121 protein-coding genes, 2 pseudogenes and 1 other annotated feature (2 of these 124 only partly in view) are annotated in these 115,343 nt (G+C 43.3%); of the genes and pseudogenes, 15 read left to right on the top strand and 108 right to left on the bottom strand.

Annotation, left to right across the window (positions count from 1 at the left end; translation table 11 throughout):
• The 23 genes from BEP19_RS07630 to BEP19_RS07520 form a co-directional block, all read right to left on the bottom strand.
• On the bottom strand, window positions 1-157 hold the 5' portion of the coding sequence (locus BEP19_RS07630) for a tRNA (adenine(22)-N(1))-methyltransferase (RefSeq protein ID WP_170145306.1). It extends 569 nt beyond the left edge of the window; 157 of the gene's 726 nt are visible here — the first part of the coding sequence; its start codon is at window positions 155-157; its stop codon lies beyond the left edge, outside the window.
• A gap of 120 nt (window positions 158-277) precedes the next feature.
• Window positions 278-1,417, bottom strand: a complete 1,140-nt coding sequence (locus BEP19_RS07625) for an acyl-CoA dehydrogenase (protein WP_120189253.1) — start codon at window positions 1,415-1,417, stop codon at window positions 278-280.
• A gap of 281 nt (window positions 1,418-1,698) precedes the next feature.
• Window positions 1,699-2,844, bottom strand: coding sequence for an RNA polymerase sigma factor RpoD (gene rpoD, locus BEP19_RS07620; RefSeq protein ID WP_211329326.1), 1,146 nt, complete (start codon window positions 2,842-2,844; stop codon window positions 1,699-1,701).
• 21 nt (window positions 2,845-2,865) lie between these two features.
• On the bottom strand, window positions 2,866-4,701 hold the full coding sequence (gene dnaG / locus BEP19_RS07615) for a DNA primase (RefSeq protein ID WP_120189252.1): 1,836 nt from the start codon (window positions 4,699-4,701) through the stop codon (window positions 2,866-2,868).
• Between the two features lie 139 nt (window positions 4,702-4,840).
• Window positions 4,841-5,293, bottom strand: a complete 453-nt coding sequence (locus tag BEP19_RS07610) for a YaiI/YqxD family protein (protein WP_120189251.1) — start codon at window positions 5,291-5,293, stop codon at window positions 4,841-4,843.
• Between the two features lie 283 nt (window positions 5,294-5,576).
• Complete coding sequence (locus BEP19_RS07605) at window positions 5,577-6,428, bottom strand: pyruvate, water dikinase regulatory protein (RefSeq protein WP_120189250.1); 852 nt, start codon at window positions 6,426-6,428, stop codon at window positions 5,577-5,579.
• Window positions 6,429-6,430: 2 nt separating this feature from the next.
• Complete coding sequence (ccpN, locus tag BEP19_RS07600) at window positions 6,431-7,099, bottom strand: transcriptional regulator CcpN (RefSeq protein WP_120189962.1); 669 nt, start codon at window positions 7,097-7,099, stop codon at window positions 6,431-6,433.
• A 178-nt stretch (window positions 7,100-7,277) separates the two neighbouring features.
• Entirely contained in the window at window positions 7,278-7,589 is a 312-nt protein-coding gene (locus BEP19_RS07595; protein ID WP_120189249.1) for a DUF4342 domain-containing protein, read from the bottom strand.
• A complete protein-coding gene (gene recO / locus BEP19_RS07590; protein WP_120189248.1) occupies window positions 7,546-8,361 on the bottom strand; it encodes a DNA repair protein RecO in 816 nt (271 codons plus the stop codon). Before recO ends, BEP19_RS07595 begins: the two co-directional genes overlap by 44 nt.
• Before the next feature lie 30 nt (window positions 8,362-8,391).
• On the bottom strand, window positions 8,392-8,532 hold the full coding sequence (locus BEP19_RS07585) for a YqzL family protein (protein ID WP_120189247.1): 141 nt from the start codon (window positions 8,530-8,532) through the stop codon (window positions 8,392-8,394).
• Between the two features lie 159 nt (window positions 8,533-8,691).
• The gene (era, locus tag BEP19_RS07580; RefSeq protein ID WP_120189246.1) at window positions 8,692-9,597 is read right to left on the bottom strand and encodes a GTPase Era; all 906 of its coding nucleotides are present in this window, start codon (window positions 9,595-9,597) and stop codon (window positions 8,692-8,694) included.
• Window positions 9,594-9,989, bottom strand: coding sequence for a cytidine deaminase (locus BEP19_RS07575; RefSeq protein ID WP_120189245.1), 396 nt, complete (start codon window positions 9,987-9,989; stop codon window positions 9,594-9,596). The genes era and BEP19_RS07575 overlap by 4 nt, the downstream gene beginning before the upstream one ends.
• 19 nt (window positions 9,990-10,008) lie before the next feature.
• Complete coding sequence (locus BEP19_RS07570) at window positions 10,009-10,386, bottom strand: diacylglycerol kinase (protein WP_120189244.1); 378 nt, start codon at window positions 10,384-10,386, stop codon at window positions 10,009-10,011.
• Window positions 10,387-10,399: 13 nt separating this feature from the next.
• Window positions 10,400-10,831 (bottom strand): rRNA maturation RNase YbeY, encoded by a 432-nt coding sequence (gene ybeY / locus BEP19_RS07565; RefSeq protein WP_120189243.1) that lies wholly within the window; start codon window positions 10,829-10,831, stop codon window positions 10,400-10,402.
• Complete coding sequence (locus tag BEP19_RS07560) at window positions 10,828-12,957, bottom strand: HD family phosphohydrolase (protein WP_120189242.1); 2,130 nt, start codon at window positions 12,955-12,957, stop codon at window positions 10,828-10,830. Before BEP19_RS07560 ends, ybeY begins: the two co-directional genes overlap by 4 nt.
• Window positions 12,958-12,987: 30 nt before the next feature.
• On the bottom strand, window positions 12,988-13,983 hold the full coding sequence (locus BEP19_RS07555) for a PhoH family protein (RefSeq protein WP_120189241.1): 996 nt from the start codon (window positions 13,981-13,983) through the stop codon (window positions 12,988-12,990).
• Between the two features lie 4 nt (window positions 13,984-13,987).
• The gene (yqfD, locus tag BEP19_RS07550) at window positions 13,988-15,178 is read right to left on the bottom strand and encodes a sporulation protein YqfD (RefSeq protein WP_120189240.1); all 1,191 of its coding nucleotides are present in this window, start codon (window positions 15,176-15,178) and stop codon (window positions 13,988-13,990) included.
• A gap of 15 nt (window positions 15,179-15,193) precedes the next feature.
• Window positions 15,194-15,475 (bottom strand): sporulation protein YqfC, encoded by a 282-nt coding sequence (gene yqfC, locus BEP19_RS07545; protein WP_120189239.1) that lies wholly within the window; start codon window positions 15,473-15,475, stop codon window positions 15,194-15,196.
• A gap of 125 nt (window positions 15,476-15,600) precedes the next feature.
• Entirely contained in the window at window positions 15,601-16,053 is a 453-nt protein-coding gene (locus tag BEP19_RS07540; RefSeq protein WP_120189238.1) for a hypothetical protein, read from the bottom strand.
• Between the two features lie 15 nt (window positions 16,054-16,068).
• Window positions 16,069-17,076, bottom strand: coding sequence for a flotillin-like protein FloA (gene floA / locus BEP19_RS07535; RefSeq protein ID WP_425452739.1), 1,008 nt, complete (start codon window positions 17,074-17,076; stop codon window positions 16,069-16,071).
• A gap of 10 nt (window positions 17,077-17,086) precedes the next feature.
• Complete coding sequence (locus BEP19_RS07530) at window positions 17,087-18,409, bottom strand: NfeD family protein (RefSeq protein ID WP_120189236.1); 1,323 nt, start codon at window positions 18,407-18,409, stop codon at window positions 17,087-17,089.
• Between the two features lie 574 nt (window positions 18,410-18,983).
• The gene (gene rpsU / locus BEP19_RS07525) at window positions 18,984-19,157 is read right to left on the bottom strand and encodes a 30S ribosomal protein S21 (RefSeq protein ID WP_120189235.1); all 174 of its coding nucleotides are present in this window, start codon (window positions 19,155-19,157) and stop codon (window positions 18,984-18,986) included.
• Between the two features lie 105 nt (window positions 19,158-19,262).
• The gene (locus BEP19_RS07520; protein WP_120189234.1) at window positions 19,263-19,586 is read right to left on the bottom strand and encodes a histidine triad nucleotide-binding protein; all 324 of its coding nucleotides are present in this window, start codon (window positions 19,584-19,586) and stop codon (window positions 19,263-19,265) included.
• Window positions 19,587-19,766: 180 nt separating this feature from the next.
• Here BEP19_RS07520 and BEP19_RS07515 point away from each other — a divergent pair, with 180 nt between their 5' ends.
• The gene (locus BEP19_RS07515; RefSeq protein ID WP_120189233.1) at window positions 19,767-21,140 is read left to right on the top strand and encodes a UDP-N-acetylmuramoyl-tripeptide--D-alanyl-D-alanine ligase; all 1,374 of its coding nucleotides are present in this window, start codon (window positions 19,767-19,769) and stop codon (window positions 21,138-21,140) included.
• A 68-nt stretch (window positions 21,141-21,208) separates the two neighbouring features.
• Here the strand turns inward: BEP19_RS07515 and BEP19_RS07510 are convergent, their stop codons facing one another.
• Window positions 21,209-22,279 carry a D-alanine--D-alanine ligase gene (locus BEP19_RS07510; RefSeq protein WP_120189232.1) on the bottom strand — a complete coding sequence of 357 codons (1,071 nt, stop codon included), beginning with the start codon at window positions 22,277-22,279 and terminating at the stop codon, window positions 21,209-21,211.
• A gap of 95 nt (window positions 22,280-22,374) precedes the next feature.
• On the bottom strand, window positions 22,375-23,166 hold the full coding sequence (locus BEP19_RS07505) for a sulfite exporter TauE/SafE family protein (RefSeq protein ID WP_120189231.1): 792 nt from the start codon (window positions 23,164-23,166) through the stop codon (window positions 22,375-22,377).
• A 177-nt stretch (window positions 23,167-23,343) separates the two neighbouring features.
• On the opposite strand from BEP19_RS07505, the gene BEP19_RS07500 reads away from it, so the two are divergent.
• Both BEP19_RS07500 and BEP19_RS07495 read left to right on the top strand, forming a co-directional pair.
• The gene (locus tag BEP19_RS07500; RefSeq protein WP_170145305.1) at window positions 23,344-23,703 is read left to right on the top strand and encodes a LysM peptidoglycan-binding domain-containing protein; all 360 of its coding nucleotides are present in this window, start codon (window positions 23,344-23,346) and stop codon (window positions 23,701-23,703) included.
• A gap of 64 nt (window positions 23,704-23,767) precedes the next feature.
• The gene (locus tag BEP19_RS07495; RefSeq protein WP_120189229.1) at window positions 23,768-23,965 is read left to right on the top strand and encodes a DUF378 domain-containing protein; all 198 of its coding nucleotides are present in this window, start codon (window positions 23,768-23,770) and stop codon (window positions 23,963-23,965) included.
• A 44-nt stretch (window positions 23,966-24,009) separates the two neighbouring features.
• Here BEP19_RS07495 and BEP19_RS17615 read toward each other — a convergent pair whose 3' ends face one another.
• The gene (locus tag BEP19_RS17615) at window positions 24,010-24,156 is read right to left on the bottom strand and encodes a hypothetical protein (protein WP_170145304.1); all 147 of its coding nucleotides are present in this window, start codon (window positions 24,154-24,156) and stop codon (window positions 24,010-24,012) included.
• Between the two features lie 113 nt (window positions 24,157-24,269).
• The gene (locus BEP19_RS07490; protein WP_342767404.1) at window positions 24,270-24,800 is read right to left on the bottom strand and encodes a divergent PAP2 family protein; all 531 of its coding nucleotides are present in this window, start codon (window positions 24,798-24,800) and stop codon (window positions 24,270-24,272) included.
• Between the two features lie 74 nt (window positions 24,801-24,874).
• On the opposite strand from BEP19_RS07490, the gene BEP19_RS07485 reads away from it, so the two are divergent.
• Window positions 24,875-25,807 (top strand): Na/Pi cotransporter family protein, encoded by a 933-nt coding sequence (locus BEP19_RS07485; RefSeq protein WP_120189228.1) that lies wholly within the window; start codon window positions 24,875-24,877, stop codon window positions 25,805-25,807.
• Window positions 25,808-25,833: 26 nt separating this feature from the next.
• Here BEP19_RS07485 and deoC read toward each other — a convergent pair whose 3' ends face one another.
• The 13 genes and pseudogenes from deoC to gpr form a co-directional block, all read right to left on the bottom strand.
• Window positions 25,834-26,484 carry a deoxyribose-phosphate aldolase gene (gene deoC, locus BEP19_RS17965; protein WP_245983491.1) on the bottom strand — a complete coding sequence of 217 codons (651 nt, stop codon included), beginning with the start codon at window positions 26,482-26,484 and terminating at the stop codon, window positions 25,834-25,836.
• A 54-nt stretch (window positions 26,485-26,538) separates the two neighbouring features.
• Window positions 26,539-26,919, bottom strand: a pseudogene (locus BEP19_RS17960) (NUDIX hydrolase); the annotation flags it as partial.
• Between the two features lie 89 nt (window positions 26,920-27,008).
• Window positions 27,009-28,346, bottom strand: a complete 1,338-nt coding sequence (gene mtaB, locus BEP19_RS07475; RefSeq protein WP_120189226.1) for a tRNA (N(6)-L-threonylcarbamoyladenosine(37)-C(2))-methylthiotransferase MtaB — start codon at window positions 28,344-28,346, stop codon at window positions 27,009-27,011.
• Between the two features lie 25 nt (window positions 28,347-28,371).
• Window positions 28,372-29,124 carry a 16S rRNA (uracil(1498)-N(3))-methyltransferase gene (locus BEP19_RS07470; protein WP_120189225.1) on the bottom strand — a complete coding sequence of 251 codons (753 nt, stop codon included), beginning with the start codon at window positions 29,122-29,124 and terminating at the stop codon, window positions 28,372-28,374.
• Between the two features lie 20 nt (window positions 29,125-29,144).
• The gene (prmA, locus tag BEP19_RS07465; RefSeq protein WP_120189224.1) at window positions 29,145-30,080 is read right to left on the bottom strand and encodes a 50S ribosomal protein L11 methyltransferase; all 936 of its coding nucleotides are present in this window, start codon (window positions 30,078-30,080) and stop codon (window positions 29,145-29,147) included.
• Between the two features lie 33 nt (window positions 30,081-30,113).
• Window positions 30,114-31,220, bottom strand: a complete 1,107-nt coding sequence (gene dnaJ / locus BEP19_RS07460; protein ID WP_120189223.1) for a molecular chaperone DnaJ — start codon at window positions 31,218-31,220, stop codon at window positions 30,114-30,116.
• Window positions 31,221-31,327: 107 nt separating this feature from the next.
• Window positions 31,328-33,160, bottom strand: coding sequence for a molecular chaperone DnaK (dnaK, locus tag BEP19_RS07455; RefSeq protein WP_120189222.1), 1,833 nt, complete (start codon window positions 33,158-33,160; stop codon window positions 31,328-31,330).
• Window positions 33,161-33,196: 36 nt separating this feature from the next.
• A complete protein-coding gene (grpE, locus tag BEP19_RS07450; protein ID WP_120189221.1) occupies window positions 33,197-33,751 on the bottom strand; it encodes a nucleotide exchange factor GrpE in 555 nt (184 codons plus the stop codon).
• A gap of 412 nt (window positions 33,752-34,163) precedes the next feature.
• Window positions 34,164-35,201, bottom strand: a complete 1,038-nt coding sequence (hrcA, locus tag BEP19_RS07445; protein ID WP_120189220.1) for a heat-inducible transcriptional repressor HrcA — start codon at window positions 35,199-35,201, stop codon at window positions 34,164-34,166.
• Window positions 35,202-35,286: 85 nt separating this feature from the next.
• Window positions 35,287-36,426, bottom strand: coding sequence for a radical SAM family heme chaperone HemW (gene hemW, locus BEP19_RS07440; RefSeq protein ID WP_120189219.1), 1,140 nt, complete (start codon window positions 36,424-36,426; stop codon window positions 35,287-35,289).
• Window positions 36,427-36,499: 73 nt separating this feature from the next.
• A complete protein-coding gene (lepA, locus tag BEP19_RS07435) occupies window positions 36,500-38,314 on the bottom strand; it encodes a translation elongation factor 4 (protein ID WP_120189218.1) in 1,815 nt (604 codons plus the stop codon).
• A gap of 208 nt (window positions 38,315-38,522) precedes the next feature.
• Window positions 38,523-38,867, bottom strand: a complete 345-nt coding sequence (locus tag BEP19_RS07430; protein ID WP_170145303.1) for a DUF3679 domain-containing protein — start codon at window positions 38,865-38,867, stop codon at window positions 38,523-38,525.
• A 20-nt stretch (window positions 38,868-38,887) separates the two neighbouring features.
• Window positions 38,888-40,027, bottom strand: a complete 1,140-nt coding sequence (gene gpr / locus BEP19_RS07425; protein ID WP_120189216.1) for a GPR endopeptidase — start codon at window positions 40,025-40,027, stop codon at window positions 38,888-38,890.
• Window positions 40,028-40,190: 163 nt separating this feature from the next.
• Here gpr and rpsT point away from each other — a divergent pair, with 163 nt between their 5' ends.
• A complete protein-coding gene (gene rpsT, locus BEP19_RS07420; RefSeq protein WP_120189215.1) occupies window positions 40,191-40,457 on the top strand; it encodes a 30S ribosomal protein S20 in 267 nt (88 codons plus the stop codon).
• Window positions 40,458-40,527: 70 nt separating this feature from the next.
• On the opposite strand, the gene holA is transcribed toward rpsT, so the two are convergent.
• From holA to BEP19_RS07390, 6 genes are all read right to left on the bottom strand, one after another.
• Entirely contained in the window at window positions 40,528-41,565 is a 1,038-nt protein-coding gene (gene holA / locus BEP19_RS07415) for a DNA polymerase III subunit delta (RefSeq protein ID WP_120189214.1), read from the bottom strand.
• Between the two features lie 27 nt (window positions 41,566-41,592).
• Window positions 41,593-42,711, bottom strand: a complete 1,119-nt coding sequence (locus BEP19_RS07410; protein ID WP_120189213.1) for an anti-sigma factor family protein — start codon at window positions 42,709-42,711, stop codon at window positions 41,593-41,595.
• A complete protein-coding gene (locus BEP19_RS07405) occupies window positions 42,708-43,256 on the bottom strand; it encodes an RNA polymerase sigma factor (protein WP_120189212.1) in 549 nt (182 codons plus the stop codon). The genes BEP19_RS07410 and BEP19_RS07405 overlap by 4 nt, the downstream gene beginning before the upstream one ends.
• 20 nt (window positions 43,257-43,276) lie before the next feature.
• Window positions 43,277-45,667: a DNA internalization-related competence protein ComEC/Rec2 gene (locus tag BEP19_RS07400; RefSeq protein WP_120189211.1), complete on the bottom strand. Its 2,391-nt coding sequence runs from the start codon at window positions 45,665-45,667 to the stop codon at window positions 43,277-43,279.
• Between the two features lie 104 nt (window positions 45,668-45,771).
• The gene (locus BEP19_RS07395; protein WP_120189210.1) at window positions 45,772-46,077 is read right to left on the bottom strand and encodes a YggT family protein; all 306 of its coding nucleotides are present in this window, start codon (window positions 46,075-46,077) and stop codon (window positions 45,772-45,774) included.
• Window positions 46,078-46,153: 76 nt separating this feature from the next.
• Window positions 46,154-46,567 carry a deoxycytidylate deaminase gene (locus BEP19_RS07390; protein WP_120189209.1) on the bottom strand — a complete coding sequence of 138 codons (414 nt, stop codon included), beginning with the start codon at window positions 46,565-46,567 and terminating at the stop codon, window positions 46,154-46,156.
• 151 nt (window positions 46,568-46,718) lie between these two features.
• Here BEP19_RS07390 and asnB point away from each other — a divergent pair, with 151 nt between their 5' ends.
• On the top strand, window positions 46,719-48,626 hold the full coding sequence (asnB, locus tag BEP19_RS07385) for an asparagine synthase (glutamine-hydrolyzing) (RefSeq protein WP_120189208.1): 1,908 nt from the start codon (window positions 46,719-46,721) through the stop codon (window positions 48,624-48,626).
• Between the two features lie 83 nt (window positions 48,627-48,709).
• Here the strand turns inward: asnB and BEP19_RS07380 are convergent, their stop codons facing one another.
• Both BEP19_RS07380 and BEP19_RS07375 read right to left on the bottom strand, forming a co-directional pair.
• A complete protein-coding gene (locus BEP19_RS07380; protein WP_120189207.1) occupies window positions 48,710-49,999 on the bottom strand; it encodes a homocysteine synthase in 1,290 nt (429 codons plus the stop codon).
• Window positions 50,000-50,123: 124 nt separating this feature from the next.
• Window positions 50,124-50,762 (bottom strand): helix-hairpin-helix domain-containing protein, encoded by a 639-nt coding sequence (locus BEP19_RS07375; RefSeq protein ID WP_120189206.1) that lies wholly within the window; start codon window positions 50,760-50,762, stop codon window positions 50,124-50,126.
• Between the two features lie 116 nt (window positions 50,763-50,878).
• Here BEP19_RS07375 and BEP19_RS07370 point away from each other — a divergent pair, with 116 nt between their 5' ends.
• The 3 genes from BEP19_RS07370 to yyaC all read left to right on the top strand — a co-directional run bounded on the left by BEP19_RS07370 (window position 50,879) and on the right by yyaC (window position 52,738).
• Window positions 50,879-51,133 carry a DUF2533 family protein gene (locus BEP19_RS07370; RefSeq protein ID WP_120189205.1) on the top strand — a complete coding sequence of 85 codons (255 nt, stop codon included), beginning with the start codon at window positions 50,879-50,881 and terminating at the stop codon, window positions 51,131-51,133.
• A gap of 124 nt (window positions 51,134-51,257) precedes the next feature.
• Window positions 51,258-52,085 (top strand): late competence protein ComER, encoded by an 828-nt coding sequence (gene comER / locus BEP19_RS07365; RefSeq protein ID WP_211329340.1) that lies wholly within the window; start codon window positions 51,258-51,260, stop codon window positions 52,083-52,085.
• Between the two features lie 116 nt (window positions 52,086-52,201).
• Entirely contained in the window at window positions 52,202-52,738 is a 537-nt protein-coding gene (gene yyaC / locus BEP19_RS07360; protein WP_170145302.1) for a spore protease YyaC, read from the top strand.
• 26 nt (window positions 52,739-52,764) lie between these two features.
• Here yyaC and BEP19_RS07355 read toward each other — a convergent pair whose 3' ends face one another.
• From BEP19_RS07355 to BEP19_RS07265, 19 genes are all read right to left on the bottom strand, one after another.
• Window positions 52,765-53,511 carry a class I SAM-dependent DNA methyltransferase gene (locus tag BEP19_RS07355; protein WP_245983420.1) on the bottom strand — a complete coding sequence of 249 codons (747 nt, stop codon included), beginning with the start codon at window positions 53,509-53,511 and terminating at the stop codon, window positions 52,765-52,767.
• Window positions 53,501-53,836, bottom strand: a complete 336-nt coding sequence (gene rsfS, locus BEP19_RS07350; protein ID WP_120189201.1) for a ribosome silencing factor — start codon at window positions 53,834-53,836, stop codon at window positions 53,501-53,503. The genes BEP19_RS07355 and rsfS overlap by 11 nt, the downstream gene beginning before the upstream one ends.
• Before the next feature lie 77 nt (window positions 53,837-53,913).
• Window positions 53,914-54,510, bottom strand: coding sequence for a bis(5'-nucleosyl)-tetraphosphatase (symmetrical) YqeK (gene yqeK, locus BEP19_RS07345; protein WP_120189200.1), 597 nt, complete (start codon window positions 54,508-54,510; stop codon window positions 53,914-53,916).
• Window positions 54,500-55,075, bottom strand: a complete 576-nt coding sequence (locus BEP19_RS07340) for a nicotinate-nucleotide adenylyltransferase (RefSeq protein ID WP_120189199.1) — start codon at window positions 55,073-55,075, stop codon at window positions 54,500-54,502. The genes yqeK and BEP19_RS07340 overlap by 11 nt, the downstream gene beginning before the upstream one ends.
• Window positions 55,076-55,077: 2 nt before the next feature.
• A complete protein-coding gene (gene yhbY / locus BEP19_RS07335; protein ID WP_120189198.1) occupies window positions 55,078-55,371 on the bottom strand; it encodes a ribosome assembly RNA-binding protein YhbY in 294 nt (97 codons plus the stop codon).
• Window positions 55,283-56,200 (bottom strand): hypothetical protein, encoded by a 918-nt coding sequence (locus BEP19_RS17385; protein ID WP_147393777.1) that lies wholly within the window; start codon window positions 56,198-56,200, stop codon window positions 55,283-55,285. Before BEP19_RS17385 ends, yhbY begins: the two co-directional genes overlap by 89 nt.
• A 75-nt stretch (window positions 56,201-56,275) precedes the next feature.
• Window positions 56,276-57,115, bottom strand: coding sequence for a shikimate dehydrogenase (aroE, locus tag BEP19_RS07330; protein WP_120189197.1), 840 nt, complete (start codon window positions 57,113-57,115; stop codon window positions 56,276-56,278).
• 32 nt (window positions 57,116-57,147) lie between these two features.
• The gene (yqeH, locus tag BEP19_RS07325) at window positions 57,148-58,257 is read right to left on the bottom strand and encodes a ribosome biogenesis GTPase YqeH (protein WP_120189960.1); all 1,110 of its coding nucleotides are present in this window, start codon (window positions 58,255-58,257) and stop codon (window positions 57,148-57,150) included.
• 10 nt (window positions 58,258-58,267) lie between these two features.
• Window positions 58,268-58,789, bottom strand: coding sequence for a YqeG family HAD IIIA-type phosphatase (locus BEP19_RS07320; RefSeq protein WP_170145301.1), 522 nt, complete (start codon window positions 58,787-58,789; stop codon window positions 58,268-58,270).
• Window positions 58,790-59,030: 241 nt separating this feature from the next.
• Window positions 59,031-59,447 (bottom strand): Fur family transcriptional regulator, encoded by a 417-nt coding sequence (locus BEP19_RS07315; RefSeq protein ID WP_120189195.1) that lies wholly within the window; start codon window positions 59,445-59,447, stop codon window positions 59,031-59,033.
• 654 nt (window positions 59,448-60,101) lie between these two features.
• The gene (locus BEP19_RS07305; RefSeq protein WP_120189193.1) at window positions 60,102-60,329 is read right to left on the bottom strand and encodes a hypothetical protein; all 228 of its coding nucleotides are present in this window, start codon (window positions 60,327-60,329) and stop codon (window positions 60,102-60,104) included.
• 15 nt (window positions 60,330-60,344) lie between these two features.
• Window positions 60,345-61,952, bottom strand: a complete 1,608-nt coding sequence (locus tag BEP19_RS07300) for an L-lactate permease (RefSeq protein ID WP_120189192.1) — start codon at window positions 61,950-61,952, stop codon at window positions 60,345-60,347.
• Window positions 61,953-62,744: 792 nt separating this feature from the next.
• On the bottom strand, window positions 62,745-62,969 hold the full coding sequence (locus BEP19_RS07295) for a hypothetical protein (RefSeq protein ID WP_120189191.1): 225 nt from the start codon (window positions 62,967-62,969) through the stop codon (window positions 62,745-62,747).
• A 24-nt stretch (window positions 62,970-62,993) separates the two neighbouring features.
• Window positions 62,994-64,604: an L-lactate permease gene (locus tag BEP19_RS07290; protein WP_120189190.1), complete on the bottom strand. Its 1,611-nt coding sequence runs from the start codon at window positions 64,602-64,604 to the stop codon at window positions 62,994-62,996.
• Between the two features lie 850 nt (window positions 64,605-65,454).
• Window positions 65,455-65,673, bottom strand: a complete 219-nt coding sequence (locus BEP19_RS07285) for a hypothetical protein (RefSeq protein ID WP_120189189.1) — start codon at window positions 65,671-65,673, stop codon at window positions 65,455-65,457.
• 13 nt (window positions 65,674-65,686) lie between these two features.
• Window positions 65,687-67,297, bottom strand: coding sequence for an L-lactate permease (locus BEP19_RS07280; RefSeq protein WP_120189188.1), 1,611 nt, complete (start codon window positions 67,295-67,297; stop codon window positions 65,687-65,689).
• A 696-nt stretch (window positions 67,298-67,993) separates the two neighbouring features.
• A complete protein-coding gene (locus BEP19_RS18150; RefSeq protein WP_281269286.1) occupies window positions 67,994-68,125 on the bottom strand; it encodes a hypothetical protein in 132 nt (43 codons plus the stop codon).
• A 76-nt stretch (window positions 68,126-68,201) separates the two neighbouring features.
• Window positions 68,202-69,254, bottom strand: a complete 1,053-nt coding sequence (locus tag BEP19_RS07270; protein WP_120189186.1) for an NAD(P)/FAD-dependent oxidoreductase — start codon at window positions 69,252-69,254, stop codon at window positions 68,202-68,204.
• A 244-nt stretch (window positions 69,255-69,498) separates the two neighbouring features.
• Window positions 69,499-69,696, bottom strand: coding sequence for a cation transporter (locus BEP19_RS07265; RefSeq protein ID WP_425452735.1), 198 nt, complete (start codon window positions 69,694-69,696; stop codon window positions 69,499-69,501).
• A gap of 181 nt (window positions 69,697-69,877) precedes the next feature.
• Between BEP19_RS07265 and BEP19_RS07260 the strand changes: the two are divergent.
• A pseudogene (locus tag BEP19_RS07260) lies at window positions 69,878-70,303 on the top strand (sigma-70 family RNA polymerase sigma factor); the annotation flags it as partial.
• A gap of 66 nt (window positions 70,304-70,369) precedes the next feature.
• On the opposite strand, the gene BEP19_RS07255 reads toward BEP19_RS07260, so the two are convergent.
• The 3 genes from BEP19_RS07255 to BEP19_RS17610 form a co-directional block, all read right to left on the bottom strand.
• Entirely contained in the window at window positions 70,370-70,699 is a 330-nt protein-coding gene (locus tag BEP19_RS07255; RefSeq protein ID WP_120189184.1) for a TIGR04104 family putative zinc finger protein, read from the bottom strand.
• Between the two features lie 63 nt (window positions 70,700-70,762).
• A complete protein-coding gene (locus BEP19_RS07250; protein ID WP_120189959.1) occupies window positions 70,763-71,926 on the bottom strand; it encodes a cation:proton antiporter in 1,164 nt (387 codons plus the stop codon).
• 332 nt (window positions 71,927-72,258) lie between these two features.
• Window positions 72,259-72,429: a hypothetical protein gene (locus BEP19_RS17610; protein WP_170145300.1), complete on the bottom strand. Its 171-nt coding sequence runs from the start codon at window positions 72,427-72,429 to the stop codon at window positions 72,259-72,261.
• A 263-nt stretch (window positions 72,430-72,692) separates the two neighbouring features.
• Here BEP19_RS17610 and BEP19_RS07245 point away from each other — a divergent pair, with 263 nt between their 5' ends.
• Window positions 72,693-74,249, top strand: coding sequence for a recombinase family protein (locus BEP19_RS07245; RefSeq protein ID WP_120189183.1), 1,557 nt, complete (start codon window positions 72,693-72,695; stop codon window positions 74,247-74,249).
• 87 nt (window positions 74,250-74,336) lie between these two features.
• A complete protein-coding gene (locus tag BEP19_RS07240; protein ID WP_245983418.1) occupies window positions 74,337-74,570 on the top strand; it encodes a sigma-70 family RNA polymerase sigma factor in 234 nt (77 codons plus the stop codon).
• Between the two features lie 21 nt (window positions 74,571-74,591).
• On the opposite strand, the gene BEP19_RS07235 is transcribed toward BEP19_RS07240, so the two are convergent.
• From BEP19_RS07235 to BEP19_RS17605, 22 genes are all read right to left on the bottom strand, one after another.
• A complete protein-coding gene (locus BEP19_RS07235; protein ID WP_120189181.1) occupies window positions 74,592-76,400 on the bottom strand; it encodes a peptidoglycan D,D-transpeptidase FtsI family protein in 1,809 nt (602 codons plus the stop codon).
• A gap of 56 nt (window positions 76,401-76,456) precedes the next feature.
• On the bottom strand, window positions 76,457-77,740 hold the full coding sequence (locus BEP19_RS07230) for a peptidase U32 family protein (protein ID WP_120189180.1): 1,284 nt from the start codon (window positions 77,738-77,740) through the stop codon (window positions 76,457-76,459).
• Window positions 77,741-77,755: 15 nt separating this feature from the next.
• The gene (locus BEP19_RS07225; protein WP_120189179.1) at window positions 77,756-78,688 is read right to left on the bottom strand and encodes a peptidase U32 family protein; all 933 of its coding nucleotides are present in this window, start codon (window positions 78,686-78,688) and stop codon (window positions 77,756-77,758) included.
• Window positions 78,689-78,692: 4 nt separating this feature from the next.
• Window positions 78,693-79,331, bottom strand: a complete 639-nt coding sequence (locus BEP19_RS07220; protein ID WP_120189178.1) for an O-methyltransferase — start codon at window positions 79,329-79,331, stop codon at window positions 78,693-78,695.
• A gap of 69 nt (window positions 79,332-79,400) precedes the next feature.
• Entirely contained in the window at window positions 79,401-80,417 is a 1,017-nt protein-coding gene (gene mltG, locus BEP19_RS07215) for an endolytic transglycosylase MltG (protein ID WP_120189177.1), read from the bottom strand.
• 161 nt (window positions 80,418-80,578) lie between these two features.
• Window positions 80,579-80,848 (bottom strand): DUF1292 domain-containing protein, encoded by a 270-nt coding sequence (locus tag BEP19_RS07210; RefSeq protein ID WP_120189176.1) that lies wholly within the window; start codon window positions 80,846-80,848, stop codon window positions 80,579-80,581.
• A 12-nt stretch (window positions 80,849-80,860) separates the two neighbouring features.
• Complete coding sequence (gene ruvX / locus BEP19_RS07205; RefSeq protein WP_120189175.1) at window positions 80,861-81,274, bottom strand: Holliday junction resolvase RuvX; 414 nt, start codon at window positions 81,272-81,274, stop codon at window positions 80,861-80,863.
• Window positions 81,275-81,298: 24 nt separating this feature from the next.
• Window positions 81,299-81,562: an IreB family regulatory phosphoprotein gene (locus tag BEP19_RS07200; RefSeq protein WP_120189174.1), complete on the bottom strand. Its 264-nt coding sequence runs from the start codon at window positions 81,560-81,562 to the stop codon at window positions 81,299-81,301.
• A gap of 114 nt (window positions 81,563-81,676) precedes the next feature.
• Window positions 81,677-84,310, bottom strand: a complete 2,634-nt coding sequence (gene alaS, locus BEP19_RS07195) for an alanine--tRNA ligase (protein WP_120189173.1) — start codon at window positions 84,308-84,310, stop codon at window positions 81,677-81,679.
• A 329-nt stretch (window positions 84,311-84,639) separates the two neighbouring features.
• Window positions 84,640-85,713 (bottom strand): AI-2E family transporter, encoded by a 1,074-nt coding sequence (locus BEP19_RS07190; RefSeq protein WP_120189172.1) that lies wholly within the window; start codon window positions 85,711-85,713, stop codon window positions 84,640-84,642.
• A 129-nt stretch (window positions 85,714-85,842) separates the two neighbouring features.
• Window positions 85,843-86,022, bottom strand: coding sequence for a hypothetical protein (locus BEP19_RS07185; protein WP_120189171.1), 180 nt, complete (start codon window positions 86,020-86,022; stop codon window positions 85,843-85,845).
• Entirely contained in the window at window positions 86,022-86,519 is a 498-nt protein-coding gene (locus BEP19_RS07180) for a PRC-barrel domain-containing protein (RefSeq protein WP_120189170.1), read from the bottom strand. Before BEP19_RS07180 ends, BEP19_RS07185 begins: the two co-directional genes overlap by 1 nt.
• Before the next feature lie 55 nt (window positions 86,520-86,574).
• Window positions 86,575-87,240: a tetratricopeptide repeat protein gene (locus BEP19_RS07175; protein WP_120189169.1), complete on the bottom strand. Its 666-nt coding sequence runs from the start codon at window positions 87,238-87,240 to the stop codon at window positions 86,575-86,577.
• On the bottom strand, window positions 87,237-88,355 hold the full coding sequence (gene mnmA / locus BEP19_RS07170) for a tRNA 2-thiouridine(34) synthase MnmA (protein WP_120189168.1): 1,119 nt from the start codon (window positions 88,353-88,355) through the stop codon (window positions 87,237-87,239). Before mnmA ends, BEP19_RS07175 begins: the two co-directional genes overlap by 4 nt.
• A 7-nt stretch (window positions 88,356-88,362) precedes the next feature.
• Complete coding sequence (locus tag BEP19_RS07165) at window positions 88,363-89,502, bottom strand: cysteine desulfurase family protein (RefSeq protein WP_425452734.1); 1,140 nt, start codon at window positions 89,500-89,502, stop codon at window positions 88,363-88,365.
• Window positions 89,503-89,536: 34 nt separating this feature from the next.
• A complete protein-coding gene (gene cymR / locus BEP19_RS07160) occupies window positions 89,537-89,956 on the bottom strand; it encodes a cysteine metabolism transcriptional regulator CymR (protein ID WP_120189166.1) in 420 nt (139 codons plus the stop codon).
• A gap of 14 nt (window positions 89,957-89,970) precedes the next feature.
• Window positions 89,971-91,308: a replication-associated recombination protein A gene (locus BEP19_RS07155; RefSeq protein WP_120189165.1), complete on the bottom strand. Its 1,338-nt coding sequence runs from the start codon at window positions 91,306-91,308 to the stop codon at window positions 89,971-89,973.
• A 31-nt stretch (window positions 91,309-91,339) separates the two neighbouring features.
• Window positions 91,340-92,116: a tRNA threonylcarbamoyladenosine dehydratase gene (locus BEP19_RS07150; protein WP_120189164.1), complete on the bottom strand. Its 777-nt coding sequence runs from the start codon at window positions 92,114-92,116 to the stop codon at window positions 91,340-91,342.
• A gap of 404 nt (window positions 92,117-92,520) precedes the next feature.
• Window positions 92,521-94,302, bottom strand: coding sequence for an aspartate--tRNA ligase (gene aspS, locus BEP19_RS07145; protein ID WP_120189163.1), 1,782 nt, complete (start codon window positions 94,300-94,302; stop codon window positions 92,521-92,523).
• Window positions 94,302-95,585: a histidine--tRNA ligase gene (gene hisS / locus BEP19_RS07140; protein WP_120189162.1), complete on the bottom strand. Its 1,284-nt coding sequence runs from the start codon at window positions 95,583-95,585 to the stop codon at window positions 94,302-94,304. The genes aspS and hisS overlap by 1 nt, the downstream gene beginning before the upstream one ends.
• Before the next feature lie 112 nt (window positions 95,586-95,697).
• Window positions 95,698-95,927 (bottom strand) — a binding site (T-box leader).
• Window positions 95,928-95,974: 47 nt separating this feature from the next.
• On the bottom strand, window positions 95,975-97,486 hold the full coding sequence (locus BEP19_RS07135) for a coproporphyrinogen III oxidase (RefSeq protein ID WP_120189161.1): 1,512 nt from the start codon (window positions 97,484-97,486) through the stop codon (window positions 95,975-95,977).
• A gap of 144 nt (window positions 97,487-97,630) precedes the next feature.
• Window positions 97,631-97,804: a hypothetical protein gene (locus BEP19_RS17605; protein ID WP_170145299.1), complete on the bottom strand. Its 174-nt coding sequence runs from the start codon at window positions 97,802-97,804 to the stop codon at window positions 97,631-97,633.
• A 196-nt stretch (window positions 97,805-98,000) separates the two neighbouring features.
• On the opposite strand from BEP19_RS17605, the gene BEP19_RS07130 reads away from it, so the two are divergent.
• A complete protein-coding gene (locus BEP19_RS07130) occupies window positions 98,001-99,536 on the top strand; it encodes an N-acetylmuramoyl-L-alanine amidase family protein (RefSeq protein ID WP_120189160.1) in 1,536 nt (511 codons plus the stop codon).
• 38 nt (window positions 99,537-99,574) lie between these two features.
• Here BEP19_RS07130 and dtd read toward each other — a convergent pair whose 3' ends face one another.
• The 7 genes from dtd to BEP19_RS07100 all read right to left on the bottom strand — a co-directional run bounded on the left by dtd (window position 99,575) and on the right by BEP19_RS07100 (window position 106,525).
• Window positions 99,575-100,012: a D-aminoacyl-tRNA deacylase gene (gene dtd, locus BEP19_RS07125; protein ID WP_120189159.1), complete on the bottom strand. Its 438-nt coding sequence runs from the start codon at window positions 100,010-100,012 to the stop codon at window positions 99,575-99,577.
• A 19-nt stretch (window positions 100,013-100,031) separates the two neighbouring features.
• Window positions 100,032-102,215: a RelA/SpoT family protein gene (locus tag BEP19_RS07120; protein ID WP_120189158.1), complete on the bottom strand. Its 2,184-nt coding sequence runs from the start codon at window positions 102,213-102,215 to the stop codon at window positions 100,032-100,034.
• A 165-nt stretch (window positions 102,216-102,380) separates the two neighbouring features.
• Entirely contained in the window at window positions 102,381-102,893 is a 513-nt protein-coding gene (locus tag BEP19_RS07115; protein WP_120189157.1) for an adenine phosphoribosyltransferase, read from the bottom strand.
• A gap of 55 nt (window positions 102,894-102,948) precedes the next feature.
• Window positions 102,949-103,884, bottom strand: coding sequence for a cation diffusion facilitator family transporter (locus BEP19_RS07110; RefSeq protein WP_245983414.1), 936 nt, complete (start codon window positions 103,882-103,884; stop codon window positions 102,949-102,951).
• 69 nt (window positions 103,885-103,953) lie between these two features.
• Entirely contained in the window at window positions 103,954-104,868 is a 915-nt protein-coding gene (gene secF, locus BEP19_RS17955; RefSeq protein WP_170145298.1) for a protein translocase subunit SecF, read from the bottom strand.
• Entirely contained in the window at window positions 104,858-106,093 is a 1,236-nt protein-coding gene (gene secD / locus BEP19_RS17950; RefSeq protein ID WP_170145297.1) for a protein translocase subunit SecD, read from the bottom strand. Before secD ends, secF begins: the two co-directional genes overlap by 11 nt.
• A gap of 183 nt (window positions 106,094-106,276) precedes the next feature.
• On the bottom strand, window positions 106,277-106,525 hold the full coding sequence (locus tag BEP19_RS07100; protein ID WP_120189156.1) for a post-transcriptional regulator: 249 nt from the start codon (window positions 106,523-106,525) through the stop codon (window positions 106,277-106,279).
• A gap of 91 nt (window positions 106,526-106,616) precedes the next feature.
• Between BEP19_RS07100 and spoVB the strand changes: the two genes are divergently transcribed.
• Window positions 106,617-108,194: a stage V sporulation protein B gene (gene spoVB / locus BEP19_RS07095; RefSeq protein ID WP_120189155.1), complete on the top strand. Its 1,578-nt coding sequence runs from the start codon at window positions 106,617-106,619 to the stop codon at window positions 108,192-108,194.
• On the opposite strand, the gene BEP19_RS07090 is transcribed toward spoVB, so the two are convergent.
• Window positions 108,191-108,772, bottom strand: a complete 582-nt coding sequence (locus BEP19_RS07090) for a YetF domain-containing protein (RefSeq protein WP_120189154.1) — start codon at window positions 108,770-108,772, stop codon at window positions 108,191-108,193. The genes spoVB and BEP19_RS07090 overlap by 4 nt on opposite strands.
• 175 nt (window positions 108,773-108,947) lie before the next feature.
• Here BEP19_RS07090 and BEP19_RS07085 point away from each other — a divergent pair, with 175 nt between their 5' ends.
• Window positions 108,948-109,331 carry a TIGR04086 family membrane protein gene (locus BEP19_RS07085; protein WP_342767400.1) on the top strand — a complete coding sequence of 128 codons (384 nt, stop codon included), beginning with the start codon at window positions 108,948-108,950 and terminating at the stop codon, window positions 109,329-109,331.
• Window positions 109,332-110,059: 728 nt separating this feature from the next.
• Here the strand turns inward: BEP19_RS07085 and yajC are convergent.
• From yajC to BEP19_RS07045, 8 genes are all read right to left on the bottom strand, one after another.
• Window positions 110,060-110,389, bottom strand: coding sequence for a preprotein translocase subunit YajC (gene yajC / locus BEP19_RS07080; protein WP_120189153.1), 330 nt, complete (start codon window positions 110,387-110,389; stop codon window positions 110,060-110,062).
• Between the two features lie 33 nt (window positions 110,390-110,422).
• Window positions 110,423-111,553, bottom strand: a complete 1,131-nt coding sequence (tgt, locus tag BEP19_RS07075; protein ID WP_120189152.1) for a tRNA guanosine(34) transglycosylase Tgt — start codon at window positions 111,551-111,553, stop codon at window positions 110,423-110,425.
• Window positions 111,554-111,601: 48 nt separating this feature from the next.
• On the bottom strand, window positions 111,602-112,630 hold the full coding sequence (gene queA / locus BEP19_RS07070; protein ID WP_120189151.1) for a tRNA preQ1(34) S-adenosylmethionine ribosyltransferase-isomerase QueA: 1,029 nt from the start codon (window positions 112,628-112,630) through the stop codon (window positions 111,602-111,604).
• A gap of 96 nt (window positions 112,631-112,726) precedes the next feature.
• Window positions 112,727-112,945 (bottom strand): DUF2905 domain-containing protein, encoded by a 219-nt coding sequence (locus BEP19_RS07065; protein WP_120189150.1) that lies wholly within the window; start codon window positions 112,943-112,945, stop codon window positions 112,727-112,729.
• A gap of 1 nt (window position 112,946) precedes the next feature.
• Window positions 112,947-113,945, bottom strand: a complete 999-nt coding sequence (ruvB, locus tag BEP19_RS07060; RefSeq protein WP_120189149.1) for a Holliday junction branch migration DNA helicase RuvB — start codon at window positions 113,943-113,945, stop codon at window positions 112,947-112,949.
• A 25-nt stretch (window positions 113,946-113,970) separates the two neighbouring features.
• Window positions 113,971-114,597, bottom strand: a complete 627-nt coding sequence (ruvA, locus tag BEP19_RS07055) for a Holliday junction branch migration protein RuvA (RefSeq protein WP_120189148.1) — start codon at window positions 114,595-114,597, stop codon at window positions 113,971-113,973.
• 6 nt (window positions 114,598-114,603) lie between these two features.
• The gene (ruvC, locus tag BEP19_RS07050; RefSeq protein WP_120189147.1) at window positions 114,604-115,098 is read right to left on the bottom strand and encodes a crossover junction endodeoxyribonuclease RuvC; all 495 of its coding nucleotides are present in this window, start codon (window positions 115,096-115,098) and stop codon (window positions 114,604-114,606) included.
• A 120-nt stretch (window positions 115,099-115,218) separates the two neighbouring features.
• On the bottom strand, window positions 115,219-115,343 hold the 3' portion of the coding sequence (locus BEP19_RS07045; RefSeq protein ID WP_170145296.1) for a BofC C-terminal domain-containing protein. It continues 496 nt past the right edge of the window; the window shows 125 of its 621 coding nt (coding positions 497-621); the start codon falls outside the window, past its right edge — the gene reads right to left on this strand; its stop codon occupies window positions 115,219-115,221.

The raw sequence follows: 115,343 nt of genomic DNA, 5'->3' as shown, positions 1-115,343 counted from the left end.
GCGGACCACGATTGACTTCCCCCGCAATAACAGAGGCTGATTTTCCGCTTTGAATCAAGTGAATCGGTAAAAAGGCATGGTCTGATCCGATATCGGCTACTTTACTGCCAGGTTTAACATAACGAGCCACGGCTGTTAATCGTTGAGATAATTCCATTGTCGTCGCACCTTTCATAAAAAAGAAGATTATGCTATCCCCTATTTTAACGTAAATGGTTGTTACAAACAAAAAAACACAACGAAAGAATGCTCCATCGTGTGTTTTTGAGGATTTCAATTAACAACCGATTTGCCGCGCGATTACCATTCGTTGCACTTCTGAAGTTCCTTCTCCAATCTCAAGCAGTTTCGCGTCCCGATAAAAACGTTCAACCTCATACTCTCTCATATATCCGTAACCGCCATGGATTTGAATCGCTTCATCACAAACCTTAACACTCATCTCGGTAGCAAACAGCTTGGCGATCGCCGCTTCTTTTGTAAATTTTCTGCCCTGATCTTTTAACCATGCAGCTTTATATACCATATTTCTTGCCACTTCAATCTGCGTCGCCATGTCCGCTAATTTAAACTGAATCGCTTGAAACTTAGAAATACTACTCCCAAATTGCTTCCGTTCCTTTGCGTATTGCAACGCTTTATCAAAAGCTGCTTGCGCTAAACCGACCGCCATTGCGGCAATCCCAATCCTTCCCCCATCTAACGTAATTAAAAATTGTTTAAAGCCTTCTCCTTCTTTGCCTAACAAATTTTCCCGCGAAATTCGGACATTATCAAAAAATAATTCGGTTGTATCCGATGCGTGCAAACCCATTTTCTCATAATTGTTTACAAGCGTGAAACCAGGCGTATCCGTCGGAACGATAAATGCGCTGATCCCATTCGTACCTTTAGAACGATCTGTCACTGCCGTTATCGCTAAATTTTTTGCAAAAGAAGCATTTGTTATAAAGCATTTTGAACCGTTGATGAGCCACTCATCCCCATCCAACACCGCAGTCGTTTGCGTTCCTCCCGCGTCAGAACCCGCATTTGGTTCTGTTAATCCAAACGCGCCTAGATAGTCTCCACGACACAACGGTTTTAAGTAGGTCAACTTCTGTTCCTCTGTTCCGAATAGATGGATTGGCGCCCCGCCCAACGAAACATGAGCAGAATACGTGATTCCTGTCGCCCCACAGCCACGACTGAGTTCTTCAACAACAATCGCAAAGCTGATCGTGTCGGCGCCGCCGCCCTCGTATTTTTCTGGAAAAGGCAAACCCATTACATTCAATGAAGCAAGTTTAGCAAAAACATCGGTTGGAAACTTTCCCGAGCGATCTCTTGCGATCGCGCCAGGGGCAACTTCCGCATCAGAGAAATCGCGCAGCATTTTTTTAATCATTTTTTGCTCGTCTGTCAGATCAAAAAACATACTGTTTCCCCCTTAACTTCGATTGAGCGTTTGCTCAGAAGGGGCGCATTTTTCTGAACATTCACTCATATGCTATTTATACAAATTGAAAGAGGGAACTATGACTCGCGCTCTATTAATTTATTTTCCAGAGTTTATTTGCATTGTCATTTCAAAACCGATAAAATAATAAAAAAGATAAAGATTAACAGGCCCTTTACTGAGAAATTACTTTTAAACAATAAAAAAAAGAAAACCCGCGTCACATTTTCACGCAACAACAGGCTTTCTTGGTTTATAGTTTACTCTAAGAAATCTTTAAGTCTTTTACTTCGGCTAGGGTGCCGCAACTTTCTTAATGCCTTCGCTTCAATCTGTCGGATTCTTTCACGCGTAACACCGAACACTTTACCTACTTCTTCAAGAGTGCGGGTTCTGCCATCATCTAACCCAAAACGCAAGCGAAGCACATTTTCTTCTCTGTCGGTTAATGTATCAAGCACATCCTCCAATTGCTCCTTCAACAACTCATAAGCAGCCGCGTCGGAGGGTGCCAACGCTTCTTGGTCCTCGATAAAATCGCCTAAATGTGAATCATCTTCTTCGCCAATCGGCGTTTCTAGGGAAACAGGTTCCTGGGCAATCTTAAGGATCTCTCTAACCCTTTCAGGTGTTAAATCCATTTTTTCCGCAATTTCCTCAGGACTTGGTTCGCGTCCTAACTCCTGCAACAACTGACGGGAAACACGTATTAACTTGTTAATTGTCTCAACCATGTGCACAGGAATGCGAATGGTTCGAGCTTGGTCCGCAATCGCTCTCGTAATCGCTTGACGAATCCACCAAGTCGCGTACGTGCTGAACTTATAACCTTTTGTATAGTCGAACTTTTCGACGGCTTTAATTAAACCCATATTTCCTTCTTGAATTAAATCTAAAAACAACATTCCTCTTCCAACATAACGCTTTGCGATACTTACAACTAGGCGAAGGTTTGCCTCGGCTAATCGTCTTTTTGCTTCTTCTTCCCCACCCTCGATTTTCTGAGCAAGGGAAACTTCTTCTTCCGCTGTTAACAAAGGAACGCGTCCGATTTCTTTTAAATACATTCTTACGGGGTCATTAATTTTCACACCTGGCGGCACTGATAAATCTGTGAGATCAACTTCCTCCTCTTCTTCCTCTTCCTTCTTTGAGGATGTCTCTTCCTCATCATCTTCTGAATCGTTGATGAGTTCAATAGATTGCTCCGCAAGAAATTCATAAAATTCGTCCATCTGATCGGAATCTTGATCAAATGAAGACATCTTCTCCATGATCTCTTTGTAGGTGAGGACCCCACGTTTTTTTCCTATCTCAACTAACTGTTCCTTCACTTCTTCAAGGGTTAAATCAGTTGACTCTGCTTCTTTTGTGATAACACCTGGCTTTTCTACTTTCTTTGCCATGGCATTCCCTCCTTCCTCATTTTATGTGGATAACGGCTTCAGCGATTTGATTAAATGGTGTATTTCGATGCCAACCTGCGCCGCTTTTAGGTTATCACCCAATTTTTCAAGTCTCCTTTGTTCATCTTTCAGACTGTCAATCTGTCTCCAAACAGGATAACTTAAGACTTGATGTATATAATCGGAGATCTCCTCCTTAGACGTAGTAATATCGTCCGATCCTTCCAAAGCAAGTTGTGAAGCAAGCTGAATTAGTTTTTCATCTTCTAATTCAGATATAAATTTGCTAGGATTGGATGTATTTCCCACCGAATAAAAGCTATACAAGTGGGCTGCTAAAGCAGCAAATTCATCCACGTTAAAATTTCCGCCAACCCTTTGCATAATATCTTCTGCCCATTTTTCATCATGAAGCATTAAAGAAATAAGTTTTTTTTCCGCATTATGATAAGCGGGTAATAACGACCTGACAGGCACATGAGTTCCATTATTTATACTATTATTCCATTTCCCTGCCACTTTATCCCTGTTACCGGCCTTTTTTTGCTGAAAATAAATTTTTCTTTGCTCTTGCTTTAAGGCATCCAACGAATAGTTGAATTCCTCAGACAAAAAACGCAAATAGTGATCGCGTTCGACGGCGTTTGGCAATGATGCGATTTGTTCAAGCGCCGCTTGAATATAGTTCATTCTTTGAGCTTCATCGGACAGGTCGAACTGTTTTCGCAAATATTCCATCTTAAAAGAAGTCACTGTGGCGGCTTCTTCTATTTTCAATTGAAACTTTGTCGCGCCATAACGTTGGATATAATCGTCAGGATCTAGCCCTTCCCCAAGCGATACCACTTTCACTTGACAGTTAACAGAAAGGAGGACCTCAGCGGCTTTCATCGCAGCGTCAATCCCTGCTGAATCAGCGTCATAACAAATAATGACTTGATCCGCGTTTCTCTTCAGCAACGTCGCTTGCGTTTCTGTTAAGGAGGTTCCTAGCGAAGCAACGCCATTGTGGACGCCTGCCTGCCAAGCAGCGATCGCATCCATATAACCTTCAAATAGAACCGCTTGACGCTTCTTTCTAATTTCCCGACGGGAACGGTAAAAATTAAACAAGATGTGGCTTTTATTAAAAAGTTGATGTTCAGGGCTATTTATATATTTCGGCTGCTCATCTCCGAGAATTCGTCCGCCGAACGCAATGACTCTTCCTTGCGTATCAGCAATCGGAAACATCAATCGATTTCGAAACAGATCAAACGGTTTTTGATCGTATTCTCTTTTTCCAAGTAAGCCTGCTTGTTGCAAAAGTGAATGATCGTAATCCCGCTTTTCAAAAAAATCAGTGACAAACTCCCAACTATCTGGAGCATAGCCAATTTGAAATTGTTCTGCCGTCTCTTGATCAATGCCGCGCTCGCTTAAATACCGCCTCGCTGCTTTGCCATAGTCCGTCTTAAACAAAAGATAGTGATACAGCTTTACAACTAACTCATAGGCGCTAAACATACGCTGTTTCGATTGCTGCTGTTCCGTCTCCATGCGATTTTGGAGATAGCCCTCGGGCAAACGAATTCCCGCGCTGTCCGCTAAATGGATAACTGCCTCCGGAAACGTCAGTTCTTCCAGCTTCATTAGAAATGTAAATAAATTCCCGCCCTCACTGCAACCAAAACAATGAAATATTTGCTTTTCTTCTAGGACAGAAAAGGATGGCGTTTTCTCCGAGTGAAACGGACAAAGACCCATAAAGCTTCGACCGCTTTTCCGAAGTTGGACATATTGACCAATAAAATCAACAATATTAAATGAATTTCTGACTTGGTCTAGCCATTCTTCAGGGAACCTTGCGGCAGTCATATATTATTCCCCTACCCGTCTCCCCCAAAATCAATTGGGGATGCATTTTTGTCACAGAGCTGAGAATGTTGATTGTATGATAAATGACGATAACCGAAAAACAATGTAAAGTTGTTCTGTAAAGATGATTCGTCAAATTTCAACAATCTCCTTCTTTTTTTTCAATGATTTTCTCTAACGTTTTTTGAAAGCGCGCTCTTTCTTCAGCTGATAGCGGTTTAGGGCCTTTTGGCCGCTTACCGGCTCGCCGCGCCTTGTAGTTCACGTGACGATTCATTAACAACAGTTCAATATTATGCTTAGTATATTCCTTACCTCTAAAACTTAACGCTAAACAGCCTCGACTGAGCGCCATACAAGCAAGACCGTAATCATCGGTTATGACAATGTCGCCTGCTTTCACTCGATTAGCAATATAAAGGTCAGCAGATTGAAATCCTTGATCCACTGTAATGGTTTCAATCCATCTTCCTTTTAAGGCGAAATGGCTAGCGACCGAACAAATAAAAACGGATCTAATTCCGTAATTAGAAGCTACATCCGCGCAGATGGACTTCACTGGGCACGCATCTGCGTCAATATAAATTTTCATCCCGCTCAACCCATTTCATAGAGTGCCATTTAACCCTTGAAATATTTAGTCATTCCATTACGCCTTAACGTAATTCAGAGGTGACTGATATTAGATTTAGTAACTACAAATGAATCTCGTTTTTTGTCGAAATGATTTCATAGGTATTTGTTTCATTATCAACCCACCAATTAAAAAATATGCTATAATAGTTTTTATTCCTCCTACTTATATATATACGAGATTTCTTTCGTTTTTCCTGCTTAAAAAAGCAAAAAGTTCTCCGTAACGAGAACTTTTTTTATTATTGCGCTTCTGTTTGCTCTTTCCCGCCTGTAAGATCAAGAATCAGACTTGCGATCTCCTCCACTGCTTTATTCGTCACATTAATCGTCGGACAGCCCACTTTCTTCATCACTTTTTCAGCAAACTCAAGTTCCTGCATGATCCGCTCCAGGCTTGCATAGTTTGCTTGGGATGTTAACCCCAATGCTTTCAGTCTTTCCCTGCGAATCATATTCAATTGATCCGGACTAATCGTTAATCCGATTACCTTCTTTTTAGGTATTTGATACAGCTCCTCTGGCGGATCAACTTCCGGCACAAGCGGCACATTAGCGACTTTATAGCGACGATTAGCTAAATACATAGAAAGCGGGGTCTTCGAAGTTCGGGATACGCCTACTAATACGACATCAGCTCGAAGCAATCCGCGCGGATCTCGTCCATCATCATACTTAACCGCAAACTCAATCGCCTCCACCTTTTTAAAATATTCTTCATCTAGTTGGCGAACAAGACCAGGTTGGTTAAGCGACCTTTTCCCAACTAACTGTTCCATCGCCGCAATCATCGGTGACATAATGTCAATTACCGTCACACCTCGCTCTTTTGCCAATTTGTATAAAAAATCTCTTAACTTAGGAACAACGAGTGTGAGAGCGATGATGGCCCGCGATTCTTTCGCGGCAAGGACAACATCTTTGATCGTTTCTTCATCTTCAATATAGGGGAACTTTCTAATTTCGACTGTTCGTCCCTCAAATTGACTTGCAACTGCCTTGACGACAGCTTCCGCAGTTTCACCGACAGAATCTGATACAATGAACACCATAACCTCATCGCTAAAAATAGGATTCCCCTCCTTTTTCCACATTCTTAACTCCTCTCCGATTGTCCACTCGCTAACTCTACATAAGCTTTTGTAATTGTCGTTTTCGTCACTCTTCCAACAACTTCAAATACCGACTTATCATCATCTAGCGCTTCCTTCACAACAGGGATCGAATCGATCTGATAATCGATTAATTTTTTAGCTACATCGAAAATGCTATCTTCGGGGGAACAGGTCACGATATTCGGCATTCTTGTCATAATAATATTGACAGGCACATCCTCAATCTTCTGTTTGCCAAGCATTGCCCGCAAAAGATCTTTTCTCGAAACAACACCCGCTAAGTATCCTTTGTTATTGACCACATACAACGTTCCAACGTCTTCTAAAAACAACGCGCAAACGGCATCATATACGGAAGATGCCTCTTTTATGATAACAGGCAGCACCTTATAGTCTTTCACCACTTTTTTTCTCGCCAAATTGCTTAATAGCTGTGGGCCACTTTTTCCGGAATAAAAATATCCGACTCGAGGCCTGGCTTCTAAAAAACCGGCCATTGTTAGGATGGCTAGATCGGGGCGCAAAGTAGCTCGAGTTAGATTTAACTTCTCGGCAATTTTTTCTCCTGTAATCGGACCCTCATCCTTTACAATCTCTATAATTAAATCCTGCCGCTTTGTCAGCTCGATAATGCTCACCACCCTTACCATAAAATAAAAAAACCGATTTGATAATTTCAATTATATGTACGTTCAAAGCGACCTATATTCACTATCAAACAATAGCGAATGAGTTATTGATTGTCAATCAGTGGAAAACAAAGAAGGACATCCCTCTGCTTTACAGTGAATGTCCTTTTACAAACGGCGGAAGATCATGAGATAATAGCTAGCTTCTTTTCTCTACGATAATTCTACAATCTAACGCTAACAAAGAAATCATCGAGAATAAAGAAATAAACGGAAAAAAAATGGCCGCCAGCCCTCCGTAAACAACAGGGATTTTAGCAAGGTTGCGTTGCTTATGCCAGATAGATATCCGAATCACATTGGACAATTGCGTTAGTTCTTTTACGAGCCGAAAAACGTCTTTTCCGCTTGCATTAAATACTTTTTGCCTTGTTCCAGCTCGATCGCCACGATCAGGCGATAATTTTTCAACAATCGCTTCCGGATCCACTTGCATCTGTTGCATCTCCATGCTGACGCTCCTTTCTCGGGATATACTGTTCTAATGCGTCCAGTTGTTCCAAAAATCTTCTCGTCTTAAGGCGGACGCCTGTGTGCGCGTCAATAAATTCATAGGTCACTCGTTTCAACAGTGATCGGGTCGTTTCTCTAATTTTAATTTCGCCCAATTGAGCTATATCCATCGTTTGAAAGGTATACAATAACCTCGCAATATTTTCGGGTAATAAAAAAGCGTAAGGATCCCTGCGACGGCAGGAGTCACAAACGATTCCCCCTTCTTGAACACTAAAAAACCACGGCTCACGGCCATTTTGGCAGATTACGCAATTGTTTAAAATCGGTTTAAAACCATACATTGACAAAATTTTAATTTCAAAAATTCGCGTTATAATTTCTTCGTCTTTCCCTTGCTCGATTTGCTTTAAAGATTCCAGAAGCAATCGAAATAAAACTGGGTTACTTTGGCGATCTTCACAAAAACGATCTGTCAATTCTGTCATATAACCCGCATATGAAGTTTTATATAAATCCCCTCTAATCGATGTAAATGATTGAATTAAATCAGCTTGATTCAAAGAGGCTAATCCGGTTGTCCCCATATGAAAAAAGAAAAGGGCATGAATAAAAGGTTGTGTAATGGCGCCAAATCGACTTTTCGTTTTACGAGCCCCTCTAGCCATCACTCCTATTTTGCCCAATTCTAATGTGAAAACAGTAATTATCTTATTGCCCTCTCCATAATCTTGCGTTCGTAAAACAATTCCTTCCGCTCTACCTAACAAGTCTGCCCCTCGCTTTCAGGGCCTCTAATCCTAACTTTCTTGCCCCTCCGGATGCATGGATAATTCCGACTCATCGTCCCGCTCAATATCTGCTCGTTGATAATCCTTGTAAAGAAGATAGGCGTCAACGTTCCCTGTCGCGCTAAATAAATTCCAAGAAATATGTTGCATTTTCCGTATCATCCTTTCGGGAGAGAATTGAAATGGACTGATCCAAATCACAGAGCGTAAAAGAATAACCTACCTAGGATTAATGTAGCTAGGTTACCCTATTAAGATTAGATTGGCCCTATTTTCAAATCGTATCCCTAGGAATAATTCCCATCCGCCTCACAACTCTTCTTGAAACCCAAAGTCTCTAAGCGATCGATCCTGATTGCGCCAATCCCTTTTCACCTTGACCCTTAACTCCAAATAAATTCGCGTTCCTAATAGCCGTTCTATATCTTGACGAGCGCGTTTGCCGATCTCTTTCAACATCGATGCTTGCTTTCCAACAAGGATCCCTTTTTGAGATTCTCGTTCCGCGTAAATACCCGCGTAGATATAGACAGCGTTACTGTCCTCTCTTGTTTCCAAGTGTTCAATCGCAACCGCGACAGAATGAGGAACCTCCTCCCTCGTTAGATGGAGGACCTTCTCCCGAATCAGCTCTTCCATAATAAAACGCTCTGGATGATCGGTTACTTGATCCGAAGGGTAATACTGCGGGCCTTCTGGTAAAAGCGCAAACATTTCATTAACGAGCGTATTCACGTTATTCCCTTGAATTGCGGAAACAGGGATAATTTCTTTGAACTCATATAAACTTTTGTATTCATCGATAAATGGCAGCAGTTGCTCGGGATGCACTTTATCAATCTTATTAATGATTAAAAAAACGGGCGTATCTACTTTAGACAGTTTTTCAACTATAAAACGATCCCCAGGACCTAACTTTTCGGAAGCATCTACCAAGAATAAAATAAGATCGACTTCTTGTAAGCTATGCTCCACAATTTGGTTCATATATTCGCCTAATTTTGATTGCGGACGGTGCACGCCAGGTGTGTCAATAAACACAATCTGGCCCCGCCCCTCCGTATAAACAGCTCTAATTTTATTCCGTGTCGTCTGCGGTTTATCTGACATAATTGAAATTTTTTGACCGATAACTTCGTTCATTAACGTTGATTTACCGACATTCGGTCGCCCAATAATGGAGACGAAACCCGATTTGTATCCTTTTTTATTCATTTTAAATCCTCCTGATTGAAAGCGCTCGGCAGCAATTGCTCAACCGTCGCGCTCCGTATATCCCCTTTGAGATTTCCCAACACTACTTTCATCGTCGGCGGACACAACTCCACCATCACTTGTCTGCAAGCCCCGCATGGAGATACGGGACTATCCGTATCTGCGATAACAGCCATCTTAACAAATGATTTTTTCCCTTCTGAATATGCTTTAAACAAGGCGGTCCGTTCGGCGCAATTGCAAAGACTGTATGCTGCGTTTTCAATATTGCACCCTACGATCACTCCACCTTGATTCGTCAAGATAGCTGCCCCAACTTGAAATTTAGAATAAGGAACATAGGCCTGCTTCATGGCTTGTCGAGCGTAATCGAGTAGTTTTTGATCGTCCATGTGGTTCCTCCTTCTACTTTTAAATCAAGTTTCTTAATACATTCATTAAAGGTTCAAAAAAGACATAGAAACCAACAACGACGGCCCAAGCCGCTCCTAATAAGACCGCTCCAGCCGCTACATCTTTGGCCACTTTAGCTAACGGATGAAACTCTACAGTGATCAAATCAACTGTCGCTTCAATCGCTGTATTGACAAGTTCGAGAATCATGACAAAAAGAATAGAAAAAAAGACCAGTAAAACATGCTTCCATGGAATCTCTAAACTCCAACTGAGCAGGAGCGCAAGGAACGCTACCCCTACGTGAATCTGCATGTTTCGCTGTGTCTTTATTGTATAGATGATTCCCTCTATAGCATGCCCAAAACTGCGCAGGAGGCGTTTCAACTCGCCCATTTGATTCACACCCTTAACGAATTAACCGAGCTTTTTGTAAAATTTCTTCTTGACGGGCGAACATAACCTGCTCCTCTTGCTCTGTTTCATGATCATATCCTAACAGATGAAGAAATCCATGCACAGCCAAAAATCCAATCTCTCGCTCAAAAGAGTGCTGATAAGCCTGCGCTTGTTCCTTTGCTTTCTTTACAGAAATAATAATATCTCCAAGCGCATCATCTTCCTCTAAAGGAAAAGACAAAACATCTGTAGGTTGATCAATCTGACGAAATTGTTGGTTAATCTGTTGAATATGGTCATTACCAACAAATGTAATCGCAACCTCTTGATCCGCGACTCCTTCTATTTCTGCAGCTTGATTTAACAGCTTGACCAATAGATCTTGTAACTTATCCGTAATTTCTTCTTCTTGTTCATTTAGAATCTCAATACGCAAGCTCACGCATGTTTCACCTCAGCTTCAGCAGGATATTCAATTCGGGTATGGAAGATCCCTTTCAACGTTTCGCAAATGCTTTGGGTGATTTGCTCCAATTCCAGAAATGTAAGGTCGCACTCGCTTAATTGACGATCATCTAACCGATCCTTGACGATCTTTCGAACTAAATTTTCGATCTGTTCAGGTGATGGTTTTGCTAAAGAGCGGACGGCCGCTTCTACGCTATCGCAAATCCCAACGATTGCCGCTTCCTTAAATTGCGGTTTCGGTCCTGGATAACGAAATTCTTCTTCCGAAATAGGGCGCGTCGCCTCTTGTGTAGCCTTATGATAAAAGAAACGAAGCAAGCTTGTCCCATGATGTTGCGCAGCGATATCTTGAATCGGTTTTGGGAGGTTATATTCTTGCAATAACTTCACACCATCTTCCGTATGACTCAATATAATGGTTCGACTCAGCGTTGGCGCTTGCTTGTCATGGGGATTTTCTCCGCCCATTTGATTTTCAATGAAAAATTGTGGTCTTTTCATTTTCCCAACATCATGATAATAAGCCCCGACTCGAGCCAGTAAACCATTAGCTCCGATCGCCTCAGCGGCTGCTTCCGAAAGATTAGCAACCATGATGCTATGGTGATACGTGCCGGGCGTCTCCATCAACAGCCTACGCAGCAAAGGCTGGTTTGGACTCGACAATTCGATTAATTTCATGGAAGATAAAATGCCAAAAGATGATTCCAAAAATGGAACAAAACCGATTGTCAAAATAGAGGCCAGTAACCCGCTCGTGATCGCAAATCCATACAACTGAAATAATTCAGCCCACTTCACCGAATAAAACAACATATAAATTGAAGTAACTGAAATTATATTTGTAAATACAACGAACAATCCCGCTAACAAAATATTTCTTCTCTTTGTTCGATTATGAAGGCAATATGCGCCTGTTACGCAAGCAGCTAAGGCGACAAAACCGTATCCATAATTAAACAAATACTCACTAGAAGAATTAAACATCAGACTGGCGCAAATAGAGAACAGTCCACCCGCAAACAACGCGAGATGATAATCAATAAATAATACAATCAGCATACTGCCGAACGCAACAGGAGCCAAAAATCCAATGAAAGAATATTCTAAGTCCTTACCCAAGCTGACTGTTTTTAAAACGACCAAATTAAGTAAAATGATGACAATAAACATAAGCAGTTGCGTATTGTTCACGCGGATCTCAAGGGCGCCTTTAGAGATGTAAAGGTGAAAGAAAACAACGGCTAACGAAACAAATAAAGCAAGTCCAATATAAGGATAATAATTTGGATTGTGGGTTAATAGCCCCGCAACGCCAAGTTTTCTATAAATTTCATCTGTAATATATTCGCCTTCGCCAACAAGAATTTCGCCCTTGTGGATAATAACGGGTTTTACAGAACGAGCGACTCGGTCCTTCGCTTGCTCAGTCGCCTGTTCATCAAACACAATATTTGGCACTACAGTTGCAAGCGCAACCTCTCGAATCGCTTGAACCATCCGGCTTTCAAGTTCGCTCGTCGTCAACTGTTCAGTCACTCGATCCTTTACCTTTACTTCTTCACCTGATCTAAAGCCCTCCAACATAATCGACGAAACAATATTTCTGGAAATCGCCTTCATCGTCGCTAACGATTCGGGTGTTTGCTTTAACAACGTTTGGTACGTTTCGTCTGAAAAATTATAAGGAACAAGCTCTTTTAATTTCTCCTTATCCTGCTGTTGTTCACTTGAGTTTGTTAGCGCAGACTCTTCTTCCCGCTTTAATTTCACATCTGTCACATCACGGAAAATTTGATCCAGCACTTTCAACTGATTAGCAATGATCCGTTCATCCATCGTATAAATCGGACTAACCGCTTTGATGGCATCACCTTGAAGTTTTTTGGTCGATTCTGTGTCTTCAACTTCCATTGGAGCCGTTACTAACACATCACTAATCATATTTCTTTGTAAATCGTACGTCTTAGGGATAACATGTTCCAGTAATAAAAAATAAATAGCAATCGCTAATAAAACAAACAACAGGGCTCGCATCGCCCTACTCGTTTTCCAATTATTAGGTATGCGCTGAACGGATTGGAGCAATCTTTTCTTCATCGCCTGCAACTCCTTCTAGATAGGGAATCGTTACGATTTCCTGATCGGCTCCTCTTCTCGCCTTTCCTCTTCATGTTTCGCATAGGCTTGTATCACCCGATGCACAAGTGGATGCCTGACGACATCTGCTTCACTCATATGCATCATATAAATGCCTTCCACTCCATTTAAAATGCGTTCCGCTTCTTTTAACCCTGAACGCTTCCCGCGCGGAAGGTCAATTTGAGTCACATCACCAGTAATGACCATCTTTGACCCAAAGCCAAGACGCGTCAAAAACATCTTCATTTGTTCTGGCGTCGTATTTTGCGCTTCATCGAGAATCACAAAAGAGTCCTCTAACGTTCTTCCACGCATATAAGCGAGCGGCGCGATTTCAATGATTCCTCTTTCCATCATCCTGCCAACGGTCTCTAAGCCTAAAACATCATGTAAAGCATCATAAAGCGGGCGAAGGTAAGGATCAACTTTTTCCTGCAGGTCACCGGGCAAAAAGCCCAAATTTTCCCCGGCTTCAACTGCCGGTCGCGTTAGCGCTACTTTTTTCACAAAACCATTTTTTAAGGCGGACACCGCCAAGACGACAGCTAAATATGTTTTTCCTGTTCCAGCAGGTCCAATTCCAAATACGATGTCATTCTTTTTAATAGCCGTTATATATTGTCTCTGGCCGATCGTCTTTGCCCGAATCGGTTTCCCCTTCGCTGTAATCGCAATTTGCTCATCAAATAATTCTACAAATTCGACAACCATTCCTTTTTTAGCTAGATCCATTGCGTAATGAATATCCCGCAACGTTAATTGGATTCCTCTTTCAACGAGCGCGATCAATGCGTTGAGCAGTTCTTTAACGACTTTTACATCTGGCTCGGGTCCAAATAACGTGATCTCCTCACCGCGAGATGTTAGCCTAATAGGGAATGATTGTTCGATTAACTTTAAAAAACTATCCTGGGGACCGAACAAGGCAATCCCCGTTTTTGTATCTTTTAATTGAACTTTAGTGGATTCCTCTTTCAATGCCAATATCTCATTCTCCTTCTAGAAAAATTGGTTGTTCGACTGCAATATCCTCTATCGCAACGACATGGAACTTAATATAAACTTTATCATTCTCTTCTCGTTGAAGCAAAACTTTTTCCTCTTTAATATAACCGCCTTGCTTCATTTTAGATATGACATCTTGCTTCGCCGCTTCTTTCGCTAATTGCAACGCTTCATCCACAGTTACTTTAGATTCCGTATGCTCGACCGCCAGCAACTGTTCTGTTTGCCAGCCGACCTTTAATTTGGATTCTTTCCATTGCCAAACACGCGGGTTTTCTTTCACTTCATACTGCGCAAAAGGGACCTCTTTGAATCCCCATAATTTTAGCTTCATATCTCCCGCCATGAAATAGAAATTCCGATGATTTTCACCTGTATAAGCAGCATGCTTTCGACGGATGGGAATGACAACGTCTGTTTCATACCACACTTCTCCTTCAATCTTCCCTTGAGCCATCACAGCAACCGGTTCCTCTTCTTTCCCAATCAACCCCGAAACTAGAATATCCCCTTTGCGCACAAAGTCATCCTCGCTTACGAGCGGTTTTCCTCGTTCAGCAAATATATTGGAAACAACCGCCGATTTGCTTGCCACCAAATGCCTGGCATACACATCTTCTTTCACTTCAGGCATCACTTTTTCCACAATTCGAATTTTCGCTTTCGTGCCGTCCATTTTAAAGCCAATCCAGGAAGCTTCGGGTATGCGAGACATCAATTGCGCTTGAATTTGATTAGGGTCGTCCAACAAAAAGCTAAACTTTCCTTGTTCAACCCCCAACTTTTTAGCCTCGGTAAGCACTTCCACATGATTAATGTTTTCAGCGCCTTCTATTTCGATCGACCAAATAACATTAGACAATAAAAACAGCATGACTAAAAAACCAACAAAACCGATAAAAAAAGCGTACCGCTTTTTGGCTTTTCGAAAATAAAATGGGAGCCCATGTTTACTAATGATCCTCGCCCGACAGCCCGTCTCTTTTAAAAGAGGCCGGAGTTGATAATAGTCGGCCAATCGAATGGCAATCCTGCCCCTCTGATTATCAAATCTTGAGATATTCCAAACTTGCATTCGACGTTGCGTAGATAGATTGATTAGCCTTTCGATTCGCTTCCCCTTTAAGATCACAATCAAATACCCTTGGAACCACTTTAGCCACTGATGCTGCATGCTCTACTACTCCCCCTACTCTATAAATTGGACGCCGTCTACCTTCCCCTCAATCAGCACTTCTTCAGATAGGATCGCGCGAATGACTAGCCTTTCCCCTTTGACTAATAGTTGACCTTTTGTCAAAAGCAAGCGGAGCTCCTTATCATTGAACACGAGAACTCCACGATGATTTTCTATGTACATATGGATTTGCCCAATCATTGTGATCCGAGGCATTTCCATCGTGACATCTGCTGGTAAATCCAACATTTTAGCTGCAAACTTTCTTATGTGTTTGCCCCACAAGCTTTTCATTGGGCCTCAGCGCTCCCTTCCAATGTCCATAACCCTCTATCTCTAATCATTTTTCTACTGTAAGTTATATGCTTCCGCGGATTCGTTTATGAAGTAAAAAAGAAAAGCGAGTCTATCGACTCGCTTCATGATCTTCTAAATGGTCTATGCGGTTGTTTTGAGCGTGGCGGTCCAAATACTTGACTCCAGATCATCCCTTGCGCTGGTTCGGCCAAGGGTACCGAACCTTGCTCTTCTGATTGGCTTCGCGCCGATTTTCCAGTAGCGACGGGATGAGCCCGATCTTGCGGCGCGCCCTTTGTTTCTCGAGCCGAAGGCGCTGCTGTTCTGTTTGTTTTTTGGGGAACAACCGTCGATCGCGTCATTGGCTCGGCTGGAACAGCATAACGCGGTTCTTCAATATCCACTTCCCAGACGGATGGGTCATTATTCGGGAACATCGGTGTTTCCTTAGGCATTCTTTCCGCGGCTTCACCCGTTTTTTTGCCAGCCTTGGAAATCGAAGTAAAAACCCAATATAAGATTAGAATCAGCCACAAATTTGAGAATATCAAATCTAGTATCCATCCAAATATCATAATAAGGGGGCCTCCCTATTTATTTTCAGGCCCACGATCTTTAGGCGTATCGGCCTGTTTACCAAACGATTGGCGCATCTCCGTGTCTGACTCTAAGTTTTTCATATTTAAATAATCCATTACGCCCATATTTCCTCCGCGTAACGCTTCAGACATCGCTAAAGGAACTTCAGCCTCAGCTTCAACCACTTTTGCATGCATTTCTTGCACTTTTGCTTTCATCTCTTGCTCATGGGCAACAGCCATTGCTCGTCGCTCTTCCGCGCGCGCTTGCGAAATCTGTTTATCCGCTTCAGCCTGTTCAATCTGTAAATTTGCGCCGATATTTCGACCAACATCAACGTCGGCAATATCGATTGATAAAATCTCAAAAGCCGTTCCGGAGTCCAATCCTTTATCTAACACGGTGCGTGAGATCCGATCCGGATTCTCTAGCACTTGCTTATGAGTATCCGATGAACCAACAGAAGTAACGATCCCTTCCCCAACACGGGCAATGATTGTCTCCTCGCCGGCTCCTCCAACAAGGCGTTCAATATTGGCTCTAACCGTCACTCGAGCTTTAACTTTCAATTCAATCCCGTCTCGCGCTACTGCCGAAACGAACGGTGTTTCTATGACACTCGGATTAACACTCATCTGAACGGCCTCAAGCACATCTCGCCCCGCCAAATCAATCGCGGCAGCGCGCTCAAATTTAAGATCAATATTTGCCCGTTCCGCGGCAATCAAGGCATCGACCACACGATCCACATTACCGCCAGCCAAATAGTGACTCTCTAATTGATTTGCGTTTACGTCAAGACCTGCTTTATGAGCCTTGATTAGAGGATTAACAATCCTCGAAGGGACAACCCGACGCAATCTCATTCCAACAAGTGTAAAGATACCGATCGATACACCTGAAGCAAGAGCGGAAATCCACAACATGACTGGCACAAAGGTGAAAAACACAGACAAGACGATCGCCCCTAAAGCAATCAGTAAAAACAATGAAATTAAAGCTGGATCCAAACCATTCATCTCCTTTTATTTAATCTACTTGCCTTACAACAACACGGGTTCCTTCCACTTTTAAAACGCGGACGCGTTTTCCCCGTTCGATGTAACCGCCTTCTGAAACGACGTCAATCAGTTGTTCATTAATTTCAGCTGTGCCTGAAGGACGAAGTGTCGTGATTGCTTCCCCTTCCGCTCCAACTAAATTGGACCAATCGTGATGCGAAACATAACCTTCTTCATTTTTCTGTTGATCTTTTAAAATGAATTTATTCCACACCCCGCGATGACCAAAAAATTTGATGAGCAAGAAACCGACAACAACTGCAACGATACAAGCAATTCCGAGCGATACGAAACCGAGCGTTGTATCATACGCGGCCATCACAACGCCAGATATGACAGCGATGATTCCTAAAATACCGAGAACCCCGAAACTAGGAACGAACATTTCAATCACTAACAAGAGCAATCCAAATACAAACAAAATAATGTGCAGTAAATCCGCGTAACCCGCGATATAATGCCCGAAGAAATAAAGCGTAAGCGATGTTGCGCCTAAAATACCTGGCACCCCAAACCCTGGGGTCAATATTTCAATGACGATCCCAACAATCCCAATTGTTAACAACAAAGGAATAATGAACGGATTCGTTACGAAACGAGCCACTTTTTCACCTGCTGTAGGTTCAACGGAAAAAACTTTTGCTTGACCGTAACCAACGAGCTCGATCGCTTCCGCAACCGTCTTTGCCGTTCCTTCAGAATATCCCACTTGCTCCGCTTGCGCGGCATCTAAAGCGAGGATCTCACCTCTCTTTGTTAAACCAGGGATGACGATTTGTGGGTTAACCATAGCCTCTGCTACAACGGGATCACGGTTGTTGATCTGAGCGGCGCTTGTCATTTTCTTACTCCAGGCAGCCAGTAGTTTTTCCCCAGCCATATTACCGGCCAAATCAATCGGGGCAGCGGCGCCAATTGCGCTGCCAGGGGACATAATAATCTTATCACTATTCAAAGCAATATACGTTCCCGCTGAAAAAGCCTCATTTACGACATAGGCTACAACTGGGGTCTGTTGACTACGAATCAACCCTCCAATGTCACTAGCTGCTCCAACCTCTCCCCCTGGCGTGTCAATCTCTAAAACAATCAGGTCTGCCCCATGTTCCTTTGCCTCAACAAAGGCGCGTTCTAAAAAAGCGCGTAAGCCTTGCTCAACACTTTGTTTAACTGGAATCTTGTATACAACTTGTGTCGTCTGCGCATGACCGATTCCCAACTGCAGTATAACAAACCCAAGGATAAAAACGCTAATTACAATCGACCCAAGTCGAGAATAACGTTGTCTCATCTCATTCTTTACCTCCTTTCAAGCGACGATACCCACCTCTATCCCCTACTCTATTCGAGCAGTCTCACCATTATATACGAAACAGACAAAACATAGTTACAGTGTAACTGAAAACAAAAACACCTTATACCTAGGAGGTATAAGGTGTTTGCTTATGTTCTAAGGAAGCTATTCCTGAACAAACTTGATAACTTAGGTTCCGTCTGTTTTGCAATGACCTTCCTCGCGTGTTTACTGCTGGCGTCTGTTACAAAACTTTCATACTGCTTTATTAAACGTCCAGCCGCAACATTGCGCTAGACAATCAGGGCAAGTTCAGCACGGCTTGTTCGATCAGATCTCCCGATCTGTTTGTTAAAAACAAAAGGGACTTTTCGGATCCGCGATTCAACTCGCGAAGCATTAAAGCAAGCTCACGGTTTTCAGGTAGCTCTTAACCTTGGTTGACTTCCTCATTAAAATAACGGGAGATTCACCATGCGGATGACGGAGAGTACGAGCATTCCTTATCCCTCATTGCTTACTTCACTGATCGTTTTATGTTTAATCGCTAGATACACGATGTCCATTCCCTCTAAAACTTGCGTTTACGCGCTGCCTCAGACTTCTTCTTACGCTTAATGCTTGGCTTCTCATAGTGTCTGCGCTTTCTAACCTCGGCCAAAATACCAGCTTTACCAGTCTCACGCTTAAAACGACGAAGAGCGGCATCAAGAGATTCGTTCTTACGTACGCGAATTTCAGACATTGCTATCCCTCCCTCCGCATTAGCCATTGAAAGACAATCCTTTCACAAGACTGTCAGACTTGATTATATAATAGATAACCCGCTTGGGTCAACACTTTCCAATTGTTATTCCTTCCAACCCCACAGGTGATAGTGTAGATGAAAGACTTCTTGTCCACCTTCTTTATTACAATTATTGATCAATCTCATTCCCTTAAGCTCTTGTTTATGGTACATCTCTTGCGCCACTTCATGGATTTTCGACATTAATGGAAGATCTTCCGCTTTCACATCCATCATCGTCGCAATATGTTTCTTTGGAATAATTAAAAGGTGCACCGGGGCGCGGGGATTAATATCATGGAAGACAACGACATCATCATCTTCATACTCAATCTTTGCGGGAACTTGTTTATCGACAATTTTGCAAAATAAGCAATTCGAGTCCATATCCAGCTACCTCCATATGTTTCTTCTATTTTTATTACTGTACCGTTTCGTGACGAATGGTGTCAAGCAGAGCAAGGAAAGCGAAGCGGTCACACAAACAATCCTTCATATTTTTGTTGCCCGAGTCGTACAGTTAATGATAGCATTACAGCAAACTAAAGCGGAGGTGGACGGAAAACGATGTTAACCATCCATGAAATTTGCGAAGCGACAGGCGGCCAACTACTTGGAAATCCGATACAAAACGAGGTAAGTTCCTTTCATTTTGATACGCGGCTGCTAACGTCAGGAGCGATGTTCATCGCCTTAACAGGCGGAACGAGAGATGGGCATGAGTTTCTGGACGAGGCGCATCAACAAGGAGCGATTGCCGCGTTAATCTCTAATCTAGAAATTGCTCGTCAAAACAAAGAACTCGCTTACGTTCACGTACAGGATACAGAACAGGCTTTCGCCCAACTTGCCGAATATTATCGAAAAAAACTTACGATTCCCGTTATCGCCGTGACAGGAAGTAATGGAAAAACAACAACCAAAGATATCATTGCCCATGTGCTTGGTTATAAAAAGAAGGTATTCAAAACGTTCAAAAATCTCAACAACCACCTCGGTGTTCCCTTATCCATCTTACAAATCAAGGAAGACGATGAATTAGCTGTATTAGAAATGGGAATGAATCACGCAGGTGAAATTGATTTCCTCGCTTCAATCGCAAAGCCGAACATCAGTGTGATTACGAATGTTACAGATGCCCACATTGAACATCTGGGCAGCAAAGAGAACATTGCCAAAGCAAAGGCTGAACTACTCCTGCGCGCCTCGAAAGATGGATTTGCGATCCTGAATGGAGATAATCCTTATGTCGTCGCAATTCGAGATTTTTATCCGGGAAAAGCTTACTTTTATCGCTTGAACGGAGCTGCCGACATTTTTGCGAGCGAACTGGAAACAAACGATCATGGCACCTCCTTCCTTGTGACTGCGCAAGGAGTATCTTACCCATTCACGATCCCCATGTTCGGCGAACACAATGTTTCCAATACGTTAGCGGCAATCTGGATCGCTTTGCAATTTGATTACAACCTTGAAGAGATCAACGCATCTTTACAAACACTGTCAATTTCGCCGATGCGATTCGAACTTGTCCGCTATATCACCGAAACGACTGTGATTAACGATGCCTATAACGCAAGCCCCACTTCAATGAAAAATTCAATTCGAACCTTTAGCGAGATTCTGCCGAAACAGAAAAAAATTCTTGTATTAGGGGATATGTATGAACTTGGCGCTGACAGCGAGAAATACCATCAAGAGGTAGGTTTATTAATTGATTCGCTCAAAGAGCGGTTTGAGTTGCTCGTTACCGTTGGCAACGAAGCCCAGGCAATCTCAGACGCGCGCGCGCTTAAGTCGCGTCACTTTACAAACAGGTCGGAGGCCGCTCATTTCCTAGCTTCCATTGCGAATCACGATTACGCATTTTTGTTTAAAGCCTCTCGAGGTATGAGACTAGAGGAATTGATTCAGGAAATGACGGACTTGCTCAAAAAATGATCATAGCGGAGACACAAAGGGCTTCTTCACCGAACGAATTCGGCGCAAGAAGCTCTTCTTGCCTTCTCTTATTCAAATTTTTCTGCCACGATGGTATTGCTATTCCGATCACGGTATCGTTCAAAACCAAGTTTAATCAACTCATCAATTAACTGTCGATAGGACACACCCGTTTCTTGAAACAACATCGGGTACATACTAAATGGAGTAAAACCGGGCATCGTATTAATTTCATTGATCAACACGCGATCGTTTTGTTCATCCCAAAAGAAATCAATCCGACTTAGCCCCGATGCATCCAATGCCCTGAACGCTTTTTTAGCCAAACGAGCAACCTCAGCTATCACCCCTTCAGGCAGCTGGGCAGGAATGATCAACTCGGTTCCCGCATTTTTATATTTCGCTTCATAGTCGTAAAATTCATTGCTCGACACAATTTCTCCGACAACAGAAACGCGCAAGGTTTCATTGCCTAACACGCCAATTTCGACCTCTCGCCCCTCGATATTTTCCTCAACAATGATCTTTCGATCAAACTGCGACGCTAAGCGCAGCGCCTCCTCAAGAGATTGACGATCTTTTGCTTTAGAGATCCCAACACTCGAACCCATATTAGCTGGTTTTACAAAGCATGGATAACCAATCTGTTGTTCAATCTCGTTAAGCAGCGTCTGCTTCTCTTCTTGAAGTTGCGTTCTCACGTAAGACAAATAATTGCATTGCGGTAGCCCGACTTCCCCAAACACATTTTTCATCGCTACTTTATCCATACCGAGGGCAGAGCCGAGCACACCTGTCCCGACATAAGGGATGTCAACCATTTCCAACAAACCTTGAATCGTGCCGTCTTCCCCAAACGGACCATGGATGACAGGAAACGCAATATCGATCTGACCTTTCAAGTGAAATACATTAGGCTGTTGCCCAGTGATTGCGGAAAAACGCAATTCATCGACGGATTGAACTTTCTGACTGATTTGTACCCCTTGAGCCCAAACCCCATCTAGACTAATATAAATCGGTATTACTTCATAATTTTCAAAATCTACCGCGTTCATAATCGCAAGCGCGGTATTCAGTGACACCTCATGTTCGCTGGACTTCCCCCCATAAATTATACCGAGCCTTGTTTTCGACATACGGATGTTTCTCCTCTCTCTTTAGCTACTGCAAATGCGCTTATTTCCGATATTTCCTTATTCAACTCAATTTTATCAGGAAATCGAGCGCATTATTACCCAAAGCGTAAAAAATGCTCAAAAAAATCAATCGCCATCTTAAAGCTAGAGATCAAAATAAGAATAGCGAGCATATAACGTAAACGTCTAGTCGGAATTTTTCTGCTTATGAAGGCTCCAAGCGGAGCTCCAATGACGCTGGCAACGACAACCGTCAATGTCGGCCAAAACAGAACATCCCCCGAAACTATTTTTCCAATAGCCCCTCCAATCGAGGACAGAAAAACGATCGCAAGAGAACTTGCAATTGTAACTCTTGTCGGTATTTTAAGGATCGTCAACATGATTGGAATTAAAATAAATGCCCCGCCCGCGCCTACAATACCAGAAAAAATTCCGACCAAAAATGACAGAATGATCGCTAACCATTTAGAGAAAGAAAAAGAAAGTTCTTCCTCATCTAACCCCACTTTAGTTGGAACAAACATGAGGATCGAGGCGGTGATCGCTAGTAGTAAGTACACGAGATTAATTCCTTCACCAGAAAATATATTCGCCCCCACCCCCCCCAGCAGACTTCCAATAAGGCAGGGAATCCCCATCGATAAGACGAGACGCCTAGAACTTAGGGTCGTGTTGCGATAAGAAAGAACACCAGCTAGCGTTGTGAATAAAACTTGTATCATACTAATCCCTGACACCTCATGCGGTGTGAAAGAAGTAAGTCCAATCAAGGGAGGAATGAATAACAGCATCGGAAAGTTAATAATTGCCCCGCCCATTCCGAGCATTCCCGACAGAAAAGATCCTGTTAAACCAATTAAAAACAACACGAACGTCAATAACATTGAGCAACCTCTTTTCCATCCCACCAAACGGTATGGAGATGCTTTATTCATTCACTATAACTGATCTTTGCCGTCGAAGCCAGAATCGCTTTATTGCCGTTTTATACACATTAAAAACAAACAAAGGACAAGTTTTGCTTTGACGCGCATAGGCTGTACTAAAGGAGATGAATGATGATGGCAAGAGCAAGAAATAGCAACAGAAGAGGAAACGAACTTAATCAAGCAGAATGGGGACACTTTTTAAACCTTTTAAAAGTCTTAGCGATTCTCTTCGTTACATTTAGCGTTTTCCACTGGATCATCATTCATCAGGTTCAAAGCAAACCCGCTACTGTCCTTACCAAGTTTATTCCGAAAAAATGGGCAACGGCAAACAATAAAATTTATTCGGTTCAAGAAGGCGACACACTTTGGGATATCGCCTTTAAACAATACCCCGCGCGTAATTCACAGGAAGTCATTCTAGAAATAAAGAAGCTAAATAAACTAACAACCGACTCTATTCGATCTGGACAACCCCTCCGTCTTCCTTAAATTTCTGAAAGACAGGCATGATTTCAGCGCTAAAAGGAGATTCTAAACATAGGAGGTGAATAATATGGATAGATTGGCTCTTATTTTAGTTATTATCGGCGCATTAAACTGGCTTCTTGTTGGGATTTTTCAATGGGATTTAGTTGCTGCGCTATTCGGAGGTGACAGTAGTTGGCTAAGCCGAATCGTTTATACACTGGTAGGTTTAGCTGGGCTTTACTGCATTAGTCTTCTTTTCAGAGAAAAAGCGGTCCAAACATAAAAAGAAGTTGTCCTTAATTGGACAACTTCTTTTTATTAAGTAATTTAATTTCCAAAAATCCAGCTTAAAAAATGGATAATTGGGGGTTTTTTACTTTGAACTTTTGCTTTCCAATGATGAATTTCTGTTAAGGTTTCCTTCTGCTTCCCCATTTTCATCTGGCTTACCTTCAGTTCCTCTTGACTTAACATCCTTTCATCTCCTCATGATTGCTTGGCCAATCCAGCGTATCACAATCATTCGGAACATTTTGTCAGTTTGCGTTGTCGGAAAAGAACATGTTTTGACATTCTCGCTTAATCGCTTAATCTTTGCTTAATAAATAGCTTATCCCTCCTGCCAACATGCCGAGGATCGCGCCAGCGACTACTTCAGACGGTAAATGACCTAGTCTTTCTTTTAACAGCTTTCTTCGTTGTTGCTTCAAAGAAATTTCAGGATGTCTTTCTGATAACTCGGCCACCTTTTCCTCTAATTTGTTGACAGCAATCGCCGTTTCCCCCGCATGATAGCGGACGCCCGCGGCATCATACATCACAACCAATCCAAGCAACGCAGCAATCGCAAATTCGTGAGAGCTAAGTCCCTTCTTTAAACCGATGTACGTCGCTAAAGATGTCACCCCGGCGGAATGAGAGCTTGGCATTCCCCCCATTTTAAAAGCCGATTGTAAATCCCATTTTCCGTTTTCCATGTATTCAAACGGAAGTTTCAAAAACTGTGTGAGACCGATTGTAGACATCGCCGTTAAGAAGCCTTTATTCAATTTGCTCACCTCACTGCTTAAGTTTCCCTCACCGCTTAATCCCCATACGAATTTTGATTTGCTTGTCATGCCTGTCTCACTTTTTACATAACTATTACAAACGCGCTTTTTTCACGAAACGAATGACCCTTAGGAGCTGAACTATGAAAGAAATTGTCATCCCTGCCGCTGTTGGACTTACGATTTTTTTATTTGGTTTACAACTTATGCGAATCGGTTTAAATCATTTAGCGGGAGATAAATTAAAAAATGTTTTAACCCGTTTTACCAAAACGCCCACTCACGGGTTTTTCACTGGAACGATCGTTACCATGTTGATGCAAAGCAGCAGCGCAGTCACGGTGATCACGATTGGACTAACGAATGCTCGTTTATTAACCTTTCCGCAAACGATCGGGATTATTTTGGGAAGTAACATCGGGACAACAGTCACCCCGCAATTGATCGCATTAAATATTTCAGATTACGCCTTACCAACCTTCTTAATTGGTGCCCTGTTATGGTTTTTCCCATCGCATATCCTTCGTTGCAGCGGGCTTGCCCTAGCCGGTTTTGGTTGTATCTTCCTAGGCATGGACACAATGCAAATGATCGCGGAACCGATTAGAAAAATGGGCATACTTGAAGACCTGGTTCTAATGGGATCGGAGAACAGTGTAATTGGCATCATAGTGGGGACGGTCATCACGGCTCTCATCCAAAGCAGCACTGCGACAACAGCGATTACCATGAACTTTATCGGTGATCATTTAATTCCATTGTCAATGGCGATTGCTATTATTTTAGGGAGTAATATCGGCACTTGTGTAACCGCGCTACTCGCTTCGATTGGCGGTAATACGGCATCCATTCGCGTTGCCTGGTGTCACGTTATTTTAAATACGCTAGGCGTCGTTCTATTTATCCCCTTAATTGGGGCGCTGGCTTTGCTTATCACCACCTTGTCTAGTCATCCGCCAGCCCAAGTCGCTCATGCTCAAACAATTTTCAATGTCGCTTGTTCCCTCTTGGCCTTACCGTTTGCTACCCATTTTGGACGCCTGATTGAGTTCCTCATTCCACACAAAAAAAGCTGAAGGGTCTCCCTTCAGCTGTTGCCCGTTTAATAGTCGGATTGATTACCTTGTCCGCCTGTCACGATTGTAACTCCCGCGCTTGTTCCAATCCTCGTCGCTCCCGCCGCTATCATCGCCGCTGCTGTTTCATAGTCGCGGATTCCGCCTGATGCTTTTACGCCGATCTTCGCGCCAACGGTCTCTTTCATCAGACGAACAGCGCTCAATGTCGCGCCCCCGGTCCCAAAACCCGTCGATGTTTTTACAAGATCCGCTCCCGCTCGCGCGGCCAATTGACACGCTTGCTTTAATTCCGTTTCCGACAACAACCCTGTTTCTAAGATAACCTTGACGATTGCTTTTTGTTCCGCAGCCTCAACGACGGCTTGAATATCCTTTTTTACTTGATCATAATCGCCTGATTTCAAAGCGCCCAGATTAATGACCATATCAATTTCTGCCGCACCCCGCTCAATGGCTTGCTTCGTTTCAAACGCCTTTACTTCCATCGTTGTCGCTCCTAGCGGGAAACCAATCACTGTCGCCACGTTGATGTTTGTGTCGGATAATTGCTCCGCGCAAAATGCGACCCAATAGGGGTGAACACAGACAGCCGCAAAACGATATTTCCTCGCTTCATCGCACAATAGTTTAATATCCGACTGTGTCGCATCCGCCTTCAACAACGTATGGTCTATGTAATGATGAAGCTGAGCGACTTGTAGGAAAGTAAATGCCTTTTCTAATACGCGCCGATTATTGTCATAACCACGCTCTAACTGTTGCGACCAGGCGTCTGCCGCCGACATCCAGTTAACTTGCCTAATTTCCTCCAACTGAGCGGCAAGCGTTCCTGACAGAGCCTCCACTAAATAATAATGCGCCTCTTTCTCGATTTTTCCATGCTCAGAATGATCGTATTGATAATAAATGACATCAAGCGGTTGTACAATTTTTCCGTTGATTCCCGTTTCCTCTCGGATCTCTCTCAATGCGGTTTGTTGCAACATTTCTCCCGGTTCGCGCTTTCCTTTAGGCAAGGATATGTTCCCATAACGGTCTTCAATCATTAACACCTCGATCCCGCCCGACACCTTGCGGTAAACGACTCCTCCCGCTGCAATCTCCTTCATATTCAGGGTCCTCCTTTTTAAAATAAAAGTAGGGCGCTCCCTCCTTTACGCAAAGAAAGATACCCTACTAATGTCCCCGCCGCAAATCATTACACGATGATAGCGGGATCTAATGTTCTGACGAACGTCCCTTTACAATACTCAACTCCAGGTTCATCGATTCGAATCCGACATAGCTTTCCGATCAGGTCCGTAGAACCTTCAAATAAAACACGTAGATAATTATCAGAATACCCGTAAATTAAATTCGTCTGTTCTGACTCTGATTGAAACGGGCTTTCCGGGATCACATCCAGTATTTGTCCGACAAATTGATGAGCGTACTCCAAGGAAAATTGGTTAGATAGGTGAATCAAACGGTGGACTCGATCGTTCTTTACAGCTTCGTCCACTTGGTCCGTAAAATTCGCCGCCGGTGTGCCTGTCCGCTTTGAATAAGGGAATACATGCATTTCCGAAAATTGCATTTCTTCAATAAAACGATATCCTTCTTCAAACAGTTCATCCGTTTCCCCTGGGAACCCTACAATGACATCGGTCGTAATCGCAACACCAGGCATGATTTCTCGTATTTGAGCTAGTTTTGTTCGATATTCATCCGTTGTATATTTTCTTCTCATCCGACGTAATACAGGGTCACTGCCAGCTTGTAACGGAATATGAAGGTGACGACACATTTTTTCCGATGAATTAAGAGCAGCTAGCACATCGTCTGTGATCTGACTCGCTTCGATTGAACTAATTCGCACACGACTAAGCCCTTTAACCTTGCCCAGATCTATAAGCAGCTGAGCTAGACTGTAATCCTCTAGATCTTCACCATAACCGCCCGTGTGAATCCCCGTCAATACGATTTCTTGATAGCCCGCCGCCACCAATTTTTCAGCTTGCTCGATCACATTTTCTGGTTCTCGACTTCTCATCAGCCCGCGCGCCCATGGAATAATACAGAATGTGCAGAAATTGTTACATCCTTCTTGGATCTTCAGTGACGCCCTTGTTCGGTCACTAAAATCAGGCACATCTAACTCTTCAAACACACGCGTTTTCATAATGTTTTTTACAGCATTTATCGGCTCACGCGTTTTTCTATATTGTTCAATGAGCTCCATTAAATCTTCGCGTCCCTGTGTGCCTAGCACAATATCGACGCCTGGAATGTTGGCGACTTCGCCTGGAGCGGTTTGAGCATAACAACCCGTTACAACAACAATTCCATCCGGATTTCTACGGATCGCTCTGCGCATCACTTGCCTGCTTTTTTTATCACCCGTATTCGTTACTGTGCAAGTATTGATGACATAAACATCCGCTGGCCCTTCAAAGGAGACTTGTTCATAGCCCGCTGTTTTAAAGATTTGCCAGATCGCTTCCGTTTCATATTGGTTCACTTTACACCCTAACGTGTGAAAAGCAACTGTTGACATTGCGCGTAACCTCCTTTCCTTTGTACTAACTGGTTTGCATTTGTTCATAATAAAAAGATAAATAGGCAAGTCCAACTAACGCCGCTGTTTCTGTTCGCAAAATTCGTTTGCCAAGGCTAATCGTTTGAAAGCCGTTGGCAATCGCTTCTTCCACTTCTTGATCCGAAAAGCCGCCTTCGGGTCCAATCATAAGCAACACGGTTTTCCCTGCGGGGAGTGTTAAGATTTTTTCATATAGTGAAGTTGTCTGTTCATTTTCGTAAGCAAGTAAAGCAAGATCAACTTGCTTAGCCAGACCCAACGCTTGCTTCCAAGAATGCGCCGCTTCTACCTTTGGCAATCGCTTCCGATGGGACTGTTCAGCCGCCTCCTTAGCAATTTTCATCCACCGCCCAATCCGCCGTTGTTCTTTTTTTTGGTCCCATTGCACGATCGTTCGAGAGGAGCTAAAGGGAATGAATTGGACAGCGCCCAATTCTGTTCCTTTTTGAATAACCCATTCCATCTTATCTCCCTTAGGCAAACTTTGGGCGATCCAAACTGAAATCGGAAGTTCTCGCTCTTCCGCTAGCTCCTCAACAATCTCGCAAACGACCTGTTCCTTTTCTATTTGCTTTACTTCAACTAAGAAACAGGCGCCTTGCGAATTGCAACAAATCAAATGATCGCCAGCTGAAGATCTCATGACCTTGGATATATGCGAAACGTCATCTCCTGTGATTCGAACTTCTGACTGACCGCTGTCGATTGAACTATCATCAACAAAATATCTTTGCATCTATTACCGACCCCATTTGATTACTTTTTAGAGACAATTGAAACCCATCCATCCAATCTTGCGCAATCGACAATGGTAAATCCAACTTCTTTTAAAGCGGACTTAACTTCTTCCTCTTTTTCAGCAATAATCCCTGAACAGATAAAAGCTCCGCCCACGACGAGCAAACGATAGGCATCTTCGACAAAGCGAACGATAATTTCAGCAAGGATATTAGAAATAATCAGGTCAACTGGCTCCGTGATTCCTTCTAATAAATTATTTTGTTTAGCGCTAATTTTATCCGATAATTGATTGAGTTCAACATTCATTTTTGTGGATTTTACAGCAATTTCATCCAAATCCATGGCCAGAACTGAACTTGCTCCCAACTTTGCGGCGGCAATACTCAAAATACCGGAACCGCTGCCGACATCGATCACACCGGCGCCAGGGGTAACATGATTTTCCAACGAACGAATACAAAGCGCGGTCGTTGGATGCGTGCCCGTGCCGAAGGCCATGCCAGGGTCTAGTTCAATCACAAGTTCATCTTGTTCCTTCGGTGTATACTGTTCCCAGGTCGGTCGGATCGTAATCCGTTCGGATATTTGAATGGGTTTATAATATTTTTTCCAGGCCGTTTCCCAATCCTCATCGTCTACCTCAGAATGTGTAATTTCACCTTTCCCAATCGGAATGTCAAATTGGACAAGGTTATCAATCGATAATTGAATATCTTCGATAATCTTTGTTAGATCACCATCTACAGGTAGATAAGCTTTGACGATGACACCTTCAGTTGGGTAATCTTCAGCCGCTAGCTCATAAATCTCGCCCAGTGAAACATCCCATTCACGCGCTAACATTTCGGGATCCTCAATCACTACACCGCTAGCTCCTGTTTCATGTAATATATTCGAAACGGCTTCCACCGCTTCTTGCGTTGTATGCACACTAATTTCTGACCACTTCATTGCCTGTCACCCCTCCGCAGGATTTACTACCTTTCAGTCGCCTCGAAAAGCTCGTTTCATTTTCCCAAAAATAGATGATTCCTCCTCTGAGGCTTTCAGTCCGGAAATTTCACCAAATTCCCGCAGCAATTCTTTTTGTTTCTCTGTCAACTTTGTTGGTGTAACAACGGCAACTCGAACAAGTTGGTCGCCACGCCCGCTTCTTCTTAAATAAGGCACTCCTTTTCCGCGAATACGAAATAACGTTCCGGTCTGTGTACCGGCTGGAATCTTTAATTTCACTCGTTCATCCACTGTCGGAACTTCAATTTCGTCCCCTAATGCCGCTTGAGCAAAACTAATAGGAATTTCGCAGTAAATATGATTTCCATCCCGTTCAAAGAAGTCGTCCTGTTTAACGCGCATCACTACATAAAGATCTCCCGGAGGACCTCCATTCACCCCCGGTTCTCCCTCGCCAGGCACCCTTAATTGAGCTCCTTCGTCGACGCCCGCAGGAATGCTTAAGTGAATCTTTCGACGTTTACGCACCGTTCCAATTCCGCGGCACTCTGAGCATTTTACTTTAATTAGCGTTCCTTTTCCACCGCAAGATGAGCACGTTCGACGGTTAACAACCCGACCGAAAGGTGTATTAGCGACTTGCTCCTGTTGTCCGCTGCCGCGACAAGTTTGACACGTGTCCACTTCAGTGCCCGGTTGAGCCCCTGAACCGTGACACAAATCGCATTCCAAATCTTTCGGTATCTCTATTTCTTTTTCTAGTCCAAAAATGGCTTCTTTAAACTCTAAGGGAAGTGTATATTGAAGATCTGAGCCTTGCTGCGGAGCATTCGGATTTCTCCGACCGCCACCGAAGAACATATCAAAGATATCCCCAAACCCGCCGAAGTCTTGAGCTCCAAACCCACCTTGCTGATCCGTTGCCGCATGTCCATATTGATCGTACATCGTTCGCTTTTCGGCGTCGCTTAACACATCATAAGCTTCCTTAACTTCTTTAAATTTATCTTCAGCATCGTCCGCCTTATTAACATCAGGATGATACTTTCGCGCCAATTTTCGATACGCTTTTTTAATCTCATCTTCCGATGAGCTTCGATCCAAGCCAAGGACATCATAATAATCCCGTTTACTCATTGAATTCACTCCCGCATCTTTTTAAGACCTTTTGCGCTCTCGCTATTATTTTACGAAAAGGGAAAAAAGTCAAAGCCAAATTGGCCTTGACTTTTCTCGCCCGGTCATTATTTTTTGTCTTCATCGACGACTGTATAGTCCGCGTCCACTACATTCTCTTTATTTCCAGATGGCTGTTCTTCAGCGCCAGGTTGACCTTCCGCTCCAGCCGCTTGAGCCTGCTCATACAACTTTACGGAAAGTTGTTGCACGATCTCAGACAACTGATCCTTACTTTGCTTGATGCCTTCTAGGTCTTCGCCCTCTAAAGCTGTCTTTAATTTTTCCTTCGCCTCGTTCGCTTTATCAACTTCCGCCTGATCTACTTTACCTTCTAAGTCAGTTAAAGTCTTCTCAGTAGCGAAAATTAACTGTTCTGCTTCATTGCGCGTCTCTACTTCTTCTTTACGGGATTGGTCCGCTTCCGCATTTGCTTCAGCATCCTTGACCATACGATCGATTTCTTCATCGCTCAGACCAGATGAGGCTGTGAGTGTAATCGCCTGTTCTTTGCCTGTTCCTAAATCTTTCGCCTTTACATTCACAATTCCGTTCGCGTCAATATCAAAGCTCACTTCGATTTGTGGAATACCGCGCGGAGCTGGAGGAATATCCGACAATTGGAAGCGTCCCAATGTTTTATTATCCGAAGCCATCGAACGCTCCCCCTGTAACACATGAATATCCACTGAAGTTTGATTATCCGCCGCTGTTGAGAACACTTGCGACTTACTTGTCGGAATCGTCGTATTTCGATCGATCAATTTCGTCATAACGCCTCCAAGCGTTTCAATCCCTAATGATAACGGAGTCACGTCCAATAACACGACATCCTTGACATCCCCTGTCAAAACACCCGCTTGAACCGCAGCCCCTAAAGAGACTACTTCATCGGGATTAACGCCTCTGTGCGGTTCCTTTCCTATAAATTTAGAGATCGTTTCCTGCACCGCTGGAATTCGCGTAGAACCCCCAACCAGAATGACTTTATCAATTTGATTTGGAGCTAATCCAGCGTCTTGCAGCGCTTGACGAGTCGGACCCATCGTTCTTTCCACAAGATGGGATGATAGCTCTTCAAATTTGGCTCTAGATAGGCTTAATTCTAAATGTTTTGGTCCCGTAGCGTCAGCCGTGATAAATGGAAGAGAAATCGATGTTGTGGACACACTGGATAGATCTTTCTTCGCTTTTTCAGCCGCGTCTTTTAAACGTTGCAACGCCATATTATCTTGGGATAAATCAATCCCTGTATCTTTCTTAAACTCTGCAGTTAAATGATCAATAATGACTTGGTCAAAATCATCCCCGCCCAATTTATTGTCGCCTGAAGTCGCTTTTACTTCAAAGAAACCCTCGGACAATTCCAAAATAGACACGTCAAACGTACCCCCGCCAAGGTCATACACAAGGATTGTTTGGTCGTCCGATTTCTCCAATCCGTACGCTAAAGCAGCCGCTGTTGGCTCGTTTACGATTCGCAATACTTCTAAACCGGCGATCGTTCCCGCATCCTTTGTCGCTTGACGCTGGCTGTCATTAAAATACGCTGGAACTGTAATTACCGCTTTTTCCACCTTTTCTCCTAAATATGCTTCAGCATCAGCCTTTAGCTTTTGCAGGATAATCGCAGAAATTTCTTGCGGCGTATATGCGCGCCCTTCCATGTCTTCTTTGTGATCTGAACCCATATAACGTTTAATAGAAAGAACCGTGTTCGGATTGGTAATCGCTTGTCGTTTCGCAACTTCTCCTACGATTCTTTCTCCGTCCTTAAAAGCGACAACAGATGCCGTTGTGCGATCGCCTTCCGCATTCGGGATAATTACAGGCTCCCCGCCCTCCATTACCGCCACACAAGAGTTGGTTGTTCCTAAGTCGATTCCTATTACTTTACTCATCATCGTAACTCCTTCCGCTTATAATATGTCTGACATTTACCCATTTACTTTGACCATTGACGGTCGAATCACACGATCTTTTAACATGTATCCTTTTTGCAGTTCTTGAAGCACCACGCCTGATTCGGCAGCTGGATTTTCCTCTTTCATCACCGCTTGATGATACTGCGGGTCAAACGGATTGCCTTCCGCCTCAATCGGAACAATGCCTTCTTGTTCAAATATTTGCAGAATTTGACGATAAACCATTTCTACACCTTTTAACAGTGACTCGCCATCCCCCGCATTTTCAGGGGCTAATGCCCGCTCTAAGTTATCTACAGCAGGTAATAAGCCTTCCGCAAGCGATTGAACAGCATATTTCAGCAAGTCCTCCCTCTCTTTGCGGGAGCGCCTGCGAAGGTTTTCAAGATCTGCTTGTACGCGCAGGTAACGATTGTAATTTTCTTCAGCCTCCTGTTTCGCCAACGTTAGCGAATCGACCTCTGCTTCAGTCGCTTCAGTCTCCGCATCCGCTTGTTGCGGTTGCTGATCTGTGTCCAGCTCGCCTTCAGGTCTCTCTTCCTCGACTACTTTCTTTTCATCAGACACTGGTCTTTCACTCCTGTCCCTGATCTTCAGATTACTCTTTCATCCGAATCCCAGTTTGAATTCTAAGTATGCTCCTCGCCATCTCTTCGACAACTTTTAAAGCATACACTTTAACAAGAGTCGGATCAAAATCACCGGACTCTCGCCAATCGAAAACGTCTCATTTTATCAGTTTCGCTTCATTTTTCTATGTAATACCCTCATCTTTCAATCCACGAAACAATCATACCTAACTACCTTTTCAAGATTATATTTAAAGGCCATCCTAATTTCAAGGAAGCGGCAGGCCGACCCTCTCTCCCATTACCGATTGCCTACCACTGCCACCCCTTACGTCGATAGCAGGCAAAATTGTTCCCGCTTAGGGCAGCAATGAAGGCGATTCGAACCTCGACGCTGTAAGTTTGCGCGATTATGATTGACCACCCTTATAAAATCGGTCAAGCGCTTGCGAAAGATCTTTTGCTATAAAGTCTACAACACCGATCACTTTTCCATACTCCATCCGTGTAGGTCCCAAAATCCCAATCGATCCGATTGGGGTTCCATCAAGGTGAAAGGTGGCGCTAATAATACTGCAGTTATTAATCGCGATTTCCCTATTTTCGGTGCCGATCTTTACTTGAATTCCTTCAACGGCTGTATTGAAATGTTTGATCAGCTGATCACTTTGCTCTAAAAACTCTAAGATTTCTTTTACCTTCTCTACATCCCGAAATTCGGGTTGCATCATAATATTTGTCGTGCCTTTTAACACGACGTGTTCCTCTGTTTCTGTTTGGAAGGTTTGTTCGATCAATTGCAAAGCGGATTCGTAGTCATCCAATAACCTCTGCAATTCAGTCGTCAATTCCTGATGCACATGCTTCTTCAAATCAGGCAGATCGATCCCAGCTAACTTGATATTCAAGAAATTGACGAGCTTCTCTATTTCTTCGATCGGCACTCCTTCCGGCACACGGATCGTTTTATTTTGCACTCTTCCCGTAGTCGTTACAATAATTGCAACAGCTGTTGTTTCATTTAAAGGGATCAGTTGAATTTGTTTTAATTTAGCGTCCCTTACCTCGTATCCTAAGACAATCGAAGTATAATTTGTTAAACTAGAGAGTATCGCGGCAGTTTGATTGGCAATCTGTTCAGCGGCATAATATCGCTCCGCTAATAATTGTCTTGCCTGTTGAACATCGGCTGGCTTCAATTGAAATGGGCTAAGCAGATGATCAACATAAAATCGATAGCCTTTTTGAGAAGGTATCCTCCCCGCTGAAGTATGCGGTTGTTCCAAGAAACCCATTTCCTCTAAGTCCGCCATCTCGTTACGAATCGTTGCTGAGCTGAACTTAATGTCTTTACGTTTGGAAATTGTGCGAGAACCGACCGGCTCCGCTCCTTGGATATAATTGTCAACGATAGCATTTAGAATCTGAATCTGACGTGTCGTTAACATCTTCTTCACTCCTTGTTAGCACTCACTCACAACGAGCGCTAATACCTTCTAGATTAAAAATACCAAACCAACTTTCCCTTGTCAACTATTCCAAAAAACGCGCAAAAACTTCATTTCCAAAAGGAATCCCTCGTTTGGTCAATCGAATGCGATCTCCTTGTTCTTCAAGTAAACCTTTATTTTTTAACTCCTCCAAAACAGGTCCAAATTGGGTTGCCAGTTCAATCCCATATCGCTCGTAGAAAACGTTTTTAGAAACGCCTTCAAGCAAACGTAACCCCATAATCATAAAATCTTCCATCGCTTCTGATGGGGCAACAAAATGTTGCTCAATCCGCGGTAATCCCTTTTCTTTCACTAACTGAATATAGTGATCCACGGGTCCAGCATTCTCATGGCGTTCACCGTGGACATAGCCATGCGCGCCGGCGCCAATTCCATAATATTCACAGTTCCGCCAATACGTTTTATTGTGGCGACTCTGAAAACCTTCTTTTGAAAAATTACTGATTTCATATTGAGTATACCCTTCTTCAGCCATTCTGTGTCGAACGACTTCATACATTTCCACTTCATCATCTTCGGGCGGAAGAGCCAGCTGATTTTTCTCATATAGAACATGGAATAACGTGTTTTCCTCCACTTGTAAACTATATGCTGAAAAATGTTGCAAATCTAACGAAAAGGCGATGTCGAGCGTTTCGTGAAAAGTAGTCAAGGTTTGTTTGGGCAACCCGAAAATTAAGTCGATTGAAATATTATCAAATCCCGCCCGTTTAGCGGCCGCGATGCTTTGTAACACTTGTCCCGAATCATGCATGCGCCCAATCTCTTTCAACAGCGCATCATTGAAGGATTGAGCGCCATAACTTAAACGGTTAATGCCCCCTTGGCGCATGATAACCAATTTTTCATAATCTGTCGTGCCTGGATTGGCTTCCATCGAAAACTCCATGCTTGGCGCTTGGTCTGGAAATACCCTTTGGACGGATTGAAGAAAGTAGCGCATCTGTTCATGATCTAAAAATGTCGGTGTGCCTCCACCGACAAAAATCGTTTCCACTTGTTGCGCGGGGACCCTACGAACCGTCTGTTTCATTTCTTCTTCCAACGCATAAAGGTAATTCCAAATCAGCTCCGAATCTTTTGTAACATAGGAGTTGAAATCACAATAAAAACATTTGTTAGTGCAAAATGGAATATGAATATATACTGAACGAGGCAATTATAACCCTCCCTATAAGCGGATAGATAGGAAAAGGCCTTGGCCGCGTAGCCAAAGCCTATCCCGTCACGCTTTATTTATTGTCCATTTGCAGAACCGCCATGAAAGCTTCTTGGGGAACCTCTACGCTCCCAACTTGTTTCATGCGCTTCTTTCCTTCTTTTTGCTTTTCAAGCAATTTTCTTTTCCGCGAAACGTCACCGCCGTAACATTTAGCTAAAACGTTTTTACGCATCGCTTTAATTGTTTCCCTGGCAATTACCTTCTTGGCGATTGAAGCTTGAATCGGCACCTCGAACATTTGTCTTGGAATCAATTCTCGCAGCTTCTCGCAAAGCGCGCGTCCGCGTTCATAGGATGAGCCTTTATGGACAATAACGGATAACGCATCAACTAATTCACCGTTCAGCATTATATCTAGTTTTACCAAATCAGAAGAACGATAACCGATTATTTCATAATCGAAGGAAGCATATCCCCTCGTATTCGATTTCAACTGATCAAAGAAATCGTAAATGATTTCAGAGAGCGGCATATCATAAACGATTTGCACACGAGTTTCATCTAGATATTGCATATCTTTAAAATCACCGCGTTTACCCTGACACAACTCCATAATCGCTCCGACAAAATCTTTCGGCACCATAATGGATGCTTTTACATACGGTTCTTCAATTTTATCAATCAATTGGGCATCGGGCATCGTGGATGGATTATCGATGATGATCTCTTCGCCGTCTGTTTTGGTGACATGATAAATAACACTCGGCGCCGTCGTAATTAACGTAATGCCAAATTCACGTTCGATTCGCTCTTGTATGATTTCCATATGAAGCAGACCTAAGAAGCCGCAACGGAAACCAAATCCTAATGCTTGCGAAGTCTCAGGTTCATACTGTAACGAGGCGTCATTAAGCTCTAGCTTCTCTAACGCTTCCCTCAAATCGTTATACTCTGAAGTATCGACTGGGTATAATCCACAGAAGACCATTGGATTGATTCTGCGATATCCTGGCAAGGCTTCTTCAGCTGGATGGTCCGCGCATGTAATCGTATCCCCCACTCGCGTATCGCCAACCGACTTGATACTAGCCGCAATAAAACCAACATCTCCAACCGTTAATTCATCAACAGCGATTGGAAAAGGAGAAGATGTCCCTACCTCTGTGACTTCGTAAACGGTGTTGGTCGCCATCATCTTAATTCTCATGCCTTTACGTAGTGTTCCGTTAACGACACGTATATTTGCGATCACGCCGCGATAAGAATCATAGGACGAATCGAAAATTAATGCTTGCAGTGGAAGATCCGGGTCCCCTGATGGAGCCGGCACTTTTTGCACAACTTGTTCAAGTATGTCTTCAATACCGATTCCGGCTTTGGCGGACGCAAGCACCGCTTCACTCGCATCGAGCCCGATCACATCTTCTACTTCTTTTTTAACTCGATCCGGATCCGCGTTCGGCAGGTCAATTTTATTAATCACTGGGATGATCTCTAAATCACTGTCTACGGCAAGATAGACGTTGGCTAACGTCTGAGCTTCAATCCCTTGGGCCGCGTCAACGACCAACAACGCCCCCTCGCACGCCGCTAAACTTCGCGAAACCTCATATGTGAAGTCGACATGCCCTGGTGTGTCAATTAGATGTAAAATATATTCCTGCCCATCCTTTGCCTTATACAATAGGCGTACTGCATTCAATTTGATCGTGATTCCGCGCTCTCTCTCCAAGTCCATTGAGTCCAAAAATTGGTTTTCCTTTTCCCTGTCACTCAATGTGCCTGTAAATTCAAGAATCCGATCCGCTAACGTTGATTTTCCATGGTCGATATGGGCAATAATAGAAAAATTCCGAATCTGTTGCTGTCTTGCGCGTCTATCCATCGTTATTAACCTCCCTGAGGCAAAAATGCGCTAATAATAATTATATCAGGGAAACTGTTACGAGGCAATAATTTGCTTTGGGCCACAGGTTAAGGGGTATAAAAAAACGTCCACCATCCGCCAATTGAGGTGAACGTTCATAACTTTGAATAACTGGCGAGAACCTGACCGCTCTTCCATATTTATAGGACAAAAGTCGATGATCCGTTTAAAAACGAGTCATCCACTCTAACGCTTTTTGAGAAATTGAGGTCAACCATTGTCCAATCTGATCTCCCCTTGGTTGCCTGACTGGTTGTTCCTTTCCTGCCCCTGACGTAGCTGAATAGGTTTGAAAAAGCGGTAAAATAGTTTCTTCCTCAATTACGTAATCTCTGCCCAAAACAGTCATCTCCATTTTTCCGTCCCCGCGTTGAGCCAATTGAAAAGACTGTGAGGGACCATCAGCCACGCCTTCGACGTGTCGAATCCCTTGTTCAGCCAAATGAATGCCTGTAATCATCAATAATCCCGTTAGCGCCACAAGTGTCATAAATTGCAGTCTCCACTTCATCCGCATCCCCCTAACATCCTTTAATGCGTATAAGCTGCAACATTTGTTCTATCGACTTTTTCGTGTAACGCGGCGTTTAAGCCGTTTGCAATGATATTGGCCATGTCCTCAACGAATTCATCCACTTCTTTCGGCGTAACGATTAAGTTATGACCTAACGGCTGCAACGTTTCTCGGATTAATTGACGTTTATCTTGTTCAGACAAGGAGCCAACAAGACCCATGATCACTTTTTTCCCTTCTTCCGTCGGGAGGTCTTGCGCTGTAAGCGGCTTGGTGTTTCCAATCGGCAAATTCACTCCATCGGGCGTCAACCGGCTAGCGGCTGGCGGATTAGCGCTCTCATTTATCTGTCTTCCTAAATGGGCTAAAACGTAATCAATCGTATCACTCGCGATGGAAGCCGCATCAACTACCGTTGGAACACCAATCGCAATGACAGGAATACCTAACGCCTGTTTCGTTAGCGGTTTTCTTTTATTTCCAACCCCCGAACCGGGATTGATGCCTGTATCTGAAACTTGAATCGTCGTATTCACCCGCTCTAACGCGCGCGAAGCCAACGCGTCAATTGCAATTACAAAGTCAGGCCTTGTTTTTTCAACAATGCCGTACACAATCTCGCTTGTCTCGATTCCCGTAATCCCCAACACACCAGGCGAGATCGCGCTCACTTGGCGATAGCCATCTTCTACATGTTCCGGCATTAATTCATATAAATGGCGGGTAACAAGCAAATGATCAACGACGATCGGACCTAAGGCGTCGGGTGTCACATTCCAGTTTCCCAGTCCAACAACTAGCGCTTTATGATCGGGTCCAATTCCGACATCCACCAAAAATTGATGGAAAGCTTGCGCAAATTTTGTCGCCACACTATTTTGTAACTCCGTATCTTTATTTCTTAGCCCCGGAACTTCTAACGTAAGATAACGCCCTGGTAATTTGCCAATCTGTTGAGCCCCTTCTACGTTTTTCACATTGACTCTCGTTAACCGAATTCCGTCGGCTTCTTCGGAATTCATTTCCACACCGGTAAATTGGACTATGCCTGTTCGTTCCGTAGCCAACTGATGCGCTTCCAAAGCTAAATCTGTTCGAATCGAATAATAACTTAAATCAAGTTCATCCGACTTCAACTCATCATGATCTGAACGCATCACACACACCTCACCCTTACATATTTTTACATTAACTATCATGCAATAAAACCGACTCTTTTATACTAATCATCATTGCAATTTGGTCAAAAACATGATAATATATTTTTTGTTGTCTTAAACTAAGAAATCTTACCTCAACGAGTTCAAGGAGGTGAATCTGATGCCAAATATTAGATCTCAAATCAAAAGCGCAAGAAAGAATGAGAAGAGACGCGAGCGCCGCGCCGCTCAAAAATCTGCTCTTCGCACAGCGCTTAAAAGCGTAGAATTAGCGGTTGCCACAAATGACCTTGCGGCAGCTCAAGGGGCGTACAAGCTTGCTGCTAAGAAGCTTGACAAGGCTGCTACTAAAGGTCTTATCCATAAGAACGAAGCTGCTCGCAGAAAGTCGCGCTTAGCCCAAAAGGTAAATGGCGTAACTGCGTAGATGATGAAAAAAGGCTGACTCAGATAAGTCACTTGTTCTGACTTATTTGAGATCAGCCTTTTTTTCTTTGCTACGCTCTCACCTGAAGCAAATCCTTTATTTTCATCATAAACAATTCCATCGATAGAACTTTATCAATTTGACCTGATTTTATTCGAAAATCTTCCTCCGCTAAATAAATCAAAATCGATCGCAACGCAGCCTCGCTAAACCGAGCGGATTTATCAGCCGCAAGTTTTATCGGATAGGGGTGAACACCAAGCTGTGAAGCCATTTGGCGTTGCGTATATCCCTTCTGGGTAAGTACCTTAACTTGAAGTATCATCCGAAATTGACGAGCCAATAAATGCAGTACAGTGAGCGGTTCTTCATTGTTTTTTAGTAGATCGTAAAAAATCCGCATCGCCTGCTCTAATTCCAGCGCGGATACTTTATCAATCAAACCAAAAATATTCTCTTCTAGCGTCCTAGACACGAGCTGATCGACAACCTCTTCTGTAATGACCCCGCCCTGTCCAACAAACGAAGCTATTTTTTCTATCTCCTGCGTTAGTCGGCGTAAATCTTGCCCAACGATTCGCTCTAGCGCCGTCGCTGCCCCTTGCTCTAGCTGCGCATGCTGTTTGTTAGCCTGACGAACCATCCAGGCCCAGAGCTCTTGTCCATGCATTGGCGGGAAAGATACGACCGTATTATCCTTCTGTAACTGCTTGACGATCTTTTTCCGTCCGTCTAGTTTTTCCGTCTCAGCAATCAGGATTAACACGGTCGTCTCCATTGGCTGATCAACGTATTTTTGAATAGAATCCAGGTCATGCTCAACAGCTGAGTTCGACTTCCCTCCTGTCAGAAAAAAGGCGTTTTTTACAATGACAATTCTTCGCTCGTCCATAAAAGGCATTGTCTCTGCGTCAAGCACCGCCTCTTGAATAGGCGTCTCCTCGAGATCGTATAGGCTAAAATTAAAATCAATCGCCGCTTCGTCAAGAACTTGTTGTTTCATAAATTGAATAAATTCCTCGATCATAAACGTCTCTGCCCCATACAGGACATACACGGGAGCTATCTTGCCTTGTCCAGCTTGCTTAAATATTTCTCGATAATTCACCGTACCTCCCCCTTCTTTTTTGCGCGCTTATTTTTTCACCACTTGTTTTTCTTTGACATCAATCAACCACGTTTCAGATTGTTTCGAATCGGCGGATTCCAGTCGATACTGTAAATGAGTCCCATCAATCCACTCAAAACTCGCTTGCGCCTCAATCCCCCACGCATCTGTTCGAAACACCTCTGTCCCCGCGCGATTTGTAATCACAATCCGATCTTCCTGTACGCGCGCGATCCACTGACCATCTGGCGAAGTTATGCCATTGTCTTGCTCAGGAAGCGAAATCATGGCTCGATTCATGAGCTTTTCCGGCAGTGGTGAGGCCAATAAAGAAGATTTCGATTCCGCGGATCTCTGTTGCGGCGAAGTTTCAGGAGCTAGCGCGAGCGCCTTATCCTTATCACTTTCAACACCATTTTTATCGATCCTTTCTTCCGTTTTGCTCGGTTCTCGTTGCTGGACCGTTTCCTGCTCAGTCGAAGCGTTGGGTTGGGGGTTAGGCTTAGTTTCTGGTTTGGATTCAGAAGCAGCTTGCGGTTCTTGCTTTACCTCCTCCTTAGCGGGTTGCCTATTTCGCTCCACATCCTTGTTTAAGGACTTGTCTCCACTGCCTTGCTCTTTCGCAAGCAGCGTATCATCAATCGATTTGGATTGGTTTTCTGTTGGCGTGGAATCTTCTCTATCACCTGTTGGTTCCGATCGTTCAGTTGTCCGATCATCTAGCATTTTCCCTTCCAGCGCGCTTTCTGAACGTATCATCTGATCCTTCAAATCAGAAGTTGTAAATATTTTATCCGACAAAACCCACATACAAGCAGCAGCCAGTCCACCCGCAACGATCGACCAACTTTTCCATCGAGCCGTTTTCATCTCGTGAAGTCGTTTGCTGACCCGATCATCTTCCGTTATAAGCTTGTCTTCAGGCGCTTCCTCTATTAACTGAGGCAAAATTTCATCAACAAGACTGTACGGCGGCTTTACCTGCGGTAAATTCTCTAAATTAAGTGATAAGCTCTTTAAATTTGTATAAATTTTTTGGCATTCGGGACACTGATTGAGGTGCTGTTCCATCGCTAAATATTGTTTTTCCGTTAAATCATTATCTAGATCCCTTTGCATATTTTCCATCGTCTCAGCGCAGCTCATACTCGAACACCACCTTTCTCATAATCTGAAAGAAGTTCTTTCAACTGTTGTCTAGCCCGAAACAAGTGCGATTTGACCGTATTAATCGGTAGCTCTAACGTTTCGGAAATCTCCGCATAAGAAAAGTCTTGTAAGTATCGAAGAATGACAACTTGCCGCTGGCGACTGGGCAGTAAATTAATCGCGTCTTGAATATCTTTGGCCATATGTGATAACTGAACTTCTTCTTCAACATTTGCGTCATCCTCTAATGGAAATTCATGTTCATCTATGGAAACGGCATCTCGCTTCCTGCGAAAATGGTCCATGCAAACATTCATCACGATCCGTTGCGTCCAGGTTGAAAACTTTGCTTTTGCCTGGTAGCTTTTAATATTTTTATAGATTCGAATTAACGCTTCCTGGGAGGCATCCATCGCATCTTGCTGATTTTTTAAAACATAAAATGCTGTACGGTAGATTTCATTTTCTATTTCTCTAAGCAGTTGAATGAGGGCATCGGTGTCGCCCGTTTGAGCGGCTCTGATCAACTCTGCTTCCGTCACTCCTGTTCCCCCCTATACAATTACTGACGCATCCGCCCCTTATTATGTTGCAGGGATGTCATCACATTCCAATCTACTTTGCCTATCTCTAGTGTAATCGATCCCGATTGATCTGTACGTAAAATTTTCGCATGATACTCTTCCAGCGTAGCCAACGTATTGGGATGAGGGTGTCCAAAACGATTTTTATTACCGACGGTAATAACTGCAATACTCGGTTTCAATGCAGCGACCCACTCTTTACCAGTCGAAGTCTTACTTCCGTGATGTCCAACTTTTAAAACATCAACCGGACCGACTATATTTGCTTCAAGCAATTGCCGCTCTCCCTCTTCCTCTAAATCCCCTGTAAATAAAATCCGTTTACCATAGGCCTCGAGTAGTAATGTAATCGATTCATTATTCGCGTTAGACATTGGATTTTCCGTCGGATGAAGAATCGTCCAAGCGACTGACTCCGAATCTCGCCACTGGTCCCCTCTTTTGCCCCAATAGAGCGGGATCGCTTTTTGTTTTAAAGTAGTAAACAGCTCTTTTTCCAACACAGTGTCAGGAGCTTGTCCATTACCAATTACTTGCTCAACCTTCATTTCCCTAAAGACGGCAGCCAGCCCGCCGATATGATCACTATGACCGTGCGTCATGATCACAGTATCGATTCGATTGATCCCCTTCGCTTTTAGAAAGGGGACGACAACCTTTTTCCCAGGATCATACGGTTCTTTTCGTTTTCTCCAACTATCCTGCTCATCATGATAATATGGCGCAGCGCCGCCGCTATCGGTTAAATAAACGCGACGTTGCGGTGTCTCCACCACGATCGCATCACCTTGGCCAACATCTAAAAATGTTATCACTACCTTTTCATCTTGAAAAGAGAGCAGCGGTAAACACAGGATTATGAGCAATCGCCCCAAATGCGGATGGAGCCACCGACGACCGCGTAAAATATGCGGCAACAGCATGAGCGTAATGTAGTAGACGATACACCACCAGAGTGAAGGACTTGATACATACGTTTGCATATGGTTTATTCCTGCCGCCCACTCTAAGACAGCGTATACCCACTCCAACATTTTAGAAATCAAATTAGCCAATAGAAACGGAAGGGACGGATGAATCAAACCGAGCAGCGCAGAAATGAAACCGAATGGAATGATGATATAAGAAAAAAGAGGAACAAACACGAAGTTAATGAGGGGGGAAAGAAAATGAAATTGATGAAAGTAATAGAGGAGGAGCGGCGTCGAGGCTAATTGGGCGCTAATCGTCACAGCGAGTAAAGAACGAATGAACTGACCACCAGGAAGCCGTTCCATTAACGGGCCCGTCAAGATTAACAACCCCCACGTAACGACAAACGATAATTGAAATCCAACATGCCACAGTTGGTAAGGATCCATCAGCAATATCAACAAGCAAGCGACGCCCCAAAAATTCAAACCATCGCTGGAGCGATGAAAATAGCGGGCAATCAACACGGCGATGGCCATAACCGCAGCCCTAGTTACAGACGGCGCGGCCCCAACTACCAAGGCATAGAGCGGAACGAACAAAATCGTTAAGATCAGTTTTGTTTCCCTCGTTAGCCCCGCCAGCCCGCTCAATTTGAACAAGCCCCCGACTAACACCGACATATGAAGACCTGAAATAGCCAACACATGAGCCAACCCTAACTTGGCGTATGTATCCGTTATTTCCGCGGATAAATCATGACGCATGCCCAAAGTCAATCCCTTAATCAATCCGCTTGTCGAACTGGGAAACACATCCTCAACCACTTGGGCAATCCTTTGCTGCAGCTGGTCGACTCGATAGCGTGGATTGAATGGAGAGGGAGGAACAATTTTCAAGTCAGAATACGAAGCGGGTTTTAGGGTCCAATGGATTCCTTGATAATACAAATAGCGTTTATAATCAAATGCGTTGGGATTACGCGGTGGGTTTACAGCGAGGATCGGTGAGAGAAATGTTAGTGAGGCGCCAGAACGGAGTTGTTCGGCTTGTTCGCGTTCCTGTTTATTTTTCAGGGGAATATAACACTCCGTTTTTTCATTGACAGACGCTCCCGCTATGTTTCGAATTCGAAGTGTAAACCGCATCGAATCACCATCAACTTTTACAGGAGAAAGGATGTCACCTTCAATATGTTGCAATTCTGTTGAAGCAGACAGTTGCGTTTGATGGATCCGATCGTAAAACGTGTAGTAACCGACCCCGAATGACCAAAGGAGCAAACAAATGAGCAGGAGTTTCCATTGTTTTGTAAATGCCATCGTGGTCAGGGCCACAACAGACACGATCAGCAACGCCAAAGCCGCAGCCCATTTGTGAGTGTTTAGAAAAAAATGGGCGCAAAGCAAGCTGAAAACATACAAAAGCGACACCCAGTAAAGGGGTCTTTTCTTCAAAAAGCATCCTCTCCTTTCTTCCCTTTATCATACCTGATTATTGGCAGAAAAAAAGCCCCTCCTAAAAGGGGACTATGTAAACTTTTCGAACATTCGGTTGAAAACTATACGTTTATAAATCGAAATACTTGAACCAATCCGTCCAGCAAAAATCCAGACAAAAAACGATAAGCGATAAAAGCAACAATCGGCGAAATATCAATCATTCCTAGTGGCGGAATAAAACGACGAAATATTGATAAGTATGGCTCGGTTATACGAAAGAGAAATTCCGCGAACCGATTACCTTGCAGTTGGGGCAACCAAGATAAAAGGATCCTCGCGATTAATGCATAATAATACAGCTCGATAAGTTTGACAGCCCCTTGTAAAATCAGCGCAGATATTGGTCCCAATTGACGTTCCTCCATGATTGTTTTCTTCTCCCACATCCAAAACGGTTATAGTCCCCGCTTCTAGGAGTTAGGATCTACTAGAAACCGCGACTTACTCTCGAGCTAAGTGAACAACTTCCACTCCTTGTAAGAAAACGCGATTCCGTTCATTCTTGTACGGGTGACTAAACACAATGCGCCTGACTCCCGCTTGATTGAGCAGCTTAGAACAAGTTTCACAAGGCTCATGTGTGACATAAGCCGTGGCGCCTTGGATTTCGTTTCTTCGCGCGTGGATAATCGCATTTTGCTCGGCATGAATCGTGCGGATGCAACGGCCTTGCTCATTAAGCAAACACCCTACTTCCGTACAATGTTCATGCCCCTGGATGGATCCATTATAGCCAGTGGAAACAATCGCTCTCTCTTTAACGATGACACAACCAACCGCTAATTTGTTGCAGGTTGATCGCGTGGCCACAACATCAGCTATATCTAAAAAGTATTCATCCCACGATTTCCTCATGCCTATTCCTCCCGCTCTTTCGACTCATTCACATTGTACCACAGCAAGCGCTAAGATTATAAGATATACAGATTGATCAAGAAAAAATTGCTTCTCAAAAAAAAGAATGCTAAAGTGTAATCGTACATTTTACAATAAAAGGAGCTTTACCATGTGTGGATTTGTTGCTCTTTACAATAAAACGAAACAACCTGTTTCTCAAACAAGTTTAAATCAAATGACAGACTTGCTCTCCCATCGGGGACCAGATGATGCTGGTTCCCATCTTGACAAATATGTTGGCCTTGGCTTCCGTCGCCTAAGCATCATTGATCTAAAAGGCGGAAGACAACCCCTTTGCAATGAGACAGGAGACATTTGGATTACATTTAATGGTGAGATTTACAATTATCAAGAATTACAAAGCTGGCTCAAAGATCGTGGCCACCGATTTAAAACAGATTCGGATACGGAAACGATCGTCCACCTCTATGAAGAAGTCGGTTTTGATTGTCCTAAGCACTTGCGCGGGATGTTCTCGTTTATGATCTGGGATCGGAAGAAGCAAATTTTGTTCGGGGCAAGAGACCATTTTGGCGTCAAACCTTTTTACTGGACAGAGACTGCCGATTCTTTTGCGTTTGGCTCTGAAATTAAAAGTCTTTTGGAAGCGCCAGGAACAGAAAGGAAGGTAAACCCGACTTCCTTTTATCACTACTTAACCTTTCAATACGTTCCAGACCCAGATACGATGTTCGAGGGCATTCACAAACTCCCGCCCGGTCATAGCATCACGATCAAAGAGGGCGAGATGAAAATCGAACCCTACTGGTCGGTTGAATTTAAACCGGAAGATCGCCCTTTCTCCCATTTTGTGGAAGGAACAAGAGAAGCGCTAAAGGAGTCTGTCGACAAACACCTCGTTAGCGATGTTGCCCGAGGCTCATTTTTATCTAGCGGAATCGATTCATCTAGCATAGTCGCCTTAATGAGACAGCATGAGGATGTAAAAACATTTACGGTTGGCTTTGATATTCCTGGATATAGCGAGCTAGACATTGCTCGAGAGACGGCGCAATTTTTAAAGTCGGATCATTACGAACTGAAAATCACCGCGGATCGCTATCTCGAAGAATTGCCACGGCTAATTTGGCATCAAGATGAACCTGTTGCAGATCCCTCCGCAATCGCTCTTTACTTTGCGGCGGAACTTGCCAGTCAACATGCGTCTGTTGTGTTATCAGGCGAAGGAGCTGACGAATTTTTTGGCGGGTACAACATCTATCGAGAACCTCATTCGTTGCGTCACCTAACCCGTATGCCGACTTGGATGCGAGCTTCGTTAGGCAACTTTGCTTCCTTGTTGCCCGAAGGTGTCAAAGGAAAGAGTTTCTTGATTAGAGGATCAAAAGAAGTGGAAGATCGATTCTTCGGAAATGCATTGATTTTTTCCGAGGAGATGAAACAAAAAATAGCGACAACAAACTTAGGCGCAGATCCCGCGTATAGGCGAGCGGATGAAATTACGGCAGAAATATACGAACGGGCCCACGCTTATGACGACGTAACGAAAATGCAATATTTAGACATCCATACATGGATGCGCGGAAACATTCTCATGAAAGCAGACAAAATGACGATGGCAAATTCATTGGAACTACGTGTCCCGTTTGTCGATCCGAAAGTGTTTGAATTCGCGGCAACGATCCCAACAAAGTACAAAATAGCGAACGGAACAACAAAATATGTATTACGGGAAGCGATGAAAGACCTATTACCTCCGCAAATTAAAAGCAGGAAAAAACTCGGTTTTCCCGTTCCCACTCGTCATTGGCTTAAACATGACTTTTATGACTGGGCCAGGAACTTAATTTATACATCAGAAACGGACGAGTGGATCAACAAATCCTTCGCGCTCCATATGCTTAAAGCGCACAAAGAAGGAAAAGCCGATTACGGTCGAAAAATTTGGACATTGCTTGTGTTTATGCTGTGGCACCAAATCTTTATCGAGCAAAAGATTTCGTTTGGTCCTTATGTTAGCCCCTATATTGAATCCCGCCGACAGCAAGCGAGATAAGCGTTGATACTATCCGTTGCTCAGTATAAAAGTAAATGCCCAGTATGGTAACGTTCCATACTGGGCATTTATTGTTCGCTTTATTACTTTTGGCTCGCGCGCAGCGCTTGATCCAAATCGTATAAAATATCATCAATCGACTCTAAACCGACAGACAGTCGAACCATGTCCGCTGAAACACCCGCTTCATGCAAACTTGCTTCATCCAACTGCTGGTGCGTTGTACTTGCTGGGTGAATGACCAACGATTTTGCATCGCCAACATTTGCCAAGTGGGAGAAGATCTCCAGACTGTTAATAAACTTTTTACCTTCTTCGATCCCGCCTTTTAAACCGAACGTAAAGATCGAACCTGGTCCTTTCGGCATATACTTCTTCCCTAATTCGTAGTATGCGTTTGTCTCCAAACCTGGGTAATTGACCCAAGAAACAAGTTCATGACCATCCAAAAACTCAGCGACTTTTTGCGCGTTTTCAACGTGGCGATCCATTCTGACCGGCAATGTTTCCAACCCTTGTAAAAACATGAACGAGTTAAATGGAGATAGCGCTGCCCCAATATCACGCAACAAAGTCAAGCGGGCTTTCATGATATAAGCAAGTGGACCAAGCGCGTCCGTATAAACGAGTCCATGATAACTTGGGTCCGCTTCGGTTAACAATGGGAACTTGCCGTTATCCCAGTTAAATTTCCCCGCATCAACAATGATTCCCCCGATTGATGTGCCATGTCCGCCAATAAACTTCGTTGCCGAGTGAACAACAATATCCGCTCCGAAATCGATCGGTCGGCAAATATAAGGTGGTGTAAACGTGCTATCGACGATCAATGGAATACCGTGTTCATGCGCAATATTTGCGATTGTTTCAATATCCGCAACATTGATCCGCGGATTTCCGATCGATTCGATAAATACCGCCTTTGTCTTTTCATTGATCTTCTCGCTAAATTGTTCAGGCTCGTCCACATCAACAAAATGAACGGTAATCCCTAGTTTAGATAACGTATGGGCGAATAGGGCGTACGTTCCTCCGTAAAGACTGCTTGATGATACGATTTCATCACCCGCCTGGGCAATGTTTAAGATCGCATATGTAATCGCAGCTTGTCCAGAAGCTGTAGCTAACGCGCCAACGCCTCCCTCTAACTGAGCAACCCTTTGTTCAAATGTGTCTTGAGTTGGGTTCATAATGCGTGTGTAAATATTACCCGGCTCTTTTAATGAAAATAAATCTGCCGCATGATCTGTATCGTTAAAAACGTAAGAAGATGTTTGATATATCGGTACAGCTCGCGAATTGGTAGTCGGATCAGGCACTTGGCCACCATGCAGAGCAATTGTTTCGAGACCTAACTTGCGTTCCTGTGACATTCCCTCACTCCTCATCATAAATTGACTTTTCTGAATAAAATCACTACTTTAATACTATTCTTCTTGATGATAACGTTTCAAATTCAATTCTGTCAATTAACTTGTACTGAAAAAGGCGGAATTATTAATCAACAGCAACCAAATCCCGTAATTTCTCAAAAGTCTTTTGACCAATCCCCGAAATCTCCATTAAATCTTCTTTTCGTTTAAAGGGTCCATGTTCCTCACGGTAAGCGATAATTGCCGCTGCTCGAGCAGGTCCAATACCTGGCAATTGCGTTAGTTGACCTTCATCCGCTCGATTAATTGAAATTAAGGCGCGATCCGCGCTCCCCGCTCCAGTTATTACACGCGCTGGAAACTCCGCCTCTGACTCGCCTACATAAGGAATATAAATCATCTGGCCATCCTGGATACGTTCCGCTAAATTAATGACCCTCTGTTCGGCGTTTTCAGCAAATCCACCAGCCAGTTGAACCGCATCGATCATCCTAGATTCAGCCGCAAGTTGATACACGCCTTGCTTAACTACCGCTCCTTTCAGGTCAATCCAAACGATTTCTTCCGCCGATTTCGGCTCATTCGGTTGAGAGCCATCCTCTGTTAAATCTGCCGATTCCGTAGGATAAGCTGAAAAGGCCACTGCGCCCTGCGGGCGATTGGCTTCACTAATAAAATAGGCAGCCACACTTCCCATCAATACGATAAAAACAAGAACGAAAACGATCAGTTTTTTCTCCCTGCTCGTCCATTCAAATTTCATGAGCAACCTCCTTGTCACGGAAAGACAGAGCCGATAGATTGCTTGTCTTCTATGACGGGTTTCTTTATAATTAAGGAAATTAAAAGAATAATCTAGCTCAGCGGGGGATTGTAATCATGGGTGTTCATCTTGAAATTTCTAAAAATGTTAAGTCGATTCGACAGATTATTGGGGAATACAAACGATTAGATGGGTTAAGAGAGAGGGAAATTGAGGAAGCAATTCAGCGGGCAAAACAAAAAGAAACGTTTTCGGTCGAGTCCATTAATCGAGTGACAGAAGCGTTGAATCAATATGCCGCGACACATCATCTCCCTTTAAGAAAACAGGTTACGGTTGACATGATAAATGAAATTTGTCACCAAGCTTAGTATAGCTTAACCGATAGCCAGGCAGCAATTATTTCTTTTAAATCAAGAGGTCAATTTTTACGTATGGAACTCCCTTCTCATTCATAGACATTACTTATAGCTTAGTGACGGAGGGAGTCAAATGATGAAAGTCGGCTTTATCGGAACAGGGAGTATGGGGAGTATCCTAGTAGACGCTTTTCTTACTGCTAAAACCCTAACACCTGATCAAATTATTGTAAGTAACCGAACGAGGGAAAAAGCTCTATTATTGAGCGATCGTTTCCCAGGACTGACTGTCGCGGAAACGAACATTCAAACCGTTCAGATGAGCGAAATCATCTTTCTATGTGTAAAACCGCTCGAATTCAAACGTGTTATCGACGATGTTTCACCTCATCTCGGCTCGAATAAAATCGTTATATCAATTACCAGTCCAATTCTAATTGAAGATTTAGAAAAGCAAATGCCTTGTAAGATTGCCAAGGTGATTCCAAGTATCACAAACTCAGTGGCAGCTGGAGCCTCCTTATTAATGTTCGGCAACAGATGCGGAAAAGCGGATCGCATTAAAGTCCGAAATTTGTTTGAGCAGATCAGCCGTCCCTTGGAGATTGAGGAGTCGAAGGTTAGGGTGTCCTCTGATATTGTGAGTTGCGGACCGGCTTTCATAAGCTATTTACTGCAACGGTTTATTCATGCAGCCGTTGAGGAAACGGGCATAAGTAACGAGGAAGCGACCTTCTTGACAACTGAAATGGTTATCGGTCTCGCAGCCCTCCTCTCAAGAGGACCATTTGATCTACCAACACTTCAGCAACGGGTATGCGTCCCAGGTGGCGTGACAGGAGCAGGAATTTTGGCTTTGGAGCAAATCGGTGATGTTTTTAATCATATGTATAAAAATACGCAAAAGAGATATGACGAGGACTTAAAAGACGTATCCGATATGTTTTATGGGACTAATCACTGAGCCGTTATCCCTACAGGGATTTGGCTCTTTTTTATTTTATTAAAGAACAGATAATTCCGCGGTTACCCATATACCCACTTCCTCTTTTCTGCATAGATTATAGGAGGTGATTGAGAGTGTCCCTGTTATTACAAATATCACATAAAGACAAACAGGCTGTATCCCAAATATCTACTGGAATTAAGAAAAGAATGAAGAACGAAAAATCATTTTCAGATATTGTGCTTTTTTGTATTGGAACGGATCGGTGTACTGGAGATTCACTTGGACCTCTAGTCGGGATGTTCTTACAACAAGCAAATGTACCTGATATTCAAGTGTGGGGAACGTTGGAAAGGCCAATCCATGCTCTTAACCTAAAAGATGCCCTCTACCGACTTAGCCTTATGTCCAACCCCTTGGTGATCTCTGTTGATGCTAGTTTGGGAATAACAAGTTGCGTCGGGGACATCCAGTTGGTTGACGGTCCGCTGCGGCCCGGTATGGGAGTCCGTAAAATATTGCCTCCTGTCGGTCACTTTCATATTAAAGGGATCGTTAACACGAGTGGGATTTTAGATGCGATGGTATTGTTAAATACCCGCTTGTTTACAGTGATGCAAATGGCAAAAGTGATTTCCCAATCGGTTATATTAGCCGTAAAAAAGAAATAGCCCCTTGTCATGAGCAAGAGGCTATTTCACATTGGTCTTTGGCAAGAGAAAAACAACCTCTCGCTTGTTGGAACGGGCGGCATGTTTGTTAAATCAGCGTGACAGTGAATATTCGCAAACCCGACTTCCTCTAACCAGGTTCGCAATTGCTGTTCCGAATAACCGCGTTGTAGATGCGTTTCCTCAAACCGCCTATAAAGTTCTCCCTCACGCGCAAAAAAGGTAAGGAAATGGGTAACCAGATTCTCTTCCTCAGCTTGACAGTCCCAAACATAGACAAGATCATCTTCAATCCAGTGAAACGATTGATCGGCAAACAGGTCCTTAATCTTATAAAGCGAATGAACATCAAATAAAAACACGCCGCCTGGCTTAAGCGAGCGGTACACGCCTTCAAAGGTCTGAAAAACAGCTTGCGGATCTGTAATATAATTTAAAGAATCACAAAAGCAAATAATACTATCCATTGGTTCAGGAGATCTTAATTCAACCATGTCTTGTTGGTACAATTGCAGTCGAACGCCTTCACCACGCCCTTTTTCCTCCGCGATGGTCAACATTTCTTCAGACAGATCAATCCCAGTTACCTGATAACCCCTCTTGGCTAAAAGGACGGAGATCGAGCCCGTTCCGCACGCCAAATCCATCACTTTTTTAGGGGTGAGTTGAAACTGCATCCACTCTGATTCCGCGAAACGAACCCACTCTTCATATGGAGCATCAGCCATAAACCGATCATACACTTGAGCGAGCCGCGTATAGCTAACCGACAATGCTGGCATCTCCCCAAATTCTTTCCAGATTGTAATATTCCCTTTCATCTCTGTGGAATATATGAACAACCACATCGCCTAAGTCAACCAACACCCATCTTGCGGCATCGTATCCGACTATTTTACTAATTTCAATCTCAGACTCCATTAAGTTTTTCCTTAGTTCAGCAGCTAACGCTTGCACCTGTGTTGATGAATTACCGTGACAAATAACGAAGTAATCAGCGATTGTGGAGAGATCTTTGATATCAAGGGTAACAATATTTTCAGCCTTTTTATCTTCCAAAACACCTGCCACTTGTTGCGCGATTTGCAATATATCCATTTTATTTAGTCCTCTCTCTTATACTGATTGCCTAATTTTTCATCTTCAGCCCAATGAAACACGCATGGAACCTTCTTCTATCGATTCACGTCATCGTCGCTCGAACACAATTTAGTGAGTTCATTATAAGTAGCTAGCGTTAGCGGATAAACCTGCTTCTCCCGTTTAACCAAAAAAACAATCGTGTTTGCGAGAGCTTTCAACATCGCTTGATCCAAATTTCGCTCGGCTAAGGCGCGTATTTCCTCCACCCCGGGGAACTGTCGACCTGGCTCAATATAATCTGCTAACCACACCACTTTCTCTATCAGACACATTCCCGGCCTTCCCGATGTGTGATTGGCAATCGCGGCAAGCGTTGCTGAGTCAGTTACCCCAAACGATTCCTTAGCAATGATTGCGCCAACAGGTCCGTGCCAAAGTTCTTTATCATAATTGAGCAAATCAGATGAAAGCTGAGTGTTCGCTTTAATGATTGTCTTCATTCGTTCAGAGTCCCAGTACTTGCAATAATCGTGTAAAATAGCTGCCAACTCAACGCGATTTACGCGATTTGAATCAACACCGTGGATTTTAGCTAATTTAACCGCTGTCTCCGCAACTCTGACAGTATGTTGATAACGATGGTCAGGCAGTTCCTCTTTTACCCTCCGCAACAATTGCTCACGATTCATACAAACCCTGCCCCTTTATGTACATTCTAACTTCTTCAGGGACCATATAGCGAATCGTTTTTCTGTTCCTGATCTTATCTCGTATGATCGTCGATGAAATGTCCATCTGCGGGATGTGAACCATCCGCGTATATTTTGAGTATGGAGAATCGGTCAATTGCGCGCCAGGTCGCTGAACCCCAATAAATTGAATCATTTTGATTAATTCATCGATTCGGTGCCAGTGGGGTAAATAATCAATCATGTCTCCGCCGATAATAAACGAAAATGTATGTTGCGGGTACTTCTGTTTTAGCTCCTCCACCGTTTTAATTGTGTAGGATGGTCCCGGTCTGTCTAACTCAATCGAGATTGCTTTAAAATAAGGAGCCCCTTGGATTGCTAATTTGACCATTTCCAGCCGATCCATTGCGGGAGTCACATGGCGATTGTCCTTATGAGGCGGAATCCGCGAAGGCATGAACCAAATCTCATCTAAATCAGCCTCCTCGCGCGTCTGTTCTGCGATCATGAGGTGAACCAGATGGATCGGATCAAATGTTCCGCCCAAAATTCCAATTTTCATTTTTAATGCGGCAGCTCCAGCTTTTTTTGTTCCTTTGACTCTTTGTACAAGACCACTGTTCGACCGATCAACTGCACGAGTTCAGCATTGGACCCCTCAGCTAAAGACTGGGCGACCTCATTTTTACCTGTTGCGCACGTATCTAAAATCGAAACCTTAATCAGTTCTCTCACTTCAAGCGCTTCCCCCACTTGCTTAATCAAATTGTCATTGACTCCCCCTTTTCCTACTTGAAAAATCGGAGTCAAATGGTGCGCTTCCGAACGTAAAAATCGTTTTTGTTTTCCCGTTAACATAAGATTCTCCTTCCTCCTTTATAATGATGATAGATCCGACGCGGATGGACGGACTCAACCGCGAATTAAGCGGAGTTTCTCCGACTAAATTGGGATTCCGATCAGACACGACGCGGATACACCGACTCAACCGTAATTTAAGCGGAGTTTCTCCGACTAAATTGGGCCTTCGATCAGACACGACGCGGATACACGGACTCAACCGCGAATTAAGCGGAGTTTCTCCGACTAAATTGGGATTCCGATCAGACACGACGCGGATACACCGACTCAACCGTAATTTAAGCGGAGTTTCTCCGACTAAATTGGGCCTTCGATCAGACACGACGCGGATACACGGACTCAACCGCGAATTAAGCGGAGTTTCTCCGACTAAATTGGGATTCCGATCAGACACGACGCGGATACACCGACTCAACCGTAATTTAAGCGGAGTTTCTCCGACTAAATTGGGCCTTCGATCAGACACGACGCGGATACACGGACTCAACCGCGAATTAAGCGGAGTTTCTCCGACTAAATTGGGATTCCGATCAGACACGACGCGGATACACCGACTCAACCGTAATTTAAGCGGAGTTTCTCCGACTAAATTGGGCCTTCGATCAGACACGACGCGGATACACGGACTCAACCGCGAATTAAGCGGAGTTTCTCCGACTAAATTGGGATTCCGATCAGACACGACGCGGATACACCGACTCAACCGTAATTTAAGCGGAGTTTCTCCGACTAAATTGGGCCTTCGATCAGACACGACGCGGATACACCGACTCAACCGCGAATTAAGCGGAGTTTCTCCGACTAAATTGGGATTCCGATCAGACACGACGCGGATACACCGACTCAACCGCGAATTAAGCGGAGTTTCTCTCGGTAAATCATCGCGCTCGACGCGCCCCGATTATCGCCCTAGTTGCTGCTCAACTGTTTTCCTCATTAGCTCCAGGGGCGCTTCATTCTCTGTCCACAATTCAAACGCCAATGCGCCCTGGTGGACAAACATGCCTAAGCCATTGTGTACTTTCGCTCCAATCCCCCGAGCTTGATTTAAAAGTTCCGTATACAACGGGTTGTAAATTAAATCACTGACTAACAAATCAGCATGTAATAAATCCGTTGGAAGCGGTGTCTCCCCCATGTTTGGATACATACCGACCGAACTGGTGTTGATTACGATATCAACTTGTCGCAAATCTTGAACATCTCCTAAGCCAACGGGTTCGGACTGAACATGACGCGACAAATCATCGGCAAGTTCCACAGCGCGTTCAATCGAACGATTCGCAATCGTAATCTGTTTGACCCCTTCTCTCGCAAGCGATACACCAACCGCCCTTGCCGCTCCGCCGGCGCCGACCAATAAAATACGTTTATCGGACAATGTAACCCTTGTCTCTTCCAATAAGGAGTGAACATAACCTCTTCCATCTGTATTATACCCAATTAATTTTCCACCGTCGTTTACAATCGTATTTACAGCTCCGATATCTAAAGCTTCCGCGTCGATTTCATCAAGAAACTTCATCACAGCAACTTTATGCGGGATCGTAACATTAACGCCCCGAATGGATAACGCTCGGATCGCTTCTACGGCGGCGCCAAGTTGCGCATGCTCCACAGCAAATGCCATATACGCGAAATTTAAACCGAGTTGCTGAAATGCGGCATTATGCATATTAGGAGACATCGATTGACTCACTGGATTGCCAAATAGGCCTGTCAACACGGTCTGATTATTCATTTCCGCCTCTCCTCCCTCTCTCTTATCCCAATTTATATGAGCGCATTTCGCAAAATAACAGATACCCCTCTTGGAGCATGGACATCCACACTTGCCCCTACCTCACCGACGGTTATCCAGCCTAGCCCGGAAATAACGATATCCTTTTTTTCACCTGGTCTAATTCTAAATGTTCGTCTCTGTAATGGCGGTAATTTCTTGTGGTTTTCGCCATGCGGCGGCGACAAAATCTTCGAACCGGCATGTGTTTCGAACAGCTCATCAGCCTTTTCCAGTTTTGTTCGATGGATATGCATCCGATTGGATACGTAAACAACGAAAGGTTGGCGTTTTCCGCTTACAAAATCAACGCGAGCCATACCGCCGAGAAACAGCGTTTGCTGATCGTTAAGTTGGAATACTTTCGGATTGATCCTCGTTTCCGGGGATATCAGTTTCAAATCTTCGGGATCAACCATATGAACAATTTGATCCTTATTAATAATGCCCGGCGTGTCAAATAACGAATGACGCTCATCGATTGGAATCTCGATCATATCCAACGTAGTCCCCGGAAATCGCGACGTCGTCAATTCTAATTCGTTTTCTCCATAATGGCGAAGCAAGGTGTTGATCAAAGTCGATTTTCCAACATTTGTAGCCCCAACAATATAAATATCTTCTTGGCGGCGATAGCGAACGATCGCCTCGACTAACTGATCCAGACCCCTTCCTTGTTTCGCGCTGCAAAGCATCACGTCAACAGGTTTTAAGCCCAGTTGTTTTGCTTCATACCTCATCCAATTGACCAATCGGTTCGGATTAATAGCTTGTGGCAGCAGATCGAGCTTGTTGCCAACTAATAAAATAGGATTGTTGCCTACAAAACGATGCAGCCCCGATAGCCAACTACCGTTAAAATCAAAAATATCAACTACTTTAACAACCAACGAATCTGTTGAAGCAATCCCATTTAAAATTTGAACAAAATCGTCATCATCCATCGATACTTGAGCGACTTCATTGTAATGTTTAATCCGAAAGCATCGTTGACAAATAACTTGTTCCTTATCGATCGCGCTGTTTGGAATAAATCCAGGCAACCGCTGATTTTCCGTCTGCAGGGTAACGCCACATCCAGCGCAACTCTTTGTTTCAATGATCTCTGTCATTTTATTTTTCCTCCCAAGTAATCAACCCTTTTTTTCTTAAGCGAGCAAGCGCAATACGTTCTATGCCTCGGTTTATTTTAGTGAAAAAGCCATCGGTTTGAGCAACAGGACTAACCAGAATGGTATAGAGCCCGAGCCGATTCCCGCCTAAAATATCTGTCAACATTTGGTCCCCAATCATCACAATTTGATTAGCGGATACCCCTAGTATGTTCATCGCTTTGTGAAAAGAGGCGCGGCTTGGCTTCTTCGCTCTAGATATGTAAGGAATACCCAACGGTTCCGCAAAAGAAGAGACCCTTGGTTGATTATTGTTAGAGACAACGATCACCTTAAACCCTTCTTCCCTCAATTGTTTCAGCCATTCCAATAGTTCAGGCGTCGCGTCTGGACGATCCCATTCAATCAACGTATTATCCAAATCTGTAATAATTCCCTTAATCCCTTTTTGTTTTAATGCTTGTAAATCTATCTGATAGATGGAAGATACATAAAGATTAGGAAGTAACTTTTTTAAAAGCACAGCCTCACACCATTCAATTTATTAAATTTACTTACTACTCCGAAAGCTATTTATAGTTAAAAAAACTGCAGGCAATAGCCGACAGTTCACTTGGAGCTGAAAAATAACGATTTAGGTTAAATAAGCTATAAAATTCCAACCTCCATTATAGCCCATTCAACCCATTTGGTATACATACCTTTCCTCGAATTCCTACCGCTAAAATCTACAATTGAATGTAAAAAACCAGGCTTAGCCTGGTTTAGATCTCACATGTTTTACAATAACCGTATATTTCAAATTTATGACCCGTAATCACAAAATCATCGCTCGGTTCTACCATTTTCTCTAAAGGACAAGCCTCTAAGTGTTTTGTTTTACCACAGCTTAAACAAATAACATGGTGATGATGTTCATCAGCGCCGCTACATTGAAACCGATACCTGCGTTCTCCGTTTAATTCTGTTTCTTCAATTATACCTAGTTCAGAGAACAATGATAAATTGCGATAGATCGTATCAAAACTCAGACTTGGAAAAGCGTCTTTCATAAAGTCCAGCACTTCCTTAGCCGTCATATATCTTTTTTGTTTGGCAAAAATACGTATCAATTCTTCACGTTTATCCGTAAATTTATAACCCTCTTGTTTAAGCAGATCAATTGCTTTATTTACATTCATGTGAGAATCTCCTCCCAGTTCTCCTAAGACCATTCTAGCAAAGGGTTGTTTGTACGGTCAATTTAACCGAAACATCTCGCGCCGCTCTTGAATATAAAAAATAGCGGTGATCACTCACATGTTTAAAATAAAAAAGAAAACGACCTGTTCTATCAATGATAGAGCAGGTCGTTTCTTCTTTTGATTGGAGCCTCTTTCGTAGGATTGCGCTGACGACGTTCACCCTCTTTACATGGGAGACCAAGCCGATTCCAACCTACTTTTCCAACTTCTAACTATGGATTTGTTTCTTCTGCTAAAGATATTGCCTTTTGATCCGGCAGCTTTTCACAGCAAGCATTGCTTTTATGGGGTAAAAGCTTGGCTACCTTTTGCTGCGGAAATCAATTTCAGTAGGACAGATAAAATACTAAAAATAGATGGGGCTACTTTCAGATCCGACTGCCAAACTGAGGCTTTTTTAGGAGAGTCCGACGCTTTATCAGACTCCCTAGATTTTAAGTTGTAGAAGTTTCACAGACACCAATCCTACGAATGTTCATCCCAATCACGTCTTGTATATACATTGTATACCAAAACACTACATTGGTCAAGCATCACTTTTAATTATTCAGAATTATTTTTCAATTATAGCTAGTAAATAGATCACAACAGCTAGTTCCTTACATAAAGCAATCCTGAGGCCAGAATTGTCATTCCTAGTCCAGCCCACATAAATGTTTCACTTCCGCTGCTTACCGCTAGATACAGAACAACGAAAGCAACCCAAATGAAAATGACGCTCATCAATTTTTGTTGTACAACTCGATCCTTCTTACGCTCCGCGGTCTCTTGAACCGATACTCTTTCTGAAGTTTTTTCTACTACCTCTTGCATACCCATCCTAACGCCTCCTTTTTATACACCCATCCCAATCTTTATTAAAATAAACGCGAGAATACCGACAAGTAATCCTTGCAAAATATTGTATACAACCGTGACTTTCAAAATATCTCCTTCACGTCCCGCTAAACCAGACACACCCGCTCCTAAAGCCGCGTTACCTGGAGAGAACGAGTTAGACAACGATGCTCCCGCTGTTTGCGCAGACAAAATAATCGTTGCTGAAATGCTTAAAACAGTAGCTACTTCATATTGCAATCCTGTGAACAAGATATTTGAAGAAGTACCGGAACTTGTAACAAAGCCGCCCAAAATACCAATGAACGGAGATAACAATGGGAATAACTCTCCAGTAGTCACAGCAATTCCATAGGCGAGATAAGTAGTTAAACCACCGACTGTCATCAAGACCGCCATCATCGTCATTGAAATAATCGTTGCCGTCGAACCTAGAGATTGTCCCAATGTTCGTTTCCAAGCCGCTCGAAATGCCCCTTGCGGCAAGAGACCCTTAGATTTATAGTAAGCAGCTGCGAGCGCGCATGAAATAACAATCAGCGTGCCTGGTGTCGTTAATATTTTTAAAGCTGAATACTTTTCAGCAGACTCTTGCATATAGCCGAACGCTGTGGTCGTTTCTGTGAACGGAAGGCCAAGTTGGAATTGATCTAAATAATTCTTGATCGGTCCGATCAGATAGATCGCAAACACAACGAGAATCAAAATAATGTACGCTGAGAAAGCGTCTACAAAAGATCTACCCGCAATCTCAGGGTCTTCTTCCATCGGCGCCGCGTCTTCAGCGGGACGGTACGCTTTAAACTTAGGTAAAATAAAGCTACCGGCAATCAGTCCAACACCCCCGGCTACGAAACAACCAACGTTAGGTGAAACGAGACAGGTCGCGATTAAAGCGCCGCCCATTACGAATGATAAGAATAGAACAGCAACGGTTCCTTCTTTAAAAGCTCTGAATCCACCGTAATTATGCAAAACACAAAATCCTGTAATAAAACCCCCAAAGGCTATAAACAAAGATCCCCAAAATGCCATCGGAGCAGCTTCAACCGAGCTTAATGAAAGTAACACGGAATAAGAAGAACCTAGAGACCCAAATGTGATTCCCCACGAGTGTCCAAGTAACGTCGTAATTACGGACGTAATTGGACTGAATCCAAGTCCAATTAAAAGCGGGGTCGCTACTGCAACCGGGACTCCAAAACCACATACTCCTTGAATAAACGTTGGGAAAGCCCAACCGAGAATTAATAATTGCAACATCTTGTTACCATTCGTCAACTTTGTAAAAGTAGCGGCAATGACCTTAAAGCTGCCAGTTAAATCGACGATGTTATACATGTACATCGACGCCCAAATAATAAAAAGTACGAATATAGTAGTCCAAAGCCCTTTTGCTGTGCCGTTTGCAACAACTTCAATTCCGCCGCCAAATGTAAAATAAGCTACCGCAACTGCAACTAACCAAGCTATTACACCCGCTCGCGCCCCGCTCATCTTAAAACCCATCATTAAAGTAAGTACGAGAACAACCGGGAGTGCTGCCAATATCCACGTCAGGACCGACAAATCCGGAAGACCGACTTGCGCCATATCAATACCCATAAGTGCCTCCTTACTTTCCCTATAAACATAATGAATAAAGTATTTACCCTTTTAAAAAGATTGAAAAAATTCAAATTACAGGTTTACGCACAAACTTATGTTAACCTTCCCACTAATCTAAACATGTAAAACATTTGACCTCTTTGAAAGATTGAGAAAATTTAAAACAAAAAAATTAATTTTAAAATTAGACTCTCCCTCGAAAGTAAGGGCTTCCAAAATAAACTTTTGTAAAAATTCAGTAATTGTAGGGAGGATCTCTTCAAAAAAGCGTTTTCAAACAGATCTATTTAAAAGACCTGATTTATGAGTAAATGAATTCCGCCTCTCCCCAATTCCAGTTAAATAGTCAAAACACTTGATTTCTCTTAGAAGTTAACCGCCTCCCTTTGTTTCAAATAACCCTAACCCACATTTTCTAATCCGAAAAAATTCATCCAAGCGCAAGGTTCATCAAATGAATTAAAAAGATTATTACGGTGAAAACAATGATTAGGAGTTTGTAAAAATGATATTAACATTTTTTTTTAGAGAAGCCTAGGGAAACCTGTCGACTAATTATGCGAAAATTCGACATTTTCGACCAATTGGGTAATTTCTTTAAAGGATATTTCTCTCACTTTATACTGACAAAACCCATTAAGGACAAGCTTACAGTGAGATACCTAAAGTTTATGAAGTAGACTTTAGCCACGCATTAGATGTTCTAAAAAAAAGTGACTTTTGTAATTAAGAAATAAAAAATCCCTGGAGAATTCTATATTCCCCAGGGATTTCACCTATCTCTGATTGTTAGTTTCTTAGATAAAGCATCGCTGAAGCTAGGACTGTAAGACCTAATCCGCCCCACATCATTGTCTCATTCCCGCTGCTAACCGCAAAATACAAAGCGACAAAAGAGACCCAAATGAATATTACGCTTCCTAATTTTTGTTGTACAACTTTATCTTTCTTGGGCTGCGCAACCTGTTTGACCGGTTCTTCATAATTCTTTTCTACTACCTCTTGCATACTCATTTGCAATCCCCCTTCTTCTATTTTCTAGACACCTAAGCCGAGTTTAATTAGCACAAATGTTAATATACCAACGAGAATTCCTTGTAAGATGTTGTAAACACCCGTTACTTTCAGAATTTCTCCTTCTTGACCGGCAATTCCAGCTACACCTGTTCCAAGAGCCGCATTCGCTGGAGCAAAGGAATTCGCAAGCGCTGCCCCTGTTGTTTGAGCCGCCAAAATAATGAAAGCAGAGATACTTAAAATATTTGCAACTTCATATTGTAACGTTGTAAACAAAATATTTGCTGACGTGTTGGAACTCGTTACGAATGCCCCCAAGATTCCAATGAATGGTGATAGAACTGGGAACATTTCTCCCGTTGTTACCGCAATACCATAAGCAAGATACGTTGTCATTCCACTCACCGTCATCAATACAGCCATCATAGTCATTGCAATGATCGTAGCCGTTGCTCCTAAAGACTGTTTTAGTGTTCGTTGCCATGCCTCACCCATTGCTCCTTTAGGTAAAAGTCCTTTTGACTTATAGAAAAGAGCAGCAAAGATAATGGAAATTACTATTAAAGTACCTGGCATCGTAAATACTTTTAGGGCCGAAAATTTAGTGGCGGCTTCTTCAAGGTAACCGAAACCTGTTACAGTCTCTGAAAACGGAAGACCCACCGTATACTTATCCAAGAATTTTTTAATTGGACCGATCAAGTAAATAACGAATACAACACCGATCATAATGATATAAGCCGAGAAAGCTGTAACGAACGATTTCCCTCTTACTTCTGGATCTTCTTCAATTGGAGCTGCGTTTGGCGCTGGGCGATAAGCTGGAAGTTTTGGTAAAATAAAGCTTCCCGCGATCAGTCCCACGATTCCAGATGCGAAACAACCAACGTTTGGTGAAATAAAAGCGCAAGTTAAGATCATCGTAGTACTCATCACAACGCCCATGAAAAGAGTTGCGACAAATCCATCTTTAAAAGCTTTGAATCCACCGTAGTTGTGCAAAATACAGAAACCAACAATTAATCCGCCGAAAGCAATCGAGATCGATCCCCAGAATGCCATCCCGTCAGGGTCAACTGGCGTTAATGATGTAAGAATGGAGTAGGATGATCCTAAGGAACCAAACGTAACACCCCATGAGTGACCAAGTAATGTTGTAATAACAGCTTTAATCGGGCTAAAACCTAGACCAATCAATAGTGGAGTTGCAACCGCAACGGGTACACCAAATCCACATACTCCTTGAATGAATGTCGGGAATGCCCAACCAAGAATTAATAATTGCAACAATTGATTTCCGTTTGTTAGTCTTGTAAACGTCGCCGCAATGACTTTAAAACTACCTGTTAAATCAACGACGTTATACATGTACATGGAACCCCAAATAATAAAGAGTACAAAAATCGTTGTCCATAAACCTTTCGCTGAACCGTTTGCTAAAACATCAATTCCGCCGCCGAATGCAAAGAACGTAACCCCCATCGCCAATACCCAGGCAATAACACCCGCGCGAGCCCCGCTCATTTTAAATGCCATCATTAAAACTAGCACAAGCGCGATTGGAGAAGCTGCCAATAACCACGTAAGCATCGACAGTTCCGGTAGGCCGACTGTTGACATATCAATACCCATAAGTACCTCCTAATAATATATCCCAATATTTATCATCTTTAAAAGATTTAGAAAATTTAAAATAAAAGAATGCCAACGCTATCAAGATGCATCTCTGTCTTGGCTCGAAAAGATTATGTCGCCACCTCAAAAGATAAAAAAAAATGGCATAAACTCAATATCACCCTCAGAGAAAGGGCTTTCAACTGTCATTTCATGAACATTATTATTTCTGAATCCTTGATCGGTAGCGCGATTCCGTCCCACTCATCTTGCCTTAGATCTCAACATTTTCTTTAAAAAAGCGTTTTCATAATCAGAAAGCACCAAAAGCAACGACCCTACTATTCATCTAGTATTCAAATGTTACCGCCGCTTCGCCTCCCATCCATTATTTTTCCCAACATATTCTGACTTTAAGATTTTTGATTTAGAGATGTTTAAAATCATGTTTATGCAAGTTGGGAATTTGTAAATTGATGTTAACATTTTTTTTATTGTAAGCCTAGGGAAATCTGTCGACATTTTTCGCAATGTTCTGCCTGTTCATTATCTTTATAACCTTACAAAGATTCTGAAAAGTTACTATTATCTGATTAATAATCGGCGTCTGGGTATTTGTTACCACTTAATGATTTATACATCTTGCCCAATCAATTGATTTAGATAAGTAATTTTATCATAATTTTTATTGCGCATTTCACATATCCAAACAAACGCTCCCAAAATTAATATATCTTTTTTTTAAACAGTTTTTTGGTAAGTTACTTATCGCCATATGTTTAAAATAAATTCGACAAACTCAACAAAAAATAATTGTTGCAATTTAAAAACACCCCCTGAGGATAACCTCAAGGGGGTGCTAAACGAATTAATTTCTCAGAAACAGGACCGCTGCGGCAACAACGGTAAGTCCTAAACCACCCCACATCACCGCATCACTACCACTGCTGACTGCAAAATACAAAGCGATAAACGCAATCCAAATGAATATTACACTAAATAGTTTTTGTTGGACAACTTTATCTTTTTTAACTTGCTTAACCGGCGCTTCCTCTAGTCGCTTTTCAGCTAATTCTTGTACACTCATTCTAACAACCTCCTTATATACCTAACCCGAGTTTTATTAATACGAATGTAAGAATACCGACGAGAATCCCTTGCAAGATGTTATACACCCCGGTTACTTTCAGGATTTCTCCCTCTTGTCCGGCGATTCCAGCAACACCTGTACCAAGCGCTGCGTTAGCTGGAGCAAAGGAATTCGCGAGAGCTGCCCCGGTCGTTTGAGCCGCCAAAATAATGAATGCCGAGATACTTAAGATACTTGCTACCTCATATTGCAATCCTGTAAACAAAATGTTTGCGGAAGTATTCGAGCTTGTTACAAACGCCCCTAACACTCCGATAAATGGAGATAATAACGGGAACAACTCACCCGTAGTTACGGCAATACCGTAAGCGAGATACGTTGTCATGCCACTGACTGTCATCAATACCGCCATCATTGTCATTGCAATAATTGTAGCCGTTGCCCCTAAAGATTGTTTCAATGTTCTCTCCCAAGCTTCCTTCATTGCGCCTTGAGGCAAAAGCCCTTTGGATTTATAGAAAGAAGCGGCTAGAACAATAGAAATGATAATGAGCGTTCCTGGCATTGTAAAGACTTTCAAAGCGGAAAACTTAGCGGCGGCTTCCTCTAGGTAACCGTAAGCTGTACTTGTTTCCCCGAATGGAAGTCCCACTGTAAACTGATCCAAGTACTTCTTAATTGGGCCAATGAGGTAAATCGTAAACACAACACCGATCATAATGATATACGCTGAGAAGGCAGTAACAAAAGATTTTCCTTTAACTTCTGGATCTTCTTCAATTGGAGCCGCGTCTGGCGCTGGACGATAAGCTGGAAGTTTAGGTAAAATAAAGCTTCCCGCAATCAGTCCCACAATCCCGGATACGAAACAACCAACGTTTGGTGAAATGAAAGTACAAGTGATGATCATCGTTGTACTCATAACAAGCCCCATGAACAGAGCCGCTAAAAACCCTTCTTTAAAAGCTTTGAATCCGCCGTAATTGTGTAAAATACAGAAGCCAACAATTAATCCGCCAAAGGCAATCAAGATCGATCCCCAAAATGCCATTCCACTAGGATCAACTGGGCTTAGTGAAATTAGAATGGAGTAGGATGATCCTAAGGAACCAAACGTAACACCCCATGAGTGCCCGAGTAAAGTCGTAATAACTGCTTTAACAGGGCTAAAACCAAGACCGATTAAGAGTGGGGTAGCCACTGCAACGGGAACACCGAAACCACAAACTCCTTGAATGAATGTTGGGAACGCCCAACCGAGAATCAATATTTGCAACAATTGATTTCCATTTGTCATCCTCGTAAAGGTTGCGGCAATGACTTTAAAACTGCCCGTTAGATCAACGATGTTATACATGTACATCGAACCCCAGATGATACAGAGTACAAAGATCGTCGTCCAAAGTCCTTTCGCTGAACCGTTTGCAAGTACATCAATTCCACCGCCGAAGGCGAAGAATGTAACCCCCATTGCCAATATCCACGCAATTACACCTGCGCGAGCTCCGCTCATTTTAAAACCCATCATTAGAATTAGGACAAGCGCAATTGGTGAAGCGGCCAATAACCATGTTAGCATCGACAGTTCCGGAAGGCCGACTTGTGTCATATCAATACCCATAAGTACCTCCTGTTATTAACATTTTTCAATCTTTGCTATCTTTTTAATATTCCGAAAATTTATGACACAAAAGGCCAATAGTTAATGGATGCAGTGTTTGTCGTTTGAGGATTTTTTTATTCATTCTCATTTTCATATTCAAGACACAGTTCTGGTTTATTTAATGGGAAAATGACAACACCCTCTTTTTCCATAATCACGGCCCCACACTTCGTGTCCCGAAGATACAACAAATCCTCTTCCGTCTTAAGATCACCACAAAAGCTATTCTGTTGTTGCCACTTCATCATTTTAAAAGAGAAAAATGGCAAATGCGCGATTTCTTTTCACACGATTCATCCGGTTAAGAAATCTTTTCGGTACCAGCGCTTTAAAAAAAGCGCTTTCATAAATGAAGTGGTAAACAGGGTGACGAATTACTTTATCGAACTAACTGTTTGAATCGGTCTCTAGCATCTCCTCCCCTTGTATTTCCATTCCAATCCACAGCTACAATAGACACTGACACTTCTTTTGGATTATCTAGATTAAGTCAGGATAAGTATTTTAAAATAGCGTTTATGGTGGTTGGAAATTTGTAACTTGAGTTTACCACGCTTTTACTCCCAAGCCTAGGTAAACCTTTCGACAAGTTTCACGAATATTCAGACTATTCAAAACAAAAAATCCAGTCTCATTGACTGGATCTACTATTCATTAACGAGTCGTTTCCTCACCATTCTTTTTCTGATCTTCCGCTTTGGTTTTCATTTTACAATCCATACAAATCCAATGATCAAACGACTGTCCACCTTGTACCGTCTTATAGCAATATTCACATGTTCCCATATTTATCACCCCACAGTTAGGATGACTTCATCTTATCGTAAACAAACCCGTTTCGCAGTGACATATTTCACTCTGCTTAATTTTTGAGTTGCTCCAACAAGTAGTTGGCAGCTTCTATACCAGACAATACCGCTGTTTCCACCCCGCCCAATTGGCCGGATTGATCTATTTGCCCAAACGCGTCTCCCGCGAATACAAGCGGATATTCAAAGCCAGCATCCAAAAAGGGCTGCTTTATTTTTTGTTTTGCCCGCGAAAATGTCCATCTTTTCACTTGTTTTTCTTCGATGTTTACTTTTCCAATCCACGGTTCCGCCGCTTTCGTTAATTCCGCGGCTAATTCATCGCTCGTATTCCAAAAGTTTTGCTTAGACCAGCTTTCACTAGCCTGAATCGTTAAAGATGGAATCGGAGAAATCCCTTTCTTTTTATTGTCGACAATGCTGTACAATGGATCGGGTAAATCCCCTCCAGCATATCCGCTAGAGAGTAAATGATCTCCCTCTATTGTAAACATAATCGCCAAGCAGGGCTCATACTCAATCGTGGCTAGCAAGCTTTTAACCGATGAATCTAATTCGTTATTCCCTTGCTCTAACAAGAACATCGTTTGCGGAACGGGGGTTGTCATGATGATAGCGCGGGCGTTGATACTTGCCCCACCGCCTGGATCGTAAACTTCATCGCTAGCGACCTCTTTATATGTTTGCGGCACATAAGGTTTCCCCTCTGATACCCATCGAAGAATCCAGCGCCCTCGCCCTTGCTGCACTTTCGTAACTCGCACCCTTAAACAAAAATCAATCGGGTCTGCAAGTTGGCGAATCAAGGCGGTCATTCCGCCACTGCCAATAAAACTATTACTCGCCTTTGAAAATTCCTCAATCCAACCCGATTCCTTCCAATTGGCAACAACCTTTTTAAAGAGTTCCGTTTGAGCTGTAAAATATTGAGAGCCATGATCAAATTTCGCTCCCGCAAATTCTCTGGTCGTCATTCTCCCGCCTAAGTCGCGACTTCGCTCCAACAACAACACATTCTCTTCTCCTGAATCGATTAACGTTCTTGCTGCCATTATTCCCGATATGCCACCGCCAATCACAACGATCGGAGCTCTACTAAATCCCATTTATCCCTCTCCCCAAAGGAAGTGACTTCCCAATTTATCTTTAGTAAATAGATCTAATTTTTCCATTTCCGTTTTATACCTTATTAACATTACTATACCTATAAACTGGGGATATGGCCACATTAAAATAGCGCATCTTCATACAAAAAAACCCAAAGGTTGTCCTTTGAGTTTTTGACAAATGGAACTTATTTTTTATACTTGGCATATAAAGCGTATGTAAATTGAGCCATTTTCAGTACCGCTATAAGACATCAAAACCTTGATCCTCAATTGCTTGTTTAATCGTATCGAGCGAAAGTTTCGCTTCATCGTAATCTACCGCTACCGTTTTTTCAACCAAATTAACCTTTCCGTTCGCTCCTAATTTACGAAGCGCTCCTTCTACAGTCTGTACGCAATGGTCACAAGACATCCCATCCACTTTCAAGACAATACTCATTCTTTTCATCCCCCTTTCTTTTCATTTATTCGCTTCTATATTAACATGTTCACACCCTATGCGCACACATACCGCATCACGTATGCGCGCGCATAAATAGATTTAATTTGGGCTGTACAGGCACGGACAAATTGTTCATCACATAGGCTTATATCAGTTCCCTATGTTGGAGGTGAAAGCCTTGCCTGGATTTTTAACAGCCATCTCTTTATTCGTTAAAGAGTTGGTTCTTTTTATCTCGTACATTAAGAACAATGCCTTCCCACAACCACTTCCCGATGATGATGAATTAAAGTATTTACAAAAGCTGGAGGGCGGAGACGAATTTGCCAGGAATATGTTGATCGAGCACAATCTACGCCTTGTTGCTCACATTGTTAAGAAATTTGAAAACACAGGCGAAGACAGCGAAGACTTGATTTCAATCGGTACGATCGGGCTCATTAAGGCTATCGAAAGTTACAAAACAAATAAGGGGACAAAATTAGCTACTTATGCAGCCCGCTGTATCGAGAACGAGATCCTAATGCATTTGCGTTCATTGAAGAAGACACGAAAGGATGTTTCCTTACACGATCCGATTGGCACAGACAAGGAAGGTAATGAATAAACATCAACGCTTTACATGTACAAAAAAACCTCCGACGCAGGCGTCGAAGGCAACGATCGAATATTAAGATTTAGAATTGGAACGAAGCGATTCCTTTTTATTTGACAACTCAATTAAAAACGGCCAAATTCCCATAAACAACAAACAAGTCACAATTAAAGCTACTAAGCCAATGAAAGGTGAGTCGTTAAAAAATATAGCAAGTGGAGCAATAATAAAAAACATACTCATGGTGCTTCTTTTTTTTGATTTTGCCGTTAAGTATTGTAGCTTACTACAATGTGGACAGTTCATGCTACTATCTTTTAAAGCTAGCGATGTTTTTATTGTTTCTTTCCAAGTCCACTTTCTTTTACAACTTTGGCATGTTGGCATATAATATCTACCTTTCATTTATAAAGTCACCTAGATTGTTCGTTTAATTTCATCTGACCAGGTTATACGAGATTTCGTTTACTACATAGCTACTTCACTGTCCGCATCTTCAGTTCGGGTTCCAAAGAAGATTTTCAACAATGGAGGTGTGACTAATGTCGTCAAGATGACTACAATAATGACTGAGGTATAATATTCAGCAGGTATTAAACCACTACTTAATCCCATTGCCGCTAAGATTAGGGCAACCTCACCTCTTGATATCATCCCAGAGCCAATCCCCATGGAAGATCTCATGCTAAATCCTGAAAGCTTCGCGCCAAGACCACAGCCGACAAACTTGGACACTAACGCGATCACCGAAAAGATAACTAAAAATCCTATTTGATTGCCGATTCCTTGAAATGTAACAGGCAACCCGATGCTGACAAAGAAGAACGGAACAAAAATTCCATTTGCAATCGGTTCAGTCTTCTGTTCAATTTCCTTTTTGAATTTCGTTGTAGAGATAGCAATACCCGCAAAGAATGTACCGATAATTCCCGCAACTCCAAGCATTTCTCCAAAATACGCAAAAGCAAAAGCGATAATGAGTCCGGCGCTTAAAGTAACCTCCGTTACCTGGAAGTTAGCAAATAACTGAATAAATTTAGGCAACAACAATTTAGCAACTGCAAAAATGACAACAAAGAATATGACTTGCTGTCCGAGAAGCCATCCAATATTGGCATCTCCTTCACCAAAGAAGCCCATTGCAACCGCAATTAGAATAACAACAATCACATCATCCAATACGGCAGCGCCTAGTAATGCAGAACCTTCCTTTGTATTCAACCAGCCGAGCTCTCTTAACGTTTGAACCGATATACTAACTGAAGTAGCCGCTAATAACAATCCCATGAATATGGATGCGCCTGTTGAAAAACCGAACACTTGCGATCCCGCGTAGCCCATAGCGATCGGCAGGATAACACCGCCAAGCGCGATTAACAAAGCGGACTTCGCGCTTTTACTTAAATCATCTAAATCTGTCTCCAAACCTGCTAAGAACATTAATAAAAGAACACCGATCTGACTAAACACAGCGATAATTTGTGTATCTTGGATCCAACCAAGCAAGGCCGGTCCTATAATAATACCAATGATAATTTTACCTAATACAGACGGCTGCCCTAATCGAACACTTATATGACCAGCAATTTTAGTTGCAAGTAAAACAATCGAAATTTGTAGTATGAATTCTATTACCAAAGCATATTACCTCCTATACATTATTTTCGGAATAAATCAGAGCAAGGTTATACACACGGGATTGGTAGCGGTTTCAACGAAACGAAAACTGAGGTGTTATAAGCGCATTATGCGCGCTTCATACATGATCCCTCCCCTCTTTTATTTAGTAAAATGGAATAGCTTTCTAAAAAACGCATAGAGGAGCCTTGGTGACAGGCTCCTCCAAATTACGTTAAAAAGCTTATTCACTTTTTCAATATGTTATAAGTAATTATAATCAACTTCACGAAAATGTCAAATCTTTTTTATTTTCTAAATTGACAGAATTATTGTCGATGCTAACGCTACTCCCTCGCTTCCTCCCGATGTAGTTTTTCAAGGATGTTCCAACCAGCTTGATGAAAGTTAGCAAGGACGCGGCTTTTCTCTTCGTTTGTGACAGTTGGGGCCACAACGTAGACCCTCGTGTTTCCAACATGGTATGTGGCATCATAATTTTGTTCCCGTTCCCGCATGCATTTATCACCTCTGAAACAAAATGTATGCTTGCCACGTTATAAGAAGAACGTCCTTACCACCTTCTTTTATAATTATGATAATATAAAAAAATTCAACTAACATCAATCATTGTTTTATAAATGACAATCTCGACTACGAACAACGAAGCATCGCTCTCAGACAGACTGGCTATGTCAACTCATGAATGGTCATCTTCTTTTCATCATAATATCTACTAAAGGAATGTCTAGCCAAGTCTACATCTTAGAGGAGGGTGACGATGGAACGAATCGCGATTTATTTACGTAAATCAAGAGCCGATCTAGAAGCTGAGGCGCGCGGGGAAGGCGAGACGCTTACAAAACACCGACGTCAACTAATCTCAGTTGCCAATCAAATGAAATTACAAGTGATACAAATTTTTGAAGAAGTTGTGTCGGGAGAACGAATTATGGATCGACCTGAAGCGATGAAGCTACTTAGGGCGGTGGAAGATCAACTATTTGATGCAGTGTTAGTCATGGATATTGATCGATTAGGTCGCGGCGATATGATCGATCAAGGGACGATCTTACGCGCTTTCAAAACATCGAAAACAAAAATTATTACCCCTAACAAAGTTTACGACCTAGATAACGAATGGGATGAGGAATACACAGAATTTGAAGCCTTTATGGCGCGGCGTGAACTCAAAGTAATTACACGAAGGATGCAACGAGGTCGAGTTCAATCTGTAAAAGATGGAAATTACATTGGGGCCCATCCTCCTTATGGATATGTCATCCATAAAACGGAAAAAGAACGCGCGCTTGTTCCACATCCTGATCAGGCCCCGATTGTAAAACTAATTTACGACTGGTACACACATGACGATCCGCGCGTTCGAATGGGAGGAAATCGAATTGCGAACGAGTTGAATCGGTTAGGCCATACCTCTTATACAGGCAGACGTTGGACCTCATCAGCTGTCTTAAATATTATAAAAAACGCTGTTTATATCGGTCGAATCCAATGGAAAAAAAGAGAGACAGTAAAGGCTACCGAGCCAGGGGTCGCATATGAAACAAGAACAAGACCTCGAGAGGAATGGATTGATGTCGAAGGTAAACATGCTCCGCTCATTTCTGTGGAGCAATATCAGAAGGCGCAAAATATTCTAAAACGTCGCTACCATGTTCCTTATCAAGTAACCAATCGACTAACAAACCCATTGGCCGGCTTAATCAAATGTGGTCTTTGCAATGGAGCGATGGTCTTACGCGCGTATACAAGACAACAACCGCACCTCATTTGTTACAATACGCAATGCCCAACGAAAAGCAGTCGGTTTACCTATGTAGAACAACGTTTGATACATGCTTTAACAGACTGGCTTCGTGATTATAAAGCGGATTGGACGACCTGGATTGAACATCATCAGCAAAATGACCCAAATCAAACATTTAAAATTAAAGAGAAGGCGCTGCGAACGCTTGAACGTGAATTGGATGAAGTAAACAACCAAAAAAACCGCCTACATGACCTTTTAGAAAAGGGCATCTATGATGAACCTACGTATCTAGAAAGAGCTAAACAACTTACCAAACGAATTGAAAATACGAACGCGGCCATTGCAGAGGCAAAAAAAGATTTGCAAGCTGAAAAGCAGCGTCTAAAAGTTAAAAAAGATTTCATTCCAAATTTTGAACAAATTCTTGCGCTTTACAATCACTCGGATGATCCAGCGGATAAAAACAACCTCCTGAAATCTGTCCTTAATTATGCAATTTATACGAAAGAGAAAGAACAGAGCAATGATCACTTCACATTGGTGCTTTACCCCAAAATTCCCCAATAACCCAACCCATACAGATAAACCGCGCATCTAATTGAAATAAGCTTAATCGATGTACTCGGAACAGATATAAACGATGTGCTGGATCAAGTGCAATTACAAATTGAAAAGAGCAAAATATATCAACATATTCACATTCTTGATGAACGAGAAAGAGAAGTTATTATCGGTCGCTTCGGATTGGAAACACAAGAAGAGAAAACACAACGTGAGATTGCAAAAGAACTTGGCATTTCGAGATCTTATGTTTCAAGAATTGAAAAAAGAGCGTTAATGAAACTGTTCAACGAGTTTTATAGGAAACCACGCGAACAACAAGATTAACTTGATTCAGAGAGGGATCGATTATTCGGATCCCTCTTTTTTCTGTTCGCGATTTTCGGCAAGTTCATCCATTATATTTTTGAAAATCGGGATAACTTTATTGGAAGCGTTCTTTTTCTCGCGTTCAGCGACTACGGCCACAACATATTGTGGGTCCTCAACAGGACCATAACCGATAAACCATTGATTATTTTTCCCCTCGTTGATTTGGGCTGTGCCTGTTTTCCCGCCAAGCTTCCATTTTGCGTCAAGCAGAGCCTGTCCTGTTCCCTCTTGCACAACCCTTTCCATCATTTTTTGCAACTGGTAGGCTGTATAAGAGTCAATCCGCTCTCCTTCAATTTGCTTTGCCGCAAAAGAATGAAATAAAGAACCCGTTTTATATCGGATCTCTTTTACCGCGCGAACACTTTCGAGCTGCCCGCCATTCACAATCGTCGCAACCATGTTGGCCGCCTGAAGCGGTGTCATTTGCGTATCGCGTTGTCCAATCGCTGTTTGAATCAACACCCCTTCGTCATTTTTGTCTGTACCCGACGCAAAAATTTGACCGCGATTTTCACCAGAAAACTGCTTAAATGAGTCCATTTTATAAAAGGGTTGTTGTTGCCATCCCACTTCTTGCGTTAACCCCATTTTTTTAGAATACTCCTCTATTTTTTCGGGGGACAAGCGGGATGTAGCCTCGGCAAAGGCAATGTTGCAGGACTCAGCGTACGCTTCAGAAAACGTGAGTTGACCATGGCCCCCATCTTTCCAGCAGGAAAACCCGTATTTACCATACTCCCCTTCGCAATGAAATTTCTCCTCAGGCGTAACCAATCCTTCTTCCAACAACGCTCCAGCTAAAACCGTCTTAAAGATCGAACCCGGCGCTGTTTGTTTCAGAGCGTGATTCACCCAGTTCCCCTGCTCTAAGTCAATTTGTGAAGGATGAAATGCAGGCAAACTTGTCATCGCTAAAACCTCTCGCGTTTTTGCGTCGAGAACGACAGCCGCCCCTTGTTCAATCTGTTGCTCCTCCATCCATTGCTCTACTTTTTGTTGCAACTCGCGATCAATCGTTGTAATTAATGACAACGGATAAAATTGATTATCTTGTTGAATCAGGCGGGACTTTAACCCATTCAGCGGATTGCCTTTTCCATCCACGAAATACGAAACCGTTGTCGGTCCAACCCCTTGCAAAAATCGATCAAAACTGCGCTCCAAACCTGACGCGCCAACTAAACTTTTTCGACTCATCTCACCACTTTTGAGTTCAGCCGCGTAATGCTTCGCGATCCAATCTGGATTTTGACTAATATAGCCGATCAGATGATTCGCGATCCCATCTGTTTGATATCTCTCCGTAATCGGCAGAGCCAGCACACCTGGCAACTTCAATGCTTCGACACGTTTAACTTCAGCTTCACTCAGCGCGATTACTTTCCCTGGAAAATCACGAAGGAAAGTAGGTTCTTTAACCTTCTCCATAAATTTCAATAAAGTATTTGGATCCATCGAAAGCATTTTTGCCAATTCCGAAACTTTTTGTTCCTCCAAATAACCACGAACTAACGGAAAGACAGCGACTCCGACCACTTCACTTCCCGTCAGCGATACGCCGTCGCGATCTTTAATATCTCCTCTTCCCGTATGTAAGACAATGGCTTGCTTTCGCTGGGAAACAGCTTCTTCTATTAGATTAATACGGTGTTTTGAAAATTGTTTAACATCAACCACTTGAATCCAAAACAACCTCGAGATTAATCCACCCCATAGTAATACAAAAGAAAATAAAATTAGAACAATTCTGCGTTTTATTGCATTTTTGATTGGTTTAGACATAAGAACACCCCATTTCCAACATTGTTGCCTGAAAATGGGGTGTTCATTCGGTTCAATTACGATTTATCCTCAAGTTTTCGCATGATATCCAATGGACTAACGGGATGATCAACTTTCAAATTTACGACCATTAATGGATGTGGGGCGCGATCGATCTTGTTACCTTTTTCATCCCACATTTGTTGCGCTGTTTGTCTAAAAAACAAACCATTCGGACCGAAAAATTCAACGGTCTGTCCCACAGCAAAGTGATTTCTTTGCTCAATTGAAGCGATAGAATGTTCGGCGTCATAGTCTAACACGATTCCCGCGAATTCAGATTCGGCCAACACTTCAGCTTCTTGGTATAAATGATCTACTGCGCTCGGCGTATCGAAAAAGAAACCTGTTGTCGTAGAACGATGGGTCGCTTTATGAACCTCCTCCAGCCATTCTTTCTTCAGCTGATAACCATCTGGATCGGCGCAGTAAGCATCAATCGCTTGGCGATACGCGTTGACCACCGTTGCCACATAATGAATACTTTTCATTCTTCCCTCAATTTTTAGAGAATCGATGCCTGATTCAACGATCTCGGGTATGTGCTCGATCATTGACAAGTCTTTGGAACTAAAGCTAAACGGCGCTTCCCCTTCTGTAAATAAAGGAAACTCCTCTTCGGTCGCTTGCTGCAACGGATCTTCGAACATGTCATAGCTCCACCTACAAGAATGGCAACAACCGCCGCGATTTGAATCACGGGCTGTCATATGATTAGAAAGCACGCAGCGACCAGAGTAGGCCGGGCACATCGCGCCATGAATAAATTGTTCGATTTCCACATCTACATTCTTTTTAATTTCCCGAATTTCCTCAAATGAAACTTCACGGGCAAGCACGACTCTGGCAATACCTTCTTCTTTCCAAAACTTTACTGATTGCCAGTTGGTCGTAGAAGCCTGCGTACTCAGATGAATTTCCAAATGAGGAGCGCCTCGTTTGCAACTTTCAATTAGAGCGGGATCGGCGACAATCACAGCGTCGATTCCAACCTCATATAGTTTGGCGAAGTAAGCTTCCACCTCTTTCATATCCTCATTGTGGGCAATGATGTTTGCCGCCACATAGATTTTTGCGTTATGGGCATGAACATACTCGGCCCCTTCTCTCATTTCCTCAAAACTAAAGTTATCCGCGTTCGCTCGCAAGCTAAACTGTTGACCACCGATATAAACAGCATCCGCTCCATAGTGAATCGCAACTTTTAGTTTTTCCAAGTTACCCGCTGGAGCCAGAACTTCTGGCTTTTGTAAAATAGGTCCACGCTTAATTGGTTGCGCCTGTTCCATTGTCTTACTCATCCAACTCACCTCACTTTAAAAAATTAACTCTTTGAAGAAAAAGCCAGTCGTTAACGGTCTTTTTGGATCTTGAAATTCTTCAATGGAAGCCAATAACGTATCCATCTTTTCATAATATTGATCGGGGTCAGCTACATATAAATCGATAGCCTGCCGATAAGCCCGTGTGACGACCTCGTTGTATGCGATTGGTTTTAATAATGTTTCAATGCGAAAGCTATCTATTTCAGAATCAATCAGTTCATCCAAATGGTCTAAAATACAAATATCATCGCTGCTCAAAATATGTGTCCCGCTTTGATCTTCATATATTGGGTAGGTAATATCTTCTCTTTTCTCTTCTTTCAGATATAAGCCCCGCTCTATATCTATTCCTTCCTCTCTTGCGTCGCTTTCCAGGTGATCAAAATACGAATCGACAAGCAGACGCTTTGAATGAAAGATACAAGATACACCATGAACTTGAATGCCAATTTCCAGTTCAGATTGCTCTTTAATATCAATAACCTCTTCCATATTCAACTCTCGCGCTAACCACGCTCGCTTGATCCCTTTTGTCTGCCAGTATTGCAACGTTTGCGCGCTTGTCGCAATAATCTCAGGGTTCCAATGTAACGTTAAATCTGGAGCAACTTCCCTCGCAACCATTAATACGGCTGGATCGGCGTATTCGATCGCGTCCACTTTAAGTTCACGCAACTTTTCAATATATTGGTCTAATCCACTCAACATTTCATTATGAAACAAGGCATTGACGGCGACATAAATTTTCTTGCCGCGTTCACGCGTCACTAATACGGCCCGTTCAAGTTGCTTCATAGTAAGAACGCCAGGTAGCCGTAAGGAATACGCTTCGTCTCCAACAACGACCGCATCGGCGCCAGCGTCTAATAATCGCGTGAGTTCCTCTATATTGCCCGCAGGCGTAACTAGCTCTGGTTTTATCATTATGTCATTCACCTTTCTTAACCGAAAACGTCAGTCCATCCCCAATCGGAATAAATGAGGTTTCTAAACGGGGATGCTCGACTAAATAGCAATTAAAAGCTTGAATTTTTTTGACCATTGGGGCCCATCGTTTATGTTCTACATGCTCTTCGGCAACTAATCCTTTAAATAAAATATTATCGCAGATAATAATTCCGCCAACTTCAAGTTGCGGTAAGTAAAGATCGATATAGTTTTTATATTGGCCTTTTGCGGCATCTAAAAACAAACAATCAAACCGCAACTCTTCGGGTAAACCATCCCCTGCATCACCGACGACCAACTCGACACGATCACATATTCCGGCCTCTTTAAAATTTAACAGAGCCCGTTGGCTTCTTTCTTGATCTATTTCAATTGTCGTAATTTTTGCCTCGGGCGCCGCCTGAGCAAGCCAAATCGTTGAATAACCAATCGCCGCGCCAATCTCTAATATTTTTTTAGGTCTATGACTAAGCAATAACGTTCGAATGAATTGAATACTGGACAGTTGAATAATCGGAATTTTTTCTTGCTCCGCTTCTTGTTCAAGACGGTTCAACAGATGATTCCGTTCAGGAACCATTTGCTCAATATAACGATTTATATTCTCATATACAATCATGACGAAGACACTCCTATGTCTTTGCATTTCAAAACTTGATTTATCTTAACACAAACCGATCTAACATCGCTATCGAGCGGTTTGTTTGCTAACCGCAATATTTCTTAAGTGCTCTTGATATGTTTTCGAAAAAAAGTGTTCCCCAGACCCATCCTTTTTTGTTACATAAAAGAGAAACTCATGGGATGTCGGGTTAACGACGGCTTCAAGCGCTGAGATCCCTGGAGCGGCAATCGGTCCAGGGGGCAATCCTTTGTGTTTATACGTATTATAAGGATGGTCCAATTCCAGATCTTTATAAGTTAATCGATCCTTTTGTTCGCCTAACCCATACTGCACAGTCGCATCCGCCTGCAACATAATGTCTTGTTGAATTCGATTAAAGTAAACCCCCGCCACAATCGGTCGCTCTTTCGCAACCGCTACTTCCCGCTCTACAATCGAGGCTAACGTGACCATCTCATGAATCGTAAAGTTGTGTTTGTTTAGTTGCTCGCTCCAAGCGGGATTGTATTCTTTATCAAACTGGGCCAACATCCGATCGATAATCTCATGCTCAGATAATTCCTTTTGAAATTGGTATGTTTTTGGGAATAAATAGCCTTCTAAGCGATAAGGTAAGGATTTGGGGATGTCTTTTACAAATGGGTAAGAAAAGCTCCCTTTGTTCACTTCATTTAAGAATTTCTTCTCATCGACCAAACCCTTTTCGGCTAATAATCCCGCGATTTGTTTCACGGTCCATCCTTCGGGTATGGTCACATCAATCGAATCGACATACACTTGACCACTGGCCAATTGATCGATGACGCGATCCACCGATTCGCCCGGCTGAAATTGATACTTACCGGCTTGCAATTGCCTACCCTTCCCTGTTTGACGCAAATAGACAATAAATGATTGCTTATTTTTGATAATGTGATGCTCCTCTAATAACGAGGCGATTTGGGAGCTAGAACTCCCTTGCGGAATATCTATAATAACAGCATTGCCTGGTTTTGTCGGTTGCAAAGAGAACTGATACAACTGATAAAAACCCGCTAACGCGATTACAACCAAAAGACTGACTTTAACAAATCTTTTCATTTCACTACTCCTCCCCCTTAGGTTCCCACATTATCAACAATTCAAACAGAAACAAAGTTCAAATGTTGACAACATTCTACATTATACTTCATTTTTAACCGTTAGGAGGAGCAGAAAATGAAAAAGCTACATCGCATTAAGTTCGACGTAGCTTCATGGCTTTAGGACTCAAATTCGGCTTCTAAAGTTTCAAACGTAGCAATTACATTTTCTTGCTCTTCTTCCGACTCAATCGGGTACAACATGCCATCCGATTTATCTAAACGCAGAAAGTGAACTTCTACTTCTTCTTGTTCCCGCTGATCATCCGGCACCAAACATAAGTAGGTTCGCCCTTCAATATCGAACATGTACATAACTTCAAAGTCGCGTTCTTCGCCAGTTTCGTCATCCGCTAATGTGACGACTTGTCCCACTAGTTCTTCATCCATGTTTTCATCCCCTTACGTTTGTTTAAAATCTAAAAATCCTTGCAAGATCATAACCGCCGCCATCTTATCAATCACTTTTTTTCGTTTCTTTCTGCTTACGTCTGCAGCGACTAGCATTTTTTCCGCAGCCATCGTCGTCAATCGCTCATCCCACAAATGGACGGGCATCGCAAACGTTTCTTCTAATAATGCGGCAAATTGTTGAGACAACTCCCCACGCGGTCCAATGGTTCCGTTCATGTTTTTCGGTAATCCAACGACGATCTCCCGCGCTTCATATTGTTCCAGCAATGCCTTTAACTTTTTCAAATCTTCCTCGATGTCCGATCGTCTAATTGTCTCGATACCTTGCGCTGTCCAACCTAATTCATCGCTTACCGCAACACCGATCGTTTTATCTCCTAAATCTAAACCCATAATACGCATGCGCGCATTCTCCTCTATCTCATTTTACGTACGATGTTGAGCCAAATAAGAACGCACCAATTCTTCAATTATTTCGTCTCTTTCTAATTTACGAATGATGCTTCGCGCGTTATTGTGTCTTGGGATATAAGCAGGATCCCCAGATAGTAAATAGCCGACCACTTGGTTAATTGGATTGTATCCTTTTTCCTCCAAAGCATCATACACCGTTAAAAGGGCATCCTTCACTTGCACATCCGCTTCATCTAACTTTAGATTGAATTTCATGGTTCTGTCCAATGAACTCATCATCAACACCTCTTTTAGATATATCTTAACTACCAATAAATCCTATACCTAGTTTTTTCGATAGACACTCCCTATTTCCTTTATTTTCTTAAAAGATTACGTGTATTGGCGCGTTTATCGTTGTTCAACCCAAGTTGATACATATTGAAGGGCTTCATTTAATTGGGCTGGATTCCTTCCGCCCGCTTGAGCCATATCCGGACGCCCGCCTCCGCCTCCGCCACAGCGGGTAGCTACTTCCTTGATCAGTTTACCTGCATGATAACCTTGTTCCACCAGATCTTTCGTTACGCCTGCCGTTAAATTCACTTTTTCTCCCTGAACCGAACCGATTACAACAACAGCGGAACCCAATTTCCCTTTGAGTTCATCAACCATATTGCGCAAGTTTTCCATATCCATCCCGTTAACTGCAGCCGCGAGCACCTTGACCCCGTTCACTTCTTGCATTTGATCTGTTAAAGAGGACGCTTCAACGTGACTAAGCTTCGCTTTAAGGGATTCATTCTCCCTTTCCAGGTCACGAATTTGATTCCTTAATAGACCAATTCGCTTGGGCACTTCTTCGACTTTTGCTTTTAAGTCATCAGCCAACTGATGCAATGTTTCCGCTTGATTGTTCAGGAATTCAAACGCGGACTGACCTGTAACAGCCTCAATTCTCCTCGTTCCCGCGCCAATCCCCGCTTCACTCACAATTTTAAACAGGCCTATTTCTGCTGTATTGCTAACATGACAGCCGCCGCACAACTCTAAACTATAATCGCCAACTTGCACGATACGGACGACATCCCCATACTTTTCACCAAAGAGGGCCATCGCCCCCATCGCTTTCGCTTCTTCAATCCCTTTTTGCATCGTATCTACGTCAATCTGTTCCCAAATTTTTTGATTGACCAAAGCTTCGATTGTTTCAAGTTCTGTCGAACTAATCGAGCTAATATGCGTAAAGTCAAATCGAAGACGACTGCTGGCGACAAGTGAACCTGCTTGGTTGACATGCTCGCCTAACGTATCCTTCAAAGCGCGGTGCAGTAAATGGGTAGCCGTATGGTTTTTAATAATATTTAATCGAGCTTGTTGGTCAACAACTGCTTCCACAGTCGCTCCGACCTTCAGGCTTCCTTGCTGCGCAATCACGTCATGAACGTGTTGGCCATTCGGCCCCTTAAACACAGCCTCTACCTTTAATTGGATATCGCCGCTCACGAGTAATCCTTGGTCGGCAACCTGCCCTCCGCTCTCGGCGTAAAAAGGCGTTCGGTCCAAGATAACTTGACACTGCTGTCCCTCTGAAACAAAGTCTACCAACTGATCATTCACGATCAAAGCAACCACTTTGGCGCTTGCTACCAATTCATTATACCCAACAAACTCACTCTTAACCTTTATTTCAGAAAGAATGCCTCCCTGGGTTTTCATGCTGCCCACTTCTTGTCGGGCGGAACGAGCGCGGGCTCGTTGTTGTTCCATGGCATTTTCGAAACCTGCCCGATCGACAAAAAGTCCATGTTCCTGCGCAAAGTCTTCTGATAGATCAACAGGGAAGCCATACGTATCATAAAGTCGGAATAACTCTTCGCCGCTTAATTGGGTTCGATCAACTCTTTTCGCCGTTTCGACCATCTGCTCTAAAATAGCAATCCCGTCATGCAATGTTTCATGAAAACGTTCCTCTTCCCCACGAACAACCCGTTCAATAAATTCGCGTTTTTCGACGACCTCTGGGTAATGTTTCCCCATCACTTCACCGACAACCGCCGCCAATTGATATAAAAATGGTTTTTCCACGCCAAGCACCATGCCATAGCGAACGGCGCGTCGCAACAAACGGCGAATGACATAGCCGCGTCCTTCATTCGATGGCAAGGCGCCATCAGCAATCGAAAACGCAATGGTTCGAACGTGATCGGCGATGACTTTCAAGCCCACATCGGTTTCCTCAGCAGCGCCATATTTTACGCCCGATATTTTACTTGTTGCTTCAATAATAGGGAATAGCAGATCAGTTTCATAGTTATTACTTACGTCTTGAATGATCGATGCCAGTCTCTCTAAACCCATCCCGGTGTCAATATTTTTCTTTGGCAACGGGGTATACGAACCATCCGCATTGTGATTGTATTGGGAAAATACAAGATTCCAGATTTCTAAATAGCGTTCGTTTTCGCCGCCGGGAAATAATTCCGGGTCGTTAGGATCGTTGCCGAAAGCTTCGCCGCGATCGTAAAATATCTCACTGTTTGGTCCGCAAGGCCCTTCTCCAATATCCCAAAAGTTCCCTTCCAACCGAATAATTCGTTCCTCTGGCACACCGACTGTTTTATTCCAAATATCAAATGCTTCATCGTCTTCCGGATGGATCGTGATTGATAGCTTGTCCGCGTCAAAACCGATCCAATTCTCATCGGTAAGGAATTCCCACGCCCAAATAATCGCGTCTTCCTTAAAATAATCGCCAATTGAGAAGTTACCAAGCATTTCAAAGAAGGTATGGTGTCTCGCTGTTTTTCCTACATTTTCAATATCATTTGTGCGCAAAGATTTTTGTGAATTGGCGATGCGCGGGTTTTCTGGAATCACCGTTCCATCAAAATATTTTTTAAGCGGGGCCATTCCACAGTTAATCCAAAGTAGCGATGGGTCGTCATGCGGAACAAGCGGGGCGCTTGGTTCGATGCGATGTCCCTTCGATTCAAAAAAGTCTATAAATAGTTGCCGTATCTCATTAGAAGTAAGCTTCTTCACAAAAAAACCTCCATCGTCATTAGCATAAATTTATAAAAAACCAAAAAACTCCCATCCCTAAAAATCAGGGACGAGAGTTGTGCTCACGCGGTACCACCCTGGTTGCCAACTCGTTTTCATAAAAACGGGCATGGCCTCCTTCTCCTTCACCGTAACGAGGTGAGATCGGCAGGGTTTACTGCTCTCTGGATTAGCGTTCAACTATGCCTTCTTAGAACCCTTACAGCCCAGGGGTCCCTCTCTGCAAAGAAGCGAACATAATTTACTGGATCCTTCATCAATCAAATATCCATATTCACCTGACATTATAGTTATTCCATCATCCCTTGTCAATGTTTCACAAGACGGGCGACGGCATGGTTAAAAACGACACGGCTCACGGCAACGATTGGTACAGCAAAGATTAACCCAACCAGGCCACCAACTTCACCGCCAACAAGTAAAGCTAAGATGATTAAGATCGGATGCAGTCGCAACTTTTTGCCCATAATGAGAGGCGAAAGAATATTTCCTTCAACAATCTGAATGATTAGGTTAATGACAAGCACCCAAATCGTCATTTTTACAGAGATCGTTAACGCTACAAAAATGGAAGGGATCGCTCCGATTAACGGCCCAAAGTAAGGGATAATGTTCGTAACCATAATAATAAAGGCCAAAATAATAGCATAAGGCATTCCCAAAATCCAATAACCTAAGTAGGCCAAACCCCCGATTACAAATGCAACAATCAATTGACCCGCCACGTAATTTCCTAACGCATCGTCAACCTCTGCAATTACTTTTCCAAATTCTTTACGATGGCTGCGCGGTATAAGCAGCAAAATTCCTTTTTGAATGACCTTCATATCTTTCAATAAATAAAAAACAAGAAAGGGAATGACTAGGAAGCCGATCATCTTAGATAATAGTTCGCCAGCCCCATTTAATACACTCGAAAAGAACAACGATGTTTTTTGCTCCATAGTTATCAACGCATGATCGATACTTAACCTCAAGCTATCAGGCAAATCATATTTATGTTCATGAATTTCATCCAGCCACCCTTGGTAAGTACGAATTAAGTCTGGCAAGTGTTCTCCGAAATCCTTAAACTGAATAATCGATGCTGGAATGACTTTCATTAAGAACACAATACTGATCAGCAGAAACGTAAAGTAGATAGTCAGGACTGCAATTCCCCGCGGGACCTGACGCCGATGCAAAGCGTGAACAATTGGATTAAGCAGATAGGCAATCACGATTGAGATAAACAGCGGAAAAATTAATGCCTTTAAAATACGCCAAAACCAATTTAGTCGAGGGGATAAGTCGATGATGAGATACAAACTACATACCGCAAGTAAAATTGCGACTAGCGCAAACAAAATCTTAATCCATTTCTGTGAGGTTTTTTGATCCACGCTATCCCCCTTCCCCTCTTTTTAATGGTAACCTTATCGTTTCCAAAAGGGGCGAAGAATATCGCAAACGAAAAAAAGGGCGAAGCGGAGATCCGGCGCACCGCCGTCTCCGCTCGCCCTTCTTACAAATTACCGAACCATTCTGCTTAACATTCGAGTGATTCGACCGCGACGGATCCATCCGAATGATCGATTTGTCCAATGTGTCATTTTACTCATCGGACTTCGATTTCTTTTCGACACCCATCCGAACATAGCAAGACTGATTGCGCCCAAACCGACCATCCAAGACATTCTTGTTCTGTTCATTAAATCTCCTCCTGTTCTATTTGCGTAGATGGTAAGATTACGGCATCATCACTAATTTTAGCGTTTTCCACGTGAGAAACCGTCTTTCTACCCTCAACGATATCGGAAAAAATGCCGTCAGAAAGTTCATAGCCGACGATTTCGCCAAATTCTGTTTGAAAATAAACATCTTCAATTTGCCCCAAAAATTGACCGTCTGAACTAATTGCAGGCTTCCCAATAACAACAACAGGCCCTGTTCGAATTCCATTATAGCCTTCTGCGTCTTGGGCTGGTTGTAAGCCCTGCTCATTTTTAATGACCACAAAATCCTCTCCAAATGCATGGACTTTGTGTAAAGGAACAAATCGATTTTTTCGGAAAAGGGCTTTTACCTCCACAAGCAAACCTTGAAATGTCCAATCATCGCAAAATAGAACATCCCGAACATTTCCGCGCTCCTGACCTGATTCCAAATCAAGCACCGGCAAGCTGATCACTTCATTTGCTTTAAGCATGGGAAGACCCTCCTTCCGCACCCTTATTATGTGGAATTGAAGGAGGGTCTATGTCCTACAAATTTTTCAATTGTTTTAACGTGTTTAAAGCTAAGGTGTGATTTGGATTTAATTTGATCGCCTGCTCGAGAAACTTTTTCGCTTTTGTTAGATTTTCGGAATAGGCATAAGCCACTCCTAGATTAAAATAACCATCTGCATGAGTCGGATCTAGTTTGACTACTTCTTCAAAAACTTGCTTGGCATCAAGGATATTTCCTAATCGAGCCCAAGCTAATCCTTTTGTAAACAACGCCTCTACATCTGCGGGATCCGTTTCTAAGCAACGATCAAAAAAGGAGATTGATTCATCTAATTTTTCCAAATGAAAGTTAGTCATCCCCGTCATAAAAAACAAATCATGATGATCCATTCCAAGCGCTGCGGCCTGCTCATACTGCTGAAGCGCTTCGTCAAATTGTTTCATATTATAAAGCGCATTGCCGAAACCATAGCGCGCAATCGAAAAATCTGAATCTAATTGCAACGATCTTTTAAACCAGACGATCGCGTCATCATTATAACCAGAGCTGGCTAACACGTTGCCAATATTGCAATATGGTTCTGGATCATTTGGATCGATTTCATACGCTTTTTGAAAAGCGTCAAGCGCCTTATCAACATGACCAGAAGTAAGCTGTTCTAATCCAATTTTATTCCATTCTTTCGCAGTTTTCATCATGAGGAAGACTCCATTTCCGTTAACGCCCGTTCAATGACGCCGCCACCCAAACATTCTTCGCCTTTGTAGAATACAACGGATTGACCAGGCGTGATCGCCTTTTGCGGCTTTGCAAAAACGACTCTACACGTATGGTCCGCTTCAAGATGGACGGTTACTCGTTGATCCGGTTGTCGGTAGCGGAATTTCGCTTCGCATGTAAACGGCGCTGAAGGCGCTTCCCCGCTAACCCAATGTAAATCAGTTGCGATTAGACCTTCCGAAAAGAGAGCTGGATGGTTGGCGCCTTGTCCGACCAACAAAATGTTATTTTCAAGATCCTTGCCGACAACGAACCACGGCTCGCCCGTCCCTGAACCACCGCCGATTCCTAAACCTTGCCTTTGCCCGAGGGTATAATACATCAACCCATCATGCGTCCCTTTCAGTTCGCCATCCAACGTACGCATTTCACCCGGTTGGGCGGGTAAGTAATTGCTAAGAAACTCTTTAAAATCGCGTTCTCCAATGAAACAAATACCAGTGCTGTCTTTCTTCTTTGCTGTCGCTAGTCCCGCTTCAAGGGCAATTTTACGCACCTCTTCTTTTGGAAGGTGACCGATCGGGAACAATGTCCTCGATAATTGCTCTTGACCAAGCACATGCAAGAAATAAGTCTGATCTTTGTTTGTGTCCGCGCCCCGCAACAGACGATATTGACCATCTTTAAAAGCAACCTGGGCATAATGGCCCGTCGCTAAATAGTCAGCCCCGAGCTGGATCGAGCGATCTAAAAACGCGTTAAACTTAATTTCTTTATTACACATCACATCAGGATTCGGAGTTCTCCCCCATTTGTACTCGTCCAAAAAGTAGGTAAAAACACGATCCCAGTACTCTTTTTCAAAATTAACGGAATAATACGGGATCCCGATTTGGTCACAAACTTTACGAACGTCATCAAAATCTTCTTCTGCTGTACAATGACCAAACTCATCCGTATCGTCCCAATTCTTCATAAATACACCAATGACATCATAGCCTTGTTGCTTAAGTAGCAACGCTGCCACGGAAGAATCAACCCCTCCGGACATGCCAATCACAACACGTGTTTGCTCAATTGGTTTCTTTACCATCGAACCACTACCTATCTGTTAATCGTTTTATAATTGCAGCTGTTTTTTGAGCCGCAACGCGCCCTTCTTCTATCGTATTATTCCACCCAAAACTAAATCTAACGGCTGAACGCAAACGATCCTCACTCAGTCGCATCGCCTGTAAAACATGGGAGACCTCTAAAGAACCAGCCGAACAAGCTGAACCGCTGGAACAGAAGACACCTTCCAAATCCAGGTTCATTAACATAATCTCCGTGTCCACTTTTGGAAAACTTACATTTAAAACATGCGGCAAAAATGCTTGCCGATGTCCATTGACTTCATATTCAACGCCTTCAAGCTGCCATGTTTCCAACATGACATTTCTGATCGCAAGATATTTTTCTCGTCTTTCCGTAAGACTTTGCTGCGCAAGTTGGACTGCTTTCGCAAATCCAACTATACCTGGAACATTCTCCGTTCCCGCTCTTCTTTGCCTCTCTTGAGCTCCACCATGCAACTGCGCTGAAAACTTCACGTTTTCCCTTATGTACAATGCTCCGATCCCTTTCGGTCCACCAATTTTATGCCCCGAAACAGAAAGCAGATCGACTGGGAGCGTGTTCACATCGATCTGCTCAACACCAAAAGCTTGTACAGCATCGGTATGAACAAGAACTCCTGTTTCTTTCGCCAACTCTGCAACTTCCGCGATCGGTTGCAAAACGCCTACCTCATTGTTACCGTACATCATGCTGATTAGAATGGTTGTCTCCTTGATCGCCGCTTTGAGATCCTCGAGTCGGATCCGCCCTGTTTCATCAACAGGAAGATAGGTAACTTCAAAGCCTTGCTCTTGCAAATATTGACACGTATGAAGCACGGCATGGTGTTCAACACTTGTCGTAATAATATGGTTACCCCGCTCTCGATTGGCAAACGCGGCGCCAATGAGCGCAAGATTGTCCGCTTCTGTGCCGCCGCTCGTAAACACCAACTGTCTTCCAGTAGCTCCAAAACTATGCGCAACAATCGTTCGCGCCCGTTCGATCTCACCTTTTGTCTGGCGACCGAGCCTGTGGGTACTCGACGGATTTCCATATACCTGTTGTAAATAAGGAAGCATTAAGTCGACTACTTCAGGATAGACAGGGGTCGTTGCCGCGTGGTCTAAATAAATTCCCATCCACAATCACCATTCCTTTTACGGGATGATTTTATTAAATATAAAACATATAAGAGCCGCGATCTCCCTCTTCTTCGTACACAATCAAATCCTCTAGCGTCGTTGAATCTAATACCTCGGAAATCGCATCTCGGATGCTTAACCACAAATTGCGCTTAGCGGGATCTTCTTCTTCTTCAAATTCAACCGGACTAATCGGACCTTCCAATACCCGAATAATATCACCGGCTGTGATCTCTTCTGGATTTTTACTAAGAATGTAACCGCCATAGGCGCCGCGCACACTTTTTACTAATTCCGCGTTACGTAAAGGGGCTACCAATTGCTCTAAGTAGTGCTCAGATAGATTGTGCCGCTGCGCAATCGTTTTTAGCGATGTCGGCCCTTCACCCAAACGTTGCCCCAATTCCATCATTATTGTCAGTCCGTAGCGACCTTTCGTGGAAATTTTCATGTCCAACCTCTCCTCTATAACCCTTTTTTTCCTGTATCTACACGCTTAAGGTACATGGAAATCTTCTGCTCATGGCCATTTTCCGTCGGACGATAAAACTGTTCTGAAACGCCATCAGGCAGATATTGCTGTTCCACGACATTTTCCGGGAAATGATGCGGATATAAATAACCTTGTCCGCGCCCTAGCTTAGCTGCTCCTTTATAATGAGCGTCCTTTAAATGATTTGGAACAGGCTGTTGTCCGTTATTCTTCACCCAACTCATCGCCTCATTGATCCCTTTATACGATGCGTTACTTTTCGGGGCCGAAGCGCAATAGGTTACCGCCTGGGCAAGCGGGATTCTTCCTTCAGGCATACCCAAAAATTGCAAGGCTTGAAAAGCGGAAACAGCAATCGACAACGCCATCGGATCCGCATTGCCAATGTCTTCTGATGCGGCGATGACAACGCGACGGGCAATAAATAAGGGATCCTCGCCAGCCTCAATCATTTGAGCCAGCCAAAACAACGCGGCATCTGGGTCTGAACCCCGAATCGATTTAATGAAAGCGGAAACTGTGTCATAATGGGCGTCACCTGATTTATCATAACGAACGGCGCGCCGTTGAATGGATTCCATCGCTACTTGCAAATCAATTTCAATCACTTGTTCCGCATTCGGGACAGTCGTCGTTACCGCTAGTTCCAAAGCATTCAACAAACGCCGAGCATCGCCAGATGAGTATTGTAACAAATGTTCTCGCGCTTCCTCACTGATCTTAATTTTTAATTCTCCATAACCATCTTGAACATCGTTTAAGGTAGCGTCCAAGATAATCGCTAAATGTTCATTCGAAAGCAGCTCCAACTGAAAAACTTGCGAGCGCGACAACAGAGCCGCATTGACTTCAAAATAAGGATTTTCCGTCGTTGCTCCTATTAAAATAATCGTACCTTCTTCAACATAGGGAAGCAAGGCATCCTGCTGCGCTTTATTAAAACGATGAATCTCATCGATAAACAAGATCGTCCTGCGTCGGCTCATTAGATAAGTTTCTTTTGCTTGTTCAATCACCTTGCGAATATCTGCGACACCTGCCGTCACGGCATTTAGCTCAGTAAAAAAAGTTTGCGTTGCGCCAGCAATCACTTTTGCCAATGTAGTTTTACCCGTGCCAGGCGGCCCATAAAAAATTAGTGAGGAGATTTGATCAGCCTCAATCGCCCGACGCAACAGCTTGCCTTTTCCAACAATCTGTTCTTGTCCAACAAATTGATCAATCGTCTTCGGTCTCATACGCGCGGCAAGCGGCTGTAAACGTTGCTCTCCTTGATTATTATTGTCATATTCGAACGAAAATAAGTCCATATTTCCTCCTTTTCATTGAACTCAGCGCTTTTTATTCATTTACTCGTTCAATTTTAATGTTTGCTTCTTCCAATAGATCGTTAATGACAACGCCAGCCATAATTAACCCAGCAACGGATGGGACGAAAGCATTACTCGATGGCGGCATTTTAGCTTTTCGAATCGGCGTCTCTTGATTCGGAGCGACCTGCTGCAGCACATCCACTTTTTGTTTAACAGGAATTTCTGTTGAAAAAACAACCTTAACCCCTTTATTAATCCCGCTTTTTCGTAATTCTCTGCGCATCACTTTAGCAATCGGATCGTACGACGTTTTAAACAGGTCCGTTACTTCGAAACGTGTCGGATCCGTCTTATTCGCCGCCCCCATACTGGAAATAATCTTAATTCCCCTTGCTTTTGCTTCTTTTACAAGATGAATTTTGCTCGATATTGTATCCATTGCATCTACAATATAATCGATCTGTTCAACAGCGGAAAACAACTGCTCAAATGTTTGTTCATTGTAAAACATGTTTAAAACGATCGCTTCACAATGCGGGTTAATCTTGGCGATCCTTTCCTTCATCAATTCTGTTTTTTCTTGACCGACCGTGTCCAACAAGGCATGGATTTGGCGGTTTATATTCGTGATGTCAACAACATCTTTATCTAATAGAATGATCCGACCTACGCCTGAACGAGCAAGAGCTTCAGCTGTGAAAGAACCAACGCCGCCGACGCCTAACACAGCAACCGTACTGTTCTTCAACACTTCAATTCCCTCTACTCCAACAGCGAGCTCCGCGCGCGAAAACTGATGCAGCATCTGATGCTTCCCCTTTCAAAAAGACAAGTTTTCATATATGGTTTCCTATTTATTAAATAGTAAATATAGCATAATTGAAAAGAAAAGTCCCGTTTTCGAACGAACAGCCACAAAAAAAAGACCTTTCGCTTAGAAAGGTCTCTGTTCGTTGTTTTCATTAAAAGAGTCCCATTATGCCGTACAATCCTTAGTTTTGAACCTGCTCAAAACTAATCCCTAAGAGAGGGTCCATCCTGTTCCTTTAGTTCCTGTTCCACAAAAATCACGGCTTCATTTCCTAAAGAAATCTGGAATTCTACATGTCTGAATGTTGGGCTCAAAACGTATCGGTTTTACGTACATCTCAGGACTCTTATAGCTTTATAATACTCTATAATTAAAGCGTTTGCAAGGCGTATATAAGTCTATTTTGTTACTTCTTCTGGTAATTGTAGGGAGATGCTTAATTCATCCAATTGCTTCTCGTCTACCTCTCCAGGAGCGTCTGTCATTGGATCGGCCGCGCTTGCTGTTTTCGGGAAAGCGATCACCTCGCGTAAGTTCGAGCGACCAGCCAATAACATTACAAAGCGATCCAATCCTAGGGCGATCCCCCCATGCGGCGGCGTGCCATACTCAAAAGCATCTAACAGGAAGCCGAATTTATCCGTGGCCTCTTCTTGGCTAAACCCAAGCGCTTTAAACATCTTCTCTTGAATATCGCGCTTATAAATACGCATACTGCCGCCGCCCACCTCAAAACCATTTAACACAAGATCATAGGCTTGGGCTCTAATTTGACCTGGGTCAGTATCAAACAATTCAAGGTCCTCTTCGACGGGCATTGTAAACGGATGATGTAAAGCAACATACCGTTTCTGGTCTTCGTCGTATTCTACGAGCGGGAAATCTACAACCCAGGCAAACTTAAACACGGAAGAGTCGATCAATCCTAACTCCTTACCAAATTTCGTACGAAGCGCCCCCAACGTATCGGCAACGACTTTCGCAGTATCAGCAACAAACAACAACAAATCCCCTTCACTTACAGCAAACCGCTCTTTAAACTGAGCCATCTCTTCCTTTGTAAAGAATCGCGCGATCGGTCCTCTTATTTCACCATCCTGATAAGCGATCCATGCAAGACCTTTTGCCCCGTATCGAGCGGCGAATCCCATCAAATCATCGACATCTTTACGGGAAAAATGACCGCACCCCTTTACGTTAATTCCTTTCACTTGCCCACCGCGTTCCACTGCGCCGCTAAATACTTTAAATCCACATGCAGCCGCAATATCGGACACATCTGTCAACTCCATGCCAAATCGTAAATCAGGCTTGTCCGAACCATATCGATCAATGGCTTCACGATACGTTAAGCGCTGGAAAGGCGCCTCTACTTTCAATCCGATCGACTGTTCACAAACTTGAGCAACCATTTTTTCCATCAACGGCAGTAACTCCTCCATCGTTAAGAAGGATGTTTCAATATCAACTTGCGTGAATTCAGGTTGACGATCCGCCCTTAAGTCCTCATCCCGAAAACAGCGAACAATTTGGAAATAGCGTTCATATCCAGACACCATTAACAATTGCTTGAACAATTGCGGGGACTGTGGCAAGGCAAAGAATTCACCGGGATGAACTCGGCTTGGCACTAAATAATCGCGCGCTCCCTCTGGCGTGCTTTTCGTTAACATGGGCGTTTCAATCTCAAGAAAATCATTTTCATCTAAAAAATCGCGAAACGCTTTACTCACTTTATGACGCAATATAATCGATTGTTGCATCGCTGGACGGCGCAAGTCTAAGTAGCGATACTTTAGTCGAATGTTCTCATCGACTTCCACTTGATCCTCTATTTGAAACGGCGGGTTTTTCGCTTCGTTCAATATTTCCACATCAGAAATATGCACTTCAATTTCACCCGTGCTAATCTTTGGATTCACTGTTTCCGCAGATCTTTCTACGATATTTCCTTTCACTTTTAAAACATACTCATTACGGACCCGATCACCGATCCGATGAGCTTCCTGATTGTATTCAGGGTTCATCACAATTTGAACTAGTCCGCTGCGATCACGGAAATCGATAAAGATGACACCGCCTAAATCCCGACGACGTTGAACCCATCCGCATAGTGTTACCTCTTGCCCAATCTCTGTCTTACTCAGTTTGCCGCATTGATGCGTACGGTAATAAGCCATTACTTTTCCTCCTCAATCGTATTCATATTAGTTGCTATAAAGTTTACGACCTCGTTTAAATTTACTTCTTGTTGTTCTCCAGTCGCCATCGTCCTGACGACAGCGATTCCTTTTTCAAGTTCATCATCGCCAATGATCAATGTGACGCGGGCCTGATTACGGTCCGCCGCTTTGAATTGAGCCCTCATCCGCCGCCCTTGATAATCTTTGTCAGCTCGCAGACCATGCTTACGCAATTTGTTTAATATACATACAGCCTCTTTCTCCGCTTGCTCGCCCACCGCAACGACATAACAATCCAGTTCACGTTTCACTGGCAACTCGATCTTTTGACTTTGCAACGTTAGCAGCACCCGTTCAATGCTCATTGCAAAGCCAATTCCCGGACTATCATGCCCGCCAATTGATTCGACTAATCCGTTGTAGCGGCCACCGCCGCAAATCGTTGTAATCGCGCCGAAGCCCTCCGCCATAATCTCAAAAGCTGTTTGCGTATAATAATCAAGTCCGCGCACCATTCTTGGGTTGACATGGTATGCGATCCCGAGACGGGTTAAGTGTTCCTTCACTTGCTCAAAATTAGGCGAACAATCATCACACAGATGTTCCGTAATGTTTGGCGCTTGTTTCGTAATCTCTTTGCATTTCTCAGCTTTACAATCCAAAATCCGTAGTGGGTTTCGATCAAATCGGGACTGACAATCTGCGCACAGTTCTTCCCGTCTCTCGCCTAGATGTTGGACAAGATGGTCTCGGTGAACAGGACGACACGTGTTGCAACCGACACTGTTGACTTCCAATCTTAAATCGTGTATCCCAAGTTCTTCATATAATCCCATTGCCAAGGCAATCACTTCCGCGTCGATTGACGGATCATACGATCCAAGCGCTTCTACACCGAATTGCGTAAACTGTCTCATACGCCCCGCCTGGGGACGCTCATAGCGAAACATTGGTCCAATGTAATACAGCTTTACTGGCTGATTTGGATCGCCAAACAGTTTGTGCTCCGCAAAAGAACGAACCACCGCCGCTGTCCCTTCTGGACGCAACGTAATATTCCTCCCGCCTTTATCTTGAAACGTGTACATTTCTTTCTCAACAATATCCGTTGTTTCTCCAACTCCGCGTTGAAAAAGTTCAGTATGTTCAAAAATAGGCGTTCTTATTTCCTTATAATTGAACCGCTGACATAAATCACGTGACTTCTGTTCAATAAACTGCCAAAGTTCCACTTCCCCTGGCAATACATCTGCGGTTCCTCGTGGAATATGAATCGACATTGTTTTGTTCATCCTCCTTTTCAATCACTGCTCCTACGCGCCCAACAAGCCTACCTCATGGGAATCTAAAAATAGGGGTAAACAGAAAAATCTCCCGCCACTGACAATAACCGTCAGGGACGAGAGATTATGATTCACCCGTGGTACCACCCTACATTGGAACTTACGATAAATTCCACTCATTCACATAACGCTGCGCGCGCCGATAGGCTACTCTCGTTCACCTATGGTCCTCAAGGATGTCGTTTCACGAACACTGTCTAGGGAAGTGATTTCAGCCTTGGTCACTTCCTCTCTGCGCTAGCCGATCTTGCTCGCTACTGTTCCTTTCACCGGATCAACTATTTAACTGTTTTCATGTTACTGATAACACGATTGGTTGTCAAGTTTTACGAAGAATATATAGATTCAAAGTGCTCGTCAAGCAACTTTAATTTGTCTTCTGTATATTTTTCAAACGCTAAGTTGTATGCCCGCGGCTCCTTCGGATTCGCAAATCGAGTAATTTTACCTGTGCGCGGATGAATGAACTTGCTGGACGCGCCGCAACCTAACCCAATGATTGTCTGAACTTCTTCCATAATCATAATATTGTAAAGACTTTCAAGTCCTGGTTTGGCGTAACCGACATTTTCTAAATTGCCCAATATATTTTTCTGTCGATACAAGTAATAAGGAACATACCCCTGTTGGGCGGTCCATCGTTCCGCTAACTTCATCATTTCCACAACTTCATCGCGGTCCGCTACTTTATACTTACTTTTATTTTGCGTCATTTCCGAGGCGCGTTTAAAAGAAAGGGTGTGCACAGTCAACGATTCGGGCATCAATTTTTCCGTTTCTCGCAACGTATGCTGGAATTCATCTAAACCTTCACCCGGCAATCCGATAATTAAATCCATATTTATATTATCGATGCCCATTTCCCGCGCCAACCTGAACTTTTCAATCGTTTCTTCAACTGTATGATGCCGACCGATCGCATCGAGCGTTTCTTGATGATATGATTGCGGATTAATACTGATCCGATCGATTTCAAACCGATTCAGCACAGCTAACTTTTCTGGGGTAATCGTATCAGGGCGCCCCGCCTCTACTGTAATTTCCCGAATGTCATTCACGTTTGGAAATGAATCAAACATCCGCCCATAAAGCGCCGCCATTTCCTCGGCAGATATGCTTGTCGGCGTTCCGCCGCCAAAATAAACCGTTGTGATCGCAATCCCGCGATTTTTCAACCATTCCCCAATTTGCTGCATTTCATAATGCAATCCACCCAAAAAAGAATCAACAGAACCCTGCTGTCCTTGGATCGAGTAAGCGGGGAACGTACAATAAGCGCATTTCGTTGGGCAAAATGGGATTCCAATATAAATACTGACCTCTTCGCCAAGCCGATAAAGATCTGGGGCCGCTTGTAGTTGTCGCTCCGTGATTTGTTGCATCAATTCCACTTTTTCCGCGGTGAGTAAATACTCCTCTTGAAGTTGTAATTGCGCCTGCTCAGCGCCCAAACCTTCCCTTCGCTTGCGATGCGCCAATTTTGTAGGTCGAATTCCTGTCAAAATCCCCCAAGGCTGTCGCATTCCTGTGTAGGCTTCTAATAAAAGTAACAAAGTCTGATGGATCACACGTCGACGATGCTTTCTTTTTTCTTCCGCATTGAAGTTGGACGGAAAAGACGCTTCTTGAAATTCTTCCGTCATTATATCTGTGTCTACAACGAGCAACTGAGCTTTTACTTGGATCATCTGCTCGCTTATATGTTCGATGAATTCCAACTGAAGTGTTGTTTCTTGTTCATTTGTAAAGATGACTTTTGCATCTTCAAAAAAGAGCTGAACGATATGGGCGACTTGCCGCTCCATCGTCCGATCAATCCCGATCACACGAATAAACATCTTTAAACTCCTTTTTAACTGAATTCAGCTGCAATCCCCTACTTTATTACATAAAGAAGTGAATGGGTATTCACTCCGATATAGCGGGCGTTCAAATTCTGGCTGAACCCCAGTTAATCTCTCCATCGGAGAAGCTTATCGTGTTTAATTTAACATTTCAGTAAATACTGCGCAAGAATTTGAGCGAATCCCTTTGCTGATTGGTTTGAACTGAATTCGCTCGTGATCATCAAATTCCATAATTTTATCCCGAAAATCGGTCCCGTTAATCGATCGCATTGACTGATTCACCTTCCAGGTTTTACTGCACGCTCTCATTGCCACTTCCCTCCCCTTCTCTTGATTCAGAACATGCTAAATGGTCGCCTACTAAAACTGCACATTCGTTATCCTCTGGTTCTTTTTATCTATTCTGCCCAATTCTGGTCTTTTGTTGCTTAAATATTGGAGGGTTTTTCAACTTGGTAACGAATGGTAACTGTTGGAAGGAATAAATTAGAAAGGATTATCATATATGTTACGTCGATCCCTATCATATGGACTTGCTCTTTCGTTAATGTTCAATGGAGTAAGTTGGTCAATAGCTTCACCAACATTAGCGGCTAAGGGACAAGGAACGGTTAAAATCGCGGTAAGTAAGTTGAACGTTCGGACGAAGCCTGGACTCAGCCACCCCGTGATAACACAGGTTAAACAAGAACAGCGATACACTGTTGAAGCTATTAAAGACGAATGGATTCAAATCAAATTAGATAATGGGGAAAAAGGTTGGATTGCCGATTGGCTTGTTGAAGTTGAACCAACCTCATTTAAGACGTTAAAGGACTTGAGGACCCCTCTTATCGATGGATTACAAGTTCGGACAGGCCCTAGCGCGGACTTCCGGTCAATCGCCACAATCAATCGTGGAGAAAAATTCACACAGGTTGAATCTAATGGCGATTGGACGAAAATTGAGCTGCCATCTGGCCAAACAGGATGGATTGCAAATTGGTTAAGCAACTCGGCGACAGCGGATGATAAAGACGAGGATGAGATCCGAGCGGTTGCAATCGCCACGAATCCCTTGTTAAACATCCGCGCTAAACCAAGCTCATCCTCTGAAATTATTGGACAATTAACGCAAAACGAGTCAGCCGAGATTTTAGCTCGTCAAGGGGACTGGACACAAATTCAACGGGATAATCTAGTCGGTTGGGTGGCGGATTGGCTGCTAGAAGAAGTGGACAGCGCAGCGCAGCCCGAAAATAAAGATCACGCCCCTTTCGTAAAAACATTAAAAAGTGGAACCCATATCCGTTCTGGTCCAGAAGAAAAACATGAAATTATCCATATCGCAAGTCAGGCTGAAGTGATTCCTGCCCTCGCCAAAGAAGGTGACTGGTTTAAAGTACGCTTAGAAAATGGTCAAACTGGGTATGTTGCTGGATGGATCGTCTCGGCCCATGGTCTACCCCCAGTCGAACGGAAGGAAACGAATCAGAGTCGTCATGGGACTCTGCAAGGAAAGGTCATTCTCATCGACCCTGGTCACGGTGGTAGTGACGCGGGGGCAGTGGGTCCACACTTAGGCACATTGGAAAAAGAAATCAATTTAAAAGTAAGCCGATTGCTTGGACAAAAATTGGAAGCGGCTGGAGCAACCGTACGGTTTACAAGATCAGACGATCGAAAGGTTTCCTTAGAAGATCGCGTCTACCTGGCCAATGTTCAAAATATCGACGCCTTTATTAGCATTCATCATAATACAATCGAAAACGAACAAATAAATGGAATTATCACTTACTTTTACGGAAATGATAAAAACCGTAAACTAGCGCATGCCATTCAATCAGAAACGGTAAACAGCACCGGTTTAACCGATCTTGAGGCTCGCTTTGGCAACTTCTTGATTCTAAGAGAGAATACGCGCCTTGCTGTGCTTTGTGAGCTTGGTTTCCTGACCAACTTCGAAGAGGAAGTAACGGTAAATACAGATACTTTTCAACAGCAAGCAGCGGCGGGGATCGTCAATGGACTCTTGCAATACTTTGCAAACGAAGAAAAATAACCAGGAAAGCTCTTGAGCTCGCCTGGTTATTTTTCTTCTTAACTTTCTACTATGAGCGTGACCGGACCATCATTGATCAAATTGACTTCCATCATGGCTCCAAAAACACCTGTTTGCACCTCAACCCCCTGCTCACGCAGCGCCTCGTTAAATAAATTATACAAGGGTTCAGCTTGTTCTGGACGGGCAGCCGCCATAAAATTAGGGCGTCTTCCTTTACGTGTATCACCATATAAAGTGAATTGTGAAATGGATAAAACGCTCCCATTTACATCTTTGACAGAATGATTCATCTTTCCGCTTTCATCTTCAAAAATTCGTAGGTTTGCAATTTTCTCGGCCAAATATCGAGCGTCTTGTTCCGTGTCGCTTTCCGTTATTCCAACTAATAATACAAGTCCAAATTCAATTTTACCGTTCACTCTTCCTTCGATCGTTACTGTAGATGCTTTAGAACGTTGCGCAACTACTCGCATCGCAAATTTTAACTCCTTCTTAGATGTTTAATACCCTTCTTACAGAATACACATCTTTAATCCGTTTAACCCGTTCAACAACTCTTTGCAGATGATTGTTATTTACAATCGCAATTGTCATATGAATTCTAGCCACTTTATTTTTGTCCGCTTTCCCCTCGACAGCAATGATATTTGTTTTACTGTCTGACACTTCGCTCAATACTTCATTTAAAAGACCGCTGCGATCATGCCCTGTGATTTCAATATCGACATTGTATTCCTGGGTGAATTCTTCTTCCCATTCAACCGGAATAAACCGATCTTGCTCGACCTCATTTTGAATATTCGAGCAGTCGGAACGGTGAATTGATACCCCTCGTCCTCGCGTAATAAAGCCAACGATCGCATCACCTGGAATCGGTGTGCAGCACCGAGAGAAGCGAACCAATAAATTGTTGACGCCCTTGACAGAAATACCTTGATCTGGTCTTTTCCGCCGATGAAAATCTTGTTGTTTGAACTCAGGAACCGATTTTTCCTCGCGGTTTTTTCTGATTTTCTCCGTTACGCGCGTCACAAGTTGGGCCGCTGTTAAACCACCATACCCGATCGCCGCATACATATCTTCTTCATTATTAAAATTAAATTTGTTCGTCGCTTCGGCAAGGTTTTCCGAACTCAAAGCCTCTTTCGGTTCAAAACCTTGTTTTTTCAGTTCATTTTCAACAAGTTCTCTGCCCTTTAAAACATTTTCGTCTCGCTTTTCCTTTTTAAACCACGCCTTAATCTTATTCTTTGCCTGTGACGACTGGGCTATTTTCAACCAATCCCTACTTGGGCCATAGCTATGTTTAGATGTGAGCACCTCAACAATATCGCCCGTCTTTAGCGAATGATCTAACGTAACAATTTTATTGTTTACTTTCGCTCCAATACACCGATTTCCGACCTCAGAGTGAATTCGGTAAGCAAAATCAAGCGGCACAGAACCTTTTGGCAGTTCGATGACATCGCCTTTTGGAGTAAATACGAATACAACATCCGTAAATAAATCCATTTTTAGCGATTCCATAAACTCTTGAGCATCTTTTGCATCGTCTTGCCATTCTAAAATTTCTCTAAACCAAGTTAGCTTACTTTCAACTGAGTCTTTACTTGCCCCTTTTCCTTCTTTGTACACCCAGTGCGCGGCAATCCCATATTCCGCGGTGCGATGCATTTCATACGTGCGGATTTGCACCTCAAGAGGCTCCCCGTTCGGTCCAATCACGGTCGTATGCAACGATTGATACATGTTCGCCTTTGGCATCGCAATGTAATCCTTAAATCGGCCAGGCATTGGCTTCCAAAGTGTATGAATGATGCCAAGCGTTGCGTAACAGTCACGTATATCCTCGACAATGACGCGGACAGCAAGTAAATCATAAATTTCGTTAAACTCTTTACTTTGCGTGATCATCTTGCGGTAAATGCTATAAAGATGCTTAGGCCGACCTGAAATATCCGCATCAATACGCATTTCCTTTAATCGGTGACGGATCTCCTCCATCACTTGCTCGATATATTTTTCACGTTCCGTTCGTTTCTTTTGCATCAAATTGACAATGCGATAGTATTGTTGAGGATTGATGTAGCGTAACGCGATATCTTCCAGTTCCCACTTAATTGAAGCAATCCCCAGCCGATTCGCCAAAGGAGCAAAGATCTCCATCGTTTCATTGGCAATCCTTCTTTGTTTTTCTTCAGGAAGATGTTTTAACGTCCTCATGTTGTGTAGACGGTCCGCTAGCTTGATAAGAATGACGCGCACATCCTGAGCCATCGCCAAAAACATTTTACGATGATTCTCAGCTTGCTGTTCTTCTTTTGATTTGTACTTAATCCGACCCAATTTTGTAACCCCATCAATAAGGTTAGCTGTATCTTCTCCAAATATTTGTTTAATTTCATCAAGAGTAACAGATGTATCTTCAACAACATCATGCATGAAACCGGCAGCGACAGTAACCGCATCCATTTGCATGTCAATCAAAATTTCCGCAACGGCAATCGGATGGACAATATAAGGCGCGCCTGATTTGCGTACTTGCCCTGCGTGGGCATCCCGCGCAAGTTCAAAGGCGCTCATTAGCATATCTACATCTTTCTTAGGAAGATACCTTTTTGATTTGGCAATCGCTTGTTCAGCAACGTGTTCAATTGCAACAGTATCCACGCTCATATAAAATTCACCCTTCGCCTATTCGAACCTGTATTTTATCTTCCATTATCTTTGAATATATATCGATTGTAAAGCTTCATCATTCAAAAAAGCAATATTCCTACCCTCCTATATTTACGGAATTGTTGCAGGAATATTGCTTTTTATTAAATTGATTATGATAATTTAATATTTCACAAGGGAAAATACATCGACATCGCTGATTTTTTCCCTGCCTTTTAGATACGTTAGCTCGATTAAAAAAGCCGCCCCGGCAATTTCCCCACCGAGTTGTCGAACAAGATTGACCGTTGTTTCAATCGTTCCCCCCGTCGCCAACAAATCATCGGCAATCAATACGCGTTGCCCCGGTTGAATTGCGTCTTTATGCATGGCCAGCTGGTCTTTACCGTATTCCAATTCATACTCAAGGCTGACTACTTCACCTGGCAATTTTCCGGATTTACGCACTGGAGCAAAGCCAACACCTAACGCATACGCTAAAGGCGCTCCGATTACAAACCCCCGCGCCTCCGGACCCGCAATCACATCAATTTTTAAAGACCGAGCGTACTCAGCCATTTCGTCGACCATGTCTTTATATGCCTGCCCGTCCTTTAAAAGTGTCGTTATATCTTTAAATCGAACACCTTCCTGTGGAAAGTCAGGAATAACGCGTATTGCCTTCTTGAAATCCATGCCAAAAATCCCCCTCAACAACTACATTTTTTATACAAGTCTTATTTACGTGCAATCAATGCTGGAGTTCAGACGGACTGGAATCAAAATCACTATAATACGGATTAATATGAACCATCACATCATGAACATTATCAAAATCTGAGATCAGCCTCATTTTTACACTCTTACCAATCGCATGACCTTTTTCAACCGTTATATTCGGTTTAACTGCTATTTTTACGTCAACGATCACGTAATGACCATGTTCTCGGGCCAGTAATTGATCAACAGCAAGCACGCCATCCACTTTTTCTACCGCTTCCACAAGACTTCGCGCATCATCTGAGCGCATCACATGATCCAATGTATTATGTATAGATTCTTTCATGATATCATATGACATCTTTAATACGAGTAACGAGACGATAATTCCAGCGATTGGATCTAAATAAAGCAGGAATGGATGTCCGTATTTACTTCCTATGATCGCTCCGCCGATCCCCACCATTGCCGCTAAAGAAGAATAAACGTCCGAACGATGCTCCCAAGCATTCGCGATTAAAGCTGGACTTTTTAACCTTTTACCTAAGCGATACTTGTATCGAAACATGGCTTCTTTCAACGCCATCGAGACAAACGCGGCGAAAACAGCAATCAAGCCCGGGGAGCTAAGCGGCTGAAACAAAGCCTTGATCGAACCATAGCCGACTTGCAAGCCAATAATGAACAGCAGCATTCCGACAATCATTGCCGTGATTGATTCAGCCTTCCCATGTCCATAGGGATGATCTTCATCTGGCGGCTTTTTCGCGGCGCGCAGTCCAATTAACACAGCTAATGACCCGACAACATCGGATGCGGAGTGAACTGCGTCGGCTACTAATGCCTTACTGTTTGCGGAAAGACCAATGATCCCTTTCCCGACTGCTAGACCGATATTTCCAACAATACCGAGCCACGCGGCAAACTCCGCTTTCTTAAAACGATCTTCACTCATAGCGATCAACATCTGCCCTCTTCATGTTATAGTAAAAACCCGCGGGATCACGTCCCGCGGTGTTCATAACTAGTTTGCGCCTTAGCTGGCTTCATTATTTGTAAGCGGGCGTTTTTTGAAAAGCTCTTTGCCTTTCCAATCCAACCATAATTGCGCCGCAATAAAGATTGAGGAGTACATTCCGAAAACTAAGCCGACCGTTAACGCCAATGCAAAGTTACGAATACTCTCACCGCCAAAAATAAGTAAAGCAACAGAAGCGAACAATACCGTAATAACTGTGTTTAACGATCGAACGATCGTCTCTTGAATACTCACGTTGACGACCTTCTCCAGGTCTTCCATCCCCTTAACTTTATAACGGGGCAAGTTTTCCCGAATCCGATCAAACGTTACGATCGTGTCGTTAATGGAATATCCGACAATCGTTAAGATCGCAGCGATGAAAGTTAAGTCCACTTCAATCTTAAAAATAGAGAATACAGCAATCACGGCAAATGCGTCATGCAGCAAGGCAAGCACGCCTGTCACCGCAAATCGGTATTCAAAGCGGATTGTTAAGTAAATAATAATTCCGAGTGACGCGAGACCCACTGCATAGATTGCTTGACGGACCAATTCACGGGCCATCATCGGGTCAACGGAGCTTTCCTCAATATCGACTTGCTCGCCATACTTTTCCGTAAGAGCCGTTTTCGCGCTTGCAACTTGTTCTTTACTCAACGCTTCAGTAAACCGAACCGCGGCCCGTTCTTTTTGATTCCCTGCTGTCTCAATCGTTCCAGGAGTAAGACCAACCGTTTGCAATTCAGCGCGAACATCCTGTTCCGCAAACGTTTCCCCAACTAACACATCCAACCTTGTCCCGCCTTGGAAGTCAACGCCAAGGTTAAAGCCGAACACAAGAATGGCGATAATCCCAATAATTTGAATAAAACCAGATATTGTAAAGAAAACCTTCCGTTTACTTACATAATCTATGTTTTTAAAGTTCATTGATCTCACTCTCCTTTACGCCGTAAAACCAAGGCTTACGCAGCGCATTGGAGCGAACCCAGATCGACAGCAATAATCTTGTGCCAAGTACGGCAGTCAACATCGTCATCACAATCCCGACCATCAATGTCACGGCGAAACCTTGAATGGAGCTTGTCCCGAAATAAAACAGCACGGCTCCCGCAATCATCGTCGTGATATTTGCGTCTAAAATCGTCGAGAGTGAACGACGCTGTCCCGCTCGCACAGCGGAAGTCAACGATTTACCCGCTCGCAGTTCTTCCTTGATCCGCTCATACGTAATAATATTAGCGTCAACCGCCATCCCAACGGTTAAAATAAAGGCGGCAATCCCAGGCAAAGTCAATGTCGCATGCATCCAATTTAGGACAACTAAGATCGTATACATATAAGCGACCAGTGTAACAATCGCAATAATGCCTGCCCATCTGTAAAAAAGGAACATAAACAAAAAGATAGCTCCAACCCCGATAATACCGGCAAAAATAGCCTTATCTAGAGACTCCGCCCCTAATTTAGCTCCGACACTGTTTGAATAAATCTCTGTCATCTCAACAGGCAACGCGCCCGCATTTAAGATATTCGCCAACTGTGTTGCTTCTTCTACAGTGTATTCTCCCGTAATCGAAGCATTCCCGCCAGAGATAACACTTTGTACTTCTGGACTTGTCAAAATTTGTTCATCAAGCGCAATGCTAATCCGCTGATGTAAATATTCTCTTGTGATATCCTCAAACTTTTGCGCATTTGCTAGCTTCAAAGAGATAAAAGGACGGTGAAGTTCATCATATTGGACAGACGCTCCATCCTTGGCTAGATCGTTCCCCGTCATTAATTCTTCCCCATTCGGACCAAGAAACGCTAGTCTGGCCGGTTCGCCTAACAATTTTCTCGCCTCTTCTTGGTTCGTCACCCCGGCTAATTTAACGCGAATCCGATCTGAACCTTCAATTGCGATTTCCGGTTCAGCAACCCCGAGAATGTCGATCCGTTTTAAAATCGCTCCAACAGTATCTTTCATCGTATTTTTGGTTAGTTCCTGTCCTTCTTCAATTGGCTTAACCTCATACAACGTCTCGAATCCGCCTTGTAGATCGAGGCCAAGCGTGATTCCCCCGATCACTCCTTTAGCGGTCGTTCCGATCAAGGCAAACGTGATCCCTACAACCGCTAAAAAGGCGACAATTCGGTTCCATTTAATCATGGTTGTTCTTTTCCTCCTTTTATCTCTCTAAATCCAAGACACAAATTAGCAAGTTTTTATCTTCGTACACCGAAGTGTAATTGATTATCTCACCGCGTCTTTTTATTCAACACGACCATTATACGCATCTGTGAAAATCGAGTCAATTATTGGCTTAACACTTCAGAAAAGGAAGGATTTAGTCTATATTTCCCCACGATACATTTTCATCATCATCCAATTCATAAATTTCGTAACGGTTAACGACAAAATGTCATTGACCACTTTGTGCAATGGCGGTACTTCTTGCGCATAATTTGTCGACACACATTCCCAAATTTCGTCGGCGCTTACTTGTTCATAACCGAGCAGATGAAACTCTTCCGCTTTACTCTGACAAATCGCGCCCATTTCACGCTCCAATTCCTCCAGACTACGTTCTACTTGAGCCATCCTGTCCCCCCCTTTTTTTATTTGGTCTTGTCCCTATTGTACATGCATAAGATGTCTATGTAAGTATTAGCAAACAGAAGGAGCTCTCGGGATGTCAAAGCAATCATTCTTTAAAGGTACTTTAATCCTCGTTGGTGCGGGATTGATTACAAAATTGATGGGCTTTATCAATCGGATTTTTTTATCGAGAATTATCGGAGCGGAAGGAATGGGTCTCTATCAAATGGCCGTTCCGACGATGTACCTTGTGATCACTCTAACACAGTTTGGCTTGCCGATCGCGATTTCCAAACTGATTGCCGAAGCGTCTGTAAAAAAGGATAAGCAAAAAGTAAAATCGATTTTAAAAATATCATTGCTGCTCGTTTCTGTCCTTAGCGTTATCTTTACGACAGCGATGATCCTCGGCGCCCCTTTAATTTCAAAGTATATGCTCACCGATCAACGCGTGTATTGGTCTTTGATCGGAATCGCGCCGATTATTCCCATCGTGGCCGTTACATCGATCATTCGGGGATACTTTCAGGGGAAACAAAATATGATCCCTACCGCTACCTCCCAATTAATCGAACAGTTCGTACGCATCTTTACCGTGCTCATTCTTGCTTCTTATTTTATGCCGTATGGTGTCGAATACGCCTCTGCTGCGGCGTTAGTTGGCGTGGTGATCGGAGAATTGGCGGGAATGATCTCCTTGTTTTATCAATTTAGACGGAAAAACTTCATGCCAATTTGGGTCGGCTCTAAAATGAGGCATGCCCTTCGCCGACATAGCGATACAATCAAAGGTTTGCTACGCATCGCCGTTCCCGTCACGTCTGGACGTTTGATCGGTTCGCTCACATTTTGGATTGAGCCGATTGTTGTCGCCCAAAGTTTAGCGATCGCTGGACTAACGACCGCAGCGGCCACAGCTTACTATGGTCAATTGCAAGGAATGGCCATGCCATTGCTTACTTTTCCGACTTTCTTTACTTATTCTCTAGCTGTTTCGCTCGTTCCTGCCGTAGCTGAAGCGCGCGCCGCAAATAACTGGAAAATGGTCCATCGACGCATATACCAGTCATTGCGGATCGCTCTCGTGATTGGCGCTCCCTTCACTGTGCTACTGTTTATCTTCGCTGAACCGTTAGCGCAAGTCATTTACGGTTCAACGGAAGTTGGGACAATTATGAAGGTGATGGTTCCCTTTTGCCTATTTCTATATTTTCAGGGACCACTAGCCGCGGCCCTGCAAGGTTTAGATTACGCCCATGCCGCAATGAAAAATTCCATCTATGGAGCCGTCATTAAAACGGTCGCCATTCTCTTTTTAGCAACCCAACCTGCCCTTGGAACACATGGTATTACGATCGCGATTAGCATTGGAATCGTGTTAGTCAGCTTGCTTCACTTTTTTAGCGTGGTCAAGCTCACCCAATTTACAATAGATATTAAAGACCCGCTAAAGGTCATGCTTGCCATGGGTTTAATGGGATTCGCAGGTGCCTATTTATTTGAGATCTTAACCTCGCGCTACCCACTGCCAATCACTTTATTAATCGCTTCCATAGGGGCGATGCTCATTTACGCAGTGGCGCTCGTTTGGTTAAGGGTTCTTGGTAAACAAGACGTGCAACGAATCCCGGGTGTAGGGAAGCTGCTCGCTCCCTTTTTTAAAGCGCGTTAATTTTTCTTATCCAAAAAAACGCGTCCATGACTATCCATACTACAGTAGGCCACTTCATTAAAGCGTCGCGCGCCAAACTTCTGAACTTCGTTTTTTAACCAAAACCGCGTTTGACCAATCTGTTGCAAGTTCTCATCAAACACGCGACCGTCAAGAATAAGCAATAACGGAAGTGGTCCTATTGGATATTGCGTGACAACCGATTCCATCTCCGCCATTTCGATATCTGCCGCCGCGGTGCGTAATGGTGATACAGATGAAGACGGAGCAGATGTAGTTTCCCTTTGGTTTCGATTTTTGGTGGTTTCGGTTTGCTTCTCGTTCTGGTCGCTCGCGCCTTGAGTACGGAAAATCGGTCCGAAAAGTTGATGCAATGCCAGCATCAATCCAATCGGCAGCAAAATCATCGATAAAGGCTCACTAGGCCGATCAATTCCAATTATCGACAATTGGGCTATGATAAACGCAATTAACAAGTCAGCTAGCGACACTTTTTTACTTTTAAAAAGGAGATGCATAGCCAACATGATCAGAAAATAGAAAAACAAGGCGCGGATCATAAGGATAACTAAATCCATTGGAATCCTCCTCGTTACAGCGATTATTTCCTAGTTTGAACTTGACGGGTAACATCTATGTAATCGAATCTTTACCAACTCACCCATTTTTCAAAGTTAGACAGCCTGTCATAAACAGCCCTGTCCCAACATAGATTGTACAAATTGCATATTTATTTTGGGAGGGTTTTTAACTATGAAAACGATCGCTAGTTCGTCTTCTCCGATCATCACGGGGGCGCTTACCACACTTGGGCTCGTCGTCATTGGCTCACTACTTACATCGTTGTTGTTGCATTTTAGTCAAATGAGTGAGCTCACTTTACCTTACTTCACTTACAGTATTAATGGATTGAGCTTATTAATTGGCGGATACATAGCTGGGCGAAGAGGGGGACAAAAAGGATGGTATTTTGGCGGCTTAACAGGAGTGGCTTACTTTATACTTGTCTTTCTTATCGGATTTCTTGCTTTTGATGTTGCCCCCCAACTTTCCGTGCTCTTATTTTTGGTGATCGCTTTCGTCGTCGGCGCGCTTGGCGGAGTGCTTGGTGTCAACTTGTCACAGTCAACTAAATAAATCAATACTTGGGTTACATGGGGTCGTCCAGTGAAGCGGTGAAAAGCCGTTGTCTCGGGGCCCCCTTTTTGTTTGAAAGGGTGGCTGCGGATTTAAGGGTGATTTTGAGGGGATAAGCTATTTCACGATGTGGCGCGCTGCAGTGTAAGGCTGCGCGTAAATGGGATCGACTCATTGTTTCTAGCGGGAGATTTGACCGTTACAGCAGAGCTTTTCATTGTAATTCATTCTGTAAGGGGCTTCCAGACCTTTACATTCATAATATAGATGTATTTATCTGGATCGGAGGCTCTAGCGGGAGTATCGGCCGTTGCAGAGGCAATTCTTCATCCGTCTATTCTGTAACGGGAGATTTGACCATTACAGAAGGGTCGAGATGTTGTATCTCGCCACGCTGATCCAAACGACGACTGCCCATAGTTGTCTAAAGTCCACTTATGTAAACTTGAGGATGAGATTTGACCAAAGTTAGTTGTCGCAAGTCCATCTATTGAGCTCTCTACCCCTTTTTCAGGCAGATAAATCACCTTAGTTGACAGATGTCCATCTATTGGGCCTACCAAATCGGTTGTACCCTACTTAGTTGACAAAAGTCCAACTAACTCGATCCATCTTCGCTTCAATTTACATCCCAGCCGCAACACTTCGAAACCTTAACCCGCCTTAACCCCAAAATAATAACAGGCGCAAGAAAAACATACGTTTCTCTCACGCCCGCTACTTCGCATCTAAGTTGTCGTTAGAGTTTCAGTATCAGTATCAGTGTCAGCATCACTTGCTTTTACCTGATTGATCGCTTGTCTGTCGATGGTAATTTGGATGTTATCAGCAATTTGAAGTTGTACACTGCCATCATCTAATGACATGATCGTCCCATGAATTCCACCAATCGTAACAATTTTATCTCCTACCTTTACCGCGCCTAACATCGCGTTCCTTTGCTTTTGTCTCCGTTGTTGCGGACGAATCAGTAGAAAATAAAAAATAGCAACCATTAGAATAAGAGGTATAAAGGATCCGCCTAACCCCCCTGGTGGTGACGCCGCTAGTTCAACCATAAACAATCCCTCCTTCATTATATATAAAAGTGTCTAGAAAGACCTTTCTTCACTTAGACCATACTGCTCAAAAAATTCATTTCTAAAATCCAACAAGCAGTCGTTCATAATCGCATCTCTCACATTTTCCATCAACCTTATTAAAAAGTGAAGATTGTGATACGAGGTCAAGCGCAGTCCCAAAATTTCATCCGCATGGAACAAGTGGCGAATATAAGCTTTGGTGTAGTTGCGGCACGTATAACAATCGCATTGTGGGTCAAGCGGTGTGAAATCCTCCTTAAATTTAGCGTTTCGAATGACGAGTCGACCTTCGCTAGTCATACAAGTTCCATTGCGAGCGATTCTCGTCGGCAAAACGCAATCAAACATATCAATGCCTCGAATCGAAGCATCGATTAACGCGTCTGGCGAGCCTACCCCCATTAAATAACGCGGTTTACCCGCTGGCAATAGTGGAACCGTATAGTCAAGAACTTCATCCATGATTGATTTCGGTTCACCTACACTCAGTCCGCCGATCGCATAACCTGGCAAATCAAAGGAAGTGATTTCCTTAGCGCTTTGTTCACGAAGGTCACGGTACATTCCACCTTGAACAATCCCAAACAAAGCTTGATCCTCGCTACGGTCGTGCGCGGCGATACAGCGCTCCAGCCATCGTGTCGTGCGTTCCAAAGAGCGCTTCACATAATCATGCTCCGCAGGGTAAGGGGCGCATTCATCAAAAGCCATAATAATATCAGCGCCAAGGTCATTTTGGATTTCAGTGGCGCGCTCTGGACTTAAAAAGAGTTTTGCCCCGCTCAAATGGGAACGGAAATGAACGCCTTCCTCTTCAATTTGTCTCAATTTACTTAGACTAAACACTTGAAAACCGCCGCTATCTGTTAAGATTGGTCGGTCCCAATTCATAAACTGGTGCAGTCCACCGGCTTTTTTTACGATGTCGTGACCCGGTCTTAGAAACAAATGATATGTATTACTTAAAATAATCTGAGCATCCATCTCTTTTAATTCTTCAGGACTCATTGCTTTGACGGTTGCTAGTGTGCCAACAGGCATAAAGATCGGTGTTTCGATCGTCCCATGAGGGGTATGTAACCGACCTCGTCTGGCGCCTGTTTGTTTGCATGTTTTGATCAGTTCATATGTAACGGCCAATCTTCAATTCCTCCACTCTAAAACATCATTATACATGAAAAGAAGCGGTTAAACGATAAACATCGCATCCCCAAAACTGAAAAAGCGATATTCGTTTTGAATCGCTTCATGATAGGCGCGCAAAATAAGTTCCCTGCCTGCAAAGGCGCTTACCAACATCACAAGAGTTGACTTAGGCAAATGAAAATTCGTAATCATCCCGTCAACAATTGAAAAGGAATAGCCGGGATAGATAAATATATCGGTCCATCCATCGCCTTCGACAATCGTTCCGTCGTGAGAACTCGCTACCGTTTCTAAAGCGCGAGTCGCTGTGGTGCCGATCGCGATGACTCGCTTTCCTTCGCTTTTTGCGCGATTGATCAATGCTGCATTTTCTTCTGATATTGAATAGTATTCCGCATGCATTTTATGTTCCGTAATCTCATCAACCTGAACGGGTCGAAACGTCCCTAGCCCAACATGCAACGTGATATAAGCAATCTGGATTCCTTTTCGGCGAATTTGTTGCAAGTACGCTTCGCTAAAGTGAAGTCCCGCTGTCGGAGCAGCGGCAGAACCTGGATGTTTCGCAAAAACCGTCTGATATCGTTCCGCATCATTTAATTGTTCTTTAATATACGGCGGAAGCGGCATTTGCCCAAGTTCATCGAGTATCTCGTTAAATATTCCTTCATATTCAAATCGGACCACCCTGCCGCCGGCAGACGTATAGCCTTCACAGACCCCAGTCAACTTTCCATCGCCAAAACTAAGCGTCGCTCCCTGTTTTATTTTTTTGCCTGGTCGAGCAAGAGTTTCCCACCGATCATCCGCGAGTTGCTTCAATAACAACAATTCAACTTTTGCCCCTGTATCTTGCTTCACACCAAACAATCGAGCTGGCAAGACGCGAGTATCATTTAAAACAAGCAGATCACCCGCTTGTAAATACCCTAGCAAATCAGTAAATTTTCGATGTTCAATCTTCCCCGTTTGCTTATCTACGGCAAGCAGTCGTGAAGCTGTACGCTCTTGCAGCGGGGTTTGAGCAATTAATTTTTCCGGCAAATCAAAATCAAATAATGTTACGTCCACATCTGTCCCATCCTTAATCCATCTGGCTTCATTCTATAGTTCTAGTTTTACAAGTTTCCCTCGCCGCCATACCTAACAAACGCGCCCCAACACGATTTATCTAAACAACCGCATAATATAAAATAGGAGCGACAACACGATGCTTACGATGATACTTGTCATAAGCGGGAAATAAAAACGGAAATTTTCCTTTTCTACAACGATATCTCCGGGTAATCGGCCCAGATTAAGGAATCGGCCGCCGAATTGCCACACAATTCCTACAGCAACCATCACCAGCCCACTTATGATCAATAATTTCGCGACAGGATTCACCTTATGTCGGCACCTCCCGATTGAAATGTTCGTAAGCTAAGCGCGTAACGATTCGCCCGCGCGGCGTCCGTTGTAGAAAACCGATTTGCAGCAGATAAGGTTCATACACATCTTCAATTGTATGGGCTTCTTCTCCGATCGTGGCCGCAATTGTTTCAAGACCAACGGGTCCCCCAGTAAACTTGTCGATAATCCCTAAGATCAATTTACTGTCAATGTCGTCTAGACCAAGCCGATCAACCTGCATCCTCTCTAAAGCTTTCTCTGCGACATGCTCTGTTATACGCCCGCTACCTTCGACTTGAGCAAAATCGCGCACTCTTTTTAATAAGCGATTCGCGATCCGCGGAGTTCCCCTCGAACGCATCGCAATTTCTTTGGCGGCTTGAGTCGCAATTTCCATATCTAAAAGTTCAGCCGTTCTCTCTACAATAAAGGAAAGTTCATCCAAATGATAGTACTCCAGCCGACTAACCACACCAAATCGGTCTCTTAGTGGCGAGGATAACAATCCCGCTCGTGTTGTCGCCCCAATTAATGTAAATGGAGGCAGATCAAGTCGCACGGATCGCGCGCTCGGTCCCTTCCCAATAATGATATCGAGCCCAAAGTCTTCCATTGCGGGATAGAGCACTTCCTCGACACTGCGATTTAAACGGTGTATCTCATCAATAAATAGTACATCGCCATGTTGCAAGTTTGTCAAAATAGCCGCTAAATCGCCAGGTCGCTCAATCGCCGGTCCTGACGTCGTTCTAAGCTGCACGCCCAATTCGTTCGCAATGATCATCGATAACGTCGTCTTACCGAGTCCGGGGGGACCGTATAACAAGACGTGATCTAGTGACTCCTTGCGCATTTTGGCAGCTTCGATATAGACCTTCAAGTTTTCTTTGATCTGTTGTTGCCCTATGTATTCATCTAAAAAGCGCGGTCGAAGGCTCAATTCCATGCCAATGTCTTCTTCAGACATTTGCGCCGAAATAATCCGATCATCCATCCCTTCCCGCTCCCCTTCATTTCATTTATGAACTAATGAACAATTGCAAAGCTTTTTTGATCAACTCTTCCGTTGAATCTGTCTCTCCATGTAACTTAGCCATCACTTTCCGCACTTCATTTTCCGAATAACCTAAGGCCAATAGCGCTTCGCTCGCCTCATTAAAAGCGGTTGTGATCGATGACGACGTTTGAATCGTTTGCCCCTCTGCCATTGGGTCGGCCAAAAGTCCATCTGCAGAGCCAGGGATCAGGAATTCGTTCAGTTTGTCTTTCAATTCCAAAATCATTCGTCCCGCCGTCTTCTTTCCAACTCCCGGAAATTTAGTTAGAAAATTCATATCTTCATGTTGAACCGCTGTCACGATTTGATGCGGTTCAGCAGCGGCAATAATCGCCAATGCGCCTCTTGGACCAATCCCTGTCACATCGAGTAATTTACGAAACAAGCCACGTTTATCCCGCGAGCGGAATCCGTACAGTGAAATCGCGTCATCCCTAACATGATGATGTGTATAAACGCGTAAACTTTCCTTTACTTTCATTGCGTAAGGATTCGGGCAAAAAATCCGATACCCGATCCCTTGCGTCGTTTCCAGCACGACGGAATCCGATTCTACATATTCTACCTGACCATCGATAAAGTCGATCATCGTTATTTATTCTCCATTCATTCGTATTTCTATATGAGAGGAATGAGCATGGGTAATCGCGATACCTAGCGCATCCGCAGTGTCATCCGGTTTCGGAGCTTCCTTCAAATGCAATAAAAGTTTAACCATTTCCTGAACTTGCCTTTTTTCCGCCTGTCCGTACCCGACAACGGCCTGCTTCATTTGCAATGGCGTGTACTCGTAAACAGGCATTGCAGCTTGCTCCGCGGCTAAGACCATCACTCCCCTTGCTTGTCCAACAGAAAACGCCGTCGTCACGTTTCGATTAAAAAAGATCTTTTCAATAGCCATTACTTCTGGCTGATACTTCTCCAGAATACTCGTGAGCGCCTCATATATTTGCTTCAACCTTAACGGTTCTGGCGTATGCGCTTTCGTTCGCAGGCATCCATACTGAATTGGGATGAGCCTACTTCCTTGTTTCTCAATGATGCCAAAGCCAACAATGGCAATCCCTGGGTCGATGCCAATAATTCGCATTTTTTCCTCCCACTTCTTTTTATCCTCTATTTTACACTATATCAAAACATACGAACATATGTCTTCCATTAAAAATTAAAAGGAGCTAGCCTAGATCATTAGGTTAGCTCCTATCTGTCCCTACTCATCCACCGCTTGTCGATGATGGGATGACAAACTTTCATCCGAATATTCTCCGTATGTCGATAAAATACTATTGTATTCCGCCAAGTCATGGATCCGAATCCCTTGTTTTAAAAGGTCGA

Origin of the sequence: Ammoniphilus oxalaticus, from assembly GCF_003609605.1 — a bacterium.
Lineage (GTDB): Bacteria > Bacillota > Bacilli > Aneurinibacillales > RAOX-1 > Ammoniphilus > Ammoniphilus oxalaticus.
Note: the sequence above shows the minus strand (reverse complement) of the source record. Positions and strands in the feature narration are given on the sequence as shown.

Excerpts from the sequence above, each read along its gene's own strand:
- yqfC (WP_120189239.1), bottom strand. The coding sequence starts at position 15,475 with ATGAAAAGCTTGTGGGGCAAACACATAAGAAAGTTTGCAGCTAAAATG.
- floA (WP_425452739.1), bottom strand. The coding sequence starts at position 17,076 with ATGAATGGTTTGGATCCAGCTTTAATTTCATTGTTTTTACTGATTGCT.
- ccpN (WP_120189962.1), bottom strand. The coding sequence starts at position 7,099 with ATGGTAAGGGTGGTGAGCATTATCGAGCTGACAAAGCGGCAGGATTTA.
- BEP19_RS07220 (WP_120189178.1), bottom strand. The coding sequence starts at position 79,331 with ATGATTGTATATGAGAATATAAATCGTTATATTGAGCAAATGGTTCCT.
- mtaB (WP_120189226.1), bottom strand. The coding sequence starts at position 28,346 with ATGTCAACAGTTGCTTTTCACACGTTAGGGTGTAAAGTGAACCAATAT.
- yhbY (WP_120189198.1), bottom strand. The coding sequence starts at position 55,371 with ATGTTAACGGGAAAACAAAAACGATTTTTACGTTCGGAAGCGCACCAT.
- BEP19_RS07315 (WP_120189195.1), bottom strand. The coding sequence starts at position 59,447 with ATGAATGTAAATAAAGCAATTGATCTGCTTAAACAAGAGGGTTATAAA.
- BEP19_RS07470 (WP_120189225.1), bottom strand. The coding sequence starts at position 29,124 with ATGCAAAGATATTTTGTTGATGATAGTTCAATCGACAGCGGTCAGTCA.
- mnmA (WP_120189168.1), bottom strand. The coding sequence starts at position 88,355 with ATGGTAAAGAAACCAATTGAGCAAACACGTGTTGTGATTGGCATGTCC.
- aroE (WP_120189197.1), bottom strand. The coding sequence starts at position 57,115 with ATGAATAATCAGACCGTGTTGACAGGCCTATTTGGCAATCCAGTGAGT.
- rpsT (WP_120189215.1), top strand. The coding sequence starts at position 40,191 with ATGCCAAATATTAGATCTCAAATCAAAAGCGCAAGAAAGAATGAGAAG.
- BEP19_RS07340 (WP_120189199.1), bottom strand. The coding sequence starts at position 55,075 with ATGAAAATTGGAATTTTGGGCGGAACATTTGATCCGATCCATCTGGTT.
- cymR (WP_120189166.1), bottom strand. The coding sequence starts at position 89,956 with ATGAAAATTTCCACGAAAGGTCGCTACGGACTGACAATAATGATGGAA.
- spoVB (WP_120189155.1), top strand. The coding sequence starts at position 106,617 with ATGTCAAAGCAATCATTCTTTAAAGGTACTTTAATCCTCGTTGGTGCG.
- BEP19_RS07370 (WP_120189205.1), top strand. The coding sequence starts at position 50,879 with ATGGGTGTTCATCTTGAAATTTCTAAAAATGTTAAGTCGATTCGACAG.
- aspS (WP_120189163.1), bottom strand. The coding sequence starts at position 94,302 with ATGGCTTATTACCGTACGCATCAATGCGGCAAACTGAGTAAGACAGAG.
- BEP19_RS07165 (WP_425452734.1), bottom strand. The coding sequence starts at position 89,502 with ATGGGAATTTATTTAGACCACGCGGCAACGACCCCTGTCTATCCTGAA.
- BEP19_RS07610 (WP_120189251.1), bottom strand. The coding sequence starts at position 5,293 with ATGAAAATTTATATTGACGCAGATGCGTGCCCAGTGAAGTCCATCTGC.
- BEP19_RS07500 (WP_170145305.1), top strand. The coding sequence starts at position 23,344 with ATGGCAAGAGCAAGAAATAGCAACAGAAGAGGAAACGAACTTAATCAA.
- BEP19_RS07510 (WP_120189232.1), bottom strand. The coding sequence starts at position 22,279 with ATGTCGAAAACAAGGCTCGGTATAATTTATGGGGGGAAGTCCAGCGAA.
- BEP19_RS18150 (WP_281269286.1), bottom strand. The coding sequence starts at position 68,125 with ATGGGAACATGTGAATATTGCTATAAGACGGTACAAGGTGGACAGTCG.
- hrcA (WP_120189220.1), bottom strand. The coding sequence starts at position 35,201 with ATGTTAACGACACGTCAGATTCAGATTCTAAATGCTATCGTTGACAAT.
- BEP19_RS07290 (WP_120189190.1), bottom strand. The coding sequence starts at position 64,604 with ATGGGTATTGATATGTCAACAGTCGGCCTACCGGAACTGTCGATGCTT.
- lepA (WP_120189218.1), bottom strand. The coding sequence starts at position 38,314 with ATGGATAGACGCGCAAGACAGCAACAGATTCGGAATTTTTCTATTATT.
- BEP19_RS07265 (WP_425452735.1), bottom strand. The coding sequence starts at position 69,696 with ATGAGTATTGTCTTGAAAGTGGATGGGATGTCTTGTGACCATTGCGTA.
- BEP19_RS07575 (WP_120189245.1), bottom strand. The coding sequence starts at position 9,989 with ATGGACGATCAAAAACTACTCGATTACGCTCGACAAGCCATGAAGCAG.
- BEP19_RS07625 (WP_120189253.1), bottom strand. The coding sequence starts at position 1,417 with ATGTTTTTTGATCTGACAGACGAGCAAAAAATGATTAAAAAAATGCTG.
- BEP19_RS07305 (WP_120189193.1), bottom strand. The coding sequence starts at position 60,329 with ATGGGTATGCAAGAGGTAGTAGAAAAAACTTCAGAAAGAGTATCGGTT.
- BEP19_RS07570 (WP_120189244.1), bottom strand. The coding sequence starts at position 10,386 with ATGGGCGAGTTGAAACGCCTCCTGCGCAGTTTTGGGCATGCTATAGAG.
- BEP19_RS07230 (WP_120189180.1), bottom strand. The coding sequence starts at position 77,740 with ATGAGTAAGACAATGGAACAGGCGCAACCAATTAAGCGTGGACCTATT.
- BEP19_RS07390 (WP_120189209.1), bottom strand. The coding sequence starts at position 46,567 with ATGAGGAAATCGTGGGATGAATACTTTTTAGATATAGCTGATGTTGTG.
- BEP19_RS07090 (WP_120189154.1), bottom strand. The coding sequence starts at position 108,772 with ATGGATTTAGTTATCCTTATGATCCGCGCCTTGTTTTTCTATTTTCTG.
- rpsU (WP_120189235.1), bottom strand. The coding sequence starts at position 19,157 with ATGTCTGAAATTCGCGTACGTAAGAACGAATCTCTTGATGCCGCTCTT.
- yqeK (WP_120189200.1), bottom strand. The coding sequence starts at position 54,510 with ATGAATCGTGAGCAATTGTTGCGGAGGGTAAAAGAGGAACTGCCTGAC.
- BEP19_RS07110 (WP_245983414.1), bottom strand. The coding sequence starts at position 103,884 with ATGTTGATCGCTATGAGTGAAGATCGTTTTAAGAAAGCGGAGTTTGCC.
- BEP19_RS07225 (WP_120189179.1), bottom strand. The coding sequence starts at position 78,688 with ATGATAAAACCAGAGCTAGTTACGCCTGCGGGCAATATAGAGGAACTC.
- BEP19_RS07155 (WP_120189165.1), bottom strand. The coding sequence starts at position 91,308 with ATGGACTTATTTTCGTTCGAATATGACAATAATAATCAAGGAGAGCAA.
- BEP19_RS07135 (WP_120189161.1), bottom strand. The coding sequence starts at position 97,486 with ATGTTTATTCGTGTGATCGGGATTGATCGGACGATGGAGCGGCAAGTC.
- asnB (WP_120189208.1), top strand. The coding sequence starts at position 46,719 with ATGTGTGGATTTGTTGCTCTTTACAATAAAACGAAACAACCTGTTTCT.
- dnaG (WP_120189252.1), bottom strand. The coding sequence starts at position 4,701 with ATGACTGCCGCAAGGTTCCCTGAAGAATGGCTAGACCAAGTCAGAAAT.
- BEP19_RS07395 (WP_120189210.1), bottom strand. The coding sequence starts at position 46,077 with ATGGAGGAACGTCAATTGGGACCAATATCTGCGCTGATTTTACAAGGG.
- BEP19_RS07520 (WP_120189234.1), bottom strand. The coding sequence starts at position 19,586 with ATGGACTCGAATTGCTTATTTTGCAAAATTGTCGATAAACAAGTTCCC.
- BEP19_RS07375 (WP_120189206.1), bottom strand. The coding sequence starts at position 50,762 with ATGAAATTTGAATGGACGAGCAGGGAGAAAAAACTGATCGTTTTCGTT.
- dnaJ (WP_120189223.1), bottom strand. The coding sequence starts at position 31,220 with ATGAGTAAACGGGATTATTATGATGTCCTTGGCTTGGATCGAAGCTCA.
- BEP19_RS07540 (WP_120189238.1), bottom strand. The coding sequence starts at position 16,053 with ATGATATTTGGATGGATACTAGATTTGATATTCTCAAATTTGTGGCTG.
- BEP19_RS07200 (WP_120189174.1), bottom strand. The coding sequence starts at position 81,562 with ATGAGTTCATTGGACAGAACCATGAAATTCAATCTAAAGTTAGATGAA.
- BEP19_RS07585 (WP_120189247.1), bottom strand. The coding sequence starts at position 8,532 with ATGCAACATATTTCTTGGAATTTATTTAGCGCGACAGGGAACGTTGAC.
- BEP19_RS17610 (WP_170145300.1), bottom strand. The coding sequence starts at position 72,429 with ATGCGGGAACGGGAACAAAATTATGATGCCACATACCATGTTGGAAAC.
- BEP19_RS07295 (WP_120189191.1), bottom strand. The coding sequence starts at position 62,969 with ATGAGTATGCAAGAGGTAGTAGAAAAGAATTATGAAGAACCGGTCAAA.
- BEP19_RS07380 (WP_120189207.1), bottom strand. The coding sequence starts at position 49,999 with ATGTCACAGGAACGCAAGTTAGGTCTCGAAACAATTGCTCTGCATGGT.
- ruvA (WP_120189148.1), bottom strand. The coding sequence starts at position 114,597 with ATGATCGACTTTATCGATGGTCAGGTAGAATATGTAGAATCGGATTCC.
- BEP19_RS07495 (WP_120189229.1), top strand. The coding sequence starts at position 23,768 with ATGGATAGATTGGCTCTTATTTTAGTTATTATCGGCGCATTAAACTGG.
- BEP19_RS07605 (WP_120189250.1), bottom strand. The coding sequence starts at position 6,428 with ATGTGGAAAAAGGAGGGGAATCCTATTTTTAGCGATGAGGTTATGGTG.
- BEP19_RS07185 (WP_120189171.1), bottom strand. The coding sequence starts at position 86,022 with ATGAACAGAACAAGAATGTCTTGGATGGTCGGTTTGGGCGCAATCAGT.
- BEP19_RS07270 (WP_120189186.1), bottom strand. The coding sequence starts at position 69,254 with ATGGGATTTAGTAGAGCTCCGATCGTTGTGATTGGCGGTGGCATATCG.
- BEP19_RS07410 (WP_120189213.1), bottom strand. The coding sequence starts at position 42,711 with ATGAGCTGCGCTGAGACGATGGAAAATATGCAAAGGGATCTAGATAAT.
- era (WP_120189246.1), bottom strand. The coding sequence starts at position 9,597 with ATGAATAAAAAAGGATACAAATCGGGTTTCGTCTCCATTATTGGGCGA.
- yqfD (WP_120189240.1), bottom strand. The coding sequence starts at position 15,178 with ATGCAGCATCAGTGGCTAAAGTGGTTCCAAGGGTATTTGATTGTGATC.
- dtd (WP_120189159.1), bottom strand. The coding sequence starts at position 100,012 with ATGCGAGTAGTTGCGCAACGTTCTAAAGCATCTACAGTAACGATCGAA.
- BEP19_RS07100 (WP_120189156.1), bottom strand. The coding sequence starts at position 106,525 with ATGGCTCAAGTAGAACGTAGTCTGGAGGAATTGGAGCGTGAAATGGGC.
- dnaK (WP_120189222.1), bottom strand. The coding sequence starts at position 33,160 with ATGAGTAAAGTAATAGGAATCGACTTAGGAACAACCAACTCTTGTGTG.
- BEP19_RS07180 (WP_120189170.1), bottom strand. The coding sequence starts at position 86,519 with ATGCTTAAAGCAAATGAAGTGATCAGCTTGCCGGTGCTTGATTTGGAA.
- BEP19_RS07515 (WP_120189233.1), top strand. The coding sequence starts at position 19,767 with ATGTTAACCATCCATGAAATTTGCGAAGCGACAGGCGGCCAACTACTT.
- ruvX (WP_120189175.1), bottom strand. The coding sequence starts at position 81,274 with ATGCGTATTATGGGTTTAGATTTAGGAGATAAAACGATCGGTGTTGCG.
- BEP19_RS07560 (WP_120189242.1), bottom strand. The coding sequence starts at position 12,957 with ATGAAGAAAAGATTGCTCCAATCCGTTCAGCGCATACCTAATAATTGG.
- BEP19_RS07120 (WP_120189158.1), bottom strand. The coding sequence starts at position 102,215 with ATGAGCGTGGATACTGTTGCAATTGAACACGTTGCTGAACAAGCGATT.
- BEP19_RS07505 (WP_120189231.1), bottom strand. The coding sequence starts at position 23,166 with ATGTTATTGACGTTCGTGTTGTTTTTAATTGGTTTAACAGGATCTTTT.
- BEP19_RS07085 (WP_342767400.1), top strand. The coding sequence starts at position 108,948 with ATGAAAACGATCGCTAGTTCGTCTTCTCCGATCATCACGGGGGCGCTT.
- BEP19_RS07210 (WP_120189176.1), bottom strand. The coding sequence starts at position 80,848 with ATGGATGAAGAACTAGTGGGACAAGTCGTCACATTAGCGGATGACGAA.
- BEP19_RS07150 (WP_120189164.1), bottom strand. The coding sequence starts at position 92,116 with ATGCTGCATCAGTTTTCGCGCGCGGAGCTCGCTGTTGGAGTAGAGGGA.
- rsfS (WP_120189201.1), bottom strand. The coding sequence starts at position 53,836 with ATGGATATATTGCAAATCGCGCAACAAGTGGCAGGTGTTTTGGAAGAT.
- ruvB (WP_120189149.1), bottom strand. The coding sequence starts at position 113,945 with ATGGATGATCGGATTATTTCGGCGCAAATGTCTGAAGAAGACATTGGC.
- comER (WP_211329340.1), top strand. The coding sequence starts at position 51,258 with ATGAAAGTCGGCTTTATCGGAACAGGGAGTATGGGGAGTATCCTAGTA.
- yajC (WP_120189153.1), bottom strand. The coding sequence starts at position 110,389 with ATGGTTGAACTAGCGGCGTCACCACCAGGGGGGTTAGGCGGATCCTTT.
- BEP19_RS17605 (WP_170145299.1), bottom strand. The coding sequence starts at position 97,804 with ATGAGAGCGTGCAGTAAAACCTGGAAGGTGAATCAGTCAATGCGATCG.
- BEP19_RS07300 (WP_120189192.1), bottom strand. The coding sequence starts at position 61,952 with ATGGGTATTGATATGGCGCAAGTCGGTCTTCCGGATTTGTCGGTCCTG.
- secD (WP_170145297.1), bottom strand. The coding sequence starts at position 106,093 with ATGATTAAATGGAACCGAATTGTCGCCTTTTTAGCGGTTGTAGGGATC.
- BEP19_RS07490 (WP_342767404.1), bottom strand. The coding sequence starts at position 24,800 with ATGACAAGCAAATCAAAATTCGTATGGGGATTAAGCGGTGAGGGAAAC.
- rpoD (WP_211329326.1), bottom strand. The coding sequence starts at position 2,844 with ATGGCAAAGAAAGTAGAAAAGCCAGGTGTTATCACAAAAGAAGCAGAG.
- BEP19_RS07285 (WP_120189189.1), bottom strand. The coding sequence starts at position 65,673 with ATGAGTGTACAAGAATTAGCTGAAAAGCGACTAGAGGAAGCGCCGGTT.
- BEP19_RS07130 (WP_120189160.1), top strand. The coding sequence starts at position 98,001 with ATGTTACGTCGATCCCTATCATATGGACTTGCTCTTTCGTTAATGTTC.
- secF (WP_170145298.1), bottom strand. The coding sequence starts at position 104,868 with ATGAACTTTAAAAACATAGATTATGTAAGTAAACGGAAGGTTTTCTTT.
- BEP19_RS07115 (WP_120189157.1), bottom strand. The coding sequence starts at position 102,893 with ATGGATTTCAAGAAGGCAATACGCGTTATTCCTGACTTTCCACAGGAA.
- ruvC (WP_120189147.1), bottom strand. The coding sequence starts at position 115,098 with ATGCGAATTATTGGCATCGACCCAGGGATTGCCATTGTTGGCTTTGGC.
- BEP19_RS07235 (WP_120189181.1), bottom strand. The coding sequence starts at position 76,400 with ATGTCTAAACCAATCAAAAATGCAATAAAACGCAGAATTGTTCTAATT.
- BEP19_RS07595 (WP_120189249.1), bottom strand. The coding sequence starts at position 7,589 with ATGGAGATGCAACAGATGCAAGTGGATCCGGAAGCGATTGTTGAAAAA.
- BEP19_RS07255 (WP_120189184.1), bottom strand. The coding sequence starts at position 70,699 with ATGAAAGGTAGATATTATATGCCAACATGCCAAAGTTGTAAAAGAAAG.
- BEP19_RS07485 (WP_120189228.1), top strand. The coding sequence starts at position 24,875 with ATGAAAGAAATTGTCATCCCTGCCGCTGTTGGACTTACGATTTTTTTA.
- gpr (WP_120189216.1), bottom strand. The coding sequence starts at position 40,027 with ATGCGTTCAGATCATGATGAGTTGAAGTCGGATGAACTTGATTTAAGT.
- BEP19_RS07430 (WP_170145303.1), bottom strand. The coding sequence starts at position 38,867 with ATGAAGTGGAGACTGCAATTTATGACACTTGTGGCGCTAACGGGATTA.
- BEP19_RS07175 (WP_120189169.1), bottom strand. The coding sequence starts at position 87,240 with ATGATGAAAACTGCGAAAGAATGGAATAAAATTGGATTAGAACAGCTT.
- BEP19_RS07280 (WP_120189188.1), bottom strand. The coding sequence starts at position 67,297 with ATGGGTATTGATATGACACAAGTCGGCCTTCCGGAACTGTCGATGCTA.
- BEP19_RS17615 (WP_170145304.1), bottom strand. The coding sequence starts at position 24,156 with ATGTTAAGTCAAGAGGAACTGAAGGTAAGCCAGATGAAAATGGGGAAG.
- mltG (WP_120189177.1), bottom strand. The coding sequence starts at position 80,417 with ATGAAAAGATTTGTTAAAGTCAGTCTTTTGGTTGTAATCGCGTTAGCG.
- BEP19_RS07530 (WP_120189236.1), bottom strand. The coding sequence starts at position 18,409 with ATGAGACAACGTTATTCTCGACTTGGGTCGATTGTAATTAGCGTTTTT.
- BEP19_RS07245 (WP_120189183.1), top strand. The coding sequence starts at position 72,693 with ATGGAACGAATCGCGATTTATTTACGTAAATCAAGAGCCGATCTAGAA.
- hisS (WP_120189162.1), bottom strand. The coding sequence starts at position 95,585 with ATGTCGATTCATATTCCACGAGGAACCGCAGATGTATTGCCAGGGGAA.
- prmA (WP_120189224.1), bottom strand. The coding sequence starts at position 30,080 with ATGAAGTGGTCAGAAATTAGTGTGCATACAACGCAAGAAGCGGTGGAA.